This window comes from Borborobacter arsenicus (assembly GCF_003934165.1).
GTDB classification, from domain to species: domain Bacteria; phylum Pseudomonadota; class Alphaproteobacteria; order Rhizobiales; family Rhizobiaceae; genus Pseudaminobacter; species Pseudaminobacter arsenicus.
Genome location: NZ_RKST01000021.1, coordinates 1 through 96,577 on the forward strand (window position 1 = coordinate 1; position 96,577 = coordinate 96,577).

Annotated in this window: 95 protein-coding genes; 40 read left to right on the plus strand and 55 right to left on the minus strand. The window is 62.4% G+C overall.

Translation table 11 applies throughout. From position 1 onward, the window contains the following. Positions 1-243 precede the first annotated feature (243 nt). The 3 genes from EET67_RS20435 to dctP all read right to left on the minus strand — a co-directional run bounded on the left by EET67_RS20435 (position 244) and on the right by dctP (position 3,335). A complete protein-coding gene (locus EET67_RS20435; RefSeq protein WP_128628066.1) occupies positions 244-1,557 on the minus strand; it encodes a TRAP transporter large permease in 1,314 nt (437 codons plus the stop codon). Between the two features lie 5 nt (positions 1,558-1,562). Beyond that, positions 1,563-2,078 (minus strand): TRAP transporter small permease, encoded by a 516-nt coding sequence (locus tag EET67_RS20440; RefSeq protein ID WP_128628067.1) that lies wholly within the window; start codon positions 2,076-2,078, stop codon positions 1,563-1,565. A 243-nt stretch (positions 2,079-2,321) separates the two neighbouring features. After that, the gene (gene dctP / locus EET67_RS20445) at positions 2,322-3,335 is read right to left on the minus strand and encodes a TRAP transporter substrate-binding protein DctP (protein WP_128628068.1); all 1,014 of its coding nucleotides are present in this window, start codon (positions 3,333-3,335) and stop codon (positions 2,322-2,324) included. A gap of 240 nt (positions 3,336-3,575) precedes the next feature. Here dctP and EET67_RS20450 point away from each other — a divergent pair, with 240 nt between their 5' ends. From EET67_RS20450 to EET67_RS20460, 3 genes are read left to right on the plus strand one after another with little or no spacing between them, the layout of a single operon-like run. Then, positions 3,576-4,445, plus strand: coding sequence for an FAD binding domain-containing protein (locus EET67_RS20450; protein WP_128628069.1), 870 nt, complete (start codon positions 3,576-3,578; stop codon positions 4,443-4,445). Continuing rightward, entirely contained in the window at positions 4,442-4,933 is a 492-nt protein-coding gene (locus EET67_RS20455; protein WP_165899981.1) for a (2Fe-2S)-binding protein, read from the plus strand. The genes EET67_RS20450 and EET67_RS20455 overlap by 4 nt, the downstream gene beginning before the upstream one ends. Position 4,934: 1 nt before the next feature. Beyond that, positions 4,935-7,277, plus strand: a complete 2,343-nt coding sequence (locus tag EET67_RS20460) for a xanthine dehydrogenase family protein molybdopterin-binding subunit (RefSeq protein WP_128628071.1) — start codon at positions 4,935-4,937, stop codon at positions 7,275-7,277. A 79-nt stretch (positions 7,278-7,356) separates the two neighbouring features. On the opposite strand, the gene EET67_RS20465 is transcribed toward EET67_RS20460, so the two are convergent. The 5 genes from EET67_RS20465 to EET67_RS20485 all read right to left on the minus strand — a co-directional run bounded on the left by EET67_RS20465 (position 7,357) and on the right by EET67_RS20485 (position 12,488). After that, the gene (locus tag EET67_RS20465; protein ID WP_128628072.1) at positions 7,357-8,832 is read right to left on the minus strand and encodes a pyridoxal-phosphate dependent enzyme; all 1,476 of its coding nucleotides are present in this window, start codon (positions 8,830-8,832) and stop codon (positions 7,357-7,359) included. Positions 8,833-8,921: 89 nt separating this feature from the next. Then, a complete protein-coding gene (locus EET67_RS20470; protein ID WP_210211146.1) occupies positions 8,922-9,608 on the minus strand; it encodes a GntR family transcriptional regulator in 687 nt (228 codons plus the stop codon). An 89-nt stretch (positions 9,609-9,697) separates the two neighbouring features. Continuing rightward, complete coding sequence (locus EET67_RS20475) at positions 9,698-10,030, minus strand: cupin domain-containing protein (protein WP_128628074.1); 333 nt, start codon at positions 10,028-10,030, stop codon at positions 9,698-9,700. A 24-nt stretch (positions 10,031-10,054) separates the two neighbouring features. Then, complete coding sequence (locus tag EET67_RS20480; protein ID WP_165899982.1) at positions 10,055-11,710, minus strand: thiamine pyrophosphate-binding protein; 1,656 nt, start codon at positions 11,708-11,710, stop codon at positions 10,055-10,057. Further along, positions 11,700-12,488, minus strand: a complete 789-nt coding sequence (locus EET67_RS20485; RefSeq protein ID WP_165899983.1) for an SDR family oxidoreductase — start codon at positions 12,486-12,488, stop codon at positions 11,700-11,702. The genes EET67_RS20480 and EET67_RS20485 overlap by 11 nt, the downstream gene beginning before the upstream one ends. A 156-nt stretch (positions 12,489-12,644) precedes the next feature. Here EET67_RS20485 and EET67_RS20490 point away from each other — a divergent pair, with 156 nt between their 5' ends. Beyond that, positions 12,645-14,102 carry an aldehyde dehydrogenase family protein gene (locus tag EET67_RS20490; protein ID WP_165899984.1) on the plus strand — a complete coding sequence of 486 codons (1,458 nt, stop codon included), beginning with the start codon at positions 12,645-12,647 and terminating at the stop codon, positions 14,100-14,102. Positions 14,103-14,424: 322 nt separating this feature from the next. Here EET67_RS20490 and EET67_RS20495 read toward each other — a convergent pair whose 3' ends face one another. Genes EET67_RS20495 through EET67_RS20510 form a run of 4 tightly spaced genes read right to left on the minus strand, consistent with a single transcriptional unit; the run spans position 14,425 to position 17,886 of the window. Next, positions 14,425-15,228, minus strand: a complete 804-nt coding sequence (locus tag EET67_RS20495) for a metal ABC transporter permease (RefSeq protein ID WP_128628155.1) — start codon at positions 15,226-15,228, stop codon at positions 14,425-14,427. 35 nt (positions 15,229-15,263) lie between these two features. After that, positions 15,264-16,124, minus strand: coding sequence for a metal ABC transporter permease (locus tag EET67_RS20500; RefSeq protein ID WP_128628078.1), 861 nt, complete (start codon positions 16,122-16,124; stop codon positions 15,264-15,266). Continuing rightward, positions 16,121-17,029 carry a manganese/iron ABC transporter ATP-binding protein gene (locus EET67_RS20505; RefSeq protein WP_128628079.1) on the minus strand — a complete coding sequence of 303 codons (909 nt, stop codon included), beginning with the start codon at positions 17,027-17,029 and terminating at the stop codon, positions 16,121-16,123. Before EET67_RS20505 ends, EET67_RS20500 begins: the two co-directional genes overlap by 4 nt. Then, positions 17,026-17,886, minus strand: coding sequence for a metal ABC transporter substrate-binding protein (locus EET67_RS20510; RefSeq protein WP_245451098.1), 861 nt, complete (start codon positions 17,884-17,886; stop codon positions 17,026-17,028). Before EET67_RS20510 ends, EET67_RS20505 begins: the two co-directional genes overlap by 4 nt. Positions 17,887-18,278: 392 nt before the next feature. On the opposite strand from EET67_RS20510, the gene EET67_RS20515 reads away from it, so the two are divergent. From EET67_RS20515 to mgrA, 3 genes are all read left to right on the plus strand, one after another. Beyond that, positions 18,279-18,701 carry a Fur family transcriptional regulator gene (locus EET67_RS20515; protein WP_128628080.1) on the plus strand — a complete coding sequence of 141 codons (423 nt, stop codon included), beginning with the start codon at positions 18,279-18,281 and terminating at the stop codon, positions 18,699-18,701. A 118-nt stretch (positions 18,702-18,819) separates the two neighbouring features. Continuing rightward, the gene (gndA, locus tag EET67_RS20520) at positions 18,820-20,241 is read left to right on the plus strand and encodes an NADP-dependent phosphogluconate dehydrogenase (RefSeq protein WP_128628081.1); all 1,422 of its coding nucleotides are present in this window, start codon (positions 18,820-18,822) and stop codon (positions 20,239-20,241) included. 42 nt (positions 20,242-20,283) lie between these two features. Continuing rightward, the gene (gene mgrA / locus EET67_RS20525) at positions 20,284-21,333 is read left to right on the plus strand and encodes an L-glyceraldehyde 3-phosphate reductase (protein WP_128628082.1); all 1,050 of its coding nucleotides are present in this window, start codon (positions 20,284-20,286) and stop codon (positions 21,331-21,333) included. 154 nt (positions 21,334-21,487) lie between these two features. Here mgrA and EET67_RS20530 read toward each other — a convergent pair whose 3' ends face one another. Beyond that, complete coding sequence (locus tag EET67_RS20530) at positions 21,488-23,080, minus strand: peptide chain release factor 3 (protein ID WP_128628083.1); 1,593 nt, start codon at positions 23,078-23,080, stop codon at positions 21,488-21,490. Positions 23,081-23,149: 69 nt separating this feature from the next. Beyond that, the gene (locus EET67_RS20535; RefSeq protein ID WP_128628084.1) at positions 23,150-23,398 is read right to left on the minus strand and encodes a DUF6356 family protein; all 249 of its coding nucleotides are present in this window, start codon (positions 23,396-23,398) and stop codon (positions 23,150-23,152) included. A gap of 102 nt (positions 23,399-23,500) precedes the next feature. Here EET67_RS20535 and EET67_RS20540 point away from each other — a divergent pair, with 102 nt between their 5' ends. From EET67_RS20540 to EET67_RS20555, 4 genes are all read left to right on the plus strand, one after another. Further along, positions 23,501-23,971: an Lrp/AsnC family transcriptional regulator gene (locus tag EET67_RS20540; RefSeq protein WP_128628085.1), complete on the plus strand. Its 471-nt coding sequence runs from the start codon at positions 23,501-23,503 to the stop codon at positions 23,969-23,971. Between the two features lie 56 nt (positions 23,972-24,027). Further along, positions 24,028-24,501, plus strand: a complete 474-nt coding sequence (gene dut / locus EET67_RS20545; RefSeq protein WP_128628086.1) for a dUTP diphosphatase — start codon at positions 24,028-24,030, stop codon at positions 24,499-24,501. Positions 24,502-24,636: 135 nt separating this feature from the next. Further along, positions 24,637-25,446 carry an isocitrate lyase/PEP mutase family protein gene (locus tag EET67_RS20550; protein ID WP_128628087.1) on the plus strand — a complete coding sequence of 270 codons (810 nt, stop codon included), beginning with the start codon at positions 24,637-24,639 and terminating at the stop codon, positions 25,444-25,446. Then, positions 25,443-26,450 (plus strand): proline racemase family protein, encoded by a 1,008-nt coding sequence (locus EET67_RS20555; protein WP_128628088.1) that lies wholly within the window; start codon positions 25,443-25,445, stop codon positions 26,448-26,450. Before EET67_RS20550 ends, EET67_RS20555 begins: the two co-directional genes overlap by 4 nt. On the opposite strand, the gene EET67_RS20560 is transcribed toward EET67_RS20555, so the two are convergent. The 4 genes from EET67_RS20560 to rimM all read right to left on the minus strand — a co-directional run bounded on the left by EET67_RS20560 (position 26,381) and on the right by rimM (position 29,291). After that, positions 26,381-27,154, minus strand: a complete 774-nt coding sequence (locus EET67_RS20560; RefSeq protein WP_128628089.1) for a sulfate transporter family protein — start codon at positions 27,152-27,154, stop codon at positions 26,381-26,383. The genes EET67_RS20555 and EET67_RS20560 overlap by 70 nt on opposite strands. 139 nt (positions 27,155-27,293) lie before the next feature. Beyond that, positions 27,294-27,830 carry a 50S ribosomal protein L19 gene (rplS, locus tag EET67_RS20565; protein ID WP_128628090.1) on the minus strand — a complete coding sequence of 179 codons (537 nt, stop codon included), beginning with the start codon at positions 27,828-27,830 and terminating at the stop codon, positions 27,294-27,296. 190 nt (positions 27,831-28,020) lie between these two features. Further along, positions 28,021-28,746: a tRNA (guanosine(37)-N1)-methyltransferase TrmD gene (gene trmD / locus EET67_RS20570; protein ID WP_128628091.1), complete on the minus strand. Its 726-nt coding sequence runs from the start codon at positions 28,744-28,746 to the stop codon at positions 28,021-28,023. After that, entirely contained in the window at positions 28,743-29,291 is a 549-nt protein-coding gene (rimM, locus tag EET67_RS20575; protein WP_128628092.1) for a ribosome maturation factor RimM, read from the minus strand. Before rimM ends, trmD begins: the two co-directional genes overlap by 4 nt. Positions 29,292-29,358: 67 nt before the next feature. On the opposite strand from rimM, the gene EET67_RS20580 reads away from it, so the two are divergent. The 3 genes from EET67_RS20580 to EET67_RS20590 all read left to right on the plus strand — a co-directional run bounded on the left by EET67_RS20580 (position 29,359) and on the right by EET67_RS20590 (position 32,000). Continuing rightward, on the plus strand, positions 29,359-30,297 hold the full coding sequence (locus EET67_RS20580; RefSeq protein WP_128628093.1) for a tyrosine recombinase XerC: 939 nt from the start codon (positions 29,359-29,361) through the stop codon (positions 30,295-30,297). A 63-nt stretch (positions 30,298-30,360) separates the two neighbouring features. Next, positions 30,361-31,425 carry a TraB/GumN family protein gene (locus EET67_RS20585; protein ID WP_128628094.1) on the plus strand — a complete coding sequence of 355 codons (1,065 nt, stop codon included), beginning with the start codon at positions 30,361-30,363 and terminating at the stop codon, positions 31,423-31,425. 98 nt (positions 31,426-31,523) lie between these two features. Then, positions 31,524-32,000 (plus strand): hypothetical protein, encoded by a 477-nt coding sequence (locus EET67_RS20590; RefSeq protein WP_210211147.1) that lies wholly within the window; start codon positions 31,524-31,526, stop codon positions 31,998-32,000. A gap of 95 nt (positions 32,001-32,095) precedes the next feature. Here the strand turns inward: EET67_RS20590 and lpdA are convergent, their stop codons facing one another. The 14 genes from lpdA to acnA form a co-directional block, all read right to left on the minus strand. Further along, on the minus strand, positions 32,096-33,502 hold the full coding sequence (gene lpdA, locus EET67_RS20595) for a dihydrolipoyl dehydrogenase (protein WP_128628095.1): 1,407 nt from the start codon (positions 33,500-33,502) through the stop codon (positions 32,096-32,098). Between the two features lie 66 nt (positions 33,503-33,568). Then, positions 33,569-34,045 (minus strand): hypothetical protein, encoded by a 477-nt coding sequence (locus EET67_RS20600; RefSeq protein ID WP_128628096.1) that lies wholly within the window; start codon positions 34,043-34,045, stop codon positions 33,569-33,571. 26 nt (positions 34,046-34,071) lie between these two features. Further along, positions 34,072-35,343, minus strand: a complete 1,272-nt coding sequence (gene odhB / locus EET67_RS20605; RefSeq protein WP_128628097.1) for a 2-oxoglutarate dehydrogenase complex dihydrolipoyllysine-residue succinyltransferase — start codon at positions 35,341-35,343, stop codon at positions 34,072-34,074. Between the two features lie 30 nt (positions 35,344-35,373). Beyond that, complete coding sequence (locus EET67_RS20610) at positions 35,374-38,364, minus strand: 2-oxoglutarate dehydrogenase E1 component (protein WP_128628098.1); 2,991 nt, start codon at positions 38,362-38,364, stop codon at positions 35,374-35,376. A gap of 110 nt (positions 38,365-38,474) precedes the next feature. Continuing rightward, entirely contained in the window at positions 38,475-39,377 is a 903-nt protein-coding gene (gene sucD, locus EET67_RS20615) for a succinate--CoA ligase subunit alpha (protein WP_128628099.1), read from the minus strand. Positions 39,378-39,383: 6 nt separating this feature from the next. Then, entirely contained in the window at positions 39,384-40,580 is a 1,197-nt protein-coding gene (gene sucC, locus EET67_RS20620) for an ADP-forming succinate--CoA ligase subunit beta (RefSeq protein ID WP_128628100.1), read from the minus strand. Positions 40,581-40,589: 9 nt separating this feature from the next. After that, the gene (mdh, locus tag EET67_RS20625) at positions 40,590-41,558 is read right to left on the minus strand and encodes a malate dehydrogenase (RefSeq protein WP_128628101.1); all 969 of its coding nucleotides are present in this window, start codon (positions 41,556-41,558) and stop codon (positions 40,590-40,592) included. A 211-nt stretch (positions 41,559-41,769) separates the two neighbouring features. Next, a complete protein-coding gene (zapE, locus tag EET67_RS20630) occupies positions 41,770-42,978 on the minus strand; it encodes a cell division protein ZapE (protein ID WP_128628102.1) in 1,209 nt (402 codons plus the stop codon). A gap of 108 nt (positions 42,979-43,086) precedes the next feature. Continuing rightward, positions 43,087-43,620, minus strand: coding sequence for a protease inhibitor Inh/omp19 family protein (locus EET67_RS20635; RefSeq protein WP_128628103.1), 534 nt, complete (start codon positions 43,618-43,620; stop codon positions 43,087-43,089). A gap of 185 nt (positions 43,621-43,805) precedes the next feature. Then, entirely contained in the window at positions 43,806-44,063 is a 258-nt protein-coding gene (locus EET67_RS20640) for a VOC family protein (protein WP_245451093.1), read from the minus strand. 93 nt (positions 44,064-44,156) lie between these two features. Further along, entirely contained in the window at positions 44,157-44,360 is a 204-nt protein-coding gene (locus tag EET67_RS20645; RefSeq protein ID WP_128628104.1) for a hypothetical protein, read from the minus strand. 20 nt (positions 44,361-44,380) lie between these two features. Further along, on the minus strand, positions 44,381-44,761 hold the full coding sequence (locus tag EET67_RS20650; RefSeq protein WP_128628105.1) for a DUF2794 domain-containing protein: 381 nt from the start codon (positions 44,759-44,761) through the stop codon (positions 44,381-44,383). Between the two features lie 474 nt (positions 44,762-45,235). After that, positions 45,236-45,988, minus strand: a complete 753-nt coding sequence (locus tag EET67_RS20655) for a DUF1223 domain-containing protein (RefSeq protein ID WP_128628106.1) — start codon at positions 45,986-45,988, stop codon at positions 45,236-45,238. Positions 45,989-46,157: 169 nt separating this feature from the next. Beyond that, a complete protein-coding gene (acnA, locus tag EET67_RS20660; protein ID WP_128628107.1) occupies positions 46,158-48,848 on the minus strand; it encodes an aconitate hydratase AcnA in 2,691 nt (896 codons plus the stop codon). Between the two features lie 283 nt (positions 48,849-49,131). Here acnA and ccmA point away from each other — a divergent pair, with 283 nt between their 5' ends. From ccmA to EET67_RS20685, 4 genes are all read left to right on the plus strand, one after another. Further along, entirely contained in the window at positions 49,132-49,737 is a 606-nt protein-coding gene (gene ccmA / locus EET67_RS20665) for a heme ABC exporter ATP-binding protein CcmA (RefSeq protein ID WP_128628108.1), read from the plus strand. 210 nt (positions 49,738-49,947) lie between these two features. Next, positions 49,948-50,613: a heme exporter protein CcmB gene (ccmB, locus tag EET67_RS20675; RefSeq protein ID WP_128628110.1), complete on the plus strand. Its 666-nt coding sequence runs from the start codon at positions 49,948-49,950 to the stop codon at positions 50,611-50,613. 163 nt (positions 50,614-50,776) lie between these two features. Further along, positions 50,777-50,947, plus strand: coding sequence for a heme exporter protein CcmD (ccmD, locus tag EET67_RS20680; protein ID WP_128628111.1), 171 nt, complete (start codon positions 50,777-50,779; stop codon positions 50,945-50,947). Then, the gene (locus EET67_RS20685; protein WP_128628112.1) at positions 50,944-51,522 is read left to right on the plus strand and encodes a DsbE family thiol:disulfide interchange protein; all 579 of its coding nucleotides are present in this window, start codon (positions 50,944-50,946) and stop codon (positions 51,520-51,522) included. The genes ccmD and EET67_RS20685 overlap by 4 nt, the downstream gene beginning before the upstream one ends. Positions 51,523-51,534: 12 nt before the next feature. Here the strand turns inward: EET67_RS20685 and EET67_RS25700 are convergent, their stop codons facing one another. The 9 genes from EET67_RS25700 to EET67_RS20725 all read right to left on the minus strand — a co-directional run bounded on the left by EET67_RS25700 (position 51,535) and on the right by EET67_RS20725 (position 61,350). After that, the gene (locus tag EET67_RS25700; protein WP_165899985.1) at positions 51,535-51,702 is read right to left on the minus strand and encodes a hypothetical protein; all 168 of its coding nucleotides are present in this window, start codon (positions 51,700-51,702) and stop codon (positions 51,535-51,537) included. A 230-nt stretch (positions 51,703-51,932) separates the two neighbouring features. Next, positions 51,933-52,580 carry a septation protein A gene (locus EET67_RS20690; protein ID WP_128628113.1) on the minus strand — a complete coding sequence of 216 codons (648 nt, stop codon included), beginning with the start codon at positions 52,578-52,580 and terminating at the stop codon, positions 51,933-51,935. Between the two features lie 6 nt (positions 52,581-52,586). Further along, a complete protein-coding gene (gene ftsY, locus EET67_RS20695) occupies positions 52,587-54,215 on the minus strand; it encodes a signal recognition particle-docking protein FtsY (RefSeq protein ID WP_128628114.1) in 1,629 nt (542 codons plus the stop codon). 14 nt (positions 54,216-54,229) lie between these two features. Continuing rightward, positions 54,230-55,513: a tRNA (N(6)-L-threonylcarbamoyladenosine(37)-C(2))-methylthiotransferase MtaB gene (mtaB, locus tag EET67_RS20700; protein ID WP_128628115.1), complete on the minus strand. Its 1,284-nt coding sequence runs from the start codon at positions 55,511-55,513 to the stop codon at positions 54,230-54,232. Beyond that, on the minus strand, positions 55,513-56,394 hold the full coding sequence (dapF, locus tag EET67_RS20705; RefSeq protein WP_128628116.1) for a diaminopimelate epimerase: 882 nt from the start codon (positions 56,392-56,394) through the stop codon (positions 55,513-55,515). The genes mtaB and dapF overlap by 1 nt, the downstream gene beginning before the upstream one ends. After that, positions 56,391-56,966: a GNAT family N-acetyltransferase gene (locus EET67_RS20710; RefSeq protein WP_128628117.1), complete on the minus strand. Its 576-nt coding sequence runs from the start codon at positions 56,964-56,966 to the stop codon at positions 56,391-56,393. The genes dapF and EET67_RS20710 overlap by 4 nt, the downstream gene beginning before the upstream one ends. 111 nt (positions 56,967-57,077) lie before the next feature. Continuing rightward, positions 57,078-57,857: a Bax inhibitor-1/YccA family protein gene (locus tag EET67_RS20715; protein ID WP_128628118.1), complete on the minus strand. Its 780-nt coding sequence runs from the start codon at positions 57,855-57,857 to the stop codon at positions 57,078-57,080. 238 nt (positions 57,858-58,095) lie between these two features. Further along, entirely contained in the window at positions 58,096-60,645 is a 2,550-nt protein-coding gene (locus EET67_RS20720) for an ABC transporter permease (protein ID WP_128628119.1), read from the minus strand. A 6-nt stretch (positions 60,646-60,651) separates the two neighbouring features. Next, complete coding sequence (locus EET67_RS20725; RefSeq protein WP_128628120.1) at positions 60,652-61,350, minus strand: ABC transporter ATP-binding protein; 699 nt, start codon at positions 61,348-61,350, stop codon at positions 60,652-60,654. Positions 61,351-61,410: 60 nt separating this feature from the next. Between EET67_RS20725 and EET67_RS20730 the strand changes: the two genes are divergently transcribed. The 5 genes from EET67_RS20730 to rlmN all read left to right on the plus strand — a co-directional run bounded on the left by EET67_RS20730 (position 61,411) and on the right by rlmN (position 65,412). Then, positions 61,411-62,058 carry an arylesterase gene (locus tag EET67_RS20730; protein WP_128628121.1) on the plus strand — a complete coding sequence of 216 codons (648 nt, stop codon included), beginning with the start codon at positions 61,411-61,413 and terminating at the stop codon, positions 62,056-62,058. Positions 62,059-62,153: 95 nt separating this feature from the next. Next, positions 62,154-62,747, plus strand: a complete 594-nt coding sequence (gene thpR, locus EET67_RS20735; protein WP_128628122.1) for an RNA 2',3'-cyclic phosphodiesterase — start codon at positions 62,154-62,156, stop codon at positions 62,745-62,747. Positions 62,748-62,846: 99 nt separating this feature from the next. Continuing rightward, the gene (locus tag EET67_RS20740; protein WP_245451095.1) at positions 62,847-63,197 is read left to right on the plus strand and encodes a YkvA family protein; all 351 of its coding nucleotides are present in this window, start codon (positions 62,847-62,849) and stop codon (positions 63,195-63,197) included. Between the two features lie 244 nt (positions 63,198-63,441). Beyond that, a complete protein-coding gene (locus EET67_RS20745; protein WP_128628124.1) occupies positions 63,442-63,945 on the plus strand; it encodes an invasion associated locus B family protein in 504 nt (167 codons plus the stop codon). 231 nt (positions 63,946-64,176) lie between these two features. After that, entirely contained in the window at positions 64,177-65,412 is a 1,236-nt protein-coding gene (gene rlmN / locus EET67_RS20750; protein ID WP_128628125.1) for a dual-specificity RNA methyltransferase RlmN, read from the plus strand. A 12-nt stretch (positions 65,413-65,424) separates the two neighbouring features. On the opposite strand, the gene EET67_RS20755 is transcribed toward rlmN, so the two are convergent. Together EET67_RS20755 and EET67_RS20760 are read right to left on the minus strand one after the other, a co-directional pair. After that, positions 65,425-66,066: a LysE family translocator gene (locus tag EET67_RS20755; RefSeq protein WP_128628126.1), complete on the minus strand. Its 642-nt coding sequence runs from the start codon at positions 66,064-66,066 to the stop codon at positions 65,425-65,427. A 354-nt stretch (positions 66,067-66,420) separates the two neighbouring features. Then, the gene (locus EET67_RS20760) at positions 66,421-67,686 is read right to left on the minus strand and encodes a Glu/Leu/Phe/Val family dehydrogenase (RefSeq protein WP_128628127.1); all 1,266 of its coding nucleotides are present in this window, start codon (positions 67,684-67,686) and stop codon (positions 66,421-66,423) included. 302 nt (positions 67,687-67,988) lie between these two features. Between EET67_RS20760 and EET67_RS20765 the strand changes: the two genes are divergently transcribed. Then, complete coding sequence (locus tag EET67_RS20765) at positions 67,989-69,212, plus strand: argininosuccinate synthase (protein ID WP_128628128.1); 1,224 nt, start codon at positions 67,989-67,991, stop codon at positions 69,210-69,212. Positions 69,213-69,292: 80 nt separating this feature from the next. On the opposite strand, the gene EET67_RS20770 is transcribed toward EET67_RS20765, so the two are convergent. Next, on the minus strand, positions 69,293-70,108 hold the full coding sequence (locus tag EET67_RS20770; RefSeq protein ID WP_128628129.1) for a lytic murein transglycosylase: 816 nt from the start codon (positions 70,106-70,108) through the stop codon (positions 69,293-69,295). 359 nt (positions 70,109-70,467) lie between these two features. On the opposite strand from EET67_RS20770, the gene EET67_RS20775 reads away from it, so the two are divergent. The 4 genes from EET67_RS20775 (at position 70,468) to rpsP (ending at position 73,854) form a co-directional block, all read left to right on the plus strand. Beyond that, positions 70,468-71,142 carry a DUF1236 domain-containing protein gene (locus EET67_RS20775; RefSeq protein ID WP_245451096.1) on the plus strand — a complete coding sequence of 225 codons (675 nt, stop codon included), beginning with the start codon at positions 70,468-70,470 and terminating at the stop codon, positions 71,140-71,142. Between the two features lie 290 nt (positions 71,143-71,432). Further along, a complete protein-coding gene (gene ffh / locus EET67_RS20780; protein WP_128628131.1) occupies positions 71,433-73,028 on the plus strand; it encodes a signal recognition particle protein in 1,596 nt (531 codons plus the stop codon). Further along, positions 73,025-73,402, plus strand: coding sequence for a chorismate mutase (locus EET67_RS20785; protein WP_128628132.1), 378 nt, complete (start codon positions 73,025-73,027; stop codon positions 73,400-73,402). Before ffh ends, EET67_RS20785 begins: the two co-directional genes overlap by 4 nt. Before the next feature lie 53 nt (positions 73,403-73,455). Then, entirely contained in the window at positions 73,456-73,854 is a 399-nt protein-coding gene (gene rpsP / locus EET67_RS20790; RefSeq protein WP_128628133.1) for a 30S ribosomal protein S16, read from the plus strand. Between the two features lie 55 nt (positions 73,855-73,909). Here the strand turns inward: rpsP and EET67_RS20795 are convergent, their stop codons facing one another. The 3 genes from EET67_RS20795 to EET67_RS20805 all read right to left on the minus strand — a co-directional run bounded on the left by EET67_RS20795 (position 73,910) and on the right by EET67_RS20805 (position 77,225). Next, positions 73,910-74,815: a bestrophin family protein gene (locus EET67_RS20795; protein ID WP_128628134.1), complete on the minus strand. Its 906-nt coding sequence runs from the start codon at positions 74,813-74,815 to the stop codon at positions 73,910-73,912. A gap of 213 nt (positions 74,816-75,028) precedes the next feature. Further along, complete coding sequence (locus EET67_RS20800; RefSeq protein WP_128628135.1) at positions 75,029-76,063, minus strand: aspartate-semialdehyde dehydrogenase; 1,035 nt, start codon at positions 76,061-76,063, stop codon at positions 75,029-75,031. 277 nt (positions 76,064-76,340) lie between these two features. Further along, complete coding sequence (locus EET67_RS20805) at positions 76,341-77,225, minus strand: DMT family transporter (protein WP_165899986.1); 885 nt, start codon at positions 77,223-77,225, stop codon at positions 76,341-76,343. 204 nt (positions 77,226-77,429) lie between these two features. Here EET67_RS20805 and EET67_RS20810 point away from each other — a divergent pair, with 204 nt between their 5' ends. Beyond that, positions 77,430-77,822 (plus strand): DUF6152 family protein, encoded by a 393-nt coding sequence (locus EET67_RS20810; RefSeq protein WP_128628137.1) that lies wholly within the window; start codon positions 77,430-77,432, stop codon positions 77,820-77,822. 4 nt (positions 77,823-77,826) lie between these two features. Then, complete coding sequence (locus EET67_RS20815; protein WP_342634678.1) at positions 77,827-78,288, plus strand: DUF6644 family protein; 462 nt, start codon at positions 77,827-77,829, stop codon at positions 78,286-78,288. Between the two features lie 115 nt (positions 78,289-78,403). Here the strand turns inward: EET67_RS20815 and leuB are convergent, their stop codons facing one another. The 5 genes from leuB to EET67_RS20840 form a co-directional block, all read right to left on the minus strand. Beyond that, positions 78,404-79,516, minus strand: coding sequence for a 3-isopropylmalate dehydrogenase (gene leuB, locus EET67_RS20820; protein ID WP_128628139.1), 1,113 nt, complete (start codon positions 79,514-79,516; stop codon positions 78,404-78,406). A gap of 85 nt (positions 79,517-79,601) precedes the next feature. Then, positions 79,602-79,985, minus strand: coding sequence for a RidA family protein (locus EET67_RS20825; protein WP_128628140.1), 384 nt, complete (start codon positions 79,983-79,985; stop codon positions 79,602-79,604). 11 nt (positions 79,986-79,996) lie between these two features. Continuing rightward, positions 79,997-80,824, minus strand: a complete 828-nt coding sequence (locus tag EET67_RS20830) for a hypothetical protein (protein WP_128628141.1) — start codon at positions 80,822-80,824, stop codon at positions 79,997-79,999. A gap of 111 nt (positions 80,825-80,935) precedes the next feature. Then, complete coding sequence (gene leuD / locus EET67_RS20835; protein ID WP_128628142.1) at positions 80,936-81,541, minus strand: 3-isopropylmalate dehydratase small subunit; 606 nt, start codon at positions 81,539-81,541, stop codon at positions 80,936-80,938. A 78-nt stretch (positions 81,542-81,619) separates the two neighbouring features. Continuing rightward, the gene (locus EET67_RS20840) at positions 81,620-82,789 is read right to left on the minus strand and encodes an NAD(P)/FAD-dependent oxidoreductase (RefSeq protein WP_128628143.1); all 1,170 of its coding nucleotides are present in this window, start codon (positions 82,787-82,789) and stop codon (positions 81,620-81,622) included. A gap of 108 nt (positions 82,790-82,897) precedes the next feature. On the opposite strand from EET67_RS20840, the gene EET67_RS20845 reads away from it, so the two are divergent. Then, complete coding sequence (locus tag EET67_RS20845) at positions 82,898-83,779, plus strand: HpcH/HpaI aldolase/citrate lyase family protein (RefSeq protein WP_128628144.1); 882 nt, start codon at positions 82,898-82,900, stop codon at positions 83,777-83,779. 52 nt (positions 83,780-83,831) lie between these two features. Further along, entirely contained in the window at positions 83,832-84,038 is a 207-nt protein-coding gene (locus EET67_RS20850) for a DUF1737 domain-containing protein (RefSeq protein ID WP_128628145.1), read from the plus strand. A 46-nt stretch (positions 84,039-84,084) separates the two neighbouring features. Here the strand turns inward: EET67_RS20850 and EET67_RS20855 are convergent, their stop codons facing one another. Then, positions 84,085-84,513 (minus strand): metallopeptidase family protein, encoded by a 429-nt coding sequence (locus EET67_RS20855; protein ID WP_128628146.1) that lies wholly within the window; start codon positions 84,511-84,513, stop codon positions 84,085-84,087. Between the two features lie 201 nt (positions 84,514-84,714). Here EET67_RS20855 and EET67_RS26140 point away from each other — a divergent pair, with 201 nt between their 5' ends. From EET67_RS26140 to EET67_RS20865, 3 genes are read left to right on the plus strand one after another with little or no spacing between them, the layout of a single operon-like run. Next, the gene (locus tag EET67_RS26140; protein ID WP_165899987.1) at positions 84,715-85,713 is read left to right on the plus strand and encodes an ImuA family protein; all 999 of its coding nucleotides are present in this window, start codon (positions 84,715-84,717) and stop codon (positions 85,711-85,713) included. Continuing rightward, positions 85,655-87,100 (plus strand): Y-family DNA polymerase, encoded by a 1,446-nt coding sequence (locus EET67_RS20860; RefSeq protein WP_165899989.1) that lies wholly within the window; start codon positions 85,655-85,657, stop codon positions 87,098-87,100. The genes EET67_RS26140 and EET67_RS20860 overlap by 59 nt, the downstream gene beginning before the upstream one ends. Continuing rightward, the gene (locus EET67_RS20865; RefSeq protein WP_128628148.1) at positions 87,097-90,465 is read left to right on the plus strand and encodes an error-prone DNA polymerase; all 3,369 of its coding nucleotides are present in this window, start codon (positions 87,097-87,099) and stop codon (positions 90,463-90,465) included. The genes EET67_RS20860 and EET67_RS20865 overlap by 4 nt, the downstream gene beginning before the upstream one ends. 13 nt (positions 90,466-90,478) lie before the next feature. Here the strand turns inward: EET67_RS20865 and EET67_RS20870 are convergent, their stop codons facing one another. Next, complete coding sequence (locus tag EET67_RS20870; protein ID WP_128628149.1) at positions 90,479-90,688, minus strand: Trm112 family protein; 210 nt, start codon at positions 90,686-90,688, stop codon at positions 90,479-90,481. Then, a complete protein-coding gene (locus EET67_RS20875; protein ID WP_128628158.1) occupies positions 90,688-91,146 on the minus strand; it encodes a pyridoxamine 5'-phosphate oxidase family protein in 459 nt (152 codons plus the stop codon). The genes EET67_RS20870 and EET67_RS20875 overlap by 1 nt, the downstream gene beginning before the upstream one ends. A gap of 207 nt (positions 91,147-91,353) precedes the next feature. Here EET67_RS20875 and EET67_RS20880 point away from each other — a divergent pair, with 207 nt between their 5' ends. The 5 genes from EET67_RS20880 to EET67_RS20900 all read left to right on the plus strand — a co-directional run bounded on the left by EET67_RS20880 (position 91,354) and on the right by EET67_RS20900 (position 96,237). After that, the gene (locus tag EET67_RS20880; protein WP_128628150.1) at positions 91,354-91,560 is read left to right on the plus strand and encodes a hypothetical protein; all 207 of its coding nucleotides are present in this window, start codon (positions 91,354-91,356) and stop codon (positions 91,558-91,560) included. Between the two features lie 113 nt (positions 91,561-91,673). Beyond that, entirely contained in the window at positions 91,674-92,153 is a 480-nt protein-coding gene (locus tag EET67_RS20885) for a Ros/MucR family transcriptional regulator (RefSeq protein WP_128628151.1), read from the plus strand. Between the two features lie 484 nt (positions 92,154-92,637). Further along, complete coding sequence (locus EET67_RS20890) at positions 92,638-94,023, plus strand: polysaccharide deacetylase family protein (RefSeq protein WP_128628152.1); 1,386 nt, start codon at positions 92,638-92,640, stop codon at positions 94,021-94,023. Beyond that, a complete protein-coding gene (locus EET67_RS20895; RefSeq protein WP_128628153.1) occupies positions 94,020-94,784 on the plus strand; it encodes a formyltransferase family protein in 765 nt (254 codons plus the stop codon). The genes EET67_RS20890 and EET67_RS20895 overlap by 4 nt, the downstream gene beginning before the upstream one ends. A gap of 448 nt (positions 94,785-95,232) precedes the next feature. After that, the gene (locus tag EET67_RS20900) at positions 95,233-96,237 is read left to right on the plus strand and encodes a hypothetical protein (RefSeq protein ID WP_128628154.1); all 1,005 of its coding nucleotides are present in this window, start codon (positions 95,233-95,235) and stop codon (positions 96,235-96,237) included. The last annotated feature ends 340 nt before the right edge of the window (positions 96,238-96,577 follow it).

Genomic DNA, 96,577 nt, shown 5'->3' on the forward strand with positions numbered 1-96,577 from the left:
TCCGTCTCCCACATGTCCACCGCAAGCCCGATCCCCGTCATGTACTCGGCCACAAAGGCCTGGATCGCCGCCTCGTCCCCCGTCACGCTCGGGATCGCAACCATCTTTTGCAGAAACTCGATCGCCTTCTCCCGGTGCCGATCAATCGTATCCAGTATCGCCTGCCGCTGCGTCGTCATTTTCAACTCCAATAATATCGGTCGCGGATAAGGCCGCGCGGCTTTACCGCCGCGCGGCCGCAAGTCACTTCATCTGGTTGGGCAGCCACAGCACCATGTCCGGCATGGCGATCATCAGCCCCATCAGAAGAATGTTGATGAGGATGAACGGCACGGCGGCGCGGTATATGTCGCCCATGGTGGTGTTCTTCGGGGCAATCCCCTTCATGACGAAGAGCGACAGGCCGAAGGGTGGGGTGATCGTCGCCATTTCAAGATTGACCATCATGATGATGCCGAACCAGATCGGGTCCCAGCCCATCTGATGGACGATCGGCAGGAAGATCGGGATGGTGACCAGCACGATCGACGTCTGTTCGATGAACATGCCCAGGAACATCACGATCAGCTGCATCAGGATGAGCAGGATCAACGGATGCACCGGCAGGTCGCCTGCCAGGTTGGTGATCGCGCTGGTGGCGCCCGAGAAGCTGAGCAGCTGGCTGAAGGCGGCCGAACCCGTCAGGATGATCAGGATCATCACCGAAAGCTGCGTTGCCGAGCCGACGCCCTGCACGAGGACCTGCCAGTTCAGCTTGCGATAGAGGATGGCCAGCACGAAGGTCAGGAAGGTGCCGATTGCGGCTGCTTCCGTCGGCGTCGCGGTGCCGTAGAAGATCAGGCCGATGATCATGAAGACGATGCAGATCGGCGGCACCAGATAGAGGGCGGCATCGCGCAGGCGCTGCCCAAGCGGAACATGCGGCGCTTCATAGGCCGGGGCCTCATCCGGCCGCAGCGACGCGCGGATGACGATATAGCCGATGCACAATATCGCCAGAAGAATGCCCGGCACGATGATGCCGATCAGGATCTTGGCGACCGAGAAGCCGCCGAGGCTCGCCAGGATGATCGCCAGCGTGCTCGGCGGGATGAGGATAGCGAGGCCGCCGCTGGCCAGGATCGGCCCGATCGACATGGATTTGCTGTAGCCGCGCCGCTCCATCTCCGGCGTCAGCGTCGAGCCGAGCATAGCGACCGAGCCCATCGCCATGCCGGTGAGCGTGCCGAGCAGCGCGCCGGCGCCGATGGCCAGCACCGAAAGCCGGCCGGCGACGAAGCCCAGCCACTGGTCCAGCACCTCGATCATCCGCTGGGCAATACCCGAATGGAACATGATCGCGCCCATCAGGATGAACATCGGCACCGGCACCAGCACGAATGTCGAGATCGAGCTGTCGATGCTTAAGATGAGCTGGTTGAAGCCGGAAACGCCGCCCCAGAGGTAGAAGACGCCAGCCAAGTTGACCAGCAGGAAGGCGATGGCGACCGGCAGGCCGATGACCATCAGCACGCCGAGGCCGGCAAAGAAAAGCAGAAGGAATTGCCACCAGATCATGATGCTCAGGCCTCCAGGCGCGGGGTGTCGGAAATCACGGCATCGCCCCGGCGGAAGCGCACCGCGCGTCGCAGGAATTCAAAACCGAGAAGCAGGCATCCCAGCGGGATCACCCAGAGATTGACGGCTCGCGGAATCTCGAGTTCAGCGGCAACGACGATGCCGCGCTGCAGCGAGAGCAGGACAGCCGTGGTGCCGAACCATGTCAGCACGAAGCACACAGCAGCGCCGATCAGCGAACTGACGAACATCACCATGCGCTGCGCCTGCGGCCGCAGATTGGCGGTGAGTATATCGACGGAGACATGGCCGTCGCGACGCAGCACCCATGCGGCGCCGAGGAAGGTGATATAGACCATCATCGTCCCGCTGATCTGGTCGATGCCAAGGATGCCGTGGTTGAACAGTGCCCTGAGCACCACCTTCAGGACGGTTGCCAGCATCATCACGACCAGCAACACGGCGGCGATGCCGGCGAATAGATTGAGTATGAAATCGAATGAGCGTTCGAGTTTGCTCATATGGGTGCCCTGCCTGTTTTCTTTGGAAGCGGAACGACAGGAGCCCGGCGTCTCTTCCGACACCCTTATCGGCCGTGACCGCAGGCGGTCGAACGGCCATCAACCTGCTCCAAGTTCCGCATTTTGAGGCCCAGTCCGGCCCGGCGACCGCCCATAGGTTTCACGTCTATGGGGCGCAAAAACTTCTCCGGGATATGAAGAAGCAGCCGCCGCCCCACCAGGGATGGGGGCGGCGCCAGCCAGTTACTTCTTGCGTTCCAGAAGCCTTTCAGCGTCGGCAAACTGCTCAGCCGGCATCACGCCCTGCAGATAGGTCCACAGCGACTCCTGGGCCACATCACGCCAGGCATCCTTCTTGTCGTCGGCAATCTCGACGACCTGCATGCCGGCTTCCTTCATCTTGGTCAGATGCTCGCTCTGGTTCTGGTCGAGCCAGTCATGCGTCCAGGCCTGCGTCTCGGCGACAGCCTTCAGGATGATCTCCTGATGCTCGGGCGACAGGCTGTCCCATTTGGCGAGGTTCATCTCGATGCCGGTCCCGGAGCGGTACATGGGCTGATCGATCAGATATTTGCTGACGCTCTGCCAGCCATAATTGGTGAAGCCATCGGAGATCGGCCAGGTGAAGCCGTCAACGGTGCCACGATCCATGGCCAGGAAGATTTCCGAAGGCGGCAGGGTGATCGATTCAGCCTTCGCCGACTGGACGAAATAACGGGTCAGCGGCGGCACGCGCAGCTTGATGCCCTCGATGTCCTCGATTCCCTTGATTGCCTTTTGCGAAATCAGGAAATGCGATCCAACCCCCGGCTTGCCGGTATAATGGCCCAGATAGCGCACGCCGTGCTCGGCATACATCTTGACCATGAAATCGAAGAGTTCAGAGCCGGGTCCGTTATCGGGGACCGGATGCTGCGAGAGTTCGGTGACATAGCCGCCGGGAATGATGCCGGCCCAGTAGTTCGGCGCGCCATACCAGACGTCGAACACGCCATTGACCAGCGCCTCCGGCTGATCGAAGGGCGGCAGCACGTCTTCCGCGCCCATATATTGAATCTTGATCTGCCCTTCCGACAGACGCTCGACGGCCTTCATGAAATGATGGCCGGTCTCGGCCATTGGAGACACCGAGGGCGCCCATGCGCCGACCATCTTGAGCGTCACCGTCTCCTGCGCATAGGCCGCAGCGCTGCCGAACAGGGCAAATCCCAGGGCAAGCGCCCCGCAGCCCTGCGAAAAGCTTCTCATCGCAAACATTATTTCTCTCTCCCATCGGCGCAGCCGCGGCCACGCCAGCTAGACTACCTCACCTTCGCAAGGGGTGCCCCATGCCCGGCACCGTGCATCTAATGCGCGGCAATCATGTTTGTCTACAATTTTTTTTCCATTGCATACAAATACGGTCTCGACTAGGTTGCCGATGCTGCGGCACTGCCGCATGGGGCAGATTGAGGGCGACGGCACGATCGGGTCTTCGTCTTTGACTGAGAGGAACCGATGAGACCTGCATCATTCGAGTACCACCGCGCAACGTCGCTCGACCACGCGCTCGAACTCCTCCATGAATTCGGCGAGGAGGGACGTCCCATTGCCGGCGGACAGAGCCTGGTGCCGATGATGAATTTCCGGCTGGCCCGCCCCGGCCACCTGGTCGACATCAACCGGCTTCCGCTCGGCGGCATCGAGATCGACGGGCAGGTGCTGCGCATCGGCGCGCTTACCCGTCACGAGGCCTATTTCAACGATCCGCTGATCGCCCGGCACTTCCCGGCCTTCCTCGATGCCGTTCATTATATCGGCCACCCGACGATCCGCCGGAACGGTTCGATCGGAGGCAGCATCTCGCATGCCGATCCCACGGCTGAACTGCCGGCGGTGGCCGTGCTGCACGACGCCGACATCGTAGTGCGTTCGGTTCAAGGCACGCGCAAGATCAAGGCCGTCGAGTTCTTCCTCAGCGCCTATGTCACGGCGATCGAACCCGGCGAGATGGTCGTGGCGCTGGAATTTCCGCTGCCGCCTTCGGCCTCTACCGGAAGCTTCATCGAGCAAAGCGAGCGCAGCGGCGATTTCGGCACCGCATCGATCGGCATCACGCTGCAATTTGCCGGCGGCAAGATCGGCAAGGCGGCAATGGTGTGCTCGGGCGCCGACCTGTTCCCGATCCGCGCGCCCGAGATCGAGGAATTCCTCGTCGGCAAGGCGCTGGCCGACCCCGGTGCAGCCGAGGCCGGACGCATCTTCGCCGCCTCGATCGATCCGGTCGACGACCACATCGCCTCGGCCGACTATCGCCGCGGGCTGATTGCCGAACTTACGCGCCGCGCCATCGAGGCGGCCTGCACCAGAGCGCTGGATAAATCATGATCGACATTACTCTTGAAGTGAACGGCGCGAGCAAGACGCTCAGCGTCGAGCCCCGGCGGTTGCTCGCCGACGTCCTGCGCCATGAATTCGGCATGTCCGGCGTCCATATCGGCTGCGCCCACGGCGCCTGCGGTTGCTGCACGGTGCATCTGGACGGCACGCCGCGCCTGTCCTGCCTCACCTTCGCGGTGCAATGCGACGGCGCCTCCATCCGCACGGTCGAGAGCCTCGGCGGGTCGGAAGCGGATCATGTGCTGCAACAGGCCTTCAAGAGCGAGCACGGGCTGCAATGCGGCTACTGCACACCCGGCTTCCTGATGACGCTGGCGCCCTTCGTCGAGGAGATGGTGGCGCAAAAGCGCATGCCCGAAGAGGGAGAGATCAGGGAAGCCATGAGCGGCAATATCTGCCGTTGCACTGGATATCAGGGCATCGTCGCCGCCGTCCGCAAGGCGGTCACGGTGGGCCTGGACGCGGGAGCAGCATGACATGAAGGCGGAGAGACCCAAATTTATCGGCGCGCGCATCCAGCGCTTTGAAGACACCAGGCTGCTTTCGGGCACGGCTCGTTACATCGACGACATCGTGCTGCCCAACATGCTGCATCTGAATTTCCTGCGCGCCGAAACCGCGCATGCCACCATTCTCGACATCGACACCTCGGCGCTCGCCGATCTCGACTTCCCGACCTGGGTGTTCACCGGCAAGGACACCGCCGGCCTGTCGATGAAGGCGCATCAGGACGTTCCGGAGATGCAATATTCCGAACAGCCCTTCCTGGCTGAAGGAAAGGTGCGTTTTGTCGGCGAGCCGGTCGCGGTCATTCTGGCCGAAGACCCCTATAAGGCCGAGGACGCCGCCGAGCTGGTCTTCGTCGACTATGACCCGCTCCCCGTCGTCGGCACCATGGAGCAGGCGCGCGATCCCGAGATGCCGCCGCTCTTCGATGGCTGGAAGGGCAATGTCATCGTCGAGCGCCAGATGAAGGGTGGCGACCTCGCTGCCGCCAGGGCCGCCGCCGCCCATATCATCACCCGCACCTACCGTACCCAGCGTCAGGCCGGTGTGCCGATGGAGGGCCGTGGCGTCGTTGCCCATTACAATCCGGCCGACCGGGTTTTGACCGTCTGGTCGTCCACCCAGATGCCGCATCTGGTGCGCACCTATATTTCCGAGGAACTCGGCCTGCCGGAATCGCGCATCCGTGTGGTTGCCCCCGATGTCGGCGGAGGGTTCGGCGTCAAGGGCCAGGTCTATGCCGACGAGATCCTGATTGCGTGGCTTGCCATGAAGACCGGCCGCCCGGTCAAGTGGATCGAGGACCGCCGCGAGCATCTGATCGCCTCCATCCATGCCCGCGACCATGAGCACACGCTGGAGGCCTATGTCTCGGCCGACGGCCGCCTGCTCGGCCTCAAGGCCGACATCACCGTCGATAACGGCGCCTATTCAACCTATCCCTTCACCTCCGCCGGCGAGCCCGGCATGGTAGGCAAGGTGCTGCCCGGCCCCTATGACTTCCAGGCCTATGAGGCGACCTTCCGGGCGGTGGCAACCAACAAATGCGCCATCGGCACCTATCGCGGCGTGGCGCGTCCTTCGGCGGTGTTCTCGCAGGAACGGCTGATGGACGACATCGCCGCCGAACTGGGGATCGACCCGTTCGAGTTCCGGCTGAAGAACATCATCCGCCAATTCCCTTACAAGAACGTGCTCGGCTTTACCTATGACGAGGGCTCCTATGCCCAGTCGCTCGAACAGATGCGCGAGCTTCTGGCCGAGGACATCGCCGAGGCGGAAGTCTCCAAAAGCTCTGCTACCCGGCGCGTCGGCGTCGGCATCGCCTGCTTCATCGAGCAGACCGCCCATGGCACGCCCGACTTCACCCGCCGCCGCACACCCATCGAGACCGGCTACATCGCCGCGCGGGTCGACATGTCGCCCGATGGTGAGATCACCATCGATCTGGGCCTGCAGAGCCATGGCCAGGGCCTCGAGACCACCATGGCGCAGGTCGCCGCCGATGCGCTCGGCATGAAGCCGGAAAACGTCTATGTCCGCCACGGCGACACGATGACGACGCCCTATTCTGTCGGCACGTGGGGCAGCCGCGGCGGCGCGCTGGGCGGCGGCGCCGTGCATATCGCCGCCACCCGCATCGCCGACAAGCTGCGCACTATTGCCGCCCATCTGCTGCAGTCCAAACCGGACCAGATCGACCTGGTCGACGGCCGCGCGCAGGTCCGCGACAATCCCGGCAGCTTCATCGAGATCAAGAAGATCGCCCGCATCGCGCAGCGCAATGTCGAGCAGATGCCGGACGGCATGACGCCGGGTCTGGAAGCCCATGCAAGCTGCGACGGCCCTCGCGACGGAACCTACGCAAATGCCGTCCATGCCGCCGTTGTCGAAATCGACATTCTGACCGGCAAGACAAAGCTGCGCCGCTTTGTCGTCATCGAGGATTGCGGCACCATGCTCAACCCGCTGGTTGTGGATGGCCAGGTACGCGGCGGCGTCGTCCAGGGCATCGGTTCGGCAATGCTGGAGCATTTCATCTATGATTCGGAATGCCAGCCGCTGACGACGAATTTCGCCGACTATCTGATGCCGCTGGCGCCCGAAATCCCCAATATCGAGGTCCACCATATCGAGACCCCGACCCCGCTGACGCCGCTCGGCGCCAAGGGCTTGGGCGAGGGTGGCGCGATCGGCCCGGCGGCCGCGATCGCCAATGCGGTGGGCAATGCGCTCGGTACCGGCGTGGCCGAAACGCCGCTCAACACCAATGCGGTGTGGAAGCTCTCGCAACATATCCGCGAAACGGCCTGAGCCGTTTCGCATCCGAATGAAAAAGCCGGCGAAGGTTTCCCCTCGCCGGCTTTTTTGCTTATCGCTTGCGCGTCTGTGCTCAGGCGGCCGCGTTGAATTCCTCGATCAACCTGTCCCAGACAGGGACCATGGCCATCAGCCCGTCCCAGAATGCCGGATCGCGGCGGCGGGCAAAATCCTCCAGCGACACGCCCTGCTGCTCGACCCAGGTGTAATAGCCGAGATTGAAGATACGCTCACGTTCCACGCGAGAAAGCTCCAGCAGCGCGTCGGTGCCCGCCCCGGCCAGATGTTCGCCGAACACTTCCGCCGCCGACAGCGCATCGAAAGCGCCGTCGAAGGAAGCGTCCAGCACCTTCGACAATTGCGATTCATACATCGCCGCGCCATCCGTCGCGACGGTCAGGATCGCATCGTCCGGGCCGAGATCGAGATATCTGGCCAGCTTGATCGCCGCCACGATATTGGCGATCGACGACAGGCCGAGATGCGAGAAGGCCTCGATCGTTTCTGCAGTCAGCTTCTTGCGTTTGGCCAGATAGTCGCGGCCGGCCGGCAGGTTGAACAGCAGGTTGAGGCTGTCGGGCGCGCGCTCCGAAACGCCGATCACATAATCCGTGTTGAACACATTGTGGATCAGCGGCACATGCTTGTCGCCGATACCCTGGATATTGTGCTCGCCATAGCCGTTATTGAGCAGGGTCGGGCATTCGGTAGCTTCCACCACGGCGATCTGGCAGCCCAGCTTTTCCTTCAGATGGTCGCCGGCGGCAAGCGTGCCTGACGAGCCGGAAGCCGCCACGAAGGCGCGTGCCTTCAGTCTACCGCCCGCCTGCACGGCGTTGAACACCCGCTCCAGCGCCGGGCCAGTCACCGCACGGTGGGTGATGTAATTGCCGAACTCGCTGAACTGGTTGAGGATGACGTTGCGCTTGTCCTTGGCCAGTTCATGGCAAGCGTCATAAATTTCCTTGAGGTTGCTTTCGCTGCCTGGCGTGCGCACAATGTCCCGCCTGTCGGCCACCCATTTCTCCAGCCAGCTGAAACGCTCCCGGCTCATGCCTTCGGGCAGCACGGCCACGCTGCGCGCGCCGAGTATGGTCGAGATCGCCACGCCGCCACGACAGTAATTGCCGGTGGACGGCCATACCGCTCTCTGGTTTTCCAGGTCGAACTGGCCGGTGACAAGCCGGGGCACCAGGCAGCCATAGGCGGCCAGCACCTTATGGGCGCCGATCATCGGGAAGCGGTCGCCGAGCGCGACCACGATCTTGGCGCGCACACCGGTCAGTTCCTGCGGCAGCACCAGATGGAGGGGAGTTTCGGCAGCCTGGCGGCGGTCTGCGCCATTGTGCCAGTGGACACGAAAGAGATTGAGCGGATGGGCTTCATCCGGATCGATCGCTTCCAGCGCCTTCTTCACGGAAGTGTCTATCGTCTCCGGGCGCGCCAGCTCCGCTATCTTCGGCAGGCGGATGCCGGCCTCACGAAAGCGGGTGGTGGCGCGCCGATGGACATCTGCGTCGGCGACCTCGGTAGCAAACAGGTTACCCATGGACTCTCCTCTCTGGGCGGTGGTGACATATGCTGCAGCCAGCCTGTCGGCACCTGGAGAGGCTCCAAGCCTACCTCGGACTGAAAGCTTTATTCCGTAGTCTCGCTCTCCAGCGCCAGCAGCACGTCGGCTGCGGTGCCGGCCAGCAGGTCGACATGCTGGCGCATCAGGCTGTGGGCGGTATCCTCGTCGCCGGCGACGATCGCATCGGCGATCCGGCCGTGCTCGATAACCGATTTCTGCATCCGCCGCGGCTGCGTGGTGATATGGCGGCGATAGGCATTGAGGCGGTTGCGCAGCTTGCGGCTTTCTTCCTGCAGGAATTCGTTGCGCGAGCCGTGGAAGATCGCCTCGTGGAACATGTTGTTGGCGGCGTAGAACCCGTCATGGTCCTCCTTGTCCGCCCGCACCCTGCATTCCTCGTTCCAGTTGCGCATTTCGGCGATCTCGGCCGTCGTCATGCGCCGCGCCGAAAGCCGGGCCGAAAGCCCTTCATACTCCGCCATCACCTGGAACATCTCGATGAGTTCGGCGGTGGTCAGGCGCTTCACCGTCGCGCCCTGGTTCTTGCGGATGTCGATCAGCCCGCTCGATGCAAGGTGGCGCAGGGCCTCGCGCACGGGGGTGCGCGAAACCTCGAAGCGTCGGGCCAGCGATTGCTCGTCGAGCCGGTCACCCGGCTTCAGGACACTGTTGAGGATGTCGTCCTCGAGAAGCCTGATCAGGCCGTCGGCCGACAGCCTGGTCTCTCTTTCGCTTTCTATGACTTCGCTCACCGCTGTCTCCCGGATCTGCCGCATCCTGATGTTAGATGCATCCTTGTCAGATTTGATGCAAGCGTCGTTCATACAGTCCCCGTCGGCAATTACTGCTTGACGGTGATCACCATGCACATGCTCTGGTCCTTGCCCTCATTGATCGTGTAGTGGGGGTCGCCCGGCTCGAACAGCACCGACTCGCCCTTTGTCAGGGTGAAGCGTTCCTTGCCGGTATCGAAGGTCATCTGGCCCTCCAGGACATAGAACACCTGCGACCAGTCGTCATGGTGGTGCAGTTCGCCGCCGCCGCCCACCGGCGCCTTGGAAACCTGCACGCAGAAATTGCTGCCGGCGAAAGGCACGATGTCGAGCACGTTCAGACCGCCGAAATGGTTGGGCGGGGTGACGCCGGTGGCATTGCCATTCTTCCAGATGTTCATGTCGTTTCCTCGATTTCTTTCCGGTTAGGAGATGTAGGCCATGTAAGGGCTGATGACGCTGCGCACCGGCACCTGGATGATGGCCGGCTTGCCGCTGGCGATGGCGTCGGCCAGCGCCTTCTTGATTTCTTCGGCATCGCGGGCGAAATAACCGCGCCCGCCCAGCCCTTCCGCCACCTTGGTCCAGTCGCGGCGCGGCAGCTTCATCTCATAGGTCTCGCCGAATATCTGCTCCTGCGGCAGGGCGATGGCACCCCACATCTCGTCGTCGAGCACCATGATGATGAAGGCGCGGCCGTAACGCTCGGCCGTATCGAGTTCGGCGACATGGAAGCCCACACCGCCGTCGCCGACGAACACCACCACCGGCGCATTTGGGTCGGCAAAGCTGGCGCCGGCGCCGTAAGGCACCTCGGCGCCGAGCGCACCCGACTGGCCGGCGCGCAGATAGCGGCCGGGCGCGGAAATGCGCAGGCGCGCATCCGCCCAGAAGTCGATATTGCCATGCGAGGTCACATAGATGGTGTTGTCCGGGGCAGCCTCGCTCACCGCATCGACCGCGGCGATCGGATGGAGGCCGGCGGCATCGCCCTCGCCGAGCTGCGCGGCGCGCTCCTTGTTCCACGCTTCGATCAGGCCGTTGCTCCAGCCCTTGTCGGTATTGAGTTCCGGCAGGTCGGCAAGGATCTCGACGAAGGCCGAAGGCGTTGCCGTAATGGCGATGTCCGAACGCTTGTTGCGATGCAGCAGCTCCTGGTCCGAGCAGACCTGGATGATGCGCGCGCCGGCACCGACGGTGTCGCCGAATTCGAGGTCGAATTCGAAGTGATGGCCAAGCAGCATGATGCAGTCGGCTTCAGCCATCGCCCGCCGCAGCGTGGCGTTGCACGGCGCATAGGCCGGGCCCATCCAACGCGGATGACGCTCATCGACGATGCCGCGCGCTAGCCGCATCGTGGCGAAGGCCAGATCATGCTTCTCGATCGCCTCGACCAGACGCTCGGACCGATTGAAGAACAGCTCGTCACCGAGGATCAGCAGCGGCTTCTTCGCGCCCGACAGCAGCTTGCGGGCTTCGTCCGCCTGCGCTGCCAACACGCCGGCAGCACCCGGCAGCGGCGGGCAGGTTCCGGTCGCCTCTGCCTTAAGCGGCATCGACAATATGTCCGTCGGCACTTCGAGGAATACCGGTCCGGGGCGCCCGGCCCACATCTTGCGCCAGGCCATGTCGAGATACTCCTGCAACCGGTTCGGATCGGTGCAGCGCGCCGCCCATTTGGTCACGTTCTTCATGATCGGCAGCACGTCATAGGCCATGCCGGCACCACGGTCGGCCGACTTGGTGCCGGCCTGCGCGCCGACGATGAGGATGGGCGTTCCGGCGAGCATCGAGACCAGGCCGGGGGTCACCGCATTGGTGACGCCCGGCCCCAGCGTGACAACCGCTGCGCCGGCCTTACCGGTCACGCGCGACTGCGCCTCGGCCATGAAGCAGGCCGCCGCCTCATGGCGGGCATGGATCAGCGGCAGGCCCTGGAGGGCACAGGCGCGGTAGATCGAATTGATGGGGCCGCCCGAGACCGAAAATACGTTCTCGACGCCGGCACTCTTCAGCCAGGCAACGATGGCGCCGCCGCCATCCATGCCTTCGTTCTTCATGGGCTTGTTATCAGTATGCACGAGACTTTCCTCCATCGAGTGCGATGGCTGTGCCGGTTATGAAACCGGCCCGCTCGGATGCGAGCATGGCGACCATCGCGCCGAAATCATCTGGGTTGCCGAACTTTCCAGCAGGCACTTCCTCAAGCCACAGCTTCTCGGCCGCGGCCCGGTCGAGGCCTTCGATTTCCATGCTGGATTTGACAAGATATTCCATGCGGTCGGTCGCGAACGGACCGGGGCACAGGCAGTTGACCATGATGCCCTCATGGGCGAATTCGATGGAAAGCGACTTCGCCAGGCCGACCACGGCAAGGCGAACCGAATCCGACAGCACCATATTGGGCTGAACCACCTTCACGCCGACGGTGGTGACGAAGATGATGCGCCCCCACTTGCCTGCCTGCATATGCGGCAGCACGGCATGCGAGAGATCGACCAGCGGCAGCAGGCTTTCATTGAGCGCCCGCTCCCACCCCTCGCGCGAAACGCTGAGGAAAGGCCCCGCCTCCGGGCCGCCCGTATTGCCGACGAAAATGTCGAGGCCACCGAACTTGGCCACCACCTCGTCCACCGCTGGCTTCAGCGTCGCGCGGTCGGTGAGGTCCATCTGCACGGCGATGGCATCGGCGGCGCCGGCCTGCTTCAACTCGGCCAGGAGGTCCTGCATCGCAGCCTTGTTGCGACCGGCAACCGCCACCCGGGCGCCTTCGGCGGCAAGCGCAAGGGCAGATGCCCTCCCCAAGCCGCGCGACGCCGCCGTCACCAGTGCGCGCCTACCCTTCAAACCAAGTTCCATCTGGCAAACACTCCCCATTCTGAGTTGGATTCTGGCTACCAACGTGTAAGCACATTGTCAATTTATGTAGACAATCTTTTTTGATTTGCATACAACATTAGTCGGTAGTCATTCCCCGGCATAGCGTCAGATGCCCCAATCACCGGAGACAAAGTCGTGAGCGAACGCGTCCTTATTCCCATCGTCGTCGGCAACAAGGTTTTGAGCGAGGGCTCGGACGGCGTCGGCCAGTCCATCGATCCCGCAACCGGGCAGGTCGTGGCCGAATTCGCCCGCGCGGGTGCCGCCGAGGTCGACATGGCGGTGGCCGCCGCGCGCGAGGCCTTCGACAATGGCCCGTGGCGGCGCATGCGCCCCTTTGAGCGCGGCCGCATCCTGCACCGCATTGGCGAATTGATGCTTCAGAAGCGTGACGAGATCGCCCGCAAGGAAAGCATGGACAGCGGCAAGCCGCTGCGCGACTCCTATTGGGAAGTCGACTGCTCGGCGCGCTTCTTCGAATTCTACGGCGGCGCTTGCGACAAGCTGCACGGCGCATCCATCCCGCTCGGCCCCGACTGGTCGGACTGGACCGTCAAGGAGCCGATCGGCGTCAGCCTGCACATCATTCCGTGGAACTATCCGTTCCAGCTCATCGCCCGCGGCGTGGCGCCCGCCCTTGCCGCCGGTTGCGCCGTCATCATCAAGCCGTCGGCCGATACGCCCGTCACGGCTTACGAATTCGTCAAGATCTGCCAGGAGGCCGGCCTGCCTGATGGCCTGGTCAATCTCGTCAATGGCCGCGGTTCGGTCGCCGGCGATCTTCTGGCCAAGCACAAGGGCGTCGACCAGATCACCTTTACCGGCTCAGTGCCGACCGGCGAGCGCGTGCTGGTCGCCGCCGCCTCGCACGCCATCCCCTGCAACATGGAACTCGGCGGCAAGTCGCCCCAGATCCTGTTTGCCGATGCCGACCTCGACAAGTCGCTGCCGATCATCGCCGGCGGCTTCCTCACCCATTGCGGCCAGGTCTGCAACGCAGGCACGCGCCTGTTCGTCGAGCGCTCGATCCATGACGATGTCGTGGACAGGCTGCATGCCCGCATCAAGGCGATGAACCTCGGCGCCGGCGTCGACGATCCCGACATGGGCCCGCTCATCGGCAAGGCGCAGAAGGCGGATGTCGAGCGCTATTTCGAGATCGCGCGCAAGGACGGCGAACTGCTGCTCGGCGCCGATGTGCCGACGTCGCCCGAACTCGCCAATGGCGCCTTCGTGCGCCCGGCCCTGGTGGTCGGCGCCAGCAACGACACCCAGATCGCCCGCGAGGAGATCTTCGGCCCGGTCCTGACGGTGATCCCCTTCGACACCGCCGAGGAAGCTGTCGCCGGTGCCAATGACTCGCCCTTCGGCCTGGTCGCCGGCATCCACACCTCCAACATCAACAAGGCGCTCGGCGTCGGCGAGAAGCTGCGCGTCGGCCAGGTCTGGATCAACTCCTTCGGCGTCGGTCTCGACGTGGAGTTCCCCTTCGGCGGCTACAAGCTGTCCGGCTTCGGCCGCGAAAAGGGCCTGGAGGCGCTCGGCGCCTATCAGCAGATCAAGAACATCGCCATCCACCATCCGCTGGGCTGAATGGCGCGATCCTGGACGCCAGCAGTGCATTCGGGATCATGATGCAGTGGAGATCGAGCTGGCGGCCGGAATACGGCCCGCCTGCTCTGACACTCCTTCCCCCCTGGGCCGGCGCTCTGACCTTATCGAGCGCCGGCCTTTTTGTTGCGGGCTAGCAAGCTCGGCGTCTTCTCTCCATGGCCATTCGGCCGTTTGGCAGACTGCGGTCAGGGCGGCGCGCCTCGTCAATACAAGTAGCGAGGGCACCAATGGCTGACGCTGCCGCCCGCATTCCAGCCAAGTGCGCGGCGTCTGGATCGGCGGCAGGCAGGTCTCTGCCGTCTCAAGCAGCGCCTGAGGCACGCTCCGCCCGCGCGATCTTTGCCCGCGAATGGAAGAAGGCCGCCACGAAACCGATGCTCATCAAAAGCACGATGGTCGGCGCCGGCGCCGAATCGATGAAGAAGCTCAGATAGACGCCGAGCAACGAGGCCGTCACCGCAATCGCCACCGCCGCAAGCAGCATGCGCTCGAAACGGTTGGTGAGCAGGAAGGCGATGGCGCCGGGCGCAATCAGCATAGCGATGGCAATGATGATGCCGACCGCCTTCAGCGCGCCGACGATGGCCAGCGACAATATCGCCAGGAGCCCGTAATGCAGAAGGCGCACCGGCAGGCCGATCGCCTGCGCATGCTGCGGGTCGAAGGCGTGCAGCAGCAGGTCGCGCCGGAAAATGCCGATCGCGCCCGCCACGATTGCCGCGATGATGCCGCTCTGGGCAACATCGCCCCAGGTCAGGCCGAGCATGTCGCCGAACAATATGTGGTCGAGATGCACGTCGGTCTCGATCTTGGTGTAGAGCACGATGCCGAGGCCAAACATGCCCGAAAACACGATGCCCATTACCGTGTCCTGCTTGATGCGGCTGTTTTCCTTCAGGAAGCCGGTAGCGAGCGCGCAGACCATGCCGGCCGCGAAGGCGCCGGTGGCGAGCGGCAGCCCGGCAATATAGGCCAGCACCACGCCCGGCAGCACCGCATGGCTGATGGCGTCGCCCATCAGCGACCAGCCCTTCAGCACCAGGAAGCAGGAAAGCAGCGCCATCGGCACCGCCACCAGCACGGCGATGACGAAGGCTTGCTGCATGAACGGAAAGGTGAAGGGTAGGAGCAGGGTTTCGATCACAGCCCTGCCTCCAGGGCTTCGCGCGCCCGGCGGCGCGAGGCCAACATGCCGTGCTTGGGCGCAAATACGAAGGCGGCTAGGAAGATCAGCGTCTGCAGCACCACGATGATGCCGCCGGTGGCGCCGTCGAGGAAATAGCTGCTATAGGCGCCGGTAAGGCTGGTCAGCGCGCCAATCGCCACGCTGATTGCAATCAGCCGCGGAAAGCGATCCGTCAAAAGATAGGCGGTGGCGCCCGGCGTCACCACCATGGCGATCACCAGGAAGGCGCCCACGGTCTGCAGCGCCGCAACCGTCGAGGCTGCCAGCAGCGTGAAGAACAGCACCTTCAGGCGGTCCGGATTGAGCCCGATCGAGCGGGCATGGTTCTCGTCGAAGAAGGCGACCATCAGATCCTTCCACTTGGCCAGCAATATCGCCAGCGACACGCCGCCGATGATGACAAGTTGCAGCGTGTCGCCCGGCGTGATGGCAAGGATATTGCCGAGCACGATGGTCTGGATGTTCACCGAGGCCGGCGACAGCGAGATCATGAACAGGCCAAGCCCGAAGAAGGAGGTGAAGATCAGCCCGATGATGGCGTCTTCCTTCAGCCGCGTGCGCTGGTTGAGGAACAGCATCGCCCCCGCCGCCAGCCCGCCCGAAAGGAACGCACCCAGGGCGAAGGGCAGGCCCAGCATATAGGCGCCCGCCACGCCCGGCACGATGGAATGCGAGAGCGCGTCGCCTATCAGCGACCAGCCCTTCAGCATCAGATAGGCCGACAGGAAGGCGCAGACCCCGCCAACGAGGGCCGAAACCCACATGGCGTTGAGCATATAGCCATAGGCGAAGGGCTCGGTCAGCGTGGCGATCATTTCTTCGCCTTTCCGCCGCGCTTCGCCTCGTGCACCTCGTCGCCATTGCCATAGATGACGAAGGGATGCTCGTCGTCGCTGAGCACGGTGACGGTGCGCGGGTCGGCGTCGGCGTGAAGTTCCGCCCCGCCGAGCACGAACTGCCGCAAGACGCCGCCGAAGGCCTTTTCCAGATTGGCCTGGGTGAAGACCTCCTGCGTTGGTCCGGCGGCAAGCACTGTGCGGTTGATCAGCACCGCCCGGTCGCAAAAGCGCGGCACGCTGCCGAGATTGTGGGTGGAAACCAGCATCACCCGACCTTCTGCGCGCAGATCCTGCAGCAGCGCGATGATCGCTTCCTCGGTGCGCACATCTACACCGGTGAAGGGCTCGTCGAGCAGGATCATCTTGCCCTCCTGCGCCAGTGCGCGGGCCAAAAACACGCGCTTCTTCTGGCCGCCGGAAAGCTCGCCGATCTGGCGCTTGCGATAGTCTGTCATGCCGACCCGCTCCAGCGCCTCTTCCACGGCCTGGCGGTCGATGGCCCTGGTCATGCGCAGGAAATTCATGTGGCCGTAGCGGCCCATCATCACCACGTCCTCGACCAGAACCGGGAAATTCCAGTCGACATCCTCGCTTTGCGGCACATAGGCTACCGCATTGCGCTTCAATGCTTTCGCCGCCGGCTCGTTGAAAATCTCGACCTTGCCCGCCGCCAGCGGCACGAAGCCCATGATCGACTTGAACAGGGTCGACTTGCCGCTGCCGTTGACCCCGACCAGCGCGGTGATGGTGCCGGTGGGGATGGCGAAGCTGGCATTGCGCAGCGCGGTGTGGCCGTTGCGATAGGCGACCGTGATGTTGTCGACGCGCAGGCCGCTGCCCTCGGCACCGTTCACGGGGGCGTGCGGTACGGCGAGATTCATTGGACCAACGCCTTGGTGATGGTCTCGGTGGTGACGCGCAAAAGGTCGAGATAGGTCGGCACCGGCCCTCCTGCATCGCTCAGCGAGTCGACATAGAGCACTCCGCCATATTTGGCGCCGGTCTCGCGCGCCACTTGCTCGGCCGGGGCTGCCGAAACCGTGCTTTCGGAAAACACCGCCGGAATATTATGTGCGTTCACCGCGTCGATCACCTTGCGCACCTGCTGCGGCGTACCCTGCTGGTCGGCGTTGATCGGCCACAGATAAAGCTCCTTGAGACCGAAATCGCGCGCCAGATAGGAGAATGCCCCCTCGCTCGTCACCAGCCAGCGCCGCTCCTCGGGAATGGTCGTGATCTCGGCGCGGATCGGCTCGATCGTCGCCTTGATCTTTTCCGAATAGGCGGCGGCGTTCCTGGCATAGACCTCGGCATTGTCCGGGTCCTGCGCGGCAAAGGCCTTGCGGATATTCTCGACATAGATCAGGGCTGCTTGCGGCGACATCCAGGCATGCGGGTTCGGCTTGCCGGTATAGGGACCTTCGGCGATCCCCATCGGCTCGACGCCCTCAGAGACGACGACGCCCGGCACCTCACTCAGATTAGCGAAGAATTTCTCGAACCACAGTTCCAGATTGAGCCCGTTCCACAAGATGAGGTCGGCCTTCTGCGCCTTGATCAGGTCGCCCGGCGTCGGCTGGTAGTTGTGGATCTCGGCATTGGGCTTGGTGATCGACTCCACCGTGGCGGCATCGCCGGCGACGTTGCGGGCGATATCGGCGATCACCGTGAAGGTGGTGACGACATTGAGCTTGGCGTTATCGGCGGCACCGCTCTCGGCGGAACATGCGGCCAGCATCAGGGAAAACATCAGGGCAAGGAAAATTCGAAGGCGGGTCACGGGAATCCTGTCTGAAAACGAGTTGGATGGGTGCCATTCCGCCTCCAGATAAAGTGGCGCCTGCCGGTTGTCAATGCAATTGCAAATCGTTTGCAAAAAGAAAATGCCGGTAGCGGCGTTTCAGCCTGGGAGGAACCACCGCGCAGACGACAGCGTGATCTCCCCTCGAGGGGGAGATGTCCGGCAGGACAGAGGGGGGTGCGAAGAAAATTGAGCCCTTCGCCACTTGGCCCTCGCCCCACTTCGCGGCGTGAGGAACCTTTATCCTACCACGGCTTGGCCATCCTTCTCCCACAGGGATTGCCCTCCCCCTCTTTGCAACTGATTGTCATCTGGCGCATAGTCGCGCCATGGCCGGAAAGAAGAATCAGAAGCCCGATTACGAGAAAATGCTGCGCAAGGCAGGCGTGCGCATCACGCGCCCGCGCCGCGTCATCGTGGATATATTGGCGGGCACCGACGATCATCCCGATGCGCTGGAGATCTTCCGCCGCGCTTCGGCCGTCGATCCCGGCATTTCGCTTTCAACCGTCTATCGCACGACCAAGCTGCTTGAAGGGCTAGGCGCCATCCATCGCCACGCCTTCGAGGGCGGGCCGTCGCGTTTCGAGCAGGCGCAGGGCGAGCATCACGACCATTTGATCGATCTCGATACCGGCGACGTCATCGAATTCAAGTCCGAACGCATAGAGCAATTGCAGAACGAGATCGCCGAAGCGCTCGGCTACGACATCATCCACCACCGGCTGGAACTGTACGGGCGCAAGCGATAATCCCACGCCTGCGCGCGGCTCGTCCGCCGCCCGCCGATGTTGACTGGGCGCCACCGCGGGAGGATCATCCCGCCATGATCCGCCAATCCTTCCACTGAAACCTCACGGGACAAGAGCAATGGGCAAAGCCGAAATCGGCCTGATCGGCCTTGGCGTGATGGGCTCCAACCTGGCGCTGAACATCGCCGAGAACGGGCACAAGATTGCGGTGTTCAACCGCACCACCGCGCGCGTCGGCACGTTTTTCGAGAGCGCGGGCGCGCTGCAGCCGAGGATCGTGCCCTGCACGACGCTGGCTGAACTGGCCGAGGCAATCCGCCCGCCGCGCCCGATCATCATCATGGTGCCGGCCGGCAAGCCGGTGGACGAGCAGATCGCCATGCTGCGCGACGTGCTGTCTCCCGGCGACATCGTCATCGACGGAGGCAACGCCAATTTCCACGATACCGTGCGCCGTTTCTCGGAGCTCGGAAACTCCGGCCTGACCTTCATCGGCATGGGCGTGTCCGGCGGCGAGGAAGGCGCGCGCCATGGTCCCTCGATCATGGTCGGGGCGACGCCCGAGGCCTATGCGCGGGTGGAGCCCATCCTCACCGCGATTTCGGCCAAATTCGAAGGCGAGCCCTGCGTTGCCCTGCTCGGGCCGGACGGCGCCGGCCATTTCGTCAAGACCATCCATAACGGCATCGAATATGCCGACATGCAGATGATCGCCGAAATCTATGGCGTGATGCGCGACGGGCTGGGCATGAGCCCGGACGAGATGGCAGGCGTATTCGCAGAATGGAACAAGGGCCGGCTGAACTCCTACCTGATCGAGATCGCGGCGACCGTGCTCGCCGCACAGGACAGGCAGACGGGCCGGCCGATCGTCGAAGTCATCATCGACCGGGCCGGCCAGAAGGGCACCGGCAAATGGTCGGCGATCGAGGCACAGACGCTCGGCGTTTCGGCAACGGCGATCGAAGCGGCGGTTTCGGCGCGCATCCTGTCGTCGCTGAAGGATGAAAGGCTGGCGGCCGAACAGGCCTATGGATCAGGCGGCCTGCCAAAATTCGAAGGTCGACGCGACGTGGTGCTGCGCGACCTGGAACTGGCCTTGTTTGCCGGCAAGATCGCCGCCTATGCGCAGGGCTTTGCGGTGATGGCGGCGGCATCGAAGGAATATCACTGGAACCTGCCGCTGCCGACCATCGCCAAGATCTGGCGCGCCGGCTGCATCATCCGCTCGCAATTCCTCGGCACGCTGGCGGAAGCCTTTGAAGCCGGCGGCGAACTGGCCAATCTGCTGATGGCACCGGCCTTCATCGAGATGATGAAGGAGACCCATCCGAGCCTGCGCCGCATCGTGGCGCGCACGGCCGAAGCGGGCCTGCCGATGCCGGCTTTATCGTCCGCACTGTCCTATTTCGACCTCTACCGGCAGGGGCGCGGCACCTCCAACCTGATCCAGGCGCAGCGTGATTTCTTCGGCGCGCATGGCTTCGAGCGCAACGACGGCAAGGGCGCATTCCATGGGCCGTGGACGCAGAGTGGCTGACACCTATAGCGCCGAAGGATTATCGCAAAGCAGGGATATGACATGACCTGGCACCCGGCCGAAAACCGCTATGAAACCATGCGCTACAATCGCTGCGGGCGCTCCGGGCTGAAATTGCCGGCGATCTCGCTCGGTCTCTGGCACAATTTCGGCGAGGACACGCCGCATCGCACCAAACGGGCGATCTGCCGCAAGGCCTTCGATCTCGGCATCACCCATTTCGACCTCGCCAACAATTATGGCCCGCCCCCCGGTTCGGCCGAAAGGGCGTTCGGCGAGATATTGCGTACCGATTTTTCGGGCTATCGCGACCAGCTCATCATCTCGACCAAGGCCGGCTATGACATGTGGCCCGGCCCCTATGGCGAATGGGGCAGCCGCAAATATCTTCTCGCCAGCCTCGACCAGAGCCTGAGGCGCATGGGGCTCGACTATGTCGACATCTTCTATTCGCACCGTTTCGACCCCGAAACGCCGCTGGAAGAAACGATGATGGCGCTGGACCAGGCGGTGCGCTCGGGCAAGGCGCTTTATGCCGGCATCTCGTCTTACAATTCCCAGCGCACCCGCGAGGCGGCCGACATTCTGAAGAGCCTCGGTACGCCCTGCCTGATCCACCAGCCCAGCTATTCCATGCTCAATCGCTGGGTCGAGGACGACGGCCTGCTCGATACGCTCGACGGGCTCGGCATCGGCTCGATCGTGTTTTCGCCGCTGGCGCAGGGCATGTTGACGACGAAATATCTGGGCGGCATCCCCGAGGACAGCCGCGCCGCACAGGCAAAATCGCTGCGCCAGGAATTCCTCAGCGATTCCACGCTCGCCAATATAAGAGCTCTCAACGCCATTGCCGAAAGGCGCGGCCAGACGCTGGCGCAGATGGCGCTGGCCTGGGTACTGCGCAACGGCCGGGTCACCTCCGCGCTGATCGGCGCCAGCCGTCCCGAACAGGTCGAGGATTGCGTCGGCGCGCTGAACAAGCTTGATTTCAGCGAGGCCGAACTCGCCGAAATCGACCGCTTCGCCCGCGATGCCAATATCAATATCTGGGCCCGCTCGGCCGAGCGGGAGGGACCGGCACGGAAAAAGTAGAGCGAAGACGGCTAGCACCTTACCCTCCCCTGGATGGGGAGGGTCGATCCGCCACGCGGATCGGGGTGGGGTGGCAATAGCCAGTGCGCGAAAGCGCGGGATCACCCTCACCCGCCGCTACACGGCAACCTCCCCTATCGAGGGGGAGGTAGGCTCACGCCGCCTTGTCGCGCACCTGATAGTCCTTGATCGTGGCGAAGCGGATCGCCTTCCAGCGCTCGGCCTCGTAATTCAGCGAGAACTCGTGTTGGGCGAGGAACACCGGATCATCATCCAGATCGCGGGCAATATCGCCGCGATGCGCCTCGATGAAGCGATGCACATCGGCCGCATCGTCGGCGCTGATCCAGCGGCAGATCGAAAAGCGCGCCACCTCGAAATCGACCGGCAGGCCGTATTCGACATTGAGGCGCTCTTTCAGCACGTCGAGCTGGAGAGCGCCGACCACGCCGACGATGGCCGGCGAGCCGTCTTCAGGCTGGAACAGTTGCACCACGCCCTCCTCGGCCATCTGGTGCAGCGCTTCCTTCAGCTTCTTTGCCTTCATCGCATCGCCCAACCGCACCCGCCGCAGGATTTCCGGCGCAAAATTCGGCACCCCGCGGAACAGTATCTCCTCGCCCTCGGTCAGCGTGTCGCCGATGCGCAGCGTGCCATGGTTGGGGATGCCCACGACGTCACCTGCATATGCCTCATCCGCCGTTATCCGCGAGCGGGCGAAGAAGAATTGCGGCGCCGACAGGCTCATCGGCTTGCCGGTGCGCACCAGCTTGGCCTTCATGCCGCGCTCCAGCTTGCCGGAACAGACCCGCACGAAGGCGATGCGGTCACGATGGTTGGGGTCCATATTGGCTTGGATCTTGAAGACGAAGGAGGTCATCTTCTCCTCCGTCGCCTCGACCTTGCGGCTGTCGGCCTCCTGCGCGCGCGGCGCCGGCCCGAAGGCGCCGAGCGCCTCGATCAGGTCGCGCACGCCATAATTGCGCAGCGCCGAGCCAAAATAGACCGGGGTGAGATGGCCCTGGCGGAAGGCTTCGAGGTCGAAGGGCCGGCAGGCCTCGCGCGCCAGCTCCAGCTCCTCGATGAAGGCCGGGCGGTCATTGGCGGGCAGAAGCCCGGCGGCGCGGTTGGAATCCGGACCGTGGACCGGCGTGCGCTCGACCTCGGCGTCGCCGCGCCGCACCGCGTTTTCGGCCAGATGATAGGTGCCGGCAAAGGTCTTGCCCTGCCCGATCGGCCAGGTGATCGGCGCCGTGTCCAGCGCCAGCTTCTGCTCGATCTCGTCGAGTATCTCGAAAGTGTCGCGCGCCTCGCGGTCCATCTTGTTAACGAAGGTGACGATCGGGATGTCGCGCAGCCGGCAGACCTCGAACAGCTTCAGCGTGCGCGGCTCGATGCCGCGCGCCGCGTCGATGACCATGACGGCGCTATCAACCGCTGATAGCGTTCGATACGTGTCGTCGGCAAAGTCCTCATGACCCGGCGTGTCGAGCAGATTGAAGACATTGTCGCCATATTCGAAGGTCATCACCGAGGTGACGACCGAAATGCCGCGCTCGCGCTCGATCTTCATCCAGTCGGAGCGCGTCTGGATCTTGTCCTTCTTGGCCTTGACCTCACCGGCGAGCTGGATGGCGCCGCCGAACAGCAGCAGCTTTTCGGTCAGCGTGGTCTTGCCGGCGTCCGGGTGCGCGATGATCGCGAAGGTGCGGCGGCGGGCGACCGCCTGCTTGATAGTCTCGGCCATGTCGTGAAGTCCTTTTCCGCGCCGGCTTTTACCAGCGCGCGGCCGAACTGTCGAACAGGAATTGGATGGTCAGGCGCGCTCGGCAGATGCATGGGTGGCAGCGGCCGACGCGCCGCGATTATGCGTCCGCTCATAGAGCTGGCGCACGGTGCGGCTTGCCGTCGTCTCGCATAAGAACGGCAGGACGGCATGGATGAGCGCTGCGAAGGCAGCCACGAACAGCCGACCAGAGAATTTTCCGGCAAAGGCCATGTGCTCGAAATAGGTCTCGTCGACGGCAGCCGGATGAGCGGTGAAGAGCTTGGCGATGCGGTTCATCTGATTCCCCTTTTTCCAATGGTAGGAATCTCGCCCGAAGTCGCCGCGACTTTATCCCAAATGATCCTTACTTTCAGGAGATATGCGGGATACCATACCAATATGAGCGTTAATCTCGATACGGTTGATCGAAGACTCCTGGCCGAACTGCAGCGCGACGGCACGCTGTCGGTCGATCAGTTGTCGGAGCGGGTCGGCCTTTCCCGCAACGCTTGTTGGCGGCGGGTCAAGCGGCTGGAGGAGGACGGCATCATCACCGGGCGGGTGGCGCTGGTCGATGCCGACAAGCTTGGCCTGGGGCTTTCGGTCATCATATTGGTGCGTACTTCCAACCATGATCCGCATTGGCTGGCTAGGTTCCGCGATGCGGTCGTCTCCTTCCCCGAGATCACCGGCGTCTATCGCATGTCGGGCGACCTCGACTATGTGCTGCGGGCGCGCGTTGCCGACGTGAAGGCCTATGACCGGCTTTACCAGCGGCTAATCGCCAAGGTGCCGCTGACGGATGTCTCCGCCTCTTTCGTCATGGAGGAGATCAAGGACACAACGGTCGTTCCGGTGGAAATTCGCTGACAGGCAGCGACTGTGCGATTGACGAAACAGCGTCTGATGGCCGATAGAACGCGGCCATGAAAGCGGCTTCGAAAATCACCCCCTCACTCGGCATCGTGCGACTTCCACATAGCGATGGGCTCGACCTGCCCGCCTATGAGACGGCGGGTGCCGCCGGCATGGATTTGCGCGCGGCAGTGCCGGAAGACCGGCCATTGCTGATCCTGCCTGGACGGCGGGCACTGGTGCCGACCGGCCTTATCTTCGAAATACCGGCAGGCTTCGAAGGCCAGGTCCGCCCGCGCTCGGGTCTAGCGCTCAAGCACGGCGTCACCTGCCTTAACACGCCCGGCACGATCGACAGCGACTATCGCGGCGAGGTCAAGGTCCTGCTCATCAATCTTGGCGATGAGGACTTTTCGGTGACCCGCGGCATGCGGATTGCCCAGATCGTGTTTGCCCCCGTCACCCAATTGCCGATCGTGGAGCAAAGCCTTGCCGCCGCCACCACGCGCGGTTCCGGCGGCTTCGGTTCGACCGGCAGCCATTGAGGACGAAATCAGCGCCCGTCATTTGATGTCAGGAGCACAAACCCGCCATCGATAAGGCCAGCCTGAATTGGGTTTGCCGCGCCTCTCGGGCCGGCGTAGGATCGGCCGAAATCCACTCGGGCTGAGGTTGTTGCGATGGACAAGGGCGCGATATTCCGCAAACTCCACGAGGCGCCGGGCGCCTTCGTCATTCCCAACCCATGGGATGTCGGCACGGCAAAGCTGCTCGCCTCATTCGGCTTCAAGGCGCTGGCCACCACCAGCGCCGGCTTTGCCTTTTCCCACGGCCTGCCGGATGGCGGCGTCCCCTTCGACATGATGATTTCGCATTGCAAGGCGGTGGTGGGGGCGAGCGACCTGCCGGTTTCGGCCGATCTCGAACGCGGCAAGGGCGACAGTCCCGAAAGTGCCGGCGAAACCATCTTTGCTGCGCAGGCGGCAGGGCTCGCCGGATGCTCGATCGAGGACTATACGGACGATCCGTCGAATCCGATCTATGATTTTTCACTCGCGGTCGAACGTGTTGCAGCCGCAGCCGAGGCCGCCCGCGCCCTGCATAACGACTTCGTCCTGACTGCGCGCGCGGAAAATTTCCTGCATGGCCGCCCCGATCTCGACGACACAATTGCCCGGTTGCAGGCCTTCGAGCAGGCGGGCGCCGACGTGCTCTATGCGCCGGGGCTCAGTGACCTCGCGACGGTTCGCAAGGTCTGCTCGGCGCTCTCCAAACCGGTGAATGTGCTGGCGATCCCCGGTTTCACCGTGGCCGCGCTTGCCGATGCGGGCGCAAGCCGCATCTCGCTCGGCTCCAAGCTCACCACCTATGCCTTCGGGATGCTGCAGCGGGCCTCGCACGAAATGCTCGACCAGGGAACGTTCGAATTCTCGCGCGACTGCATGCCATATGGCATGCTTCAAGACATGTTCTCCCCGGATAACGCATGAACGCCGCCGCTCTTACCGTCACCGACATGCATACGGGAGGCGAACCGCTTCGGATCGTCACCGGCGGCTACCCGCCGATACCCTCCGGCACGATCCTGGAAAAGCGCGCCTATGTGCGCGAGCACCTCGACCATTTGCGCAAAATCCTGATCTTCGAGCCGCGCGGCCACTACGACATGTATGGCGCGCTGCTGGTCGAGCCGAACCTGCCCGGCGCCGACCTCGCCGTGCTGTTCATGCATAATGAGGGCTATTCCACCATGTGTGGTCATGCCGTCATCGCGCTTGGCCGCTACGCCATCGACCAGGGGCTGGTGCCGGCGCGCGAGCCGGTGACAACGGTCAATATCGAATGCCCCTGCGGCATGGTAACGGCCTCCGTCGAGGTGAAGGACGGCAAGACCGGTGCTGTCTCCTTCGAAAGCGTCCCGGCCTTCCTATTCGCACGAGACCTGCAGATCGAATTGCCCAGCCACGGCCTTGTCACCTACGACATCGCCTATGGCGGCGCCTTCTACGCGCTGGCCGATTGCCGCCAGTTCGGGCTGGAATTCGGCCGCAGCCGGGCGCGCGACTTCGTCGATGCCGCAACCGCCGTGACAGAGCGGGTGAAGCGGGATGTTGCGCTCACCCATCCCGATCATGACGATCTTGCCTTTCTCTACGGAACGATCCTGACTGACGGCAAGGACGTGTTCTCCGACGAACCGGCATGCAATGTCTGCGTCTTCGCGCAAGCCGAGGTCGACCGTTCGCCGACCGGATCGGGCGTCACCGCGCGGCTCGCGGCAATGCACGCCAAGGGCCAGATCGGGCTCGACCAGACCCGGACGTTCGAAAGCATCGTCGGTTCGCGCTTTTCCGGATCGGTGGCGAGGGCGGCGAAAGCCGGCGGGCGTGACGCCATCATCGCACGCGTGGGCGGACGCGCCTACTATTCCGGCAAGGCCGAATTCGTCGTCGAGGCCGATGACGAGTTGGGACGCGGCTTCCTGGTAACCTGACCGGCGTCGTCCCGTGCCGAGATCATCTTGTGCAGATGCACCATCATGGCTGCAGCGAAAAGCGGCGTCAGCAGGTTGACCAGTGGCACCGACAGGAGTGCCGCAATAACCAGCCCGGCCAGGAAGACCGTGCCGGCATGCTTTCGCCGCAACGCCTTGGCCTCAGCTTCCGGCCGGAAGCGCATGGCAGCGAATTCGAAGAACTCGCGGCCGAGCAGGTAGGCATTGACGACGAAGAACGCGGCGATGTTGACGCCCGGAACGAACAGCAACAGTAGCGCGAAGAGATTGGCGAGGATGACGACGCCGAAGAATTTCAGCGACATGACCAGCGCCGCAAACGCCGGCAGCGCGCTGCCCGGCTGATCATCGGGATAGGTCTCGCTCTCGACCCGCTCGGCGATATCGTCCAGGAACAGCCCGGCAACGATGGCCGTGACAGGGGCCACCAGAAAGGCCAGGGCCAGCGCAAGCACCATGCCGAACAGGATGGCTGCAATCAGGCTGATCCACCCGGCCCATTCGGGAAAGCCCGGCAGCAGTACGTCGATCCATGGCAACGCCAGCGTATCGAAGACCCACCGCAATCCGAACCACAGTGCAATCAGCCCCAGGATAGTCAGGCCGATCGACTTGAACAGCACCTGGCGGAAGGGCGGCGACAGCACCTGGCCGGCAGCGGCGCGTGCGGCTTCAAGGATCATTCCGTCTCTCCACAGCCGGGCGGGTCGGTTCTCATATCGGGATGATGACCGGCCAGCCCCGAACTTGTCAAAGGGATCAGAAAAAACAAAAACCCGCCGAAGGCATCGGCGGGTTTTGCTGATTGGAGTTCCGCGAAGCTTATTCGGCGGACGCTTCGGCCGCCTTTGCAGCCTCCTCGGCAGCCTTCTTTTCGGCGGCTTCCTGGGCGGCCTTCTCGGCAGCCAGCGCCTCGGCGGCGGCAACGCGCTCGGCCTCGGTGCGGGCCTTTTCGGCGTTCAGCGCATCGCGCTCGGCTTCATTGAGCTTGCGGGCGCGCACGCCGGTGTTTTCCGAAATGCGGGCCGACTTGCCGCGGCGGTCGCGCAGGTAATAGAGCTTGGCGCGGCGCACCTTGCCGCGACGCACGATCTCGACGCCTTCGACCATCGGCGAATAGACCGGGAACACGCGCTCCACGCCTTCGCCGTAGGAAATCTTGCGGACCGTGAAATTCTCCTGGAAGCCCGAGCCCGAGCGCGCGATCACCACGCCCTCATAGGCCTGCACGCGGGTGCGGGTGCCTTCGGTGACGCGCACCAGCACGCGCACGGTGTCGCCGGGCTGGAATTCGGGAAGCGTGCGCTTCGCTTCGATCTTGGCGGCCTGTTCGGCTTCGATCTGACGGATGATATCCATCGCAATAACCTCTTCTTGCTTCTCAACAGCCAGAGCGCCCAGCGCTCACCCTTCAGTTCCACGACCGCTGGGCTATGCCTTTCTTCTCACCTGAGAAGCCGAGGCAGGGGCGGATTCACCATCTTTCATTGACGGGTCCGGAAATCGTTTCCGGTTGCGAGCGCGCACATACACGCTTCTGAAGCGCTTGTCACGCCTCGGGGGCGTTCTTTTTGCCGCTTGCCGCCTGCTCGCGCCCGGAAAGCAGGTCGGGTCGGCGTTCCTGCGTCAGTTTCAGCGCCTGCTCGCGCCGCCAGGCGGCGATTTTCGCATGATTCCCCGAAATCAGCACGTCGGGGATGGGCCGGCCCTCGAATTCCTGCGGTCGCGTATAATGCGGATGCTCAAGCAGGCCGTTCTCAAAGCTTTCCTCGTCACCGGAGGCGTCATTGCCCATGACGCCCGGCAGCAGGCGCACCACCGCATCGAGCAGCACGAGTGCTGCCGGCTCGCCCCCCGAGAGGATGAAATCGCCGATCGAGACTTCCTCCAGCCCGCGCGCCTCGATCACCCGCTGGTCGACGCCCTCGAAGCGGCCGCATAGGATGACCGCGCCCGGCCCGGCCGCCAGTTCGCGCACCCGCGCCTGCGTCAATGGCCGGCCGCGCGGACTCATCAGCAGAAGCGGACGCGGATCGCCCTGCGGCGCGGCATGGTCGATCGCCTTGGCCAGGATGTCTGCGCGCATCACCATCCCCGCCCCGCCGCCGGCCGGCGTATCGTCCACCGTCCGGTGCCGGTCGGTGGCGAAATCGCGGATCTGCACGGCCTCCAGCGACCAGACCCCCGCCTCCAGCGCGCGGCCGGCAAGAGACAGGCCGAGCGCGCCGGGAAACATCTCCGGATAGAGCGTCAGCACGCTGGCGCGGAAGCTCATTGCCCGCCTCCGGTTTCTTCGTCTTCCTCGTCCTCGACCAGTCCGGCCGCAACGCTGTCGATCTGCACGAAGCCCGCCGCGACATCGACCTGGGGAACTGCGGCGCGCGTGAAGGGGATCGGCACGCCCTTGCGGCCCTGATGGGTGATCTCCAGAATATCGCCGCCGCCGAAATTCTGCACCGCCGTCACCGTGCCGATAGCGGCGCCGGTCTCGTCCCGCACCTCCAGCCCGATAAGGTCGGCGTGATAAAAATCGTCCTCGTCGTCCTCCTCCGGCAGGGCGGAGCGCTCGATGAAAAGCTCCGTGCCATTGAGTGCTTCGGCAGCATTGCGATCATTCACGCCCTTGAGGCGCACGACCACCACCGTATTGGCCGGCCTGATATCGACGATCTCGAATATCCGGCCATCGCGGGCATGGAGCGGACCATAGTCGCCCAATACCAGCGGATCAGCCGTAAAGGTCTTGACGCGCAACTCGCCCCTGACGCCGTGGGGCGCACCGATCACGGCCAGTTGGACAGGGTTTTCAAGCTTGGGCATGCGCGCTTCACTGGTTGCTAACTTCGATCAATCAATACTGACTTATTCAATTGCGTGATGGCTGCCAATGCAGGAATTCCTCATCTCGGTGAAACCCGATCTCCAGTCGGCACGGGAAAACTGGTTGAAGATGCTCGCAACGGAGCGCCGGGTTTCGGCGCTGACCGTGGAGGCCTATGAGCGCGACACGCGCCAGTTCTTCCAGTTCCTGACCGGCCATATCGGCGGACCGGCCGGAATTGCCGACATCAGGGAGCTTCGCCCGGCCGATCTGCGATCCTTTCTCGCCTTCCGCCGTACCAATGGAGCCGGCGCGCGCACGCTGGGGCGCGGGCTTGCCGGCATCCGCTCCTTTCTGCATTTCCTCGAACGGCGCGGATTGGCCAATGCCGCCGGGGCTGCGGCGCTGCGTGCTCCGCGCCAGCCGAAATCGCTGCCCAAGCCGTTGACCGCCATTGACGCCCGCCGCGTGGTTTCCGGCGACGAGCAGCTTGCCGAGGAGCCCTGGATCGCCGCCCGCAACGCCGCAGTGCTGATCCTGCTCTATGGCGCGGGGCTGCGCATTTCCGAAGCGCTTGCGCTCACGGGCGCGGATTTGTCCGATCCTGGCGATACGGTGCTGCGCATCACCGGCAAGGGTGGCAAGACGAGGCTGGTGCCCGTCCTTGCCGTTGCTTTCCAAGCGGTCGCCGAATATCGCCGGCTCTGTCCCTTTGCCATCGCGCCCGATACGCTGCTGTTTCGCGGCGCGCGCGGCGGATCGCTCAACCCGGCGATCATCCAGCGCGACATGCGCAAGCTGCGCTCAGCGCTCAACCTGCCCGACACCGCCACGCCGCATGCGCTTCGCCACTCCTTCGCCACCCATCTGCTGGGCCGGGGCGGCGATTTGCGCACCATCCAGGAGCTTCTTGGCCATGCCAGCCTGTCGACCACGCAGGTCTATACCGGCATTGACACCGCAAGGCTGCTCGACATTTACGAGAAGGCTCATCCTCGCGCCTGATCCGGTGCAATTTATCGGCCCCGATTAACCGTTTTGCCGCTTTTTGCTTCTAGGCTTCCGGCCATGAAACGTGTCCTTGCCATCGCCGACCGCACCGCCACGACCGCGCTTGCCCTTATGGTGGCGCTGAACCTGCTTTTCCTCGTCTCTTTCGTGGTCGTGGCTTTCATGGCCACCAGCCAGGCGCGGGCCGATGACGTGCCGGCCTGCACCGGCAGCGACCTGCTGGCAGGTCTCCAGCAAAGCGATCCGGCATTGTTCGACAAAATCAAGGCGGAGGCAGAGGCGACGCCCAACGGCAAGGGCCTGCTGTGGAAGGTCGAGAAGCCGGGACAGGCGCCGTCCTTCCTGTTCGGCACCATGCACATGACCGATCCGCGCGTCGTCTCGCTGACGCCGGCGGCAAAACAGGCCTTCGACACGGCCGGCACGGTGGTGATCGAGACCACGGAAATCCTCGACCAGAGCAAGATGATGGCTGCGATCATGCGCGAGCCGGAACTGACCATGTTCACCGACGACACCACATTGATGTCGTTATTGTCGCCGCAGGATGCCGAAATGGTGAGGAAGGCGCTCGACGCACGCGGCATTCCAGCCGACAGCGTCGCCAAGATGAAACCGTGGATGCTTTCGGCCATGGTGGCGCTTCCGGCCTGCGAACTGGCCCGCAAGGCCGGCGGCGCGCCGGTGCTCGACATAAAGCTTGCCGAAGACGCAAAGGCGGCCGGAAAGTCGCTGGAGGGGCTGGAAACGATCGCCGACCAGCTGCGCGCCATGGCTTCGCTGCCGCTCGCCTTCCACATGGACGGGCTGGTGGAAACGCTGAAGCTCGGCAAGCGCATGGACGATGTGGTCGAAACCATGATCGTGCTCTATGGCAGCGGCGAGACCGGCATGATCTGGCCTCTCTTCGACGCCGTGCTGCCGAGCGACGGCGAGGACGGCTATGCGGCCTTCGAGGAAACCATGATCACCGCACGCAACCGCGTCATGGCCGAGCGGGCGGGTCCTATCCTGGCACGCGGCAATGCTTTCGTCGCGGTGGGTGCTCTGCATCTGCCCGGCGCCGACGGCCTCGTCGAATTGCTGCGCAAGCAGGGCTACACGCTGACAGCTTCAAACTGAGCGCCCCACTGCCTTAATGTGGCGTGCATCACTTTACCCCGATGAAACCTAAACGGGACTGATGCGTTCAATGTCGGTGCAACTGACGGAGAACCATCATGGCCAACCCCGATCGCGTTCCGGATCCGCGCCTCAATGATCCGCTGAATCCCATGCCGCCGGCTGGCAGCGATCCTGCCGATCCGCGGCTCAATCCGGCCAATGCACAACCCGGCGGCCCTGATAACCGCGTGGTCGTCCAATCCAATCGCGGCTCAAGCGTATTGATCGCCGCCGTTGTGCTGATCCTGGCAATAATCGCCTATTTCCTGTTTGTTCCGGGCGGCACCGATACCACCAGCGTCCCTCCGGGTGAGCAGCCGACAGCAACCGAGCCGGCAACTCCGGCGCCCGATACCACGGCACCAGCAACGCCAGCGCCTGATGCAACGGCGCCTGCGACCCCTGCTCCGGATGCAACGGCCCCGGCAGAACCGGCTCCCGCACCGGCGACGCCTGAGCCTCAATCAACGGCTCCGGCTGAGCCAGCCCCGACAGCGCCGGCCCCTGAAACGGCTCCGGCTCCGGCGCAGTAAGGACAATATCGAGAAACGGCCCCGCTTCGGCGGGCCGTTTCCGGCAAAACCGGGCTGGTCGAACAATGAGGTGGAGCAGGTACCTGCTCCACCGATCACATATGGATGGGCTTGAAGAAGGTGGCGAGCGCCGCCTCCTTGACCGCTTCCGACATGGTCGGATGGGCGTGGCAGGTGCGGGCAAGGTCCTCTGACGAGCCGCCGAATTCCATCAGCACCGCCGCTTCATGGATCATTTCGCCGGCACCGAAGCCGACGATGTGGACGCCCAGCACCCGGTCAGTTGCCTTTTCGGCCAGGATTTTCACGAAACCGTCGGTGTGCTGCATGGCACGCGCCCTTCCATTGGCGGTGAAGGGGAACTTGCCGACCTTGTAGTCGATGCCGGCCTTCTTCAGTTCTTCCTCGGTCTTGCCAACGGAGGCCACTTCGGGGCTGGTATAGACGACGCCCGGAATGACGTCGTAATTCACGTGCCCGGCCTGGCCGGCGATGATCTCGGCAACCGCCACGCCCTCGTCCTCGGCCTTGTGGGCCAGCATCGGACCGGCAACGACATCGCCGATGGCATAGATGCCGGGCACATTGGTCCGCAGATGGCCATCGGTCTTGACGCGACCGCGCTCATCAAGCGCCACGCCCGCTTCGGCCAGTCCCAGACCGTTGGTATAGGGGCTGCGGCCGGTGGCCACCAGCACCACATCTGCCTCGATCGTCTGTGCCTCGCCACCCTTGACCGGCTCGAAGGTCACCGTGGCGCCCTTCTTCGACTTGGCGACGCCGGTGACCTTGGAGCCCAGCTTGAACTCGAAGCCCTGCTTGGCCAGCATGCGCTGGAACTGTTTGGCCACCTCGCCATCCATGCCGCCGAGGATCATGTCGAGATATTCGACCACGGTGACCTTGGCCCCAAGCCGTGCCCAGACCGAGCCGAGCTCCAGCCCGATGACGCCGCCGCCGACGACCACCATCTGCGCCGGAACCTTCGCCAGTTCGAGCGCGCCGGTGGATGACACGATCACCTTTTCGTCGAAATCGACCTTGACGCCGGGAATGCCGGCAACGTCGGAACCGGTGGCAATGACGATGTTCTTCGTCTCGATCACCTGTTCCTTGCCATCCTCGCCGGTCACCGAAACCTTGCCCGCCGACAGCACCTTGCCGACACCCTGGAAGCTGTCGATCTTGTTCTTCTTGAACAGGAAGGACACGCCGTTGACATTGGCCGTCACCGTCGCGTCCTTATGCGCCATCATCTTCTTGAGATTGAGCTTCGGCTGGCCGATCTCCACGCCGAGCGCGTCGAAGGAGTGGCCTGCTTCGGCAAACATTTCGGAGGCATGCAGCAGCGCCTTCGACGGGATGCATCCGATATTGAGGCAGGTGCCGCCGAAAGTGGCGTTCTTTTCGACCACGGCCGTCTTCAGGCCAAGCTGCGCCGCCTTGATGGCGCACACATAGCCGCCGGGACCGCTACCGATAACAACGACATCATAAGCCATTTCTCATATCCCTGTTCCATGCGGCCGATGATGCCGCTGTTCCAAACATGATCCACGTCCGGCTGCTCATTCCTGGCAGCCCTGCAAGGCAAAGACATCCGCCGGCAGCATCGTCAGCCCATCCTCGCCATAGGCTGACGAATAGCGCAGCGAATAGGCGAGGTCGGGAAAGATCAGCGTCTCGGGCGCATCCGAGCGCTCGACAGGCAAAAGCCCGATCGTGCCGGATTTGTCGCTGGTATAGATGACCCCCTGCCACACCGTGCAGCTTTCAAGCTCCTCGCCGGTGACGTCGCCCTCCGGGCAGTTATAGGTGAGCATGCCGTTCGGCCGCTCGACGCCCTCGCTCCACATGACGATGCCGTCGAGCATCACGCTGTTGTCGAACACCATGCGGAAGCGGTTGGTGACGGCCACAGCCTCGCCGCGCGGCAGGAAGTCGATGCCTGCAACCTTGTCACGATCGCCATAGACGGACAGTTCCATCGGGCAGGCGGCATGGGCTGTTCCAGCGCCCAGCAGGGCAGCCGACAAAGCCATCATGCGCCCAGCCACCAAGCCTCGCGCCCTTAAAGGTCCAGAACCAGCCGCTCCGGATCTTCCAGGCTTTCCTTGACCCGTACCAGGAAGGTGACGGCTTCCTTGCCGTCAACGATGCGGTGATCATAGGAGAGCGCCAGATACATCATCGGGCGGATGACAATCTGGCCGCCGACCACCATCGGGCGCTCCTGGATCTTGTGCATGCCCAGAATGCCCGACTGCGGCGCGTTCAGGATCGGCGTCGACATCAGCGAGCCATAGACACCGCCATTGGAGATGGTGAAGGTGCCGCCCTGCATGTCAGCGACCGACAGCTTGCCGTCGCGCGCCGCGATACCCAGCCGGCCGATCTCCTTTTCGATCTCGGCGATCGACATGGCATCGGCGTCGCGCACCACCGGCACGACAAGGCCCTTGTCGGTGCCGACCGCCACGCCGATATGGGCATAGTTCTTGAAGATGATGTCGGTGCCATCGATCTCGGCATTCACTGAAGGGATTTCCTTCAGCGCATGCGTGACAGCCTTGGTGAAGAAGCCCATGAACCCAAGCTTCACGCCGTGCTTCTTCTCGAAGACGTCCTTGTATTTACTGCGCAGAGCCATCACCGCGCTCATATCCACCTCGTTGAAGGTGGTCAGCATGGCAGCGGTGCTCTGCGCTTCCTTGAGGCGGCGCGCAATCGTCTGGCGCAGCTTGGTCATGCGCACGCGCTCTTCGCGCACCTGGTCGTCAGCGGAAGACGGCGCGCGTGCTGCGGCTGGTGCGGCCGGCGCCGCAGCCGGGGCGGAAATGCCCCTTGCGACAGCATCCAGCACATCGCCCTTCAGCACCTGGCCGCGCTTGCCGCTGCCGCTCACCTGATCGACCGAGATATTGCTTTCGGCCATCAGCTTGGCCGCCGCCGGGGCCGGCGGCATCTTGCGCTCCTCGACCGGGCCTTCGCCGGCAATGCTTGCGGTCTTTTCCGCGGCCTCCTTGGTAGAGGATGCGCCCGAAGCACCGGCTGCCTGGGCCACTGCCTCCGGCTTGGCCGCAGGCTTCGACGCAGTGGCAGCAGCACCATCGGCGATCGACCCGAGCAGCGCGCTGACGCCGACGGTCTCGCCTTCCTGCGCGGTGATTTCAGCCAGCGTTCCGGCCGCCGGCGCGGGGACTTCGATCGTCACCTTGTCGGTTTCGAGTTCCACCAGCGGCTCGTCGGCCGCAATTGCATCACCCACCTTCTTGAACCACTTGCCGATGGTTGCTTCCGTGACGGATTCGCCGAGGGTCGGGACGCGGATTTCGGTAGCCATTTTCTTGCCTATCCGTTTCTGATCTGAGGGTTATTCGCCGAGCGCGTCGTCGAGGAAGGCCTGGAGCTGCGCCAGATGCTTGGACATCAGGCCGGTGGCGGGCGATGCCGCAGCGGGCCTGCCGGTATAGCGGACACGCTGATGCTTGGCCTCGATATGGGCAAGCACCCACTCCAGATAGGGATCGATGAAGGACCAGGCGCCCATGTTCTTCGGCTCTTCCTGGCACCACACCATCTCCGCATTGCGGAAACGCGACAGTTCGGTGATCAGCGCCTTGGCCGGGAACGGGTAGAGCTGTTCGACGCGCAGCAGATAGATATCGTTGATGCCGCGCTTCTCACGCTCCTCGTAGAGGTCGTAATAGACCTTGCCCGAGCACAGCACGACGCGCCTGATCTTGGAGTCACGAGCCAGCTTGACCGTGTCCTTGCCCGGATATTGCGCATCGTCCCACAGCAGGCGGTGGAACGAGCTCTCGCCCGACAGCTCGGCAATGGTCGACACCGCCCGCTTGTGGCGCAGCAGCGACTTGGGCGTCATCAGGATCAGCGGCTTGCGGAAGTCGCGCTTCAGCTGGCGGCGCAATATGTGGAAATAGTTAGCCGGCGTCGAGCAGTTCGCGACCTGCATATTGTCCTCGGCGCAAAGCTGCAGGAAGCGTTCGAGGCGAGCCGACGAATGCTCCGGTCCCTGGCCCTCATAGCCATGCGGCAGCAGGCACACCAGGCCGGACATTCTGAGCCATTTGCGCTCGCCCGACGAGATGAACTGGTCGAACACCACCTGCGCGCCGTTGGCGAAGTCGCCGAACTGCGCTTCCCACAAGGTCAGCGCCTTCGGGTCGGCCAGCGAATAGCCATATTCGAAGCCGAGCACCGCTTCTTCCGAGAGCATCGAATTGATGACCTCGAACGGAGCCTGGGCCGCGCTCAGATTGTTGAGCGGGATATAGCGGGTCTCGTCGCGCTGGTCATAGAGCACCGAATGGCGCTGCGAGAAGGTGCCGCGCTCCGAATCCTGGCCGGACAGGCGTACCGGATTGCCGTCGAGCAGGATCGAGCCGAAAGCCAGCGCCTCGGCCGTCGACCAGTCGATGCCTTCGCCCGAATCGATCATCTTGCGCCGCGCTTCCATGAAGCGTGCGATGGTCCTGTGCGCCTCGAAGCCTTCCGGCACTTCCGTCAGCTTCTTGCCGATCTCCTTCAGCATCTTGACCGGCATGGCGGTCTTGCCGCGCCGCTGCTCGTCCTGGTTGTCGGCGGTGCGCAGGCCCGACCACGCGCCATCCAGCCAGTCGGCCTTGTTGGGCTTGTACTGCTGGCCGATCTCCCATTCCGATTCCAGATGGGCGCGCCAGTCTGCCTTCATCCGGTCGAGGTCGCCCTGGCTGACAAGGCCTTCCGCCAGCAGCTTGTCGGCGTAGATCTGGGCCGTCGTCTTATGGGCCCGGATGTTGCGATACATGATCGGCTGCGTGAATGCCGGCTCGTCGCCTTCATTGTGGCCGAAGCGGCGATAGCAGAACATGTCGACCACCACCGGCTTGCGGAACTTCATGCGGAATTCGGTCGCCACCTTGGCCGCATAGACCACGGCTTCCGGATCGTCGCCATTCACATGGAAGATCGGCGCCTCGATCATCTTGGCCACATCCGACGGATAGGGCGAAGACCGCGAGAAGCGTGGATTGGTGGTGAAACCGATCTGGTTGTTGATGATGAAATGCAGCGTGCCGGCAACGCGGTGACCGCGCAGGCCCGACAGACCGAGGATTTCCGCGATCACGCCCTGGCCGGCGAAGGCGGCATCGCCATGCAGCAGCAGAGGCAGCACCTTGGAGCGCACCTCCAACGGCACGATCTCGTCGCGCGGCGTGCGGCCATAGAGCTGGTCCTGCTTGGCGCGGGCCTTGCCCATCACCACCGGATCGACGATCTCCAGATGCGAGGGATTGGCCGTCAGCGACAGATGCACCTTGTTGCCGTCGAATTCGCGGTCCGACGAAGCGCCGAGATGGTACTTCACGTCGCCCGAGCCCTCGACATCGTCGGGCGCATAGGAGCCGCCCTTGAATTCGTGGAAAATGGCGCGATGCGGCTTGGCCATCACCTGGGACAGCACGTTGAGGCGGCCGCGATGGGCCATGCCGAGCACGATTTCCTTTAGGCCCAGCGAGCCGCCGCGCTTGACGATCTGTTCCAGCGCCGGGATCAGCGATTCACCGCCATCCAGGCCGAAGCGCTTGGTGCCCTTGTATTTGACGTCGATGAACTGCTCGAAGCCCTCGGCTTCCACCAGCTTCTGCAGGATCGCCACCTTGCCCTCGGCGGTGAAGGCGATTCCCTTGTCCGGACCCTCGATGCGCGCCTGGATCCAGGCCTTTTCCTCAGGATCGGAAATATGCATGAACTCCACGCCGAGCGTCGAGCAATAGGTCCGCTTGAGGATCTCCAGCATCTGCCGGATGCTGCCGAATTCCAGCCCCAGCACATTGTCGAGGAAGATGGGGCGGTCGTAGTCGGCTGCGGTGAAACCGTAATTTTCCGGCGACAGTTCGTTGTAGTCCTCGAGCGGCTTGGCGATACCGAGCGGATCGAGATTGGCATGCAGATGGCCGCGCATGCGATAGGCGCGGATCATCATGATGGCATGAACAGAATCGCGGGTCGCCTGATGCACGTCCGCTTCGGTCAGCGCCACGCCCTTTGCGCTCGCCCTGTCCTTGACCTTCGTCTCGATATGCTTTTCGACCAGGCCCCAATTGCCGTCGAGCGCCGAAACCAGTTCGCCATTGGCGACCAGCGGCCAGCCGGGCTTCTTCCACGAAGCGCCCTCGGCGTTCTTCCTCACATCGCCGGCATCGTCCTTCAGCGACGCGAAGAAATCCTGCCACTGCTGGTCGACCGAAGACGGGTCCTCCTGATAGGCGGCATAAAGCGCCTCTATGTAGTCGGCATTGCCGCCATAGAGGAATGACGTCAGGGAAAATTGGTCGTTGGCCTGATCCTGTCGCGCCATCTTATCACCGGAGCCTTCAGCCCCGTCTCCTGTTTTCGGGCAGCCGGTCCTCGGCAGTCGATAATCGGTAAAGAGTCTGCTCCGACTGCCGACCGCCCGTTGCCGACTGCCTAACCTTTGATTGCCTCAAGCAGTGTTGTGCCAAGTCGTGCCGGTGAAGGCGAAACGCGGATGCCCGCCGCCTCCATCGCCGCAATCTTGTCTTCCGCCCCGCCCTTACCGCCGGAAATGACGGCGCCGGCATGCCCCATGGTGCGGCCGGCCGGAGCCGTGCGCCCGGCGATGAAGCCGGCCATCGGCTTCCTGCGGCCGCGCTTTGCCTCATCCATGATGAACTGGGCTGCATCTTCTTCCGCCGAGCCGCCGATCTCGCCGATCATGATGATCGACTTGGTCTCGTCGTCGGCCAGGAACATCTCCAGCATGTCGATGAATTCCGTTCCCTTGACCGGATCACCGCCGATGCCGACCGCCGTGGTCTGGCCAAGGCCTGCATTGGTGGTCTGGAACACCGCCTCGTAGGTAAGCGTTCCGGAGCGCGAAACAACGCCGACCGAGCCCTTGCGGAAGATGTTGCCGGGCATGATGCCGATCTTGCATTCGTCAGGCGTGACGATGCCGGGGCAGTTCGGGCCGACCAGCCGCGACTTCGACTTGTCGAGCCGCGCCTTGACCTTGACCATGTCCATCACCGGAATGCCTTCGGTAATGCACACGATCAGTGGGATTTCCGCCTCGATCGCCTCGATGATCGCGGCAGCGGCACCTGCCGGCGGCACATAGACGACGGAGGCGTTGGCGTCCGTCCTTTCCTTGCCCTCGGCAACCGAAGCGAAGATGGGCAGGTTTTCGCCCTTCGAACCGGCCCAGGTTTCGCCACCCTTCTTGGGATGGATGCCGCCGACCATCTTGGTGCCGTGATAGGCCAGCGCCTGCTCGGTGTGGAATGTACCGGTCTTGCCGGTCAGGCCCTGAACGAGAACCTTGGTGTCTTTGTTGATGAGAATGGACATCTGGGCTCAGTTCCCCTTCACGGCCTTGACGATCTTCTGCGCGGCGTCGTCGAGATCGTCGGCCGACGTCACATTGAGCCCGCTTTCGCGAATGATCTTCTTGCCAAGCTCGACATTGGTGCCTTCGAGCCGCACGACCAGCGGCACCTGGAGCCCCACTTCCTTGACCGCCGCGACCACGCCTTCGGCGATGACGTCGCATTTCATGATGCCGCCGAAGATGTTGACCAGGATGCCCTTCACCGCCGGGTCCTTGGTGATGATCTTGAAGGCCGCCGTCACTTTCTCCTTGCTGGCGCCGCCGCCGACATCGAGGAAGTTTGCCGGCTCGGCACCATAGAGCTTGATGATGTCCATCGTTGCCATGGCAAGGCCGGCGCCGTTGACCATGCAGCCGATATTGCCGTCGAGCGCGACATAGGCGAGGTCGTATTTCGACGCCTCGATCTCCTTCTCGTCTTCCTCGGTGGTGTCGCGCAGTTCAATCACGTCCGGGTGACGGAACAGCGCATTATTATCGAAGGACACCTTGGCGTCGAGGACGCGCAGCCGGCCGTTCTTCATGACGATCAGCGGGTTGACCTCCAGCAGGCTCATGTCCTTTTCGACAAAGGCCCTGTAGAGGAGCGGGAACAGCTTCTCGCCGTCGCTCGCCGCATCACCGTCAAGCTTCAGCGCCGCATTGAGCTTCTTCACATCGTCCGCCGTCACGCCCTGTTCGGGGTCGATGGCCACGGTGATGATCTTTTCGGGCGTGGCTTCCGCCACCGCCTCGATGTCCATGCCGCCCTCGGTCGAAACCACGAAAGCGACACGGCCGACGCTGCGGTCGACCAGCAGCGACAGATAAAGCTCGCGGTCGATGTCCGCACCGTCCTCGATATAGAGGCGGTTGACCTGCTTGCCGGCAGCTCCGGTCTGCTTGGTCACCAGGATCGAGCCAAGCATCTCATTGACGTTGGCGACGACGTCCTCGATCGACTTGGCCAGCCGCACGCCGCCCTTGGCATCCGCCGGCAGTTCCTTGAACTTGCCCTTGCCGCGTCCGCCGGCATGGATCTGGCTCTTCACCACATAGAGCGGGCCGGGAAGGGCCTTGGCGGCAGCTTCGGCTTCATTCGCCTTGAAGACCGGCACACCCTCGGCCACCGGCGCGCCGAAGCCCTTCAGCAGTTGCTTGGCTTGGTACTCATGGATGTTCATCGCGGACCCTCACTTCTTGCCGAGATTGGGTGCTATGCCGACGCAAGCCTCGCACAGCCCGGCAACCGAGGCCACCGACTTGTCGAACATCTTTTGCTCGGCGCTGTTGAGGTCGATCTCGATGATGCGCTCGACGCCCTCGGCACCGATCACGGTCGGCACGCCGACATACATGTCCTTGACGCCGTACTGGCCCGACAGATAGGCGGCCGCCGGCAGCACGCGCTTCTTGTCCTTCAGGTAGCTCTCGGCCATGGCGACGGCCGACGCCGCCGGGGCATAATAGGCCGAGCCGGTCTTGAGCAGGCCAACGATCTCGCCGCCGCCCTTGCGGGTGCGCTCGACGATGGCTTCGAGCTTGTCCTTGGAGGTCCAGCCCATCTTGACCAGGTCGGGCAGCGGGATACCGGCCACCGTCGAATAGCGCGTCAGCGGCACCATGTCGTCGCCATGGCCGCCAAGCGTCATGGCGCTGACATCCTCGACCGAAACCTTGAATTCCTCGGCCAGGAAATAGCGGAAACGGGCCGAGTCGAGCACGCCGGCCATGCCGACGACATGGGTCTTGGGCAGGCCGGAGAATTTCTGCAGCGCCCACACCATGGCATCGAGCGGATTGGTGATGCAGATGACGAAGGCGTTGGGCGCGTATTTCTTGATGCCGGCGCCGACCTGTTCCATCACCTTGAGGTTGATGCCGAGCAGATCGTCGCGGCTCATGCCGGGCTTGCGCGGCACACCGGCGGTGACGATGCAGACATCCGCGCCCTCTATGCCGGCATAGTCATTGGCACCGCTGAAGCGCGCATCGAAGCCGTCGACCGGCGAGGACTGGGCGATATCCAGCCCTTTTCCCTGTGGAATGCCCTCGGCGATATCGAACAGAACGACGTCGCCGAGTTCCTTGAGACCGATCAGGTGGGCGAGCGTGCCGCCGATCATACCGGAGCCGATGAGGGCTATCTTGTTGCGTGCCATTTTAGGATTTTTTCCTTTGTCTTTGACCGGGCGGTGACGCTGCCGGAAGAGAACGTTAGGCCAGATGGATGTGGCTATGCAGCCAGAATTTGCGCCGATGGGATACCCCTATGGCCTTGGAAATTCAACCGATTATTTCACCATCAAGGATTTCAAACGGTTAGAACAAGTTGGATTTACGTAAACGTCAAAGTTTTAAGGCAAGTTGCCTTCAACGAACCTGGGTTTGCGCCAGCTTCGCCTCGGCGGCCAGGAATGCCCGCCGCCGCTCCCAGCTTTCAAGCCATTCGCGGCTCTGCATTTCCATCAGACGCGACACGGTGCGATCGAATTCAAAAGCCTCCGTCACCCCCGGCCGTCCGGCATAGAGGCGGTCCGGGGAAACATCGGCGCTCAGGATAAGATGCTTGCCTTTGTCGTAGAGCGTGTCGATCAGCAGGATGAAGCGCTTCGTGGCGCTGCGCAGCGTCTGGTCCAGCACCGGCACGCGATCGATGAAGAATGTGTCGAACCGCTCCGCAAGCGCCATGTAGTCGCGCGCGCCGAGCGGCTTTTCGCAAAGATCGGCGAAGGTGAAGCGCGCGGCCTCGCCCACCGCCTGCGGCACGACGATGTGCCGGCCCTTGACGCTGATCGTGGTGGATGTGGCGGGCGCACCGCCGGTCATTGCCTGCCATGCCTCGTCCATGCGCCGGTCGGTCTGCGGCCCGGCAGGCGTGAGATAGACCGGTATGCGGTCGAGCTTCTCCAGGCGATAGTCCTTGTCGGAATCGAGATCGAGAATATCGGCATGGCGCTTGAGCAGGCCGATGAAGGGCGTGAAAAGCGCCCGGTTCAGCCCGTCCCGATAAAGGTCGTCGGGGGCCACATTCGACGTCGCCACCAGCACCACGCCTTGCGCGAAGAGGGCCGAAAACAGGCGCGACAGGATCATCGCATCGGCAATGTCGGTCACCGAGAACTCATCGAAGCACAACACCCAGGCTTCTTCGGCAAGGGCCTTGGCGACCGGCGGGATCGGGTCGTCTTGCCTGGTGTCGCCATTCTTGCGGGCAAGGCGGTGCTTCTGGATGCGGTCCTGCGTATCGGCCATGAAGTCGTTGAAATGGATGCGGCGCTTGCGGCGCACCGGAACCAGTTCAAAGAACATGTCCATCAGCATGGTCTTGCCGCGGCCGACATCGCCGTGGATGTAAAGCCCCTTGACCGGCGCCAATGTCTCGCGCTTGCGGGCAAACAGCCAGCCCAATGCGCTCGCCTTGCTTGCCAGCCGCTTGGCGCATAGCTCATCGATCAAATGGTCCAGTGCGGTTGCCACCGCCTCCTGCGCCGGGTCACGCTGCAGCGCCCCGGTTTCGGCCAGATGGGCATAGCGCTGCATGACGGTTGCCCTCGTCTGGATACCGTCACGCAGATGCATCGATCATTTCACCGCAATTGGGCCGGCAGTTGCGCTGCACTCGGCCGCAGGAGAAAAAGGTCATCGTCTTTCCGGCCGCTCATCTGGCTGACGCAGCCGCCCGTCACCTCAACGGCTGAGCGAAATCGGCACGCCGCTTTCGGTCTGGCCGTCGAATTTCTCCGGTCCCGAAGAATAGAGCCGCGCCAGCGTGCCGCCACTCTCGTCATAGAGCGTAAGCTGCTTGCCGGCGACATTCCACGACTTCACGCCATCGATCGGAGCGGGGCAGCGCAGGGGACCCGCACGAAAGCCCTGGCCGAACTTGGTCTGCGGCGTGGCAACCCGGCAACTCTGACCGGCGACGGAGGCATTCCACACGCCCGCGACATTGCCGGCCGTCAGATCCGGCGCATTTGCTGCCGGTTCCGGCGGCAGGGCCGCCATCTGCGTGCCGCCGGGCGCAGCGGGGAACTGCGACGGATCGGCGGCGGTGCCGGGGGCGGCAGGCGGGGGCAGTTGCCCGGTCGTCACCTGGCCGGCGGGCGCTGGCGTAAGCGGCGCAGGCTGCGTGTCCAGCGACGACATGCGCGAGCTTTGGCAACCGCCGATTGTCAGCACTGCCAGCGAAAAGGCCAACAGGCCGGTTTTCGAAAAATTCATTCCACACCTCCGTCGGAGCCGACATGCGCGTCCGATCAATGCATCACCCCCCGGTAAACATGGTGATGTTGGCGGTATTTCAACCAGATATGGTTAAAATAGGGTTTGTTGCTAAAACTGTTGCAAAAATATCTCTATAGCAGCATCGACAGAGTGCCGAGTAGTCCGGCTTTTACAAGCAGCAATTATCCGCGCCGGACCGGGATTGCCAGGCTGGGAACGAATACATAGCCATCCGGACCGATGATGTGACATTCACGCAGCCCATGCGGCTTGTCGATCGATCCGGAAAGCACGGTGTGGTCATGTTTTCGCGCCAGGGCCTCGACACGGTCCGAATCGGCGCCATAGAGCCGGATTTCCAGCCCGGCACCGCGCGTTTCCACCTCGCTGATCACGCCGCTCATCGGATTGTCCTGATAGGAATGGTCGGCATGCAGCATGAAGACGGAGCCTAGAGCATTTTGCAGCCAAGTGGAATCACTTGGCGTCGCACAAATGCGGCAAAAACAAACAGATAGAGCGGCAGCCCGGATTTATCCGGGCGCCCGCCGCTCTAGGAGTTCGACCGCCGCAAAATCCTCGTCCGCATACACGATAGTGGCGCAAAGCACATTGCGGCAGAACTCCTCCATCGGTGCGATTTCACGCACCAGCAGGTTCACTCCGACGCCACGCGGTAGCGACCGTCCAAAATCCTCTGCTGCCATCCATGGCTGCCCGGTTCGCTTCTTCACCATGATACAGGATCGGGAATCCGCTACGCTTCCACCAGCCGCAACGTCTTGTCGAAGACGCTGAGCACACGGGCAAGCTCATGACCGCGCTTGAGGATCAGGCCGCCTGCCGCGACCACGCTGAAAGCCCCCTGCTTGCGCGCGAGTTTCGGGTTCTTCACGATCTGGAACAGCGGATGCTCGCGCGACCGCCGGAAAACCGAGAAGACGGCGCGATCGGAAAGATGGTCGATGGCATAGTCACGCCATTCATTGGCCGCCACCATCCGGCCATAGACCCGAAGAATCTGGTCCAGTTCGCGTCGATCGAAGGAGACGATAAGGGCCTGTCGCGCCCGTCTTGCCTCATGAAGGGGAATCAATATGGCGGATTCTTCCCCACCCTCCTCTGCGCGATCGGTCATTCGGATGAACCTTCCGTGACAGTTGACTAGGGTCAAGCGTCGCCCGATCGCGCATGAAAAGCAAGCCGCAATCACGCCCGGTTATCCTGCAAGGGGCGCCCGTCAACGATCAAAACAGTGGATGCTGGTCACAAACAGGCACAAACTGTTTTCATTGGTGATGCGTCGCCACATTTCTGACACTTTTTACCCAACCTCCCGCCCCATTGTCGGACGATTTTATGGGTGTTGCCTGAGACGGTTCGGTCCGGCACTGGCCTGTAAACCCCAAGCCCCCCGCCCACGGGTCGGAGTCGGATCGAACCAACCTCGGCTTCCCCAAGGATATGGGTTACATCCAGAAGCGAATTTGCCGGTGTCGACACTCTGTGGGCGCCGGTTTTTTAACGCCTGGAGCATTTGCAGCCAGACGGAATCGTCTGGCGTTGCACAGATAGAGCGAAAGCCGATCTTCCAAAAACAAGTGGTGACGGCTCAATCCGAATAGCGCAGCACGGCAGCCCCGAGCACAGGTCCGGGCTCGCCTTCCTTGCTTACCGACTGGAGAAGCACCGCACAGCCGCCATTGCGCGCAATCTTGCTCGCCGGCAGCTCATAGGTGGCGGCCTCGCCGTGCCACATGCCCCCTGTCTGGATATCCGAGACGGCGTTCCAATAAGTAACGGTACGACCCTTATTCTCACCCGTGCCGATCCCCACCGGGGTCGGTGGATCGAAATAGACCAGCACCAGATGAGCCTTGCCCGATCCATCCTGCGAAGGACCGGCCTGGATCATCAGACTATCTCCCGATCGCTCCACGCTCACGCTGACCGACATGCCCTGCCCGGCCTCATCCAGTTCCGCCAGCCCGTCCATGATATCGGCGCGCTTGGCGCCATTGACATGAATGCGGCCATTGATCACGACCTGCGGCGTGTAGACCGACCGCGAACCGAAGGAGCGCATATAGCCATATTGGCGCTCGGTGCTCTCGGGCTTGCTCATCTTGTCGCGCCAGCCGAGATAGTCCCAATAGTCGACATGATAGGCCAGTGCCACGAAGTCCGGATTCTTGGCGAATTCCTGGAAAAGCGCGTCGGCGGGCGGGCAGGAACTGCAGCCCTGGCTGGTGAACAATTCAATCACGCCGTCGGGCCTTGAGGTGTCGTCGGCCAAAGCTGTTCCCGCAAAAACCGGCAGGAGCATCAGGGCTACTGCCTGTGACAGGAAGAATCGATATTTCATGGCCGTTCCACAAACACTGCCCGGCGTAACCGGTCTCTTCTTTTCCCGAAACAATAGGCAGTGACGCCATCAACCAAAAGTCACGTTGCGGTGACAGGCGGCTCAACGCACATGAAAAAGCCCGCCGCGACAGGGGCGGCGGGCTTTTCGTCTAAACAGGGTTAGCTGCTTATGCCGCGAGGTCGCGCAGCACATATTGCAGGATGCCGCCATTCTTGAAGTAGTCGAGTTCATCGACCGTATCGATGCGGCAGATGATCGGGACATTCTTTACCGTGCCGTCGCCGAACGTCACCTTGGCATGCATCTTCTGACGCGGGCGGATGGTCTCCAGCCCCTCGATCGTCACCGTCTCGTCGCCCTTCAGGTCGAGCGAGGCCCATGACGTGCCTTCCTCGAAGACGAAGGGGATGACGCCCATGCCCACCAGGTTGGAGCGATGGATGCGCTCGAAGGACTGGGCGATGACGGCGCGCACGCCAAGCAGGTTGGTGCCCTTTGCCGCCCAGTCACGCGAGGAGCCGTTGCCATATTCGATGCCGGCGAAGATCACCAGCGGCACGTTCTCAGCCCGGTACTGCATGGCTGCGTCATAGATCGGCATCTCTTCCTTGGACGGGTAGTGGATGGTGTAGCCACCCTCGCGCCCGTTTTCGCCCAGCATGTGGTTGCGGATGCGGATATTGGCGAAGGTGCCACGCATCATCACTTCGTGATTGCCGCGCCGCGTGCCGTACTGGTTGAAATCGGCCACGCCGACCCCGTTATCCGTGAGGTACTTGCCTGCCGGCGAAGCCGCCTTGATGGAACCGGCGGGCGAGATGTGGTCGGTGGTGATCTTGTCGCCGAACAGGCCGAGCACGCGCGCGCCCTCGATCTTGCCGACCGCACCCGGCTTCAGGCCCATGCCGACGAAATAGGGCGGGTTCTGCACATAGGTCGAGGCGTCGTCCCAGGTATAGGTCTGCCCTTCGGGCGCCTGCACCGCCTTCCAATTGTCGTCGCCATTGAAAACGTCGGCATATTTGCGGGCAAACAGCTCGCGCGTGACGTTTTCGGCGATGAAGGCGTCGATCTCCTGCGTCGAAGGCCAGATGTCCTTCAGATAAACCGGCTTGCCGTTGCGATCCTCGCCGATCGGCTCCGTGGTCAGGTCCTTGGTCACCGTGCCGGCAAGCGCATAGGCCACGACCAGCGGCGGTGAGGCGAGGTAGTTGGCCTGCACGTCCGGAGACACGCGGCCTTCGAAGTTACGGTTGCCCGAAAGCACCGCCGCACCGATCAGGCCCTTGTCGTTGATGGTCTTGGAGATCGGACCCGGCAGCGGGCCGGAATTGCCGATGCAGGTGGTGCAGCCGAAGCCGACGAGATTGAAGCCGATCTGGTCGAGTTCCTTCTGCAGGCCCGACTTCTCCAGATATTCGGCGACCACCTGGCTGCCCGGTGCAAGCGAGGTCTTCACCCAAGGCTTCTGCTTGAGGCCAAGCCGGTTGGCATTGCGTGCCAGCAGCCCGGCGGCCATCAGCACGCTCGGATTGGAGGTGTTGGTGCAGGAGGTGATGGCCGCGATGACCACGTCGCCATGGCCGATATCGTAGTCCGCGCCTTCGACGGCATAGCGCCTGGCGATGTCGGCGGTCTTCTTGTACTCGGTTTCCATCGCCTTGGCGAAACCGGCCGGAATGTCCTGCAGGGCCTGGCGACCTTCAGGCCGCTTCGGACCGGCCATGGACGGCACCACGTCGCCGAGATCGAGCTCGAGCAGGTCGGTGAAGACCGGATCGGCCGAGGAATTGTCGCGCCACATGCCCTGCGCCTTGGAATAGGCTTCGACCAGTTCGATGCGGTTTTCGGCGCGGCCCGACATTGTGAGATAGCGCAGCGTTTCCGTATCGGCCGGGAAGAAGCCGCAGGTCGCGCCATATTCCGGCGCCATGTTGCCGATCGTGGCGCGGTCGGCCAGCGTCATGTTGGAGAGGCCCGGGCCGAAGAATTCGACGAATTTGCCGACAACGCCCTTCTTGCGCAGCATCTGGGTGACGGTGAGCACAAGGTCGGTGGCGGTGACGCCTTCCTTGAGCTTGCCGGTCAGGCGGAAGCCGATGACCTCGGGCAGGAGCATGGAGACCGGCTGGCCGAGCATGGCAGCCTCCGCCTCGATGCCGCCGACGCCCCAGCCGAGCACGCCAAGACCGTTGATCATGGTGGTGTGGGAATCGGTGCCCACGCAGGTATCCGGATAGGCGACCGTCTCGCCGCTCTCGCTATTGGTCCACACCACCTGGCCGAGATATTCGAGATTGACCTGGTGGCAGATACCGGTGCCCGGCGGCACCACGCGGAAATTGCGGAACGCCTGCTGGCCCCATTTCAGGAATTTGTAGCGCTCCTGGTTGCGCTTGTATTCAAGCTCGACATTGCGGGCAAAGGCCATCGGCGTACCGAATTCGTCGACGATGACGGAGTGGTCGATGACCAGGTCGACCGGAACCAGCGGGTTGATCTTCTGCGGATCGCCGCCGAGATTGGCCATGGCGTCGCGCATGGCGGCAAGGTCGACCACGGCCGGCACGCCGGTGAAATCCTGCATCAGCACGCGGGCCGGGCGATAGGCGATTTCCACGCCCGCAGTGCCCTTGTCGGTGAGCCAGCCGGCAATCGCCTGGATGCTCTCCTTGGTGACGGAGCGGCCGTCCTCGTTGCGCAGCAGGTTTTCCAGCAGCACCTTCATCGAATAGGGCAGTTGGGCGATGCCGGTCAGGCCGTTCTTCTCGGCTTCCGGCAGGCTGTAATAGACATACTCCGCTCCGGCAACGCTGAGCGTGCGGCGGCAATTGAAACTGTCGAGTGATTTGGACACGTACGATCCCCTAAAGTCGGTTTGCCGATATGGGGGCGGACGCCAGTGGGCATGCATATCACGCGCAAAGGTGCGGGTACGGCCATTTCCGCTGTCCGCTCCCATGCGACCCGGCCGTTCAAGGCGGCGCGCGTGCTGGTTCGGCGCAAAATTCTGTTACCGCGCCGACCGCTGGCGTGGTTGGCTGGCATATAGAGAATTTTCTGGAATAGTTCTAGGCTACTGAAGGACTATTTTGTCGGCCCGCGCTTGGCGGTGCCAATATCAGGATTATGGGGGACGAATGCGGCTGATCGCCGACCGACTTGGCGGAAAACGTGGTGGCGAGACAGTCTTTTCAGACGTTTCATTTGCACTTGGGCAAGGCGACGGGCTGATCGTCACCGGCCCGAACGGTGCCGGAAAGTCGACGCTGCTGCGGACTGTAGCTGGACTCCTGCCGACCGGCGCCGGGGCGATTCGCTTCGAGGCGGCCGGCGCCGATTTTCCCACGCTTGCCTCCGCCTGCCACTATCTCGGCCATGAAAACGGGATGAAGAAGGCGCTGACCGTCTCGGAAAACCTCGCCTTCTGGCAGGAATTCCTCGGCAGCCCGCATCTCCCGGTAATCGATGCGCTGGAAATGGTCGGGCTCGACACGATCGGCCATCTGCCGTTCGGCTATCTGTCGACCGGCCAGAAGCGGCGCATCGCCATTGCGCGGCTGTTGGTGAGCTACCGTCCCGTCTGGCTTCTCGACGAGCCGACTGCCGGCCTCGACAAACACTCCGAAATCCAGTTCATCGCCCTGATGAAAGCGCATCTCGAAGACGGCGGCATCATCATTGCCGCGACGCACCTGCCGCTCGGCCTCGACGAGGTGAAAGAGTTGAGGTTGGGCCTCACCTGAAATGACTGCATTCCTCCGCGCCCCCCTCTGTCCTGCCGGACATCTCCCCCACAAGGGGGGAGATTGGCCTACACGTCGATTTTCGCTCCTCGCACCGGCTGTAGAAAGGGCGGCGTCACCAAAGCTGCTGATCTCCCCCCTTGTGGGGGAGATGTCCGGCAGGACAGAGGGGGGCAACGTAGAACGCCACACTAACTCGCGGGGCACCGCATGCTAGCGCTCTATCTCCGCGATGTCCGGCTGGGCATCCGCGCCGGTGGCGGCGCGCTGACCGGCATCCTGTTTTTCCTGGCGGTGGTGGCCACCATCCCCTTCGGCGTCGGCCCGGATCTCAACCTGCTTGGGCGCATCGGCCCGGCCATTCTGTGGATCGGCGCGCTGCTCGCCTCACTGCTCGGGCTCGACCGGCTGTTCCAGGCCGATCGCGAGGACGGTTCGCTCGATCTCCTGATGCTCGCCGGCGACCGGCACATGCCGGCGCTGACCGTATTCGTCAAATGCCTGGCGCATTGGACGGCATGCGTGCTGCCGCTGGTCATCGCCACACCGCTGCTCGGCCTTTTCATGAATATCGAGCCTATCGGCATCGGCGCCGCCGCCGTGACCCTGCTCGTAGGCACGCCGGCGATCACCTTCATCGGCGCGGCCGGTGCTGCGGTGACGGTTGCCCTGCCGCGTGGCGGGCTGATGGTCTCCGTGCTGGTGCTGCCGCTGGTCATCCCGGTGCTGATTTTCGGCGTCTCGGCAAGCTATGGCGCGGTCGCCGATCCCGACCCGTTCCTGCCGCCCTTTCTCATCCTGTGCGCGCTGACGCTGTTTCTGGCGGTGATCGGTCCGGTTGCCGCTGCGCTCGCACTGGAATCGGGCGTGGATTGATGGGGATGCAAGGCCAGGCTGTCGGCCGATCTGCAAATCCGCCGCACCGGCGCTCGATTGCGTAGCCGGTGCGCCACTTGTATGAAAGTGCCATGAACAAGGCAGGACCGTTGCGCGCACAACACCTCAAATGCCTGGCAAAACCATCTTGCCGGAGGCTCGCATGACGGCGCATGCCCTCTATGTTTCGGCGGCCTATGCGATATCCGCGCTCGTGCTTGCAGGTCTGGTCATCTGGATCCTTGCCGACCAGCGCGGCAGGCGGCGCGAGATGGCCGAACTGGAAGCAAGCGGTGCCCGCCGCCGGTCGGATCGCGGTAGTATCAAGAAATGACGACAGACAGCGAAGCCAGGAAATCCGGTCCGCGACTGATCGTGCTGCTGCCGCTGGCGATCTTCCTGGTGCTGGCCGGCATCTTCCTGATGCAGCTTTTGTCCGGCCGCGACATTTCGGCTGTGCCTTCGGCGCTGATCGGCGAACCGGCGCCGAAGACCGTGCTGCCGCCGCTTGAAGGCATTTCGCTGCCCGGCATCGACTCCGGGCAGTTCGCCGGCAAGGTCACGCTGGTCAATGTCTTTGCATCCTGGTGCGCGCCGTGCCGCGAAGAGCACCCGGTCCTCATGGCGCTCGCGCAGGACAAGCGCTTTGCCATTGCCGGCCTCAACTACAAGGACAAGCCGGAAAATGCCCGCCGTTTCCTGGGGGACCTCGGCAACCCCTACGGCGCCGTCGGCACCGATGAGGCCGGCCGCAGCGCCATCGACTGGGGCGTCTATGGCGTGCCGGAAACCTTCATCATCGGCAAGGATGGCAAGGTCTTGTTCAAGCATGTCGGACCGCTGACGGTGCAGTCGGTCCAGACGGTCGTGCTGCCGCAGATCGAAAAGGCGCTCGCGGCAACGCCGTGAGGCGTATTGAACTTAGCCGTAGATCTCGCGATAGGCACCGCGCAGCATTTCGTCGCGATTGCCGTTGATATCGGCAAGGTCGCGATGCGTCATGCTCTCGATCTCGGCGATGAGGCGATTGTAGCGGCGGCGCTTTTCGACGCGCTCCCGGATGCGATTGACCGCATTGGACAGGATCATGGCAGGCTCCTTTCAAAACGCGCCTGAACCGGCGCAAGGCTCCTCCCTGACCCCACAAAGATCGGCATAGATGCGCTGCATTGCAACATATATTGCTGCAATGCAGCAATGCGGGCATTGCATATGCGGTACGATCCCGAAAAGCTGCAGACTTTTCGGACAAGATCACGCTTCAATAACAAAGGCTTAGATCGAGATGGGTCATCTCGATCTAACGGTGACCTTGGAGCTTATTTGCCGAGCCGTTCATCCAGCGAGTGCCGCATGATCAGTGGCATCTGGAAGAAGGTGAAGACCAGCGTGATCGGCATGATGCCCCAGACCTTGAAGGCCACCCAGGTGTCGGTCGAGAACGAGCGCCAGACCACCTCATTGACGATTGCCAGGAACAGGAAGAACAGCCCCCAGCGCAAGGTGAGCTTTCGCCAGCCCTCGGCATCGAGCCGGAAGGCGGAATCGAACACATAGCCGAGCAGCGACTTGCCGAACAGCAACCCGCCCAAAAGCACACCGCCGAACAGCGTGTTGACGATGGTCGGCTTCATCTTGATGAAGACGTCGTCCTGCAGATAGAGCGTCAGCGCCCCGAATACGAAAACCACCACGCCGGACACCAGCGGCATCATCGGCAGCGTGCGCGTCAAAATCCACGACGCAACCAGCGCAATCGCGGTGGCGATCATGAACAGGCCGGTGGCGATGAAGATCGGCCCGCCGAAATCATTGAGGGCCGGGATTTTCTCGGCCAGCCACGCACCGCGCGCATTGGCGAAGAAGAACACCATAAGCGGCCCCAGCTCCAGGACCAGCTTGAGCAGCGGATTGATGTCCTTCTTCTTCGGGTCGGACGGGTCGCGTTCGAGGATCGGTTCGGTCATTGCGCTTCACTCTACTCCTGCGATCGCCTTGGCGAAATCGCCGGCTGAGAATGGCTCCAGATCGTCGACCTGTTCGCCGACGCCGATGAAATAGACCGGCAATCTATGCTTGGCGGCGATGGCCACCAATATGCCGCCGCGCGCCGTGCCGTCGAGCTTGGTCATGACCAGCCCGTTGACGCCCGCGACATTGCGGAAGATCTCGACCTGGTTCAGCGCATTCTGGCCGGTCGTGGCATCGACCGTCTGCAGCACGGTATGCGGCGCATCCGCATCGTGCCGGCCAAGCACGCGGACGATCTTTTCGAGTTCCGCCATCAACTCGGCCCTGTTCTGGAGCCTGCCGGCCGTATCGATGATCAGTACATCGGAACCGGCTTCCTTGGCCTTCTCATAGGCGTCCCAGGCAAGACCGGCAGCATCCGCGCCGAGCTTGGAGGCCACCACCGGCGAATTTGTGCGCTCGCCCCAGATCTTGAGCTGTTCGATAGCCGCCGCGCGGAAGGTGTCGCCGGCGGCCAGCATCACCGACAGCCCGCCCTCGGTCAGTTTGGCGGCCAGCTTGCCGATCGTCGTCGTCTTGCCGGTGCCGTTGACGCCGACCACGAGGATGACATGCGGCTTGTGCGACAGGTCGAGTTCAAGCGGCATCGCCACCGGCGCCAGCACCTTCTCGACCTCCTCGGCCATGATGCGGCGCACATCGGCTTCCGTCGTCTGGCGGCCATAGCGACCGGATGTCAACGTGTCGGTGATGCGGATTGCCGTTTCCATGCCGAGATCGGCCCGGATCAGCACCTCTTCCAGATCATCGACAATATCTTCGTTGAGGCGGCTCTTGGTGAAGACGCCGGAAATATTGTCGCCAAGTTCCTTCGATGAGCGCGCCAGGCCGGATTTCAGCCGCTGGAACCAGCTTTGCCTGGGGGCCTGCGGGGCGGGTGCTGCCGGCTCGGCCTTCTGCTCGACCTTCTTCGACACCGTGACCTTGCCAGCGGCTCGCGCAGGTGTCGGCTGCGGAACGGCGGAAGGCTCCGGCGCGATCTCGTCGCGCAGCGGCTCGGCGGCTATGGGTTCCAGCTGGCGCAATGGCGCAGGAATTTCGGCGGGCGGCACATCATCCGCCGCGTCCGCGACAGGTTGTTGCCCTTCCGATTCAGGCTCGGCGGCTGCAGCCTCGGGTGCGGTTGCGTGCATGGTCGGCGCAGTTGCCGGCGTCTCAGGCGGCGAGGGGATTTCCTCGGGCAGGTCAGGCGCCGACGGCTCTTGCGGCGCAACAGGCACCTCGGCTGGCGCAGGTTCCGGCTCCGCCGGGCTCGGCGTGGGCGCCGGCTGTTCGGCGGGTTTTTCAGGCTCGGTTTCCGGGACTTCCGGCGCGGGCTCCGGTTTCGGCTTTTCCGGCGGCACCGGCTGCGGCGCAGGTTCCGGCTCGGGGATCGCAGGCGGTGCAGGCGGGGTCTCGGGCGCGGGCCCCTCGGCCGGGGCGGACGGCGTTTCGGCGATTGCCGCAGCCTCATCGGCCGGTTTCAGCGCTTTCAGCGCCTCGATATCGGCCGGCAGTGGCGTGTCGGCGGGTTGTTCCTCGGCCTGTTTCTTGCCGAAGGAAAAGACTTTCTTGATGAAACCGAATGCCATGCGGTCCGCTTTCCTCAGGCCGCAATCTGGGCGACAGGGCTGGCAATCAGCCGCGCGCCGTCCTGGCCGGTGATCTCGGCCGCAACGATGCTGCCCGGTGCACCGCCCTTAATTGCCGCAAGCGTGAAGCCTTCCGTGCGGCCGAGCCCGTCGCGCTCGATCAGGATGGATTGCCTGGTGCCGACCAGCACTTGCAGATGGTGTCGATAGGCGGCCTCGCCGGCCGCGCGCAGCCTTGCCGCGCGCTCCTTGATCGCCTGTCCGGCCACCTGTGGCATGCGCGCCGCCGGCGTTCCCTCACGCGGCGAGAACGGGAAGACATGCAGATGCGTCAGGCCGCATTCGGCGACAATTCTCAGAGAATTTTCGAACATTTCTTCCGTTTCGGTCGGAAATCCGGCGATTATGTCGGCGCCGAAGACGATTTCTGGACGAATTTCGCGCACTTTTTCGCAGAAACGGATCGAATCGTCGCGCAAATGGCGGCGTTTCATGCGCTTCAGAATCATGTCGTCGCCCGCCTGCAGCGACAGATGCAGATGCGGCATCAGCCGCTTCTCAGTGGCGATGGCTTCCAGCAAATCATCGTCGGCCTCGATCGAGTCGATGGAGGACAGCCGCAGCCGGCGCACATCCGGCGCCTGGCGCAGGATCGTCTTGACCAGCTTGCCCAGCCTCGGCGCGCCCGGCAGGTCGGCGCCATAGCTGGTCATGTCGACGCCGCTCAGCACGATCTCGGCATAGCCATTGCCCGTCAGGCGCTTGATCTGCTCGACCACTGCACCCATCGGCACCGAACGCGAATTGCCGCGGCCGTAGGGGATGATGCAGAAGGTGCAGCGATGGTCGCAGCCATTCTGCACCTGCACGAAGGCACGCGCCCGGCCTTCGATCGCATCGACCATGTGGCTTGCGGTCTCGCGCACGCTCATAATGTCGTTGACGCGCACCTTTTCGGTGTCGTTGACGCCGAAATCGGGCAAAGCGCGGTAATTATGGGCCTTCAGCTTCTCTTCATTGCCGAGAACCAGATCGACCTCGGCCATCTGCGCGAAGGCCTCCGGATCGGTCTGCGCCGCGCAGCCGCTGACGATGATGCGCGCGTTCGGATTTTCCCGCCGCGCCTTGCGGATCGACTGCTTGGCCTGGCGCACCGCTTCGGCGGTCACCGCGCAGGTGTTGAAGATCACCGCGCCGTCCTTCAGCGCGCCGAGCCCTGCAGCCTCCGCCTCGCGGCGCATCACCTCGGATTCATAGGTGTTCAGCCGGCAGCCGAAAGTAACGACGTCGATGGCCATCAGGCGACATCCTGCCGGTCACGCCGCCACAGGCCGGTGGCCGGGTCGAAGCTCCCGGAAAATTCCCATTCGGCCGGGCCGGTCATCACCACATGGTCGTCCTCGCGCCAGTCGATGGCAAGCAAGCCACCCGGAAGCGTGACGGTGACCTGGCGGCCGGTGCGGTTGGTGCGGGCGGCGCTGACGGCTGCGGCGCATGCGGCCGAGCCGCAGGCGCGTGTCAGCCCGGCGCCGCGCTCCCAGGTGCGCAAGGTCAGCGCATCGCGCGAAGTGACCTGCGCAATCGAGATATTGGCGCGCTCTGGAAAGATCGGATGGTTTTCAAGCAGCGGTCCGAAGCGCTCGAGGTCGTAGGACCAGACGTCCTGATCGACCCAGAAGATCGCATGCGGATTGCCCATCGAGGCAACCGAAGGCGAGTGCAGTACCGGGGCGTCGATGGGACCGATCTGGAGTTCGATCATGCGGGTATCGCGAAACTCCTCGGCAAGCGGAATCTCCTGCCAGCCGAAGCGCGGTTCGCCCATATCGACCGAAATCAGCCCATCCTCATGCTCCTCGGCATTGAGGATGCCGGCGATCGTCTCGAAGGTGAATATCTTCTCGCCGGTTTCGGCGGCAAGCGCCTGCACCACGCAGCGCATGCCGTTGCCGCAGGCCTGCGCCATCGAGCCGTCGCAATTGATGATCTCGATATAATTCGCCGTTCCGGGCGTGCGCGGATCGTGGATTGCCATGATCTGGTCGAACTTGGTCGCCGGATCGGCATTGAGCGCAACGGCCGCCTTAGGCGCGATGCGATCGGCACGGCCACGCATATCGGCAACGATGATTTCGTTGCCGAGCCCGTTCATCTTGGCGAAAGGCGCATTGGTGCTCATTGCGGCCTATATGGCGGAAACACCGGCGAATTACCAGTCTCGCCATCGGGAAGCGTTGTCTTCCCGCCATTCATCGAAAGCTGCATGAAAACCGTGTCGAGCCAGCGTCCGTGTTTGAAACCGGAACCTTCGAGCATGCCGCAATGGCGGAAGCCCAGCGCCTCATGCAGTTTCACCGATGCACTGTGCGGGCCGCCGTCGCCGATCACCGCCATCATCTGGCGAAAGCCGAGCGCGCGCGTATCGGTAATCAGCCGTTCCAGCAAAGCCCGGCCGAGGCCCTGCCCCTGGCGATCGGGCGCGATATAGATCGAATCCTCGACGATGAAACGATAGGCGGGGCGCGGCCGGAACGGTCCGGCATAGGCGTAGCCGGCAACCTCGCCGCCAAGCTCGGCAACGATATAGGGAAAGCCGCCGTCGCGAAGCCTGCTGAACCGCGCCTCCATCTCCTGGCGCGAAGGCGGCTCAAGCTCGTAACTGGCCGTGCCGTGACGCACGGCATGATCATAGATCGCCGTAATTGCATCGAGATCGGCAATTTCGGCGGGTCTTACAGCAATGCCGCTCATGTCGGGCCTGTCCGGGAGTTTCGGGTTCCGCCCGAATAAAGCAGCCGATCCCGTAAAAGAAAAGGGCGGCCCTGAAGGCCGCCCCGATCTTTTTCTGTTCGATCCCGACCGCTATTCGCGGTTGCCGAGGAACTGCAGCAGGAAGGTGAACAGGTTGATGAAGTCGAGATAGAGCGTCAGCGCACCCATGATGGCCTTGCGGCCGGCGACCAGAACGTCGTCGCCCTCGAAATACATTTCCTTGATCTTCTGCGTGTCATAGGCGGTCAGGCCGGCAAACACCAGGACGCCGATCGACGAGATGGCGAACTGCAGCGCCGAGGACTGCAGGAAGATGTTGACGACCATGGCGATGATCAGGCCGAACACGCCCATCACCAGGAAGGTGCCCATGCCGGTCAGGTCACGCTTGGTCGTGTAGCCCCACAGCGACAGTGCGCCGAAGGCGGCAGCGGTGACGAAGAAGGTCTGCGTGATGCTCTGGGCGGTGAATACCAGGAAGATCGACGACAGCGACAGGCCCATCAGGCCGGCGAAGACCCAGAACGCGGTCTGTGCGCCGGAAACACTCATGGTATGGACGCGCGCGCTCAGGAAGAAGACCATGCCGAGCGGGGCGAGCATCACCAGCCACTTGAGCGGCGAACCGTAGAGCGCAACGCCGACATTGGTCAGCATCTTGCCATTGGCAAGGGTTGCGACCGCGCTGGCGGGATCGTTGGTGGTGGCCATCATCATCGTGGCAAGAGCGGCCACGCCGGTGATTGCGAGGCCAAGCGCCATAAGGTTGTAGACCTTGAGCATATAGGCGCGCAGGCCCTCGTCGATGACAGCGTCGGCGCGGGTGCCCGCGGGCGCGACACGTGTCTGGTAGTTGCGGAGGTCAGCCATTGTATTCCTCTTTGCTTCTGCCCCGTCCGGTGTCGGGCCTTTTTACCATGAACCCAGGCGCCGCTGGCGGGACTCCAGCATGCCTGCGGCAGAATATGATGATTCTTTCAGGCGAGAACAAGACCCGTTACGTCGCGAAATGCCTTGTGATTACGTTAAAATTTATTAACCCGGCAGGCAGGTTATCTCTACGCAACTCCGGACGCAAAACCGCTAAGCACTTTTGCTGGAGTTGCTTTTAGAGCGTGCGCAGCACCGGCGCGGCCTTCTGGCCGAGCACCCGCCAGGTTCCCAGAAGCCCGATCCCGACCGTCACCACCAGCGCGACCAGCAGCGTCGCCACCGCGACCTCAGGCAGGAAATGCCAGGGCAGCTTCATTATTCGTGTGACGACAAACCACGCGGCGATGCCCCCCGCAGCGAGCGCGAAGACCGCCGTTGCGAACCCGATCAGCATATATTCCAGCGAAAAGGCCTTTATCAGCGTGTTGCGCGTTGCCCCGAGCGTCTTCAGCACCACGGCATCATGCACGCGCGCCCGGTTGCCGGCCGCAAGCGCCCCCGAAAGCACCAGCACGGAGGCGATCAGCGCCACGCTGGCGGCGGCGCGGATGGCGGTGCCGATCTGCCCGACGATGCGGTTGACGACATCCAGCGCATCCTTGACGCGCACCGTGGTGACGGCCGGAAAAGCGCGTGTCACCGCGTTGAGGACCCGTGCTTCCTCGGCCGGCGTGGCATCAGACGTCATCAATGTCGCCAGCCAGCTATGCGGTGCGCCGGCGAAGGTGTTGGGCGAAAACACCATGACGAAATTGATGCCCATCGATTCCCACTGCACCTCGCGGAAACTGGCGATGGTGGCCGTCACATTGCGACCAAGCACATTGACCGTCACGGTATCGCCGAGCTTCAGGCCGAGTTCGCGCCCCTCCTGTGCGGAAAACGACACCAGCGGTTCCCCGTCATAGTCCGGCGGCCACCATTTGCCTTCGCTCAGCGTCGAGTTTTCAGGAACGTTCCTGGCATAGGTCAGGCCGCGGTCGCCGCGCAGCACCCAGCCTCCCTCGGCAGGCACCTTGATCTTCTGTACTTCCACGCCGTTCAGCGCCATCACCCGCCCGCGCAGCATCGGCACTCGCACAAGCTTGCCGTCTGGCGCCTGCGCCTGGACAAGATCGGCGAAGGCATCGACATCGGCGCTTTGTATGTCGACAAAGAAGAAATTGGGCGCCTGTTCCGGCAGGCCGCCGGTAATCTGCCGGCGCAGATTGCCGTCGATCAGCGCCAGTGTCACCAGCAGCGTGAGCCCCAGGCCGAGCGACAGCACGACCGAAGGGGTGAGCGCGCCGGGCCGATGGATGTTGCCGACTGCCAGCCGCAGCGCGGTAGAGCGCACCCGTGGGCTTTTGCGCGCCAGCCATTGCACCAGGAGGCCGACACCCCGCAGCACCGCAAAGGCAAAGATCGTAGCCGCGACGAAAATCGCCGCGATGCGGCGGTCGCCGGAAAACCAGATGGCCAGCAGCGCCAGAAGGATCGCAATGCCGGCAGCCGCAGCGACATAGGCAAGGCGCGGCAGGCCGCCAGCGCCAAAACCCATCTCGCGAAACAGCGCGGTGGCCTGCACCTCGCGCGCCCGGCCGAGCGGCAGCAGGGCGAAGGCGAGCGTCACCAGCACGCCGAACAGCGCCGCCATCGCCAGCGCACCGGGATAGAGGCCGCCCTCGGCCGGAACCGGGATGACCGAGGAGAGTGCGGCCCCCGCCGCAAACGGCATCAGCGCTCCGAGCAACAGGCCAATCACGATGCCGATGCCGGCAATCATCAGGATCTGCACCAGATAGACGGTGAAGACAAAACCGCCCGAGGCGCCAAGGCTCTTGAAGGTGGCGATGACGCCGCGCTTGCCGTCGAGATAGGCGCGCACCGCATTGGCGACGCCCACGCCGCCGACCACCAGCGCCGTCAGCCCGACCAGCGTCAGGAATTGCGAGAAGCGCTCGATATTAGAGGAAAGCGCCGGGGCTGCATTGGTGCGCGTGCGGATGCTCCAGCCGGCCTGCGGGAATTTTTCGCCCGCCTCAGCGCGGATGCCGGCAAGCCGCGTTTCGCTCGTACCGTCGGGCAGGCGCATCTTGTAGGCGTGCTCGACCAGGCTTCCCGGCTGGATCAGACCCGAAGCCCTCAGCCCCTCCAACGACACCAGAAGACGTGGCGCGAAGCCAAAGCCTTCCGACACGGCATCTGGTTCGGTCAGGATCGTCGCGCGCAACTGGAACGTGGCGCTGCCGAGCTTTATCAGGCTCCCCGGCTTGATCCCCAACCGTTCGAACAACTGGCTGGATGCCACCGCGCCGAACGCGCCGTCCTGTTCATCGAAAAGTGCGGGGCGGGACAGCGCCGGTTCGGTGACAAGCTCACCGAACAAAGGATAGGCGCCATCCACCGCCTTGACTTCGGCAAGCGCCTGATCGGAACCGTCCGGCAGCCGCGCCATGGAGCGCATATTGGCGCTTTCCGACACAGAGCCGAGTCCTTGCAGAAATGCCTTTTCCTCGGCGCTCGCCTCGCGCTGGTTGAGCTGGAAGCGCAGATCGCCGCCGAGCAGCATCTGGCCTTCATTGGCAACGCCCGCGGTGATCGAGCGTGCGACCGAATTGACGCCGCCGATTGCCGCCACGCCAAGCGCGATGCAGGTGAGGAAGATCAGGAAACCGGAAAGACCGCCACGCATCTCGCGCAGCGAAAACCGTAAAGCTAGCGATAGCGTGCGGGACAATGGCATCGGGGATCAGCTCGCCGCGACCGAAAGGGATGGTGTGGCGTCGATCCGCCCCGAGCGCATCGTCACCTGCCTCGTACAGCGGGCAGCTAGAATAGGATCATGCGTGACCAGCACCAGGGTCATGCCGCGCTCGGCCGCCTTGGCAAAGAGCAGGTCGGCGATCTGGCGGCCGGTCGCCTGGTCGAGATTGCCGGTCGGCTCGTCGGCGACGAGGATGCGCGGCTGCGGCGCCAGCGCGCGGGCAATCGCCACGCGCTGCTGCTCGCCGCCCGACAATTCGCCGGGATAATGTGTCACGCGATCGGCAAGGCCGACCGCTTCAAGCTCGCGCGTGGCGATCTCGAATGCATCGCGCTTTCCGGCAAGCTCCAGCGGCACCGCGACATTTTCCAGCGCCGTCATGTTGGGGATGAGGTGGAAGGACTGGAAGACGATGCCGATATTGCGGCCACGGAATGCGGCGATCCGGTCTTCGCTTTTGCCGTTGAGCACCTCGCCGGCAATGCGCACGGTTCCGGCATCGACGCCTTCAAGCCCGGCCAGAACCATCAGCAGGGTCGACTTGCCGGACCCCGAAGGCCCGACGATGCCGATGGCCTCGCCGGTCGCCACCTTCAGGCTGACACCGTTGAGCACATGCACGGAAGACGCGCCGGTGCCCAGCGTCAACGATATGTCGGAAAGGTCGATGACGGGTTCTGTCACGGCGTTTCTATCCTATATGGAGCACAAGCAGGATCGTCGTCGTCATATGGGCTTTGAACCATGGCATTCAAATATCTGGCCTTTTTTCTTTTTGCCGCGGGCCTGGCCCTTTTTTCCGGCTCCGCTCCACTACGGGCCGAGCCTCTAAAAATCGTCGGCTTCGGCGACAGCCTGATGGCCGGCCACGGTCTCGATGCCGGGCAGAGCTTTCCCGAAAAGCTCGAGGCGGCGCTACGGGCCAAAGGTCACGATGTCGTGATCGCCAATGCCGGCGTGTCGGGCGACACAACCAGCGGCGGCCTTTCGCGGCTGGAATGGTCGATCCCCGACGGCACGCAACTCGTGCTGCTGGAACTGGGCGCCAACGACATGCTGCGCGGCATTTCGCCCGAGATCACCGAAAAGAACCTCGATGCCATGCTGTCGCAACTCAAGCAACGCAACAACATTGCGGTGCTGCTGATGGGCATGCGCGCCGCACCCAATCTCGGCCCGGACTATGCCGCCGCTTTCGACGCCATCTATCCGCGTCTGGCAGAAAAATACGATGTCGCGCTCTATCCGTTCTTCCTCGACGGGGTGGCGGCCGACAAGACGCTGCTGCTTGAAGACGGCATGCACCCCAATGCCGCCGGGATCGACCGCATGGTCGAACGGATAGTGCCGGCAGTCGAGAAAATCATTATCGCCGGGGCAGACAATTCATGATGTCCTGTCATTGCCTGTTCATAAGCAACAAACAACTTGCTCCATGCAAGGATCGGTGATTCGCTAGGACAAGATTTCGATTCGGGGAGGCAGCGATGCCGCGACTTTTCACCGCCCTCGAAATTCCGCGCGATGCAGCGCTTTCCCTTTCTCTCCTTCGTGGTGGTCTGCCGGGTGCCCGGTGGATCGACGTCGAAAACTACCATTTGACCCTGCGCTTCATCGGCGACGTCGAAGGCCATGTCGCCGACGAGATCGCCAATGGGCTTGACCGTGTGCGCCGGCACGCGTTCCAGCTCCAGCTTTCGGGCGTCGGCGCCTTCGGCTCCAGGAAGCCGCATGCGGTATGGGCGGGCTTCGCACCCTCGCCGGAACTCGCCGCCCTGCAGGCCGAAATCGAGCGCATCTGCCAGCGGCTGGGCCTGCCGGCCGATCCGCGCAAATTCATGCCGCATGTCACATTGGCGCGGCTGCGCAATACAGCGCCGGAGGGAGTTGCCCGCTATCTCTCCGCGCGCGGCAATTTTTCGACTGCCCCCTTCAAGGTCGGCCGGTTCGTGCTGATGTCTTCACGCGATTCGGTCGGCGGCGGCCCTTATGTCATCGAGGAGGCCTGGCCGCTCTCGGGCGCGGATCTGCGCACCGGCACATCCACGCACGATATCGAAGCGATGTGGATGGCGCGGTAGGACCGATCCATTACCGGGGGGCAGACAGGGCGTCACGGCTCCGATCTTGCAGCCGGCCCTCCTTATGCCCACATTGCCTCCAGGTAAAAGGAGACAATGATGGCCCGGACGAGCAAATCCGACCATGGTTTCGAGCAGGACGAGGCAAGCGTCCGCGAGGGCTTCTGGCGCACCGCCAAGTGCGCCGCGCGCCACATCCCCTTCATGGAGGATGTTGTCGCCGCCTATTATTGCGCGCTCGACCGGCAGACACCGTTGCGCGCCAAGGGCATCCTTTTCGGCGCACTCGCCTATTTCGTCCTGCCGACCGACGCCATCCCGGACATAATCTTCGGCCTGGGCTTCACCGACGATATCGCCGTGCTGACCGCGGCGATTGCCGCAATCCGTGCCCATGTCACCCCGGCCCATCGTCTCGCGGCCAGGCAGGCGCTTCAGGACCTCGACTGAGCCTAGCAACCGGGCCTGACAAATTCTCGCCTTTTTCGTGGTCTGAAACGTCCGCAAGGGACTATGCACGGAAATCCTCACCGGGATCGAAGCGCAGACGGTGGCGGGGACCTTGGCGTAAATGCTTCTTTCTCAAAGCGCATTCACCCTTTGGTAACCCAGATTAAATCAAAATGAACCGAGCGGGCAGGGCGGATCAGACCTGCTTTCGTACATCATGCGAATTACAGGGAACCAGAAAACCATGCGCGGATTGATCGTCTTCTTTTCGAGCCTGATCCTGGTTGCGGGCGCCGCTCCGGCGCTTGCCCAGTCAGCCACCAAGATCGGCCAGCACAACGCGTGGGGCACCTACAGCTACCAGGCCAACAATGGTAAGGTCTGCTATGTGCTGACGGTTCCGACCGACAAGCAGCCGGCAAATCTCGACCACGGCGACATCTTCTTCTTCGTCAGCCAGCGGCCCGGCCAAGCCGTGTCCTATGAGCCGCAATTCATCGCCTCCTACGACTTCCAGGCCAATTCCAAAGTGTCGGTCACCGTGGGCGACAAGTCGTTTTCCATGTTCACCCGCGGCAAGTCCGCCTGGGTGGAAAACGCCGCCGAGGAGCCGGTCCTGATCGCAGCCATGAAGGCCGGCGCCGACATGAAGGTGGCGGCCAAGTCCGGGCGCGGCAACCCGACCAACTACACCTTCTCGCTGAAGGGCATTTCGGCGGCGCTGACCTCGATCGCCAACTGCAAATGAGCGTCCGAACGAAGCATGATCCCGTGCGGGATCATGCTTCAACTACAAGCCTTAACAGCCGGGCCGGCGGGTCCGGCTTTTGCTTTTCCGGGCCTGATTCGATCTTTTAGCCCCCAATGACGTACCAATGACACCTTGCCGGAATGACGCCAAGGTGACGCGGCTTCCCGCCTGTGATATGTCGCCTCGCAATCCTATCCAGCAGAAAACCCCGGCCGGACCTCACGGACCATGACGCTTTCTTTCGACATCACCGATGACAAGACCCGCGAGGCGCTGCGCGCCCGTGCTTCTACACCCGTGAAGCAATCGCTGATCGGCCTCACGCGAGCCGAGATGGCCGAGGCGCTGGTGAGCGCCGGCATCGTGCCGGAACGCCAGGCAAGGATGCGCACGCAGCAATTGTGGCACTGGCTTTATGTGCGCGGCGTCAGCGATTTTGCGCATATGTTCAACATCTCCAAGGAACTGCGCGCCAATCTGGACCGGCATTTCACCATTGCCCGACCGGAAATCGTCGAAGAGCAGATTTCCAATGACGGCACCCGCAAATGGCTGTTCCGCTTTCCGCCGCGTGGTGCCGGCAGGCCGGTCGAGATCGAGACGGTCTATATTCCCGAGGAGGGCCGCGGGACGCTGTGCATCTCCAGCCAGGTCGGCTGCACGCTGACCTGTTCCTTCTGCCACACCGGCACGCAGAAGCTGGTGCGCAACCTGACCGCCGAGGAAATCCTGGCCCAGCTGATGTCGGCGCGCGACCAGCTCGGCGACTTTCCCGACCGCGACACGCCGGATGGCGCTATCGTTCCGGCCGAGGGACGCAAGGTCTCCAACATCGTCATGATGGGAATGGGCGAGCCGCTCTATAATTTCGAGGAGGTCAAGAAGGCGCTGCTGATCGCTTCCGATGGCGACGGCCTGTCGCTGTCGAAGCGGCGCATCACGCTTTCAACGTCCGGCGTCGTGCCGGAGATCGTCCGCACCGGTGAGGAGATCGGCGTCATGCTGGCGATTTCGCTGCATGCAACCAATGACGATCTGCGCGACCTGCTCGTGCCGATCAACAAGAAATACCCGCTGAATGAACTGATCGCCGCCTGCCGCGCCTATCCGGGCCTGTCGAACGCCAAACGCATCACCTTCGAATATGTGATGCTGAAGGACGTCAATGATTCCATCGACGACGCCAAGGCGCTGGTCAAGCTGCTCAAGGGCATTCCGGCCAAGATCAACCTGATCCCGTTCAATCCTTGGCCGGGCACCAACTACCAGTGCTCGGACTGGGAGCAGATCGAGAAATTCGCCGACTATATCAATGCCGCCGGCTACGCCTCGCCGATCCGCACGCCACGCGGCCGCGATATCCTCGCCGCCTGTGGTCAGCTCAAATCCGAATCCGAGCGCATGAAGAAGAGCGAGCGGCTGGCGCTCGAGGCCATGATGATTGCAGGCCACGGCGAAGCCTGAGCCTGCTGAAATTCACTTGGCCTGTGCCGTCAGGATCTTGAGCGCGAAGACGGAAAACACGCCGGCAAACAGATAGTCGACGATGCGCGTGACGGTCGGATTCTTCCGCAGCAGCCGGGAGAATTTGTCGGCGGCAATCACCATCGGCGCCACGATCGGCAGCGCCAGTGGGATGAACAGCAATCCGAGGAAGAACAGCTTGCCGGGCGCATGGGGATCATGCGCCGACACGAATTGCGGCAGGAACGTCATGAAGAACAGGATGATCTTGGGGTTGAGCAGGTTGATGCCAAGCCCCGTCATCCAGTTCTGGAACAGACTATGTGAGGCGCCGCCACGCTTTTCCGGCGAGAAGGCCGATCCGTGGCGGACCGCCTGCACCGCCAGCCAGACGAGATAAAGCGCACCGACGATCTTGAGCACCAGGAAGGCTTGCGGCGAGGCGACGATCAGTGCCGAAAGCCCCAGCGCAACCAGCGTGGTGTGGATAAGAATTCCCGTAAACGCGCCGAACATACAGGCAAATCCCGCCGCCTTGCCCTCTGACAGGGCACGCCCGACGAACAGTGTCATGTCGGGACCCGGCGTTATCGAGATGATGAAGGTCGCGATCGCAAATTGCAGGATGATCGCCAGATCAGGAATGAAATTCATTGACGCCGGGCTCTTGGGTCGTGGTTGAGCATCGGAGTGATCCGAAAACCGGATCCACTTTCGGTCCGATGCTCGAGGACGGCGCAAGCTAACGCATCGGCTCAAAAAGTGAAATCCGCTTTTTGGAGCGCTTCGGTTTCTGACAGAAACGGCCCCTCACGCTTTGTCTCTGCCCCCTCACCCTCACCCTTACCCTCTCCCCGCAAGCGGGGAGAGGGGGGACGTCAGCGTTGCGGCCATTCTCCTTCTCCCTGTTTACGGGCTGAATGTCCCAGACGAAAAAAGGGGCGGCTCCGCTGAGTTCGGAGCCGCCCCTCAATCTATTGCCTGCCCGGAACTCCGGGCGACCGATTCTCAGCTGAGAAAGAAGTTCTGCGTGCCATGCGCCTCGATGGCTTCGGCAAGCCGGCTCAGCGCATGCACATAGGCAGCAGTCCGCGCCGTGATCTTCTTTTCCTTCGATATCTCCCAGATGGCGCGGCCTTCCCGCTCCATGATCGCACGCAGCCGATCGTGAATCTCTTCCAGGGTCCAGTAATAGCCCTGCTTGTTCTGGACCCATTCGAAATAGGAGACGGTCACGCCGCCGGCATTCGCCAATATGTCCGGCAGGACGACGGCACCCTTGGCTGCAAGGATAGCGTCCGCCTCCGCCGTAACCGGCCCGTTGGCGAGTTCCAGGATGAGCTTGGCCGTCACCTTGTCGGCGTTGCGCGCGGTGATCATGTTCTCCAGTGCGGCCGGAACCAATATGTCGCAGTCGACCGTCACCAGTTCGTTGCCCGGCAGGTTCTGGTGCCCTGCCTGGCCCGCGGTCGAGCTGACCGAGAGGTTGTGGTCCTTCGCGGCAAGCAGCACGTCGAGATTGAGGCCATGCGACGAATAAACGGCCCCGCTCGAATCCGAGACGGCAACGATCTTGTGGCCGTCGGCGGCGAGCAGGCGTGCGATATGCTGCCCGGCATTGCCGAAACCCTGAATCGCGACCCGGTTCACGCCGGTGAGCCCAAGCTCGGAAGCGAGATGGCGCACGAGGTAGTAACCGCCACGCGCCGTGGCATCGCCGCGACCGAGCGAGCCGCCCAGGGCGATCGGCTTGCCGGTGATGACAGCCGGCGACGACTGGCCGATGATCTGCGAATATTCATCGGCCATCCAGCCCATGATCATCGAATTGGTGTAGACGTCAGGCGCGGGAATATCGCGCTCAGGGCCCAGGATGCGGGCGAAAGCCTGGATATAAGAGCGCGACAGGCGCTCCAGCTCCGCCTTAGACAGGGTGCGCGGATCGACCTGCACCGCGCCTTTGCCGCCGCCATAGGGAAGGTTCATGACCGCGCATTTGAAGGTCATCCAGAAGGCGAGCATCTCGACTTCCGCTTCCGAAGCCTCCGGATGATAGCGGATGCCGCCCTTGGTCGGCCCACGTGTGTCGTCATAGCGGCAGCGCCAGGCAAGGAAACTCTTTCGCGAGCCGTCGTCCATGCGGATCATCAGACGCGCTTTGGTCGTTTCGCGAGGATATTTGAGTTTCTCGATCACGTCGGGGTCGACGGTAAGATGGGTTGCGGCCTCGTCGAGGCGGACCAATGCGTGATCGAGAAGACTGTCCTCTGCCATCATATTTCCTGTTCTTCGGGGTCAGATAAAAAAATGAGGGGCAGCCATTGCACGAAATCGATACATTTCTCAACCAGCACATTGTCGCTGGCGCAATTTTCTCGTATTTTGGCCATCCTGCGGACTGGTGCGCCTTGCCCTGAACCGCATTCCTGCTAAAAGTCCGGCCCGGCGGCAGAGGGGAAGCTGAGACAGGCCGGTCCTCGCCGCGATGCCCGAAACTGTCGTTTGGCGCATATCCTGATCAAAGCCGATGGCTAGCCGGGATCATGCCAAGCCGCCTCGCGGAGCCCAAGGTAGAAATGTCCAAGTTGAAAGACGTCAAGAAGGTCGTCCTTGCCTATTCCGGCGGGCTCGACACCTCCATCATCCTGAAATGGCTGCAGACCGAACTCGGCGCCGAGGTGGTGACCTTCACCGCCGATCTCGGCCAGGGCGGAGAGCTTGAGCCGGCACGCAAAAAAGCCGAGATGATGGGGATCAAGGATATCCGCGTCATGGATGTCCGAGAGGAATTCGTCCGCGATTTCGTCTTTCCGATGTTCCGCGCCAATGCCGTCTATGAGGGCACCTATCTGCTCGGGACCTCGATCGCACGGCCGCTGATCTCCAAGCATCTGGTCGACATCGCCCGCGAAACCGGTGCCGACGCCATCGCCCATGGCGCAACCGGCAAGGGCAACGACCAGGTGCGGTTCGAACTGTCGGCCTATGCACTCAACCCCGACATCAAGGTCATCGCGCCGTGGCGCGACTGGGCGTTCAAGTCGCGCACCGACCTGCTCAATTTTGCCGAAGCGCACCAGATTCCGGTGCCGAAGGACAAGCAGGGCGAGGCGCCTTTTTCGGTCGACGCCAATTTGCTGCACTCGTCTTCCGAGGGCAAGGTGCTTGAGGATCCGTGGAAGGAGCCGCCGGAATTCGTTCATCAGCGCACCGTCTCGCCGATGGATGCCCCCGACGCCGTCACCGAGATCACCCTGGAATTCAGGAAGGGCGATCCGGTGGCACTGAACGGCAAGGCGCTGTCGCCGGCCTCGATGCTTGCGGCCCTCAACGATCTCGGCCGCGACAATGGCATCGGCCGCATTGACCTGGTCGAAAACCGCTTCGTCGGCATGAAGTCGCGCGGCGTCTATGAGACGCCCGGCGGCACGATCCTGCTTGCGGCGCATCGCGCCATCGAGTCGATCACGCTCGACCGGGGTGCCGCGCACCTCAAGGACGAGCTGATGCCGCGCTATGCCGAACTGATCTATAATGGCTTCTGGTATTCGCCCGAGCGCGAGATGCTGCAGGCGCTGATCGACAAGAGCCAGGAAAACGTCGAAGGCGAGGTCCGGCTTAAGCTCTACAAGGGCAACGTCATCGTTTCGGGCCGCCGCTCCGACAAGTCGCTCTATTCCGACGCACTGGTTACATTCGAAGACGACCACGGCGCCTATGACCAGAAGGACGCCGCCGGCTTCATCCGCCTCAATGCGCTCCGTCTGCGCACGCTGGCAGCGCGCGACCGCAAGCGGTAGACGGCACAAGACGCCACTTATCGGCCTAATAAAAAACCCGGCATTTCGCCGGGTTTTTTTATTGAGCTATGGTCGAAGCGTCAGTTAGCGATCCGGCGCGCGAATTCGGCCAATGCCTTCTGGTAGATCGTGGCGCGGTTCCAATCGTTCCATATGGCGTAGTTCACCTCGCCCGGCCCGTAGCCACCGCCCGCGCTCCAACCATGCCCTTTCAGAAAGTTTGCCGTCGAAGCCAGCACGTCGGCGCGCGAATGGATCAGGTCGCGCCTGCCGTCGCCATCGAAATCGACGGCATATTGCAGATATTTGGACGGCAGGAACTGCGTCTGGCCGAGTTCGCCGAAACCGGCCCCCTTCATCTGGGCAGCCGAGATATAGCCCTTCTGGGCAATCTCAAGCGCGGAATCGAGCTCATTGGTGAAGAATTCCGAGCGGCGGCAATCATAGGCCAGCGTCGCCAGCGGCTGGAACACGCTTTTGTTGCCCGAATTGGCGCCGAAACCGGTTTCCATGCCCCAGATGGCGAGCAGGACTTCCGGCTGGACGCCATAGCGCTGCTCAATCTTGCCGAACAGGCCGGCATTCGACTTCAACAAGCCCTTTGCCTTCTTCACGTAAGAGGCAGGGGCGCGACGGGCGAGGAACTGTTCCACCGTTCCCTTGAATGCCGCATGCTGGTTGCGGTCGATCTTGATGACGCCGCGATCGTATTTCGCCCCTGCAAGCGGGCTTGTGTCGATACCGCGCGCGGCAGCATCGGCCTTGTAGGCTTCCATCCAGGCGCCAAAGCCGCTGCCATCATTGCCGCATTGCGCAGCCAGGACGCTGGGGGTGGTCAGCCCGAGCAGGGCCAGGACGGTTGCGGCAAAAAACGTCTTCTTGGCAAGAAACGCCATATGGTTCTCCTGGTGACATGAATCACATCTGCGGGCTGCACGATCCACCACAAGTCTTTCCACTTTTGGTGAATCAAATGCAAATGCCGTCAAAGGCCTCCCCCGGTTTGCGAGATGTGACCAAGCAACCCGTCCGCTCTGCCGGCAAAAGTCGGGAAACTCCTACGATCAAGCAGGTATTATGGCAAGGGTCGAACACCCGGGAAGCAGCCCTTTGACCGCAAAATCAGGCGCAGTTCAGGCGTCGGCCGAGCCTCATCTTGTAACAGGCCGTCAGCCCTCGTGATCTCCTTTAGCAGGAACTAAAGCAGCAGCCCACCCGTTCCACGCTCGATGGGGTATTGGATATGGAGTTGATCATGAGACGGAATTATCTCGTTTGTACCACCATTGGCGCGCTTCTCGCTTTCAGCGGAGCCGCCTTCGCGCAAACTTCGGTGACCGCCACAACCGACCTCAATGTCCGGGCAGGTCCCGGCCCGCAATACCCGGTCGTCGGTGTCATCGGAGCCAGCCAGTCCACAACACTGAATGGCTGCCTGCAGAACTCGAAATGGTGCTCGGTAGCCACGCAAGGCGGCGAGGGCTGGGTCTATTCCGACTATCTGACCGGCGATTTCGGCGGCACCACCGTCGTCCTGAGCCAGCGCCCCGCGACCTCCGAGGTGACGGTGGTGGAAGCTCCCAAGGGTAATGGCGGGGCCGAAGGTGCGCTGGTCGGCGGTGCCACCGGTGCGGTCGCGGGCGCCATCATCGGCGGTCCGGTCGGCGCTGCGGTCGGCGGGGTTGCCGGTGTGGCCGCCGGTGGCACTGCAGGCGCCGCAGCCGAACCTTCGCCTGAGGTCCGCACCTATGTCACCAGCCATCGGGTAGACCCGGTCTATCTGGATGGTGAGGTGGTGGTCGGCTCGGGCCTGCCCGAAACGGTGCAGCTGCAGGAAATCCCCGACTATGAGTATCGCTATGTCTATGTGAACGGCCAGCCTGTGCTGGTCGATCCGGGCACGCGCAAGGTCGTCTATATCGTGCGCTGACCGAGGGTAAAAACGGAGGCCACCGGCCCGCCGGTGGCCTTGCCAACCACGAATATCGTCGCTTTTCCTTGACTCTCGCCGTTTTTTCCTGTCTACAGAGCCGAAATTCCGCGACGAGTAACAACTCCGAGCCGCCGACCGGGACCCGTTGAGGTATAAATCGATCCCGGAGGCCAACACCCGGCAGCGCGATGCGCCCCCGGGTGCCTTTTGGCTTTGGCTATCGCTTGGCGCTTGCTCTTGAACGTACTACTTCTCGGATTGGATGATCCGGGAAATGAGGATGGTGAATGTTTGAATCGCTGCAGGAGCGCCTTGGCTCGATCCTGAATGGCCTGACCGGCCGTGGCGCGCTGTCGGAGGCCGACGTCTCGGCGGCGCTGCGCGAAGTGCGTCGCGCGCTGATCGAAGCGGACGTGGCGCTTGAGGTCGTGCGTTCCTTTACCGACCGTGTGCGTGAAAAGGCCGTCGGTGCGGCCGTGCTCAAGTCGATCAAGCCCGGCCAGATGGTCGTCAAGATCGTCCATGACGAACTGGTGGAGATGCTGGGCAGCGAAGGTCAGACCATCGACCTCAACGCGCCTGCCCCGGTCGTCATCATGATGGTCGGCCTGCAGGGTTCCGGCAAGACCACCACCTCGGCCAAGATCGCCAAGCGGCTGACCGAGCGGCAGGGCAAGAAGGTCCTGATGGCCTCGCTCGACACCCGTCGCCCTGCTGCCCAGGAGCAATTGCGCCAGCTCGGCGAGCAGACCAAGGTGGCGACCCTGCCGATCATCGCCGGCCAGACGCCGGTCGATATCGCCAAGCGCGCCGTGCAGGCTGCCAGGCTCGGCGGCCATGACGTCGTCATCCTCGACACCGCCGGCCGCACCCATATCGACGAGCCGCTGATGGCCGAAATGGCCGACATCAAGAAGGCTTCGAACCCGCATGAGATCCTGCTGGTCGCCGACAGCCTGACCGGCCAGGACGCGGTCAATCTGGCGCGCAATTTCGATGAGCGAGTCGGTATCACCGGCCTCGTGCTCACCCGCATGGATGGCGACGGCCGCGGCGGTGCGGCCCTTTCCATGCGCGCCGTCACCGGCAAGCCGGTCAAGCTGGTCGGCGTCGGCGAAAAGATGGATGCGCTGGAGGAATTCCACCCCAAGCGCATCGCCGACCGCATCCTCGGCATGGGCGACATCATCTCGCTGGTCGAAAAGGCCGCCGAGACCATCGACGCCGAAAAAGCCGCGGCGATGGCCAGGAAGATGCAGTCGGGCAAGTTCGACCTGAACGATCTGGCCTCCCAATTGCAGCAGATGCAGAAGATGGGCGGCATGGGCGGCATCATGGGCATGATGCCCGGCATGGGCAAAATGAAGGACCAGATGGCCGCAGCCGGCCTGGACGACAAGATGTTCGGGCGTCAGCTTGCCATCATCTCGTCGATGACCAAGGCCGAGCGCGCCAATCCCGATCTTTTGAAACATTCGCGAAAGAAGCGCATCGCAGCCGGTTCCGGCACCGACGCGGCGGAAATCAACAAGCTGCTCAAGATGCATCGTGGAATGGCCGACATGATGAAGGCCATGGGCGGCAAGGGCAAGGGTGGCGGCATGATGCGCGGCCTGATGGGCGGCATGGCCCAGAAGATGGGGCTCGGCGGCCTGGCCGGAGGCATGGGAGGGATGGGCGGCATGCCCGACCTGTCGAAGATGGATCCCAAGCAGTTGGAAGCCTTGAAGAAACAGGCGGAAGCCGCCGGCCTTGGCAAAGGTTTGCCCGGCGGCCTGCCCGGTCTGGGCGGTGGTGGCGGCGGTCTGCCCGGCCTGCCCGGCGGCATGAAGCTGCCAGGCCTTGGCGGCGGTGGACTGCCGGGATTGGGCAAGAAGAAATGAGCGGGACGATGGACACACGCGACCCACAAGTGACGCTTGCCGAACTGCGCGCCTCGATCGACAACATCGACGCATCGCTGATCCACATGCTGGCAGAACGCTTCCGCTGCACCAAGGCGGTGGGCGTATTGAAGGCCACACATGGCCTGCCGCCGGCGGACCCCGCCCGCGAGCAGCGCCAGATCGCGCGGCTGCGGCAATTGGCCGACGAAGCGCATCTCGACCCCGATTTCGCGGAGAAATTCCTCAATTTCATCATCCGCGAAGTCATCCGCCATCATGAGGCCATCGCCGCCGCGAGCAGTGGCGATACCCAAGCCGCTTCGAACAGTGGCAACCAGTCCCCAGGCCTCGACAAGAATTCGCCCGCCTGACGCGGTGAATGAACGCAACAGACCGAAACGAACCGACCTCTAGGAGAAAGACAATGTCCCTTAAAATTCGACTGGCCCGTGCGGGCTCCAAGAAGCGCCCCTATTACCACATCGTTATTGCCGATGCGCGCAACCCGCGCGATGGCCGTTTCATCGAGAACGTCGGCGCCTGGAACCCGCTCCTGCCGCGTGATGGCGACCGCGTGAAGCTGGTCGAAGACCGTATCCGTCATTGGCTCGGCAACGGCGCGCTGCCGACCGACCGCGTGGCCCGCTTCCTTGATGCCGCCGGCATCTCCAAGCGCGAAGCCCGCAACAACCCGAACAAGGGCGAGCCCGGCAAGAAGGCCCAGGAACGCGCCGCCGCAATCAAGAAGGCCCAGGAAGAGGCTGCAGCCGCAATCGCCGCTGCGACCGCCGAGCCGGCTGCCGAAGGTGCGGCCGCCGAGTAATCTTCGGCTTCATCGGAATTGGAAAGGCGGGCATGGTGCCCGCCTTTTTCATTTGTCAGGAATAGAAATAGCGTTCGGGCGCGAGTGGCGGCGGCGCCTTTTCACCAAGCGCCTCAAAGATCGAAATCTCGCAGACGCGGCAAATCGCATCCAGCGCCAGATCATTCGCCTCCATGCCGAACGGCTCCTCCAGCTCTTCCGACAGTGCATCGAGGCCGAAGAAAGTGTATGCGACCAGGGCCGTGAACAGCGGCGTTGACCAGCCAGCGGAAGACACCAGTCCGATCGGCAACAGCAGGCAAAATATATAGGCCGTGCGTTGCAACAGCAGCGTATAGGCGAAAGGCAGCGGCGTTCCCTTGATGCGCTCGCAGCCGGCCTGCACGGCCGCGATCGTGGCGAGCCGCTCGTCGATGATGCGATAGCCGATCGCGTCGATCGCAGCATTCCGGCGCAACTCTGCCGCCCGTCGCCCCATCCGCCGTACCAGCTCGTCAGGGCCATTCAGGGCGCGGGCAACCGCGTGCGCTTCCTCGCCGATGAATTTCCCGGCTTCCGCCACCACGTCGACCTTGCGCAACTGCCCGCGCAGGAAATGGCAGAAGGCCAGCGATTCCATCAGCAGCGCACGGCGTTCGGCCGGATCTTCGATCAATCCATTGGTGGCGCGCGCCAGGTTGCGGATCTCGTAGACAAGCTGGCCCCACAGCTTGCGTGCCTCCCACCAGCGGTCATAGGCGGCATTATTGCGAAAACCCATATAGATGGAGAGCGCCACGCCGAGCAGCCCGAAAGGGGCGATGCTGAAGCCGCTCATGTCGAGCCGGGTGATGTGCACCACACCGACGATGATAGCGGCATAGGCGGCGAAACCCAGAATATGGGGCAGGATACGCGGCACCACCGATCCGCGCATCACGAAAAACAGCGCAAGAACGCCCGGCTTGGGTCGAACGATCATGAAAGAACGCTCCCACTCGATACGGCTAGGGCATGATCCCGAAAAGTTGCAGACTTTTCGGACAAGATCATGCTTCAATAATAAAGGCTTAGATCGAGATGGTGATTCAAGGAAAAGTCATCTCGATCTAACCGTCGGCGTAGCAAATGTCGCTGCAAATACAAAACCGCCCGCCGGCAGTCACGCAGGGCGGGCGGTTATAACGAGTGTCGGTCAGGCGGCCTTCTTCTTCGGCGTGATCAGGCCGCGCGCGATCAGAAGCTCGGCAATCTGCACCGTGTTGAGTGCCGCGCCCTTGCGCAGATTGTCGGAGACGACCCACATCGCAAGGCCGTTCTCGACGGTGGCATCCTCGCGGATACGCGAAATATAGGTGGCATCCTCGCCGGCCGAATCGATCGGGGTGACGTAGCCGCCATCCTCCCTGCTGTCGACGACCAGGCAGCCGGGAGCGTCGCGCAATATTTCGCGTGCCTCATCAGCGGTGATCGGCGTCTCGAACTCGATATTGACGGCTTCCGAGTGGCCGATGAACACCGGCACGCGCACGGCGGTCGCCGTCAGCCTGATCTTGGGATCGAGCATCTTCTTGGTCTCGGCCACCATCTTCCACTCTTCCTTGGTGTAGCCGTCCTCCATGAAAACGTCGATGTGGGGGATGACGTTGAAGGCGATGCGCTTGGTGAACTTCTTGGCTTCGACCGGATCGGCGACGAACACGGCGCGGGTCTGGGTGAAGAGCTCGTCCATGCCTTCCTTGCCGGCGCCGGACACCGACTGATAGGTGGAGACGACGACGCGCTTGATCTTCGCCTTGTCATGCAGCGGCTTCAGCGCCACGACGAGTTGGGCGGTCGAGCAGTTCGGATTGGCGATGATGTTCTTCTTCGAGAAGCCGGCAATGGCGTCGGGGTTCACTTCCGGCACGATCAGCGGCACCTCGGCGTCGTAGCGCCAGGCCGACGAATTGTCGATCACGACGCAGCCCTGCTTGCCGATCTTGGGCGACCATTCCTTGGAGATGTTGCCGCCGGCCGACATCAGGCAGATATCGGTATCGGAGAAGTCATAGGTATCGAGCGCCCTCACCTTCAGCGTCTTGTCGCCGAAGGACACTTCGGTGCCCTGGCTGCGCCGCGATGCGAGCGGCACCACCTCATCGGCCGGAAAGCCGCGTTCCTCGAGGATATTTAGCATTTCCCGGCCCACATTGCCCGTGGCGCCGGCGATCGCAACCTTGAAACCCATCTGTTCTTCTCCTGTCCCTCTCCGCTCGCTTCCTGGAGAAGGCCCGCCGGCCAGTGCGGGCCTCACCCCCCGGCCGGACCCGGGAGAGGGTGAGCAGGCCAAGGGTACTCAGACCGTTTTAGTGGTCGTTTTGGCCGCAGTTTTGATGGAACGGAAGGACGCGCGTTCGCGCCCGGCCTTGTGGCCAGGAAAATCGAATGCAAAAAGCGCCAATAAAAGGCCGCGCATGAAAGGTCTCCGTAACGGGCTAGGCATATGGCGCGAAGCAGTCGAAGAGTCAATGCGCCGCGCTTGCACCTTTGGCCGCATGGCGGCGCTGCAGCAGGATGAGCCCGCCAAGCACGATCAGGGTCGCGCCAGCCGCAATCCGCATGTCGGGCAATTCGTGGAAGATCACATAGCCGATCACCACGGCACCCAGCAATTCCAGATATGACAGCGGCGCAAGCAGCGAGGCCTCCGCATGGCGGAAGGCGCTGATCGTCATGAAGTGGCACAGCGCCGAGACGGCTCCCATAAGCAGGAACAGCCATAGCTCGCCCGCCGACGGCAACGACCATTGCCAGATCGCCAGCGGCGCCAGAAGGGCGGCTCCGAACAGGCACTGGAAGGCAAGCGTGCCGACCGGATCGCTCGCCCGCGAGGTCATGCGCGTGGCGATGATATAGAGCGCAAAGAGCACGCCGGCTGAGACCCCGAGCAAAAGCCCGGCATTCAGCCCGCCGCCGGGGTTGACGACGATCACGGCCCCGATGAAGCCCAAGGCGAGCGCTGCAATCTTGCGCCAGGTCAGTGCTTCGCCCAGCAGGAGCACCGACAGGATCGCGGCCACGATCGGGCCGACGAAATAGGCGCTGGTCACGTCGGCCAGCGGCGCAAAGGAGATGGCGGCGAAGAAGCAGCACATCGCGGCTGCGGCAAAGAAAGTGCGCAATGCGTGCGCGGGAAGTTCTTCGCGCGGCAGGAAATGCCTGCCACGCCGCGCAATCGCCCAGGGCAGCACAAAGAGACAGGCCGAGGCGTAGCGCGCGAAGCTGATATAAAGCGGCGAATGGGTCGCGCTCAGCGCCTTGGCGATGCCATCGACGGTGGGCACCAGAAGCATCGCCGCCGCCATCAGGGCAATGCCGAGCAGCGCGGAAGAAGAGGGTTGGGCAGTCAAGGCTTGCTCGTTCCCGCGCATGGACACCGCTGGCGCGGGTCGATTGAGTCTCGAAATCCCCGCTACCCAAAGGGAGCTTTGTGGCACCCGCATGGCTGGCCGGATGGAGGGGCCGTCCAGCCGGGAAACTTCGGGATGCGAATTGATTTGACCGCCATCTCCCACCTCCTATCCTTGCAACCGCAAAAGCGAAGGGAGCCGGCAATGGACCACGCTGCAGAACGCCTGACCAGACGAACCCTGTTTGCCTGTATCCTCGCCGCCGCCTGGGCTGGCCCGGCGCTCGCCCATCACGGCTGGGATTGGACCGAGGACGAGTTCTTCGAGATCGAGGGTAGGATAACGGCGATCTATATCGGCAATCCGCATGCCACGCTTGATGTCGATGTCGACGGCATGACCTGGCGGGTGGAACTGGCGCCACCGCGCGCCACCGTCAATGCAGGCTTCACCGAAGACGTCGCCCGCGTCGGTGACGAGGTGAAGGCTGTCGGCCACCGGTCGCTGGACGAAACGGAAAGGCGCATGAAGGCGGTACGCATCATCGTCAGGGACCAGACCTACGACGTCTATCCGGACCGCGTTCCGTCGAACTGAGATCGTGGAATTCCTCGCGCTTCTCCAGCAACTGCCGCCGGTCCAGGCGCTGAAAAGCTCCTTCTTCGCCTATCCGGTCGTCAACGCCCTGCACATAGTCTCGATCGGCACGCTGTGGAGCAGCGTTCTGCTGATGGATCTGCGCATCCTCGGCGCATTTTCCGAACTGCCCTACAAGCCCTTTACAAGGCTGTTGCGCCGGGTGGCGCTGATCGCCTTCTGCGGCGCTGTCCTCACCGGCTTCAGCATGTTCGCCATCAAGGCCACGGAATATGCGGCAATGCCGGTGTTTCTCGCCAAGATGGCGCTGATCCTGCTCGCTGCCGCCAATTTCCTGCTGTTCCTCAGGCTCGGCGGCAAGGATGGCAAGGGGGAGGACAGCCGCAAAATCCGGATTCCGGCCGTCCTCTCCATCTTCCTATGGTCCGGCGTCGTTCTTGCCGGACGCTTTATCGGCTTTCTCTAAAGCAATTCCAGCAAAAGTGTGCAGCGGTTTTGCGCCAGGAATTGCGTAAAAACAAAAGGTAGATCATTCCTGCGACAAGAAGAGAGGCAGGAATGATCCATGCTTTTCGCCGTCCTCAGTTCGAGAGCGCGAGGAACTTCGCCAAGATGGCGTCGCCCATGGCGCTGGTACCGACCTCGGTTTTGCCTTCCGACATGATGTCCCTGGTGCGCAGGCCATCGTCGAGCACGGCGGCAATCGCTGCCTCGAGCTTGTCGGCCTCGGTGACCATGTTGAAGGAATAGCGCAGGCACATGGCGAAGGAGGCGATCATGGCGATCGGATTGGCCACGCCCTTGCCGGCGATATCGGGTGCCGAGCCATGCACCGGCTCGTACATAGCCTTCCGCTTGCCGGTGACCGCATCCGGCGCACCCAGCGATGCCGAGGGCAACATGCCGAGCGAGCCGGTCAGCATCGCCGCCACATCCGACAGCATGTCGCCGAACAGATTGTCGGTGACGATGACGTCGAACTGCTTGGGCCAGCGCACCAGCTGCATGCCGCCGGCATCGGCCAGCATGTGGTCGAGCTTGACGTCGGAATATTTCGCCTTGTGGAGCGCCGTCACCACCTCGTTCCACAGCACGCCGGACTTCATGACGTTGCGCTTTTCCATCGAGGTGACGTGGTTCTTGCGGGTGCGCGCAAGCTCGAAAGCGACGCCCGAGATACGCTCGATCTCGAATGTGTCATAGACCTGCGTGTCGATGCCGCGCTTCTGGCCGTTGCCGAGATCGATGATCTCTTTCGGCTCGCCGAAATAGACGCCGCCGGTGAGTTCGCGCACGATCAATATGTCGAGCCCTTCCACCACTTCCGGCTTCAGCGACGATGAGGCGGCAAGGGCCGGATAGCAGATTGCCGGGCGCAGATTGGCAAAGAGCGCCAGGTCCTTGCGCAGGCGCAGCAGACCCGCCTCGGGGCGCACCTCATAGGGCACCGGGTCCCATTTCGGGCCGCCGACGGCACCGAACAGCACGGCGTCGGCTGCAAGCGCCTTTTCCATATCGGCATCCGAAATGGCCTGGCCATGCGCATCATAGGCCGAGCCGCCGACCAGACCCTCGTCGGTCTCGAAGCCGGTGCCGAACTTCTCGTTCATCGCCGCAATCAGTTTTCGGACCTCACCCATTGCCTCGGGGCCGATCCCGTCGCCGGGGAGGAGGAAGAGCTTGCGCGATGCCATAGAAGGAACCTTTCAGGAAAGCGTGGACAGGCGCGTTGCTAAACGGCCTGCCGCCGGCGCGCAAGGCCGAACATAGACAGGGCGGTCAGGAATTGCGCTTCAGCGCCGTAACTTCGATCTCGATCTTCATTTCGGGCTTGATCAGCCCGCTCACCACCATGGTTGCCGCCGGGCGGATGTCGCCGAACGCTTCGCCGAGGATCGGAAAGACGATGTCGGCAAAACCCTGGTCGGTGATGTGGTAATGCGCCCGCACCACATCGGCCATCGAGAAGCCAGCCTCCGCCAGTGCCGCTGCGATGGTGGAAAGGCAGTTGCGGGTCTGGTCCTCGACCGCATCCGGCATGGTCATGGTCGCATAGTCATAGCCGGTCGTTCCCGACACGAAACACCAGTCGCCCTGTACCACCGCGCGCGAATAGCCGGCGGTTTTTTCAAAGGGCGAGCCGGTGGAGATGAGTTTTCGCATGGCGTTTGCCTTCAATTTCTACCCAGGATTTCGGTCATGATCCGGCGCAGTTCCTGCGGCCACTGCGCCTCGGCGGGCCAGGTCGTAATGGGTGGATTTTCGCCCTGCTGGGCAAAATAGAGTTTTTGTCCGCGCGGATCGATGGCCATGAACGCGTCGGCGCTGCCGCAGGCATGGGGCACGCAGCCATTTCCAAAAAGAACGCCCGATGAAGTGCGCTCGAAGCCACTGCCAACCGTCAGCCCAAGGGCCACATCGTTGAGCCTGTCGCCGAGCAGTTCTTGCGCGGCGTGATAGACATCCTCATTGGCGAATGCATCCACGACATAGGTAGGCGTTTTGGTTTCTAGCTCAGCCCACTTCGTTCCGGGTTGCGGCGTATAGGCAAGCTCTCCGGCAGTTGTCAGCCGCTCCAGCGGCGACCAGGCCTGGACCGCGGCAGTTGCGCCCGGTAGCAGATAAGGCACGAAATAGAGCTTGCCGGCCGCGGCGGCGACGGGCGGCGCGCCGCAATCCTCGCCGACAATGTCGGTTTGCAGGCCGGCTTCGTCCTTCCAGGCGATGATGGTCGCGGGCCCGCAGGCATTGCCGCCCTGTCCGACATCGAACAGCGCCACACGGGTATCGGAAACCTCGAGGATGCGATTTAGATAGACGACATAGTCGCGGGCAATCTGCTTGCCGTCATAGGCGAGGATTTTGTCCATATCCTCAGTCTCGACAATGGTGAAGGTGCCGCCCTCGAAGGGGATTTCCTGCTTTTCGTCCTCCTGCGCGGAGGCCGAAGCTACGCCGGCGACGACGAACAATGCCGTCGCCAATATCCGCATCACTCGCATCTGTGGCTCCCTCGATCGAAAGTCGGCCGGAGGGTCGGCGTCGGGCAGCCTGTTGTCAAGCCGCCCGTGCAACGTCAGACGGCTCCGTCTGACTGCAACATGCTCCAGTGATCAGGCCCAGGGCCGGCTTTCGGCGTTCTGCTTTTCAAAACTGTCGATTGCCATGGCCTTTTCCATCGTCAGGCCGATATCGTCGAGACCGTTGAGCAGGCAATGGCGCTTGAAATCGTCAAGGTCGAAGGTGATGACGCCGCCATCCGGCCCGCGGATTTCCTTGGCCTCGAGATCGACCGATAGCGTGGCGTTGGCGCCGCGCGAAGCGTCGTCCATCAACTTGTCGAGGTCTTCCTGGCTGACGGTGATCGGCAGGATGCCGTTCTTGAAGCAGTTATTGTAGAAAATATCGGCGAAGCTGGTCGAGATGACGCAACGGATTCCGAAATCGAGCAGTGCCCAGGGCGCATGCTCGCGCGAGGAACCGCAGCCGAAATTGTCGCCGGCAACCAGGATCTGCGCGTTGCGGTAGGCCGGCTTGTTGAGCACGAAATCCGGATTTTCCGAGCCGTCCTCATTGAACCGCATCTCTGCGAACAGGCCCTTGCTGAGGCCGGTGCGCTTGATCGTCTTCAGATAGTCCTTGGGGATGATCATGTCGGTATCGACATTGACGATCGGCAGGGGGGCGGCGACGCCGGTGAGTTTGGTGAATTTATCCATGGCTTTTGCCCGTTTGCGGTTCCGGGGATGGTTCGCCCCTGCTTTACACAAAGGGCGCGGTGAATCAAAGAGGCGGCGTCAAATCACATTGAGTTCGCGGAACGGCCGGTTTTCGGCGATGCGGGCATAGGAAAAGGCCGAGCAGTCGATGCTGCGATAGCCGCCATGAACAATGAGTTCGGCGAGCGCCTTGCCCACCGCCGGCGCCTGCTGCAGGCCATGGCCGGAAAAGCCGTTGGCAAAGATGAAATTGCTTAACCGCGGGTGCGGGCCGATGACGGCGTTCTGGTCGAGCGTGTTGTAGTCGTAGTGGCCGGCCCAGGCGCGCGTCGGCTTGATCGCCTCGAAGGCCGGTACACGGGTCGCCAGCACCGGCCAGATCACTTCCTCGAACAGCGGCCAGTCGGGATCGAAATCGGCCGGGTCGGCAGCCTGCTCGCCCTCCTCCATCTCCGCGCCGCCGGTGATATAGACGCTGCCTTCGGGGCGGACATAGATGCCGCTGGGATCGACCATCAGCGGCATGTCGGCGAAGCGGTCGCGCGCCTCGAACACGAAGACGCTGCGCTTGCGCGGCTCCACCGGCAGGAAAAGCCCGGCCATAGCCGCAACCATGCCGGCCGAAGGCCCCGCCGCATTGAAGATGGTTCCCGCCTCGAGCCGCTCGCCATTGTCAAGCATCACGGCGCTGACCCTGTCGCCAGCCCGCTCGATGCCGGTCACCGTCTGGTGGATGAAATCCACCTGCCGGCTGCGCAGCGTCTTGCGAAACAGCATGAGCAGCGCATGCGCGTCGAACCAGCCCTCGCCCGAGCGCCCGAAGGCGCCGGCCGAAATGCCTTCCGTCGACAGCCAGGCAAAGCGCCGCGACAGGGCCTGCGCATCCTCCAGCACGATGTCGGTGCCTTCGGCAACCTGCGCGGCATGGTTCTGTTTCAGGATCGGCAGGCCGCTTTCGCCGGCAAGGATGAGATAACCGTTTTCGCGGAAACCGATATCGGCTTCCTCGCCGAACTCTTGCTTCAGCCGCCTGAACAGGCCGAGCGTGAATTGCGACAGGCGGATATTTTCGGCAATCGAGAATTGCTGGCGGATCGAGGCGCAGGAGAGCGTCGTCGCCGAATGGGTGAATTGCGGATCACGCTCGATCAGCGCGATCGACCCGGAAAACCCTTCCTCGCGCAGATAATAGGCTATCGAACTGCCGACGATGGCCCCGCCGATGATGATGACGTCATAGCGCGCCATGTGTCTTTCCTTGATGATCGAATCGCAGGTGGAAGTGCAGAGCCCTATCAAGCTTGCCGTTTCCGGCTCTTGCAAGAGCCAGCATTGCCGGGCAAAGAAGACCACACAATGTCGCAAGCCGCACCCCATCTGCGCCGCTCGGTGCTCTATATTCCAGCCTCAAACGACAGGGCCCTGGCGAAAATCGCCGCGCTTGCCTGCGATGCCATCATCATCGACCTGGAAGACGCGGTCGCGCCATCGGAAAAACCCGCTGCGCGCGAAAAACTTGCCGCGATCTTCGCCAGCCGCCCTTCCGGCATCCGCGAGATAATCGTGCGCATCAATGCGCTTTCCAGCCAATGGGGCAGCGACGATCTCGCCGCTGCGCTGGCCTGCAAGCCCGACGGCATCCTTCTGCCCAAGGTCGAAACGCCGCGCGACCTGCTGGAAGCCGGCGACCTGATCGACGAGCAGGATGCGCCGGACAGCGTGCTTTTATGGGCAATGGTCGAGACGCCGCGCGCGCTGCTCAATATCGGGGCGATTGCCGAGCTCGGCCGCGATCCCGCCTCGCGGCTTTCCTGCCTGGTTGCCGGCACCAACGACCTCGTCGCCGCCACCGGCATTCTTGCCACGCCCGACCGGCGCCATCTGGTGCCATGGCTGATGCAGATGCTGCTTGCCGCCCGCGCCGGCGGCCTCGACATACTGGACGGCGTCAGCAATGATTTTCGTGATCTGGGTGCCTTCGCAGTCGAATGCGCCCAGGGTGCCGCCATGGGTTTCGACGGCAAGACCCTGATTCATCCCGCACAGATCGAACCGGCGGACACCGCCTTTGCGCCATCCGAAACGGCGCTGGCTGAAGCGCGCAGGATCGTCGAAGCCTTCTCGCTTCCTCAGAACGCCGGCAAGGGCGCCATCGCGCTTGACGGGCGCATGGTGGAACTGCTGCATCTTGCCCAGGCGCAAAACCTGCTTGCCAAGGCGGCGATGATTGCCAAGTAGGCACAAAAGGCGTCAATCTGCGGCATGACCCCTTCGCGACGGGAATGATGCCATGAAACTTTTCCGCTTCCTGACCGGCCCCGATGATGCGAGCTTCTGCCACAAGGTGACGGCGGCGCTGAACAATGGCTGGCACCTGTTCGGTTCACCCACCTATGCGTTCGACGTCGAGACCAGGACCATGCGCTGCGGCCAGGCGGTGGTGAAGGATGTCGAGGGGGTCGAATACGAGCCGGAAATGAAGCTCGGCGACTACTGACTGCCGCCCGGCAGGCAGCATCTTTCAACGCGGATGCGGCCGATGGTCAGTTCTGGTCGGCTTCTTCTTCGAGCCGCTCCATGTCGTCGTCCGACAGGCCGAAATGATGGCCGATTTCGTGGATGAGCACATGGGTGACGATGTCGCCCATCGTTTCCTCATTCTCGGCCCAATAGTCCAGGATGGCGCGCCGATAGAGCGTGATCCGGTTGGGACCCTCACCGGTCTGCGGGTTCCAGCGCTCGGCGATCCCCCGCCCCTCGAACAGGCCGAGCAGGTCGAATGGCGTTTCCATCGACAGATCGTCCATGATCTCGTCGGTCGGGAATTCCGCGATCTGGATGATGATCTCACCGGTGAGGCGACGGAATTCCTCCGGCAGATGGGCATAGGCCTCGATCGCCATGAGTTCCATTTCTTCCATCGACGGTGAAAGCTGGTCGTGCCATGCGCGGGTCTTGTAGATGCGGGCCATTCTTTTTCCTTTTGACCGCATATAGCCTTTTGACGGCGGGCTTTCGAGCCTTTTGCATCCGGCTGCAAAAAATCTGGTTTTGGGCATCTGCCGGGCCTGGCCAGACAGGAATAAATTCTTGAAAAGACGTGCTTGACTCTTCAGGTGCGCTCTGGAATCTATAAGAACATAACAGGAACATTCTCGGAAGAGCATACCGTCATGGCACTATCGGCCGTGGCGCAGGAGACCGTTTTGGCCCTGCGCCGAAAAATTGCACGGCTGGAAGCTACGCTGCCGGAACGGCTGGCGGCGCCGACGGATACGGCAGATGCCGTGGTGCTCCGGCGCCATGGGGCCGCCCGGCCGGAGAGACTTCTGCTGCCCACCGGCGCGCAGGCCTTCGATGATGCGCTGGGCGGCGGAGTGCCAGGGGCGGCACTGACGGAAATCCATGGCGCACAGATTCGCGATGCCGGGGCCGCAACCGGATTTGCCCTGTCGCTCGCCGGGCCCATCCTGCAGAGAACAGGTGCTGCGCGCGCCCCGATATTGTGGATCGGCACGACGGAGATCTTTCGGGAAACCGGGCTCCCCTATCTTCCCGGGCTGTGCGGGCATTTCGGCATCGCTTCCGGGGACCTGCTGGTCGCCGAGGTGCCGAAGCTGGTCGATGCTCTTTGGATCGCCGAGGAAGCCGCCGGGCTGAAGGCGCTTTCGGCGGTGCTGCTGGAGATACAGGGCTATCCATCGAAACTCGACCTCACGGCCACGCGCCGCCTGCACCGTCGCGCCCAGGCGGCAGGGCGGCCGGTTTTCCTGCTGCGACAGGCAGCCATGGCCGAGCCGACGGCCGCTCCGGTGCGGCTGGTCGTTTCGCCGGCATCCGCATCCCCGCGCTGGACGCTGAACGGGCCCTTGGCGGGCTCCATCGGCCCGCCCGGCTTCAAGGTCAGGATCGACAAGAGCCGCACTGCCCCGCCCCGGCAGTTCACATTGGAATGGAACGCCGATGAGCACATCTTCACAGACAGACGGAAGCAAGCTCTCCCGCCGCAGGATCATGGCGCTGTGGTTTCCCTATCTCAGCACCGAGCGGACCCTGCGCCAGCGCCTGGGACCCTCCTGGCGTTCCGCGCCGGCGGCGGCAAGGCCGCCTCTCCTGATAAGTCATCGCGAGAAGAACACGCAGCGCATCGCCGCCCTCGACGCGCAGGCTGAGCGGCTCGGGCTCAAACCCGGCATGGGCATCGCCGACGCCCGCGCCATGCATCCGGCCATAGAGATCGTCGAAGCCGATCCGGCCGCGGACCGCCGCCTGCTGGAAATCCTGGCCGACTGGTGCGATCGCTACACGCCGCTGGTGGCCTTCGACGGAACGGATGGCCTGTTTCTCGACATCACCGGCTGCGCCCACCTCCTGGGCGGCGAAAAACCGCTGCTTGACGACCTTCACGCGCGCTTTTTCCGGCAAGGTTTCGATGTCCGGGCCGGCCTTGCCTCCACGCCGGGAGCTGCCTGGGCGGCAGCGCATTTTCTCGGAAACCGCATCGTTGCGGAGGGCGGCGAACAAGGCCTGCTCGCTGCCCTGCCGCTTGCCGCCCTGCGTCTTGATCCGGCAACCCGGTCGGAGCTTGAAAGCGTCGGGCTGCGCCTTGTCGGCATGCTCATGCAAGCGCCTCGCGCGCCACTTGCCCGCCGCTTCGGCAAGACGCTCCTGATCCGCCTCGACCAGGCTCTGGGACAACTGGAGGAGACGATTTCGCCGCGTCTGCCGGTTGCCCCCCTGTCGGTGGAGCGGCAACTGGCCGAGCCCATATTGCTCATGGAAGGCATCGAAAGCCTGACTCTGCTTTTGGCCCGCTCGTTGAAAGCCGATCTCGAACGCCGCAACGAGGGCGCCCGCATCCTGCAGCTCCTGCTGTTCCGGGTCGACGGCATGGTCAGCCGCATCACGGTGAGCACGTCGCGCCCCCTGCGCGAGCCGCATCTCATCGGCAGGCTCTTTCATGAAAAGCTGGCAGCCATGGAACATGGGCTCGACGCCGGCTGCGGCTTCGACCTCATCCGCCTTTCGGTGCTTTCATCCGTCCCTTTCGAAGGGCAGCAGGCCGATCTTGCCAGCTCCATGGAGGATAAAAGCGAGGATCTGGCGCTCTTTGCCGACCGTGTCCGGGCAAGACATGGCGACAGGGCGATCATGCGATGCCAGCCGGCCGAAAGCCATATTCCCGAGCGGGCGGTTTCCTTCATGCCTTTTACCGAGGCTGGAGGAAAGGCCGAAATCCTCGCTGCGCGAATGCCGGCACGGTCGCCTCGCCCGATCCGCCTTTTTGCGCATCCCGAGCCGGTCGAGGTGATAGCGGCCGAAATACCGGAGGGTCCCCCGGCGCGTTTCCGGTGGCGGCGGGCCCTTTATGAAGTCGCCAGGGCGGAAGGCCCCGAGCGCATCGCGCCTGAATGGTGGCGCGCCGGCCCGGAGGAGGCGACGCGCGATTATTTCCATGTCGAGGATGCCGATGGCCGCCGCTACTGGCTTTTCCGCCAGGGTCTCTATGGCGCCAGGCAAGGCAACCCGCGCTGGTTCATGCAGGGGCTGTTCGCATGAGTGAGGAGGTCTTTCCCCGCACCCCCATCGTCTCGCCGGCCTATGTCGAATTCGGCGTGCAGTCGAATTTTTCTTTCCTCCGCGGGGCCTCGCGGCCGCAGGAACTGGTGGTCGCGGCCTGTATTCTCGGCCATGCCGGCATGGGCCTTGCCGACCGCAACACGGTGGCCGGCGTCGTGCGCGCCTGGACCCAGTCCAAATGCATCAGGCTTTCGGACGATGCCGAGCCGGTGTCGCTTGCCTATCATCCCGGCTGCCGGCTGGTCTTCGGCGACGACACGCCCGATGTGCTCGCCTATCCGCAGGACCGCGAGGGCTGGGGGCATCTGTGCCGCATGCTCACCGGGGCCAATCTACGGCCTGAAACCGAAAAGGGCGCCACGCTGCTCAAGCGGGAAGACCTGCTGGAATGGGGCGATCTCCTGTCGCTCGCCGTGCTGCCGGACCTCTCGGCGCCGGCATCGGACCAACTGGCCCTCATCCGCCAGTTGAAGGACCGGTTCGGCCCGAACCTGCGGCTCGCGGTTGCGCCTCATTATCTCGGCAATGATCGTTTCCGCATCGAACAGGCGGCCGCGATGGCCAAGGCTGCGGGCGTGCCGCTGATGGCGACCAATGACGTCCTCTACCATTCAGTCGAACGGCGCCCCTTGCAGGACGTGCTCACGGCAATCCGGCTTAACCAGCCTGTCGCCCAGGCCGGCTTCGAACTTGCCGCCAATGCCGAGCGCCATATGAAGTCGCCGACGGAAATGGCGCGGCTTTTCCGCAACCATCCGGAAGCGCTGGCCGAAACGCTGCGCTTTGCCGAAAGCCTGAATTTTTCTCTGAAGGAATTGCAGCACAATTATCCCGAGGAAACGACGCAGGAAGGCGTCGACCCTCAGGAGGAACTGGAAAGGCTGACCTGGGCGGGTGCGGCAAACCGCTATCCGGAAGGCATTCCCGACAAGGTTCGGGGCCTGATCCGGCACGAACTCGGGATCGTCGCCGAGAAGAAATATGCCCGCTATTTCCTCACCGTCCACGACATCGTCCGCTATGCCCGCTCGCAACAATGCAACGTGCTTTGCCAGGGGCGCGGCTCGGCCGCCAATTCGGTGATCTGCTATTGCCTCGGCATCACCGAGGTCGATCCCGGCCGTGCCGAAGTCCTTTTCGAGCGCTTCGTCTCGACCGAGCGCAATGAGCCGCCCGACATCGACGTCGATTTCGAGCATGAGAAACGCGACAGGATCATCGCCTACATCTACGAAAAATACAGCGAGAAGCGCACCGCGCTTGCCGCCGCCGTCGTCAGCTATCGCGGCCGTTCCGCCCTGCGCGAGGTCGCCAAGGCGATGGGGCTCTCGGACGATGTGCGCGGCGCCTTGTCGGGCTCGATCTGGGGCTGGTCGTCCAGCACGCTGGGCGAGAAGGAGGCCAAAGCCGGCGGCCTCGACAAATCGGACCCGGCCGCAAAACATGTGATTGCCCGTGCCAACGATATCCTCGGCTTCCCGCGCCACCTGTCGCAGCATGTCGGCGGCTTCGTCATCACCAGGGACCGGCTGGACGAGATCGTGCCGATCATGAAAACGGCGATGGACGAGCGCAAGATGGTCGAATGGGACAAGGACGATCTGGACGCCGTCGGCATCCTCAAGGTTGACGTACTGGCGCTCGGCATGCTCTCCTGCCTCAGGCGCGCCCTCGATCTTCTGGAAGATCATTATCGCGTCCGCGACCCCTACGGCAGAAAGCTGACGCTGGCGACCATCCCGCCGGAAGAAGAACCCGTCTACGACATGATCTGCCGGGCCGACACGCTGGGCGTCTTCCAGATCGAATCGCGCGCCCAGATGTCGATGCTGCCGCGCCTGCGTCCGAGAAAATTCTACGACCTGGTCATCGAGGTAGCGATCGTGCGGCCCGGCCCGATCCAGGGCGACATGGTGCATCCTTACCTGCGCCGGCGCATGAAAAAGGAAAAGGTGGAATATCACAAGCCGGAACTGGAAAAGATATTGAAGCGCACGCTCGGCGTGCCGCTGTTCCAGGAACAGGCGATGGCTATCGCCATCGAGGCCGGCGGGTTCACGGCGGGCGAGGCCGACCAGCTGCGCCGGGCCATGGCCACTTTCCGCCGCAATGGCACGATCAAGGACTATGAAACGCGCATGGTCGAAGGGATGGTGGCAAAGGGCTATCCGCGCGAATTCGCCCAGCGCTGTTTCGACCAGATAAAAGGCTTTGGCGATTATGGCTTCCCCGAAAGCCACGCCGCCTCCTTCGCGCTGCTGGTCTATGCCTCCTGCTGGTTCAAGACCTTCTATCCGGACGTCTTCTGTGCCGCGATCCTGAACTCGCAGCCCATGGGGTTTTATCGCCCCGCTCAGCTGGTGCGTGACGCGCAGGACCATGGCGTCGAGGTCCGGCCCGTCGACATCAATGCATCGGACTGGGATTGCAAGCTGGAGGAAGCGCCGTTCAATCCGGTGCGGATCATTCCGCGGCATGAAGGGATGCGCGGCGTGATCCGCACGAGACATGCGGTGCAACTCGGCTTTCGCCAGATCAAGGGCTTGAGCGAAGACGCCATGAAGGCATTCGTCGCCGCGCGCGGGACAGGCTATGAATCGGTGCGCGACATGTGGCTGCGCTCAGGCTTGCGCGTGGATGCGCTGGAGCGGCTTGCCCAGGCCGACGCCTTCCGCTCGCTGGGGCTCGACCGGCGTGCCGCGCTGTGGGCCGTGCGTGCGCTGGGCAGCGGCAATGCGACCAGCCAGTTGCCCTTGTTTGATCGGCCGGAAATCCGCCTGCGGGAACTGGAGCCCAAGACCGAGCTGCCCGCAATGCCGCTCGGCGAGCATGTCATCCACGACTACCGTTCGCTCGGCCTTTCGCTGAAGGCGCATCCCGTGTCCTTCCTGCGCGACAAGCTCGATCGCGCCGGTATCACCCCGAACTGGCGGCTACCGAATGTTCCGGACGGACAGCGCGTCTGCGTCGCCGGCCTGGTGCTGGTGCGCCAGCGGCCGGGCAATGGCAACGCCATCTTCCTCACCCTCGAGGACGAGAAAGCCATCGCCAATGTCATCATCTGGCCAAGGGTGTTCGACCGCTTTCGTTCGGTCATCATGGGTTCGCGCTTTGTGCGCGTCAGCGGCAAGCTGCAGTCGGAATCCGACGTCATCCACATCGTTGCCGACAGGATCGAGGATCTGACGCCATGGCTGGCGGCACTTTCCGAGGAAGCCCCGATGGCTCAACGCGCCCCTTTGCCGGAACAGGCAGCCGGTCAGCCACGCGACCACGGCCATGCGCGTGCCGCCCTGGCGCGCAAGGTGGGCAGCGTCATGCCCAAGGGCCGCAATTTTCAGTGAGCCCTCGACGATACTATTTTTTATAATCTTCCGGATCGATCGTACGTGCCTCGGAAGGCAGCATGACCGGGATGCCGTCGCGTACCGGATAGGCCAGCCGCGCCAAACGCGACACCAATTCCTGGCGCTTTTCATCCCAGACCAGCGGGCCCTTTGTCAAAGGGCAGGCCAGAAGCTCCAGAAGCTTGACGTCGATCTGAGGAGTATCCTTGTCTCGCGTCATCAAGGTCCCTCCTCGATAGCCTGCCGCCCGGTCACGCTCGTGATCCTGATGCGATAGAACAGATGCGTCGAGGCGGTTGCGACCGGCTGCGGGACAGGCTTGAGCCCACCGGGTTCCCACCAATTGGCGTGCTTTTCGAGCAGCGACCAGGCGTGATCGCGCTCGCGTTTCCATCCGATCCGGTCCGGCAGCTCCTCATAATGGCCGTATACGACCACACTGCGCCAATCCCGGCTGGACCTGAGCTCGCCGATCTGGGCACACACCAGCGGGTTTTCACGCATCCAGTCGATCTTCTGGCCGGGCATCGAAAAACTGTAGAGGTGCTCGTCCGCAAACGCGTAGTGGATCGGCACGACATAGGGCTGGCCTTCCTTCGAACAGGCCGCCAGATGCGCGACACGGGATGCCGCCAGAACGGAAATGCAGTCCTGCCGGCTCATTTCTTTCACAATCATCGCCATTTTCTACCATCCTACCGAAGCTGCCGCACAGCCTCCCACAAGAAGGCCTTATATCCGACACCGTGGCACATCGCCTGAAAATGCCAAGGCGCAACATCCATGATCGGCGCAACTTGAATCAAATCGACGCATAAAAATTGAGGCTTTTGCCACTCTCGGCTCGTAGACAACAGGATTACGGGCGGCGTTTTCGAGGGACCAATGACCAGTGATTTTTCCGCTGCCCGGCCGCTCTTGGAGCAGGCCTATCATCATCTCCAGGGCAATGACGATTTCAGCGTCAAAACGCGCGAAGCGCTCGACCTGATAATCGAGGCGATCGCAGCCGAGCAATTCAGGCGGCCGACCCACGTCGCCAAGATACTCGAATTCCCAAGCCCACACCTGAAGACCAATCGGGGCACATAGCGCGGCCGGTCAGGCTCAGCAGTGGAATTTTCAATGTTTCCAATTCCTTGAGATTGATAGATCGGTCCGTTTCAAATACATCTGCGTTGGGGGTTGGTTGCGAGGAATAAGTAATGGAAATCGAGAACTCAAACTCAACAGAAACCCCAGCGTCCCCCACCTTAACACTCACGGCGGATATCGTATCTGCTTACGTTTCGAACAATGCAGTTCCCGTTGCGGAACTTCCTGCGCTGATCGACCGCGTGAATGCTGCGCTGGTTAGCTTGTCGGCGGCTGCCCAGCCGGCCGAAGAGCAACAAAAGCCGGCAACCTCCGTAAAGAAGTCGATTGCCAACGACTATATCATCTGCCTGGAGGATGGGAAAAAGTTCAAGTCACTGAAGCGGCACTTGATGACCCATCACAGCATGACGCCAGAGGAATATCGGGAGAAGTGGAATCTCCCGCGCGACTATCCGATGGTGGCACCGGCCTATGCGGCCGCACGCTCGACATTGGCGAAGGAAATGGGCCTCGGACGCAAGCCGGCCGTAACGTCGGAGCCTGAAAAGGCACCCGCCAAACGAGGCCGAAAGCCGAAAACTGCCTGACGCCGGGCAAAGAAGCCTCCCGCTGGAGCGGCACACCGGCTTGGACGTCGTGATCCATGCAGCCGGAAGTTGTTCAACTCCATACCGATGACTCTGGATGCCCCTGTTCAATGGAGCGAAGGCCTCGTTTGGGAAGAGGGCGCGCAGCCAATGCAAGCCTCGCTCCGCCGGAGTCTTGCAGTATCCGTAGCCTCTTGCGCGCACCGCTTGGCTTTGCCGCCGGTCGGGTTGCCCGATCGGATGCGGGTGATGGGGGAAAGTCTCCATGGTTAATGCAGCCTTAATGGCAAGTCGTTGTTTTTGTTGGCTTGCGTTACCGCTCGCAACATTTGTCTTCCAGCACACTGTTTGGCCGCCGCGTCACGGACGACGAGACCAAGAAAGCATTTCACCCGCTTATGGATGATATGATGCGTTCGGAAACACCTTGTCATGGATAAGGAGCGCCGATAGGTTCCGGCAACATCAGAGACAGGGATCGCGGATGATACATTTCCTGCTTGAGGGCCTGCCGCTCGAGAGTTTCAATACGATTTCGCATGCGGCATTCGAGTTGGGATGCAGGCTAAACACGCGGTTCAGCATTCATCGGGCTGCATCAACCGTTCCGTCGGGCGGGATCGTGGTCTCATACGGCGATGCAGATGCCGCAGCAGTCGTTGTCCCTATCTCCCCAAAGCCGGGGGCGCCGATACAGGTCGATGACCGCTGGCTGTACGCCAGCCCCGCCGATACACCGGACATTTTTCAGGGAACTGCCGACCTACTCGAATTTCGACATGAATCCAGAATGGGCAGAAGCCGTGACAAAATGGGCAGAATTGGTCCAGCTGCGAACCCTCTTACTCCTTGGCTAAGGGAACCGCTGATCGAGAACAATGCCGAGTACCTGAAAAGGCTCATAGAAAAGCACGGGGCAACTGTTCCCCAGGTATCAACGCCATTTGGTGAGGGCCAATATGCAGTCTGCATCACGCATGACGTGGATGGGCCGCGGCTTCATTCATGGTTCGCGCTTGGACGTTCACTCGCCTACGCGCTGAAAGGCGATAAATACGAACGCGAATCTTTCGAGCTTGGCCTTTTAACCAAGGTGCTTAGGCGGCCGGACCCATATTGGTCTTTCGAGTTTTGGCAGGAACTGGAGCAAAGTTACGGCGCGAGGTCTACTTTCCTTTTTTATATGGGGGAATTGCCTGCCGCCTCACGGCATGCCCGGGACCCACACTACAATCCTCTCAAGGGCCGCTTCCGCGCCACGATGCACCTTCTGAAAGATACAGGATGGGAAGTCGGTCCTCACATCGGAATCAATGGCCACAGCGTCGATGGCTACAAGCAGTCAATCGAGCGCGTGCACAATCTTTGCTGGCGCCGCCCTGTTTCCGTCAGGACGCACTATTGGTCAGGCATGCAGCATCCTCTTTCCGCATGGAAGAATATGGACGAAGCAGGACTGAAAACTGACGCCAGTTTGTCGCCGCAGGCGATCGGGTATCGAGGCGGGGCAATGATGCCTGTGTTACCGTCCTATAGATGGCGCTCCGATCTCGACGGAATCGTTGCAATGCCGACGCCGATCATGGATGCCTACATTGTGCCCCGATCATCTGGTCTCTCTCGGTCAGAATCCAGGGCGCAGGCCACACAAATCCTAGACAATGCAAGGAGGTTTGGAGGCCTAGTGGTGCTGGATTGGCATGCACGCACGCTCTGCAACGCAGGGGCCTGGAAGGGATACATGGCTCCCTTGGTTGAAATTCTGAATGCAGTTAAGGCGGATGGGTCCGCTAAATTCATGACAATGGCTGAGGTTGGCGATGCGTGGCGAGAGCATGCAAAGCGCTGCTTCGTTGGGGAGGCAGCATGAGGCGCTTTGTTGTAATCGCATCCTCAGATAATCGCTACGTCAGGCGCGTCATTCGTAGACTATGCGAGCAAAAACACCCGCCGCACATCGTGCTCGTCGGTTCAAGGGCGCAACGAATACTGTTCAAACTTCAATCTTTCAGACGCATCAGGTCTCAAATCGGCTTGCTGGAAGCGCTTCGCCGTCTAATCCGCTCGCGCTCGGGTGCAAAAAGTCCACAAGAGCCTGAGCCGTCCATGCCCGATCTCCAGAGCAAGTATCGATTCGACTTGCGCACCTTCGATGCTATGAATTCCGGAATCATCCTCGCGTCTTTGCGGGGGTGGCGCGGATCGGTAGCTGTCTTGGCTGGCGCGGGTTTGGCAGATTCAGCGACTATTGGAGCTGTTGGTGGTAGATGCATCAATGCCCACCCGGCGATTTTGCCAGGAATAAGAGGCGTGGACGTGCTGGAATGGAGTCTTGTGAAAAGACGGCCTACAGGTGTTAGCGCCCACCTGGTTGTGCCATCAGTTGATGCCGGCGATGTCCTCAAGACAGAAGAGGTATCACCAAATCCCGGCGAAACGTTCGATGATTTCGCTGCCAGACTTGTTGATAGGCAAGCTGACATACTGGCAGAGGCGGCGATTGAATACGTCGAATGTAAGTCACAGCCTACCCCGCAGGATTTGAGTAAATCTGAGATCGTCCATGTCGCGCCTCGTTCGATCAAGGATCAGGCGCGACAAATGTTCTCCGAACTGTCAGCAAAGCGGTAGTGGATCACTGTGCTTGATAGACATCACGCGAAGTTCACGACACGGTCATGCTGAGGTGAGCAGAAACGCTACCAAAATCACTGAATATGCCACCCGCCGGCCACCGTCAAAAGCTTAATAGAGGCATCGGATAATGCTAAAATTTGGGCGGATGAGGATGTTTATCCCCTACTTTTTTGTATTCATAATGCTCTCTGGGCTTTATACGTATTACGTTTCTCCAGTAAATGAGTACTTAGGATTTTCCTTTAATCTGGATATATATAGAATATTTTCATCAACTCTAATTCTATTTATATTTGTGTTGATAACACCAATAGATAGGAATGTTAGAGGATTTCTCCTTAATATTATTCTATCAATTTGCATTATCCCATCTCTTGTCCTGTACTCGTTTGCAGATAAGCCGAGTTATATTGCCTACTGTATATGGATTGCATGTCTGGTCGTGTATTCTGTCAGCGCATTAAAATTTCCGAGAGTCAGAATTACCAAAATTGGCCCTACGGCACTCATGCGACTCGCGCTTTTGTTGACTATTGGCTACATTATTGTTCTCGCAAAATTTTCGGGCTTCGCAAACTTCAACCTTAATATTTCTCGCGTGTACGATTTCCGTGACGCAGCGGCAGAAAGCATCCCATCGTTTTTTGCTTACATATCTACGGTATTTTCAAAGATTGTAATACCAATTGGTATTGTAATTAGCCTAATGACAAGAAAATATATAACAACATTTTTAATGATTGTCTCATCAATATTGTTATTTGGATTTATCAGCCATCGGGGAGTGTTGATTTATCCCTTTATCTCTGCCGGGATTTATATCGTATTGGCCAAATCACCCCAGTTTTCCAGGGTCCTGATCGTTCTTATGATCATATTTCTAATCGGCTTCATAGATGCGGCCATGTACTTCATGGTAGGAGCCGGATCCATTTGGGGATGGTTCGTTGATATAATCGTGAGAAGAGGGCTTATGTTGCCCGCCCTTCTGGATTTCAATCATATAGAGTTTTTCTGGGACAACCCACGATACTATTGGTCTGCCTCACGACTGACCATGGGCATGATTCCCTCTCCCTACGAACTGCCGCCAGCGAATCTGATAGGTAAGGAATTCTTTCAGAATCCCGCTACTTCTGCAAATACCGGCTTCATTGGAAACGGCTTCGCCCAAGCGGGTTTTTGGGGGATGATCGCCTACTCGATCTGCGTAGGACTGGTGATTGCTTTCCTTGACGCTTACGGGCGATATTTGGGGCTGCCCTTGGTTGCGGCGATGCTCTCCGTCCAGATGATGACTATGTTCACCGGAACAGACTTTTTAACTATGTTTCTCACACACGGCATGCTTGCGTCGCTCGTGGTGCTGATGGTGATGGGATCACCATCCGAGCGCCGTCAGAGAAAGCGACCCCCAATCACCGACCCTGCACCTATCATGTCTTAGCTGCGGCCTCATTCAACGCTTCGCCAAAAAAGCCCGCGCATCCTGAGACACGCGGGCCTGAATGAGATGTCCGACGAAATCGGACAACTGAATTTATCAGAAAACCGCTATAAATACCTTCGGAATGACATAGACGCGGCGGGTGATGACCGTATCTTGACCGGAGCGCGCGCTATAGGCGACCTGCCGAATCGAGACTCATTGTGCGCTGCACAAAGTGGACGAAGCTGGACGCCCGCATTAACCTCGCGCGGTTGGTGATTTCGTGATTCAATCTGGCCGTCATGATTTGGAGGCGGGACGATGGAACAGAGGTCGCTATTCGGGCTTTCGGAGCATC

What these genes read in the sequence shown, in the direction of transcription:
- EET67_RS20690 (WP_128628113.1), bottom strand. Translation starts at nt 52,580, where the DNA reads ATGACCGAACCGATCCTCGAACGCGACCCGTCCGACCCGAAGAAGAAG.
- EET67_RS20830 (WP_128628141.1), bottom strand. Translation starts at nt 80,824, where the DNA reads ATGCGAGTGATGCGGATATTGGCGACGGCATTGTTCGTCGTCGCCGGC.
- EET67_RS20875 (WP_128628158.1), bottom strand. Translation starts at nt 91,146, where the DNA reads ATGATTGTGAAAGAAATGAGCCGGCAGGACTGCATTTCCGTTCTGGCG.
- EET67_RS20650 (WP_128628105.1), bottom strand. Translation starts at nt 44,761, where the DNA reads ATGACCGATCGCGCAGAGGAGGGTGGGGAAGAATCCGCCATATTGATT.
- EET67_RS20645 (WP_128628104.1), bottom strand. Translation starts at nt 44,360, where the DNA reads ATGGTGAAGAAGCGAACCGGGCAGCCATGGATGGCAGCAGAGGATTTT.
- thpR (WP_128628122.1), top strand. Translation starts at nt 62,154, where the DNA reads ATGCCGCGACTTTTCACCGCCCTCGAAATTCCGCGCGATGCAGCGCTT.
- rplS (WP_128628090.1), bottom strand. Translation starts at nt 27,830, where the DNA reads ATGGATATCATCCGTCAGATCGAAGCCGAACAGGCCGCCAAGATCGAA.
- EET67_RS20600 (WP_128628096.1), bottom strand. Translation starts at nt 34,045, where the DNA reads ATGATGGCTTTGTCGGCTGCCCTGCTGGGCGCTGGAACAGCCCATGCC.
- EET67_RS20770 (WP_128628129.1), bottom strand. Translation starts at nt 70,108, where the DNA reads ATGGCGTTTCTTGCCAAGAAGACGTTTTTTGCCGCAACCGTCCTGGCC.
- mdh (WP_128628101.1), bottom strand. Translation starts at nt 41,558, where the DNA reads ATGGCACGCAACAAGATAGCCCTCATCGGCTCCGGTATGATCGGCGGC.
- EET67_RS20760 (WP_128628127.1), bottom strand. Translation starts at nt 67,686, where the DNA reads ATGGCAGAGGACAGTCTTCTCGATCACGCATTGGTCCGCCTCGACGAG.
- EET67_RS20810 (WP_128628137.1), top strand. Translation starts at nt 77,430, where the DNA reads ATGGACCACGCTGCAGAACGCCTGACCAGACGAACCCTGTTTGCCTGT.
- EET67_RS20475 (WP_128628074.1), bottom strand. Translation starts at nt 10,030, where the DNA reads ATGAACATCTGGAAGAATGGCAATGCCACCGGCGTCACCCCGCCCAAC.
- EET67_RS20895 (WP_128628153.1), top strand. Translation starts at nt 94,020, where the DNA reads ATGAGGCGCTTTGTTGTAATCGCATCCTCAGATAATCGCTACGTCAGG.
- EET67_RS20450 (WP_128628069.1), top strand. Translation starts at nt 3,576, where the DNA reads ATGAGACCTGCATCATTCGAGTACCACCGCGCAACGTCGCTCGACCAC.
- EET67_RS20840 (WP_128628143.1), bottom strand. Translation starts at nt 82,789, where the DNA reads ATGGCGCGCTATGACGTCATCATCATCGGCGGGGCCATCGTCGGCAGT.
- EET67_RS20800 (WP_128628135.1), bottom strand. Translation starts at nt 76,063, where the DNA reads ATGGGTTTCAAGGTTGCGATCGCCGGCGCCACGGGCAATGTGGGCCGG.
- EET67_RS20710 (WP_128628117.1), bottom strand. Translation starts at nt 56,966, where the DNA reads ATGAGCGGCATTGCTGTAAGACCCGCCGAAATTGCCGATCTCGATGCA.
- dctP (WP_128628068.1), bottom strand. Translation starts at nt 3,335, where the DNA reads ATGTTTGCGATGAGAAGCTTTTCGCAGGGCTGCGGGGCGCTTGCCCTG.
- EET67_RS20510 (WP_245451098.1), bottom strand. Translation starts at nt 17,886, where the DNA reads ATGCTGGCCGCATGTTCCGCCGAGAGCGGTGCCGCCGATAACGCCAAG.
- sucC (WP_128628100.1), bottom strand. Translation starts at nt 40,580, where the DNA reads ATGAACATCCATGAGTACCAAGCCAAGCAACTGCTGAAGGGCTTCGGC.
- lpdA (WP_128628095.1), bottom strand. Translation starts at nt 33,502, where the DNA reads ATGGCTTATGATGTCGTTGTTATCGGTAGCGGTCCCGGCGGCTATGTG.
- odhB (WP_128628097.1), bottom strand. Translation starts at nt 35,343, where the DNA reads ATGGCTACCGAAATCCGCGTCCCGACCCTCGGCGAATCCGTCACGGAA.
- EET67_RS20640 (WP_245451093.1), bottom strand. Translation starts at nt 44,063, where the DNA reads ATGCTGCATGCCGACCATTCCTATCAGGACAATCCGATGAGCGGCGTG.
- EET67_RS20455 (WP_165899981.1), top strand. Translation starts at nt 4,442, where the DNA reads ATGATCGACATTACTCTTGAAGTGAACGGCGCGAGCAAGACGCTCAGC.
- EET67_RS20825 (WP_128628140.1), bottom strand. Translation starts at nt 79,985, where the DNA reads ATGCGAAAACTCATCTCCACCGGCTCGCCCTTTGAAAAAACCGCCGGC.
- EET67_RS20775 (WP_245451096.1), top strand. Translation starts at nt 70,468, where the DNA reads ATGAGACGGAATTATCTCGTTTGTACCACCATTGGCGCGCTTCTCGCT.
- EET67_RS20460 (WP_128628071.1), top strand. Translation starts at nt 4,935, where the DNA reads ATGAAGGCGGAGAGACCCAAATTTATCGGCGCGCGCATCCAGCGCTTT.
- EET67_RS20845 (WP_128628144.1), top strand. Translation starts at nt 82,898, where the DNA reads ATGTCGCAAGCCGCACCCCATCTGCGCCGCTCGGTGCTCTATATTCCA.
- EET67_RS20550 (WP_128628087.1), top strand. Translation starts at nt 24,637, where the DNA reads ATGGACAAGGGCGCGATATTCCGCAAACTCCACGAGGCGCCGGGCGCC.
- EET67_RS20560 (WP_128628089.1), bottom strand. Translation starts at nt 27,154, where the DNA reads ATGATCCTTGAAGCCGCACGCGCCGCTGCCGGCCAGGTGCTGTCGCCG.
- rlmN (WP_128628125.1), top strand. Translation starts at nt 64,177, where the DNA reads ATGACGCTTTCTTTCGACATCACCGATGACAAGACCCGCGAGGCGCTG.
- mtaB (WP_128628115.1), bottom strand. Translation starts at nt 55,513, where the DNA reads ATGGCCATCGACGTCGTTACTTTCGGCTGCCGGCTGAACACCTATGAA.
- leuD (WP_128628142.1), bottom strand. Translation starts at nt 81,541, where the DNA reads ATGGATAAATTCACCAAACTCACCGGCGTCGCCGCCCCCCTGCCGATC.
- EET67_RS20870 (WP_128628149.1), bottom strand. Translation starts at nt 90,688, where the DNA reads ATGACGCGAGACAAGGATACTCCTCAGATCGACGTCAAGCTTCTGGAG.
- EET67_RS20515 (WP_128628080.1), top strand. Translation starts at nt 18,279, where the DNA reads ATGGCCGGAAAGAAGAATCAGAAGCCCGATTACGAGAAAATGCTGCGC.
- ccmB (WP_128628110.1), top strand. Translation starts at nt 49,948, where the DNA reads ATGCTAGCGCTCTATCTCCGCGATGTCCGGCTGGGCATCCGCGCCGGT.
- EET67_RS20865 (WP_128628148.1), top strand. Translation starts at nt 87,097, where the DNA reads ATGAGTGAGGAGGTCTTTCCCCGCACCCCCATCGTCTCGCCGGCCTAT.
- EET67_RS20745 (WP_128628124.1), top strand. Translation starts at nt 63,442, where the DNA reads ATGCGCGGATTGATCGTCTTCTTTTCGAGCCTGATCCTGGTTGCGGGC.
- EET67_RS20655 (WP_128628106.1), bottom strand. Translation starts at nt 45,988, where the DNA reads ATGAAATATCGATTCTTCCTGTCACAGGCAGTAGCCCTGATGCTCCTG.
- EET67_RS20850 (WP_128628145.1), top strand. Translation starts at nt 83,832, where the DNA reads ATGAAACTTTTCCGCTTCCTGACCGGCCCCGATGATGCGAGCTTCTGC.
- EET67_RS20765 (WP_128628128.1), top strand. Translation starts at nt 67,989, where the DNA reads ATGTCCAAGTTGAAAGACGTCAAGAAGGTCGTCCTTGCCTATTCCGGC.
- EET67_RS20435 (WP_128628066.1), bottom strand. Translation starts at nt 1,557, where the DNA reads ATGATCTGGTGGCAATTCCTTCTGCTTTTCTTTGCCGGCCTCGGCGTG.
- EET67_RS20535 (WP_128628084.1), bottom strand. Translation starts at nt 23,398, where the DNA reads ATGAACCGCATCGCCAAGCTCTTCACCGCTCATCCGGCTGCCGTCGAC.
- EET67_RS20540 (WP_128628085.1), top strand. Translation starts at nt 23,501, where the DNA reads ATGAGCGTTAATCTCGATACGGTTGATCGAAGACTCCTGGCCGAACTG.
- dapF (WP_128628116.1), bottom strand. Translation starts at nt 56,394, where the DNA reads ATGAGCACCAATGCGCCTTTCGCCAAGATGAACGGGCTCGGCAACGAA.
- EET67_RS20530 (WP_128628083.1), bottom strand. Translation starts at nt 23,080, where the DNA reads ATGGCCGAGACTATCAAGCAGGCGGTCGCCCGCCGCCGCACCTTCGCG.
- EET67_RS20740 (WP_245451095.1), top strand. Translation starts at nt 62,847, where the DNA reads ATGGCCCGGACGAGCAAATCCGACCATGGTTTCGAGCAGGACGAGGCA.
- sucD (WP_128628099.1), bottom strand. Translation starts at nt 39,377, where the DNA reads ATGTCCATTCTCATCAACAAAGACACCAAGGTTCTCGTTCAGGGCCTG.
- EET67_RS20885 (WP_128628151.1), top strand. Translation starts at nt 91,674, where the DNA reads ATGGAAATCGAGAACTCAAACTCAACAGAAACCCCAGCGTCCCCCACC.
- EET67_RS20720 (WP_128628119.1), bottom strand. Translation starts at nt 60,645, where the DNA reads ATGCCATTGTCCCGCACGCTATCGCTAGCTTTACGGTTTTCGCTGCGC.
- EET67_RS20610 (WP_128628098.1), bottom strand. Translation starts at nt 38,364, where the DNA reads ATGGCGCGACAGGATCAGGCCAACGACCAATTTTCCCTGACGTCATTC.
- EET67_RS25700 (WP_165899985.1), bottom strand. Translation starts at nt 51,702, where the DNA reads ATGATCCTGTCCAATGCGGTCAATCGCATCCGGGAGCGCGTCGAAAAG.
- EET67_RS20485 (WP_165899983.1), bottom strand. Translation starts at nt 12,488, where the DNA reads ATGGAACTTGGTTTGAAGGGTAGGCGCGCACTGGTGACGGCGGCGTCG.
- rpsP (WP_128628133.1), top strand. Translation starts at nt 73,456, where the DNA reads ATGTCCCTTAAAATTCGACTGGCCCGTGCGGGCTCCAAGAAGCGCCCC.
- EET67_RS20855 (WP_128628146.1), bottom strand. Translation starts at nt 84,513, where the DNA reads ATGGCCCGCATCTACAAGACCCGCGCATGGCACGACCAGCTTTCACCG.
- zapE (WP_128628102.1), bottom strand. Translation starts at nt 42,978, where the DNA reads ATGCATCTGCGTGACGGTATCCAGACGAGGGCAACCGTCATGCAGCGC.
- EET67_RS20635 (WP_128628103.1), bottom strand. Translation starts at nt 43,620, where the DNA reads ATGAATTTTTCGAAAACCGGCCTGTTGGCCTTTTCGCTGGCAGTGCTG.
- ftsY (WP_128628114.1), bottom strand. Translation starts at nt 54,215, where the DNA reads ATGGCATTCGGTTTCATCAAGAAAGTCTTTTCCTTCGGCAAGAAACAG.
- trmD (WP_128628091.1), bottom strand. Translation starts at nt 28,746, where the DNA reads ATGAGCTTCCGCGCCAGCGTGCTGACGCTCTATCCGGAGATGTTTCCC.
- leuB (WP_128628139.1), bottom strand. Translation starts at nt 79,516, where the DNA reads ATGGCATCGCGCAAGCTCTTCCTCCTCCCCGGCGACGGGATCGGCCCC.
- EET67_RS20505 (WP_128628079.1), bottom strand. Translation starts at nt 17,029, where the DNA reads ATGAATCTCGCCGTACCGCACGCCCCCGTGAACGGTGCCGAGGGCAGC.
- EET67_RS20755 (WP_128628126.1), bottom strand. Translation starts at nt 66,066, where the DNA reads ATGAATTTCATTCCTGATCTGGCGATCATCCTGCAATTTGCGATCGCG.
- ccmD (WP_128628111.1), top strand. Translation starts at nt 50,777, where the DNA reads ATGACGGCGCATGCCCTCTATGTTTCGGCGGCCTATGCGATATCCGCG.
- EET67_RS20555 (WP_128628088.1), top strand. Translation starts at nt 25,443, where the DNA reads ATGAACGCCGCCGCTCTTACCGTCACCGACATGCATACGGGAGGCGAA.
- EET67_RS20730 (WP_128628121.1), top strand. Translation starts at nt 61,411, where the DNA reads ATGGCATTCAAATATCTGGCCTTTTTTCTTTTTGCCGCGGGCCTGGCC.
- EET67_RS20500 (WP_128628078.1), bottom strand. Translation starts at nt 16,124, where the DNA reads ATGATCGCCACGCTGACCGAGCCCTTCGCCTATGGCTATATGCTCAAC.
- dut (WP_128628086.1), top strand. Translation starts at nt 24,028, where the DNA reads ATGAAAGCGGCTTCGAAAATCACCCCCTCACTCGGCATCGTGCGACTT.
- ffh (WP_128628131.1), top strand. Translation starts at nt 71,433, where the DNA reads ATGTTTGAATCGCTGCAGGAGCGCCTTGGCTCGATCCTGAATGGCCTG.
- EET67_RS20440 (WP_128628067.1), bottom strand. Translation starts at nt 2,078, where the DNA reads ATGAGCAAACTCGAACGCTCATTCGATTTCATACTCAATCTATTCGCC.
- rimM (WP_128628092.1), bottom strand. Translation starts at nt 29,291, where the DNA reads ATGCCCAAGCTTGAAAACCCTGTCCAACTGGCCGTGATCGGTGCGCCC.
- EET67_RS20890 (WP_128628152.1), top strand. Translation starts at nt 92,638, where the DNA reads ATGATACATTTCCTGCTTGAGGGCCTGCCGCTCGAGAGTTTCAATACG.
- EET67_RS20685 (WP_128628112.1), top strand. Translation starts at nt 50,944, where the DNA reads ATGACGACAGACAGCGAAGCCAGGAAATCCGGTCCGCGACTGATCGTG.
- EET67_RS20580 (WP_128628093.1), top strand. Translation starts at nt 29,359, where the DNA reads ATGCAGGAATTCCTCATCTCGGTGAAACCCGATCTCCAGTCGGCACGG.
- EET67_RS20795 (WP_128628134.1), bottom strand. Translation starts at nt 74,815, where the DNA reads ATGATCGTTCGACCCAAGCCGGGCGTTCTTGCGCTGTTTTTCGTGATG.
- EET67_RS26140 (WP_165899987.1), top strand. Translation starts at nt 84,715, where the DNA reads ATGGCACTATCGGCCGTGGCGCAGGAGACCGTTTTGGCCCTGCGCCGA.
- EET67_RS20715 (WP_128628118.1), bottom strand. Translation starts at nt 57,857, where the DNA reads ATGGCTGACCTCCGCAACTACCAGACACGTGTCGCGCCCGCGGGCACC.
- gndA (WP_128628081.1), top strand. Translation starts at nt 18,820, where the DNA reads ATGGGCAAAGCCGAAATCGGCCTGATCGGCCTTGGCGTGATGGGCTCC.
- EET67_RS20590 (WP_210211147.1), top strand. Translation starts at nt 31,524, where the DNA reads ATGGCCAACCCCGATCGCGTTCCGGATCCGCGCCTCAATGATCCGCTG.
- EET67_RS20495 (WP_128628155.1), bottom strand. Translation starts at nt 15,228, where the DNA reads ATGCAGCAAGCCTTCGTCATCGCCGTGCTGGTGGCGGTGCCGATGGCG.
- mgrA (WP_128628082.1), top strand. Translation starts at nt 20,284, where the DNA reads ATGACCTGGCACCCGGCCGAAAACCGCTATGAAACCATGCGCTACAAT.
- EET67_RS20785 (WP_128628132.1), top strand. Translation starts at nt 73,025, where the DNA reads ATGAGCGGGACGATGGACACACGCGACCCACAAGTGACGCTTGCCGAA.
- EET67_RS20585 (WP_128628094.1), top strand. Translation starts at nt 30,361, where the DNA reads ATGAAACGTGTCCTTGCCATCGCCGACCGCACCGCCACGACCGCGCTT.
- EET67_RS20880 (WP_128628150.1), top strand. Translation starts at nt 91,354, where the DNA reads ATGACCAGTGATTTTTCCGCTGCCCGGCCGCTCTTGGAGCAGGCCTAT.
- EET67_RS20465 (WP_128628072.1), bottom strand. Translation starts at nt 8,832, where the DNA reads ATGGGTAACCTGTTTGCTACCGAGGTCGCCGACGCAGATGTCCATCGG.
- ccmA (WP_128628108.1), top strand. Translation starts at nt 49,132, where the DNA reads ATGCGGCTGATCGCCGACCGACTTGGCGGAAAACGTGGTGGCGAGACA.